The organism is Sphingobium sufflavum, from assembly GCF_021403115.1.
Taxonomy (GTDB): Bacteria; Pseudomonadota; Alphaproteobacteria; order Sphingomonadales; family Sphingomonadaceae; genus Sphingobium; species Sphingobium sufflavum.
The window spans coordinates 1-115343 of the sequence record NZ_JAJSSH010000004.1 but is presented as its reverse complement, the minus strand read 5'-3'; the positions used below and the strand labels follow the sequence as shown (position 1 = coordinate 115343).

97 protein-coding genes, 1 tRNA gene and 2 pseudogenes (1 of these 100 running past the window's edge) are annotated in these 115343 nt (G+C 63.2%); 56 read left to right on the top strand and 44 right to left on the bottom strand.

All coding sequences use genetic code 11. From position 1 onward, the window contains the following. Positions 1-1258: the 5' portion of a site-specific integrase gene (locus LWE61_RS08170; RefSeq protein WP_234149566.1), read on the bottom strand. 254 nt of this gene lie to the left of the window's left edge; only the first 1258 of its 1512 coding nucleotides appear in the window; its start codon is at positions 1256-1258; its stop codon lies beyond the left edge, outside the window. Positions 1259-1681: 423 nt separating this feature from the next. On the opposite strand from LWE61_RS08170, the gene LWE61_RS08165 reads away from it, so the two are divergent. Further along, positions 1682-2080 (top strand): VOC family protein, encoded by a 399-nt coding sequence (locus LWE61_RS08165; protein WP_228168233.1) that lies wholly within the window; start codon positions 1682-1684, stop codon positions 2078-2080. Between the two features lie 242 nt (positions 2081-2322). On the opposite strand, the gene LWE61_RS08160 is transcribed toward LWE61_RS08165, so the two are convergent. Beyond that, positions 2323-2910 (bottom strand): TetR/AcrR family transcriptional regulator, encoded by a 588-nt coding sequence (locus tag LWE61_RS08160; protein ID WP_234149565.1) that lies wholly within the window; start codon positions 2908-2910, stop codon positions 2323-2325. A 290-nt stretch (positions 2911-3200) separates the two neighbouring features. Here LWE61_RS08160 and LWE61_RS08155 point away from each other — a divergent pair, with 290 nt between their 5' ends. The 14 genes from LWE61_RS08155 (at position 3201) to LWE61_RS08090 (ending at position 20727) form a co-directional block, all read left to right on the top strand. Further along, positions 3201-5621 carry a TonB-dependent receptor gene (locus tag LWE61_RS08155; protein WP_234149564.1) on the top strand — a complete coding sequence of 807 codons (2421 nt, stop codon included), beginning with the start codon at positions 3201-3203 and terminating at the stop codon, positions 5619-5621. 260 nt (positions 5622-5881) lie between these two features. Next, on the top strand, positions 5882-6616 hold the full coding sequence (locus LWE61_RS08150; protein WP_234149563.1) for a hypothetical protein: 735 nt from the start codon (positions 5882-5884) through the stop codon (positions 6614-6616). Next, a complete protein-coding gene (locus LWE61_RS08145) occupies positions 6613-7407 on the top strand; it encodes a hypothetical protein (protein WP_234149562.1) in 795 nt (264 codons plus the stop codon). Before LWE61_RS08150 ends, LWE61_RS08145 begins: the two co-directional genes overlap by 4 nt. Positions 7408-7452: 45 nt before the next feature. After that, the gene (locus LWE61_RS08140) at positions 7453-8061 is read left to right on the top strand and encodes a cytochrome c oxidase subunit 3 (protein ID WP_234149561.1); all 609 of its coding nucleotides are present in this window, start codon (positions 7453-7455) and stop codon (positions 8059-8061) included. 4 nt (positions 8062-8065) lie between these two features. Then, positions 8066-8341, top strand: a complete 276-nt coding sequence (locus LWE61_RS08135; RefSeq protein WP_234149560.1) for a cytochrome C oxidase subunit IV family protein — start codon at positions 8066-8068, stop codon at positions 8339-8341. A 72-nt stretch (positions 8342-8413) separates the two neighbouring features. Continuing rightward, positions 8414-8695 (top strand): cytochrome P450, encoded by a 282-nt coding sequence (locus tag LWE61_RS08130; protein WP_234149559.1) that lies wholly within the window; start codon positions 8414-8416, stop codon positions 8693-8695. Between the two features lie 343 nt (positions 8696-9038). Further along, positions 9039-10037 (top strand): ABC-three component system protein, encoded by a 999-nt coding sequence (locus LWE61_RS08125; protein WP_234149558.1) that lies wholly within the window; start codon positions 9039-9041, stop codon positions 10035-10037. Continuing rightward, on the top strand, positions 10025-10537 hold the full coding sequence (locus LWE61_RS08120; RefSeq protein WP_234149557.1) for an ABC-three component system middle component 2: 513 nt from the start codon (positions 10025-10027) through the stop codon (positions 10535-10537). Before LWE61_RS08125 ends, LWE61_RS08120 begins: the two co-directional genes overlap by 13 nt. Further along, entirely contained in the window at positions 10534-12438 is a 1905-nt protein-coding gene (locus tag LWE61_RS08115; RefSeq protein WP_234149556.1) for an AAA family ATPase, read from the top strand. The genes LWE61_RS08120 and LWE61_RS08115 overlap by 4 nt, the downstream gene beginning before the upstream one ends. A 283-nt stretch (positions 12439-12721) precedes the next feature. Further along, positions 12722-13003 carry a hypothetical protein gene (locus LWE61_RS08110; RefSeq protein WP_234149555.1) on the top strand — a complete coding sequence of 94 codons (282 nt, stop codon included), beginning with the start codon at positions 12722-12724 and terminating at the stop codon, positions 13001-13003. Next, positions 13000-14775 carry a restriction endonuclease subunit S gene (locus LWE61_RS08105; RefSeq protein ID WP_234149554.1) on the top strand — a complete coding sequence of 592 codons (1776 nt, stop codon included), beginning with the start codon at positions 13000-13002 and terminating at the stop codon, positions 14773-14775. The genes LWE61_RS08110 and LWE61_RS08105 overlap by 4 nt, the downstream gene beginning before the upstream one ends. After that, on the top strand, positions 14730-16394 hold the full coding sequence (locus LWE61_RS08100; RefSeq protein ID WP_234149553.1) for a type I restriction-modification system subunit M: 1665 nt from the start codon (positions 14730-14732) through the stop codon (positions 16392-16394). The genes LWE61_RS08105 and LWE61_RS08100 overlap by 46 nt, the downstream gene beginning before the upstream one ends. Then, complete coding sequence (locus LWE61_RS08095) at positions 16391-17512, top strand: restriction endonuclease subunit S (RefSeq protein WP_234149552.1); 1122 nt, start codon at positions 16391-16393, stop codon at positions 17510-17512. The genes LWE61_RS08100 and LWE61_RS08095 overlap by 4 nt, the downstream gene beginning before the upstream one ends. Then, positions 17509-20727 (top strand): type I restriction endonuclease subunit R, encoded by a 3219-nt coding sequence (locus LWE61_RS08090; RefSeq protein WP_234149551.1) that lies wholly within the window; start codon positions 17509-17511, stop codon positions 20725-20727. The genes LWE61_RS08095 and LWE61_RS08090 overlap by 4 nt, the downstream gene beginning before the upstream one ends. An 81-nt stretch (positions 20728-20808) precedes the next feature. Here LWE61_RS08090 and LWE61_RS08085 read toward each other — a convergent pair whose 3' ends face one another. The 7 genes from LWE61_RS08085 to LWE61_RS08055 all read right to left on the bottom strand — a co-directional run bounded on the left by LWE61_RS08085 (position 20809) and on the right by LWE61_RS08055 (position 25211). After that, positions 20809-21000, bottom strand: a complete 192-nt coding sequence (locus tag LWE61_RS08085) for a DNA-binding protein (protein WP_234149550.1) — start codon at positions 20998-21000, stop codon at positions 20809-20811. Positions 21001-21094: 94 nt separating this feature from the next. Next, positions 21095-21418 (bottom strand): hypothetical protein, encoded by a 324-nt coding sequence (locus LWE61_RS08080; protein ID WP_234149549.1) that lies wholly within the window; start codon positions 21416-21418, stop codon positions 21095-21097. Positions 21419-21464: 46 nt separating this feature from the next. Further along, positions 21465-22064: a hypothetical protein gene (locus tag LWE61_RS08075; protein WP_234149548.1), complete on the bottom strand. Its 600-nt coding sequence runs from the start codon at positions 22062-22064 to the stop codon at positions 21465-21467. Between the two features lie 155 nt (positions 22065-22219). After that, entirely contained in the window at positions 22220-22936 is a 717-nt protein-coding gene (locus LWE61_RS08070; protein ID WP_234149547.1) for a MobA/MobL family protein, read from the bottom strand. 87 nt (positions 22937-23023) lie between these two features. After that, positions 23024-23560: a hypothetical protein gene (locus LWE61_RS08065; protein WP_234149546.1), complete on the bottom strand. Its 537-nt coding sequence runs from the start codon at positions 23558-23560 to the stop codon at positions 23024-23026. A 90-nt stretch (positions 23561-23650) separates the two neighbouring features. Next, positions 23651-24295, bottom strand: coding sequence for a hypothetical protein (locus LWE61_RS08060; RefSeq protein ID WP_234149545.1), 645 nt, complete (start codon positions 24293-24295; stop codon positions 23651-23653). A 103-nt stretch (positions 24296-24398) separates the two neighbouring features. After that, positions 24399-25211: a 3'-5' exonuclease family protein gene (locus LWE61_RS08055; protein ID WP_234149544.1), complete on the bottom strand. Its 813-nt coding sequence runs from the start codon at positions 25209-25211 to the stop codon at positions 24399-24401. 302 nt (positions 25212-25513) lie between these two features. Between LWE61_RS08055 and LWE61_RS08050 the strand changes: the two genes are divergently transcribed. Next, complete coding sequence (locus LWE61_RS08050) at positions 25514-25801, top strand: hypothetical protein (protein WP_234149543.1); 288 nt, start codon at positions 25514-25516, stop codon at positions 25799-25801. On the opposite strand, the gene LWE61_RS08045 is transcribed toward LWE61_RS08050, so the two are convergent. After that, positions 25776-28187 carry a hypothetical protein gene (locus LWE61_RS08045; RefSeq protein WP_234149542.1) on the bottom strand — a complete coding sequence of 804 codons (2412 nt, stop codon included), beginning with the start codon at positions 28185-28187 and terminating at the stop codon, positions 25776-25778. The two genes, LWE61_RS08050 and LWE61_RS08045, sit on opposite strands and share 26 nt — an antisense overlap. A gap of 143 nt (positions 28188-28330) precedes the next feature. On the opposite strand from LWE61_RS08045, the gene LWE61_RS08040 reads away from it, so the two are divergent. From LWE61_RS08040 to LWE61_RS20925, 5 genes and pseudogenes are all read left to right on the top strand, one after another. Further along, on the top strand, positions 28331-28963 hold the full coding sequence (locus LWE61_RS08040; RefSeq protein WP_234149541.1) for a hypothetical protein: 633 nt from the start codon (positions 28331-28333) through the stop codon (positions 28961-28963). A 59-nt stretch (positions 28964-29022) separates the two neighbouring features. After that, on the top strand, positions 29023-29784 hold the full coding sequence (locus LWE61_RS08035) for a hypothetical protein (RefSeq protein ID WP_234149540.1): 762 nt from the start codon (positions 29023-29025) through the stop codon (positions 29782-29784). After that, positions 29781-31823 (top strand): hypothetical protein, encoded by a 2043-nt coding sequence (locus LWE61_RS08030; RefSeq protein ID WP_234149539.1) that lies wholly within the window; start codon positions 29781-29783, stop codon positions 31821-31823. The genes LWE61_RS08035 and LWE61_RS08030 overlap by 4 nt, the downstream gene beginning before the upstream one ends. Before the next feature lie 110 nt (positions 31824-31933). After that, complete coding sequence (locus LWE61_RS08025) at positions 31934-33058, top strand: hypothetical protein (RefSeq protein WP_234149538.1); 1125 nt, start codon at positions 31934-31936, stop codon at positions 33056-33058. A gap of 225 nt (positions 33059-33283) precedes the next feature. Beyond that, positions 33284-34318: pseudogene (locus LWE61_RS20925) on the top strand (recombinase family protein); the annotation flags it as partial. 567 nt (positions 34319-34885) lie between these two features. On the opposite strand, the gene LWE61_RS08015 reads toward LWE61_RS20925, so the two are convergent. After that, a tRNA-Leu gene (locus tag LWE61_RS08015) sits at positions 34886-34972 on the bottom strand. 198 nt (positions 34973-35170) lie between these two features. Between LWE61_RS08015 and LWE61_RS08010 the strand changes: the two genes are divergently transcribed. Beyond that, the gene (locus tag LWE61_RS08010) at positions 35171-36109 is read left to right on the top strand and encodes a complex I NDUFA9 subunit family protein (protein WP_234149536.1); all 939 of its coding nucleotides are present in this window, start codon (positions 35171-35173) and stop codon (positions 36107-36109) included. 712 nt (positions 36110-36821) lie between these two features. Here the strand turns inward: LWE61_RS08010 and LWE61_RS08005 are convergent. The 5 genes from LWE61_RS08005 to LWE61_RS07985 form a co-directional block, all read right to left on the bottom strand. Further along, positions 36822-39284, bottom strand: coding sequence for a TonB-dependent receptor domain-containing protein (locus tag LWE61_RS08005; protein WP_234149535.1), 2463 nt, complete (start codon positions 39282-39284; stop codon positions 36822-36824). A gap of 503 nt (positions 39285-39787) precedes the next feature. Further along, positions 39788-40198: a carboxymuconolactone decarboxylase family protein gene (locus LWE61_RS08000; RefSeq protein WP_234149534.1), complete on the bottom strand. Its 411-nt coding sequence runs from the start codon at positions 40196-40198 to the stop codon at positions 39788-39790. Next, positions 40095-40481 carry a hypothetical protein gene (locus tag LWE61_RS07995; RefSeq protein ID WP_234149533.1) on the bottom strand — a complete coding sequence of 129 codons (387 nt, stop codon included), beginning with the start codon at positions 40479-40481 and terminating at the stop codon, positions 40095-40097. The genes LWE61_RS08000 and LWE61_RS07995 overlap by 104 nt, the downstream gene beginning before the upstream one ends. A gap of 68 nt (positions 40482-40549) precedes the next feature. Then, positions 40550-41290, bottom strand: coding sequence for an SDR family NAD(P)-dependent oxidoreductase (locus LWE61_RS07990; protein WP_234149532.1), 741 nt, complete (start codon positions 41288-41290; stop codon positions 40550-40552). A gap of 262 nt (positions 41291-41552) precedes the next feature. Beyond that, complete coding sequence (locus tag LWE61_RS07985) at positions 41553-42737, bottom strand: helix-turn-helix transcriptional regulator (protein ID WP_234149531.1); 1185 nt, start codon at positions 42735-42737, stop codon at positions 41553-41555. Between the two features lie 279 nt (positions 42738-43016). Between LWE61_RS07985 and LWE61_RS07980 the strand changes: the two genes are divergently transcribed. From LWE61_RS07980 to LWE61_RS07970, 3 genes are all read left to right on the top strand, one after another. After that, a complete protein-coding gene (locus tag LWE61_RS07980) occupies positions 43017-45842 on the top strand; it encodes a TonB-dependent receptor domain-containing protein (RefSeq protein ID WP_234149530.1) in 2826 nt (941 codons plus the stop codon). Between the two features lie 296 nt (positions 45843-46138). Further along, on the top strand, positions 46139-48259 hold the full coding sequence (locus LWE61_RS07975) for a PQQ-dependent dehydrogenase, methanol/ethanol family (RefSeq protein ID WP_234149529.1): 2121 nt from the start codon (positions 46139-46141) through the stop codon (positions 48257-48259). An 85-nt stretch (positions 48260-48344) separates the two neighbouring features. After that, positions 48345-49085 carry an SDR family NAD(P)-dependent oxidoreductase gene (locus LWE61_RS07970; RefSeq protein WP_234149528.1) on the top strand — a complete coding sequence of 247 codons (741 nt, stop codon included), beginning with the start codon at positions 48345-48347 and terminating at the stop codon, positions 49083-49085. A gap of 48 nt (positions 49086-49133) precedes the next feature. Here LWE61_RS07970 and LWE61_RS07965 read toward each other — a convergent pair whose 3' ends face one another. Beyond that, on the bottom strand, positions 49134-49757 hold the full coding sequence (locus tag LWE61_RS07965) for a TetR/AcrR family transcriptional regulator (RefSeq protein ID WP_234149527.1): 624 nt from the start codon (positions 49755-49757) through the stop codon (positions 49134-49136). A 330-nt stretch (positions 49758-50087) separates the two neighbouring features. Here LWE61_RS07965 and LWE61_RS07960 point away from each other — a divergent pair, with 330 nt between their 5' ends. Continuing rightward, the gene (locus LWE61_RS07960; RefSeq protein ID WP_234149526.1) at positions 50088-51794 is read left to right on the top strand and encodes a tannase/feruloyl esterase family alpha/beta hydrolase; all 1707 of its coding nucleotides are present in this window, start codon (positions 50088-50090) and stop codon (positions 51792-51794) included. Positions 51795-51826: 32 nt separating this feature from the next. On the opposite strand, the gene LWE61_RS07955 is transcribed toward LWE61_RS07960, so the two are convergent. Beyond that, a complete protein-coding gene (locus LWE61_RS07955) occupies positions 51827-52222 on the bottom strand; it encodes an ankyrin repeat domain-containing protein (RefSeq protein ID WP_234149525.1) in 396 nt (131 codons plus the stop codon). 103 nt (positions 52223-52325) lie between these two features. On the opposite strand from LWE61_RS07955, the gene LWE61_RS07950 reads away from it, so the two are divergent. From LWE61_RS07950 to LWE61_RS07930, 5 genes are all read left to right on the top strand, one after another. Next, on the top strand, positions 52326-54155 hold the full coding sequence (locus LWE61_RS07950; RefSeq protein ID WP_234149524.1) for a tannase/feruloyl esterase family alpha/beta hydrolase: 1830 nt from the start codon (positions 52326-52328) through the stop codon (positions 54153-54155). A gap of 108 nt (positions 54156-54263) precedes the next feature. After that, positions 54264-55931: an AMP-binding protein gene (locus tag LWE61_RS07945; RefSeq protein ID WP_234149523.1), complete on the top strand. Its 1668-nt coding sequence runs from the start codon at positions 54264-54266 to the stop codon at positions 55929-55931. A gap of 2 nt (positions 55932-55933) precedes the next feature. After that, positions 55934-56602 carry a nitroreductase gene (locus tag LWE61_RS07940; RefSeq protein ID WP_234149522.1) on the top strand — a complete coding sequence of 223 codons (669 nt, stop codon included), beginning with the start codon at positions 55934-55936 and terminating at the stop codon, positions 56600-56602. A 79-nt stretch (positions 56603-56681) separates the two neighbouring features. After that, positions 56682-58157, top strand: coding sequence for an LVIVD repeat-containing protein (locus LWE61_RS07935; RefSeq protein ID WP_234149521.1), 1476 nt, complete (start codon positions 56682-56684; stop codon positions 58155-58157). Between the two features lie 395 nt (positions 58158-58552). Continuing rightward, the gene (locus tag LWE61_RS07930; protein ID WP_234149520.1) at positions 58553-60961 is read left to right on the top strand and encodes a TonB-dependent receptor; all 2409 of its coding nucleotides are present in this window, start codon (positions 58553-58555) and stop codon (positions 60959-60961) included. A gap of 54 nt (positions 60962-61015) precedes the next feature. On the opposite strand, the gene LWE61_RS07925 is transcribed toward LWE61_RS07930, so the two are convergent. Both LWE61_RS07925 and LWE61_RS07920 read right to left on the bottom strand, forming a co-directional pair. Further along, positions 61016-62527: an alginate export family protein gene (locus tag LWE61_RS07925; protein WP_234149519.1), complete on the bottom strand. Its 1512-nt coding sequence runs from the start codon at positions 62525-62527 to the stop codon at positions 61016-61018. 30 nt (positions 62528-62557) lie between these two features. After that, positions 62558-63895: a dicarboxylate/amino acid:cation symporter gene (locus LWE61_RS07920; RefSeq protein ID WP_326490621.1), complete on the bottom strand. Its 1338-nt coding sequence runs from the start codon at positions 63893-63895 to the stop codon at positions 62558-62560. 233 nt (positions 63896-64128) lie between these two features. Between LWE61_RS07920 and LWE61_RS07915 the strand changes: the two genes are divergently transcribed. The 5 genes from LWE61_RS07915 (at position 64129) to LWE61_RS07895 (ending at position 70236) form a co-directional block, all read left to right on the top strand. Next, complete coding sequence (locus LWE61_RS07915) at positions 64129-65841, top strand: sensor histidine kinase (protein WP_234149518.1); 1713 nt, start codon at positions 64129-64131, stop codon at positions 65839-65841. Further along, positions 65838-67145 (top strand): sigma-54-dependent transcriptional regulator, encoded by a 1308-nt coding sequence (locus LWE61_RS07910; protein ID WP_234149517.1) that lies wholly within the window; start codon positions 65838-65840, stop codon positions 67143-67145. The genes LWE61_RS07915 and LWE61_RS07910 overlap by 4 nt, the downstream gene beginning before the upstream one ends. Positions 67146-67332: 187 nt before the next feature. Continuing rightward, positions 67333-68670: a histidinol dehydrogenase gene (gene hisD / locus LWE61_RS07905; RefSeq protein ID WP_234149516.1), complete on the top strand. Its 1338-nt coding sequence runs from the start codon at positions 67333-67335 to the stop codon at positions 68668-68670. Next, on the top strand, positions 68663-69445 hold the full coding sequence (locus tag LWE61_RS07900; RefSeq protein ID WP_234149515.1) for an SDR family NAD(P)-dependent oxidoreductase: 783 nt from the start codon (positions 68663-68665) through the stop codon (positions 69443-69445). The genes hisD and LWE61_RS07900 overlap by 8 nt, the downstream gene beginning before the upstream one ends. Then, positions 69442-70236, top strand: a complete 795-nt coding sequence (locus tag LWE61_RS07895; RefSeq protein ID WP_234149514.1) for an alpha/beta fold hydrolase — start codon at positions 69442-69444, stop codon at positions 70234-70236. Before LWE61_RS07900 ends, LWE61_RS07895 begins: the two co-directional genes overlap by 4 nt. 79 nt (positions 70237-70315) lie before the next feature. Here LWE61_RS07895 and LWE61_RS07890 read toward each other — a convergent pair whose 3' ends face one another. The 6 genes from LWE61_RS07890 to LWE61_RS07865 form a co-directional block, all read right to left on the bottom strand. Next, a complete protein-coding gene (locus LWE61_RS07890) occupies positions 70316-71434 on the bottom strand; it encodes a class I SAM-dependent methyltransferase (protein WP_234149513.1) in 1119 nt (372 codons plus the stop codon). Beyond that, the gene (locus LWE61_RS07885) at positions 71431-71751 is read right to left on the bottom strand and encodes a hypothetical protein (RefSeq protein WP_234149512.1); all 321 of its coding nucleotides are present in this window, start codon (positions 71749-71751) and stop codon (positions 71431-71433) included. Before LWE61_RS07885 ends, LWE61_RS07890 begins: the two co-directional genes overlap by 4 nt. Then, on the bottom strand, positions 71748-72656 hold the full coding sequence (locus LWE61_RS07880; RefSeq protein WP_234149511.1) for an alpha/beta fold hydrolase: 909 nt from the start codon (positions 72654-72656) through the stop codon (positions 71748-71750). Before LWE61_RS07880 ends, LWE61_RS07885 begins: the two co-directional genes overlap by 4 nt. Continuing rightward, positions 72653-73672: a DUF3089 domain-containing protein gene (locus LWE61_RS07875; RefSeq protein ID WP_234149510.1), complete on the bottom strand. Its 1020-nt coding sequence runs from the start codon at positions 73670-73672 to the stop codon at positions 72653-72655. The genes LWE61_RS07880 and LWE61_RS07875 overlap by 4 nt, the downstream gene beginning before the upstream one ends. Continuing rightward, positions 73669-75084 carry an MFS transporter gene (locus LWE61_RS07870; RefSeq protein ID WP_234149509.1) on the bottom strand — a complete coding sequence of 472 codons (1416 nt, stop codon included), beginning with the start codon at positions 75082-75084 and terminating at the stop codon, positions 73669-73671. The genes LWE61_RS07875 and LWE61_RS07870 overlap by 4 nt, the downstream gene beginning before the upstream one ends. Before the next feature lie 70 nt (positions 75085-75154). After that, positions 75155-77398, bottom strand: a complete 2244-nt coding sequence (locus LWE61_RS07865; protein ID WP_234149508.1) for a TonB-dependent receptor — start codon at positions 77396-77398, stop codon at positions 75155-75157. Between the two features lie 208 nt (positions 77399-77606). Between LWE61_RS07865 and LWE61_RS07860 the strand changes: the two genes are divergently transcribed. Next, entirely contained in the window at positions 77607-78650 is a 1044-nt protein-coding gene (locus LWE61_RS07860) for a class I SAM-dependent methyltransferase (protein ID WP_234149507.1), read from the top strand. Beyond that, the gene (locus LWE61_RS07855; protein WP_234149506.1) at positions 78647-78910 is read left to right on the top strand and encodes a hypothetical protein; all 264 of its coding nucleotides are present in this window, start codon (positions 78647-78649) and stop codon (positions 78908-78910) included. Before LWE61_RS07860 ends, LWE61_RS07855 begins: the two co-directional genes overlap by 4 nt. A 9-nt stretch (positions 78911-78919) precedes the next feature. On the opposite strand, the gene LWE61_RS07850 is transcribed toward LWE61_RS07855, so the two are convergent. After that, positions 78920-79855 (bottom strand): alpha/beta hydrolase family protein, encoded by a 936-nt coding sequence (locus LWE61_RS07850; protein ID WP_234149505.1) that lies wholly within the window; start codon positions 79853-79855, stop codon positions 78920-78922. Between the two features lie 1373 nt (positions 79856-81228). On the opposite strand from LWE61_RS07850, the gene LWE61_RS07845 reads away from it, so the two are divergent. From LWE61_RS07845 to LWE61_RS07835, 3 genes are read left to right on the top strand one after another with little or no spacing between them, the layout of a single operon-like run. Further along, the gene (locus tag LWE61_RS07845) at positions 81229-82143 is read left to right on the top strand and encodes a polysaccharide deacetylase family protein (RefSeq protein ID WP_234149504.1); all 915 of its coding nucleotides are present in this window, start codon (positions 81229-81231) and stop codon (positions 82141-82143) included. Then, a complete protein-coding gene (locus LWE61_RS07840) occupies positions 82143-83018 on the top strand; it encodes an isocitrate lyase/PEP mutase family protein (RefSeq protein ID WP_234149503.1) in 876 nt (291 codons plus the stop codon). Before LWE61_RS07845 ends, LWE61_RS07840 begins: the two co-directional genes overlap by 1 nt. Then, on the top strand, positions 83008-83634 hold the full coding sequence (locus LWE61_RS07835) for an isochorismatase family protein (protein ID WP_234149502.1): 627 nt from the start codon (positions 83008-83010) through the stop codon (positions 83632-83634). Before LWE61_RS07840 ends, LWE61_RS07835 begins: the two co-directional genes overlap by 11 nt. A gap of 26 nt (positions 83635-83660) precedes the next feature. Here the strand turns inward: LWE61_RS07835 and LWE61_RS07830 are convergent, their stop codons facing one another. Beyond that, positions 83661-84470 (bottom strand): helix-turn-helix domain-containing protein, encoded by an 810-nt coding sequence (locus tag LWE61_RS07830; protein ID WP_234149501.1) that lies wholly within the window; start codon positions 84468-84470, stop codon positions 83661-83663. 184 nt (positions 84471-84654) lie between these two features. Here LWE61_RS07830 and LWE61_RS07825 point away from each other — a divergent pair, with 184 nt between their 5' ends. From LWE61_RS07825 to LWE61_RS07785, 9 genes are all read left to right on the top strand, one after another. Next, positions 84655-84948, top strand: a complete 294-nt coding sequence (locus LWE61_RS07825) for a hypothetical protein (protein WP_234149500.1) — start codon at positions 84655-84657, stop codon at positions 84946-84948. A gap of 14 nt (positions 84949-84962) precedes the next feature. Further along, positions 84963-86486, top strand: a complete 1524-nt coding sequence (gene leuC / locus LWE61_RS07820; protein ID WP_234149499.1) for a 3-isopropylmalate dehydratase large subunit — start codon at positions 84963-84965, stop codon at positions 86484-86486. Beyond that, positions 86483-87079: a 3-isopropylmalate dehydratase small subunit gene (gene leuD / locus LWE61_RS07815; protein WP_234149498.1), complete on the top strand. Its 597-nt coding sequence runs from the start codon at positions 86483-86485 to the stop codon at positions 87077-87079. Before leuC ends, leuD begins: the two co-directional genes overlap by 4 nt. 222 nt (positions 87080-87301) lie before the next feature. After that, positions 87302-88078, top strand: coding sequence for a maleate cis-trans isomerase family protein (locus LWE61_RS07810; protein ID WP_234149497.1), 777 nt, complete (start codon positions 87302-87304; stop codon positions 88076-88078). Positions 88079-88470: 392 nt separating this feature from the next. Further along, the gene (locus LWE61_RS07805) at positions 88471-89679 is read left to right on the top strand and encodes an FAD-dependent oxidoreductase (protein ID WP_234149496.1); all 1209 of its coding nucleotides are present in this window, start codon (positions 88471-88473) and stop codon (positions 89677-89679) included. Between the two features lie 443 nt (positions 89680-90122). Beyond that, positions 90123-91490, top strand: a complete 1368-nt coding sequence (locus LWE61_RS07800; protein WP_234149495.1) for an LLM class flavin-dependent oxidoreductase — start codon at positions 90123-90125, stop codon at positions 91488-91490. A 78-nt stretch (positions 91491-91568) separates the two neighbouring features. Beyond that, positions 91569-92591, top strand: a complete 1023-nt coding sequence (locus LWE61_RS07795; protein WP_234149494.1) for a TauD/TfdA dioxygenase family protein — start codon at positions 91569-91571, stop codon at positions 92589-92591. A gap of 303 nt (positions 92592-92894) precedes the next feature. Continuing rightward, positions 92895-93311, top strand: coding sequence for a rhodanese-like domain-containing protein (locus LWE61_RS07790; protein ID WP_234149493.1), 417 nt, complete (start codon positions 92895-92897; stop codon positions 93309-93311). A 268-nt stretch (positions 93312-93579) separates the two neighbouring features. Beyond that, positions 93580-94065, top strand: coding sequence for an RrF2 family transcriptional regulator (locus LWE61_RS07785; protein ID WP_234149492.1), 486 nt, complete (start codon positions 93580-93582; stop codon positions 94063-94065). 82 nt (positions 94066-94147) lie between these two features. Here the strand turns inward: LWE61_RS07785 and LWE61_RS07780 are convergent, their stop codons facing one another. Together LWE61_RS07780 and LWE61_RS07775 are read right to left on the bottom strand one after the other, a co-directional pair. After that, positions 94148-94888 (bottom strand): dienelactone hydrolase family protein, encoded by a 741-nt coding sequence (locus tag LWE61_RS07780; protein ID WP_234149491.1) that lies wholly within the window; start codon positions 94886-94888, stop codon positions 94148-94150. 192 nt (positions 94889-95080) lie between these two features. Continuing rightward, entirely contained in the window at positions 95081-96139 is a 1059-nt protein-coding gene (locus LWE61_RS07775) for an NADP(H)-dependent aldo-keto reductase (protein ID WP_234149490.1), read from the bottom strand. Between the two features lie 239 nt (positions 96140-96378). On the opposite strand from LWE61_RS07775, the gene LWE61_RS07770 reads away from it, so the two are divergent. The 3 genes from LWE61_RS07770 to LWE61_RS07760 are packed head-to-tail and all read left to right on the top strand — an operon-like array spanning position 96379 to position 99133. Next, complete coding sequence (locus tag LWE61_RS07770; RefSeq protein ID WP_234149489.1) at positions 96379-97509, top strand: ABC transporter substrate-binding protein; 1131 nt, start codon at positions 96379-96381, stop codon at positions 97507-97509. Then, positions 97506-98417: an ABC transporter permease gene (locus tag LWE61_RS07765; protein WP_234149488.1), complete on the top strand. Its 912-nt coding sequence runs from the start codon at positions 97506-97508 to the stop codon at positions 98415-98417. The genes LWE61_RS07770 and LWE61_RS07765 overlap by 4 nt, the downstream gene beginning before the upstream one ends. Then, positions 98414-99133, top strand: coding sequence for an ABC transporter ATP-binding protein (locus LWE61_RS07760; RefSeq protein ID WP_234149487.1), 720 nt, complete (start codon positions 98414-98416; stop codon positions 99131-99133). Before LWE61_RS07765 ends, LWE61_RS07760 begins: the two co-directional genes overlap by 4 nt. A 94-nt stretch (positions 99134-99227) precedes the next feature. Here the strand turns inward: LWE61_RS07760 and LWE61_RS07755 are convergent. Then, positions 99228-99616, bottom strand: a pseudogene (locus tag LWE61_RS07755) (nuclear transport factor 2 family protein). Positions 99617-99702: 86 nt separating this feature from the next. Here LWE61_RS07755 and LWE61_RS07750 point away from each other — a divergent pair. Next, entirely contained in the window at positions 99703-100497 is a 795-nt protein-coding gene (locus tag LWE61_RS07750; RefSeq protein WP_234149486.1) for an alpha-L-arabinofuranosidase C-terminal domain-containing protein, read from the top strand. 390 nt (positions 100498-100887) lie between these two features. Here the strand turns inward: LWE61_RS07750 and LWE61_RS07745 are convergent, their stop codons facing one another. From LWE61_RS07745 to LWE61_RS07710, 8 genes are all read right to left on the bottom strand, one after another. Then, complete coding sequence (locus LWE61_RS07745; protein ID WP_234149485.1) at positions 100888-101475, bottom strand: flavodoxin; 588 nt, start codon at positions 101473-101475, stop codon at positions 100888-100890. Further along, positions 101472-103730 carry an aldehyde oxidoreductase molybdenum-binding subunit PaoC gene (gene paoC / locus LWE61_RS07740; RefSeq protein WP_234149484.1) on the bottom strand — a complete coding sequence of 753 codons (2259 nt, stop codon included), beginning with the start codon at positions 103728-103730 and terminating at the stop codon, positions 101472-101474. The genes LWE61_RS07745 and paoC overlap by 4 nt, the downstream gene beginning before the upstream one ends. Then, positions 103727-104680 (bottom strand): FAD binding domain-containing protein, encoded by a 954-nt coding sequence (locus LWE61_RS07735; protein ID WP_234149483.1) that lies wholly within the window; start codon positions 104678-104680, stop codon positions 103727-103729. The genes paoC and LWE61_RS07735 overlap by 4 nt, the downstream gene beginning before the upstream one ends. Then, complete coding sequence (paoA, locus tag LWE61_RS07730; protein WP_407696211.1) at positions 104677-105318, bottom strand: aldehyde dehydrogenase iron-sulfur subunit PaoA; 642 nt, start codon at positions 105316-105318, stop codon at positions 104677-104679. Before paoA ends, LWE61_RS07735 begins: the two co-directional genes overlap by 4 nt. Positions 105319-105332: 14 nt before the next feature. Continuing rightward, on the bottom strand, positions 105333-106499 hold the full coding sequence (locus LWE61_RS07725; protein WP_234149482.1) for a (R)-mandelonitrile lyase: 1167 nt from the start codon (positions 106497-106499) through the stop codon (positions 105333-105335). Positions 106500-106533: 34 nt separating this feature from the next. Beyond that, a complete protein-coding gene (locus tag LWE61_RS07720) occupies positions 106534-107070 on the bottom strand; it encodes a nuclear transport factor 2 family protein (protein WP_234149481.1) in 537 nt (178 codons plus the stop codon). Positions 107071-107137: 67 nt separating this feature from the next. Further along, a complete protein-coding gene (locus tag LWE61_RS07715; protein ID WP_234149480.1) occupies positions 107138-107995 on the bottom strand; it encodes an aldo/keto reductase in 858 nt (285 codons plus the stop codon). Between the two features lie 20 nt (positions 107996-108015). Next, positions 108016-108999, bottom strand: coding sequence for an aldo/keto reductase (locus LWE61_RS07710; RefSeq protein WP_234149479.1), 984 nt, complete (start codon positions 108997-108999; stop codon positions 108016-108018). Between the two features lie 144 nt (positions 109000-109143). Here LWE61_RS07710 and LWE61_RS07705 point away from each other — a divergent pair, with 144 nt between their 5' ends. Beyond that, positions 109144-110040, top strand: a complete 897-nt coding sequence (locus LWE61_RS07705; protein ID WP_234149478.1) for a LysR family transcriptional regulator — start codon at positions 109144-109146, stop codon at positions 110038-110040. Between the two features lie 124 nt (positions 110041-110164). Here LWE61_RS07705 and LWE61_RS07700 read toward each other — a convergent pair whose 3' ends face one another. From LWE61_RS07700 to LWE61_RS07680, 5 genes are all read right to left on the bottom strand, one after another. Continuing rightward, positions 110165-110797, bottom strand: a complete 633-nt coding sequence (locus tag LWE61_RS07700; protein ID WP_234149477.1) for a tyrosine-type recombinase/integrase — start codon at positions 110795-110797, stop codon at positions 110165-110167. 141 nt (positions 110798-110938) lie between these two features. After that, a complete protein-coding gene (gene alkB / locus LWE61_RS07695; RefSeq protein ID WP_234149476.1) occupies positions 110939-111598 on the bottom strand; it encodes a DNA oxidative demethylase AlkB in 660 nt (219 codons plus the stop codon). Beyond that, positions 111585-112280, bottom strand: a complete 696-nt coding sequence (locus tag LWE61_RS07690; RefSeq protein ID WP_234149475.1) for a 2OG-Fe(II) oxygenase — start codon at positions 112278-112280, stop codon at positions 111585-111587. The genes alkB and LWE61_RS07690 overlap by 14 nt, the downstream gene beginning before the upstream one ends. A 5-nt stretch (positions 112281-112285) precedes the next feature. After that, positions 112286-113356, bottom strand: coding sequence for a bifunctional DNA-binding transcriptional regulator/O6-methylguanine-DNA methyltransferase Ada (gene ada, locus LWE61_RS07685; protein ID WP_234149474.1), 1071 nt, complete (start codon positions 113354-113356; stop codon positions 112286-112288). A gap of 132 nt (positions 113357-113488) precedes the next feature. Further along, entirely contained in the window at positions 113489-114184 is a 696-nt protein-coding gene (locus LWE61_RS07680; RefSeq protein WP_234149473.1) for a flavin reductase family protein, read from the bottom strand. A gap of 370 nt (positions 114185-114554) precedes the next feature. On the opposite strand from LWE61_RS07680, the gene LWE61_RS07675 reads away from it, so the two are divergent. Then, positions 114555-114956 carry a hypothetical protein gene (locus LWE61_RS07675; protein WP_234149472.1) on the top strand — a complete coding sequence of 134 codons (402 nt, stop codon included), beginning with the start codon at positions 114555-114557 and terminating at the stop codon, positions 114954-114956. Positions 114957-115343 lie beyond the last annotated feature (387 nt).

The following is a 115343-nucleotide window of genomic DNA, read 5'->3' as shown; positions in this document are numbered from 1 at the left end:
GTTTCTGCCCTATCCCCACAGGCTTGAGTTCAGGGAATACTCGCCCGCTCTGATCGGGGAGGTTTTGCACATAGTCCACGAACCCAAGTTCGATCAGCTTGGGGTGTATCGGGACCAGTCGCATACTCGCCTCGTTCTTTACAGCCGTAGGGAGGGCCGCACCCTCATCGTCGTCGTCGCCCATTTCTATGACGTCGATGCACCACGCTTCCCGCCGCTCGTCCGCCTCATCAATGTACGCCTCAAGCCGAACGTCGCTTACCCTTAGCTGGCCAATCTCCTCCCGGCGCGCACCCATGTAGATTGCGACGAGAGGAAGCCAGTATGCAGCCTCGCCAAAGCTACCCTTTGGCCGTTGTCCAAGGGCGTGGACGGGACAAGCGAATAGGGCGTTGAGGTCGTCGGCTGAGAAGTCCTTGCGCTTAGCGCGCTTTTCCTTAACCGCCATTTTCACGTCTCTTGCCGGATTATCGGCAATGACATCATTCTGCGCGGCCCACTCCAGCAATGTGCGGAGGTACGCCAGCCGGTCACGCACATTGACCTGAGAACGCTTTGGGTCCGCGATCAGTAGGCGCTTGTAGGCCATCACATCGGTTTTAGTGATGAGTTCGACCGACTTCCTGCCCATCAGGGTGTTGAACAACTTGGCGTCTCGCCAGTAGGCATCCTTGCCCCGTGCGGTCGGCTTGCGTTCAGCGGCCCAGCCATCGACAATATCAGTGTCGAGATAGACGCCTTTGCGCTCTGGTTCCGAACCCTCCCGCAGCGACACCGAGTCGGACCGCATTTTCTCAGCGGGTGGGCGGGCAACGTCCCTCTGCTTCCGCCTGCGATAGCGCCCCTCGTATCTGTCGCCCCGCGCCCTCTCCTCGTTCCGAACGATGACGGCGGGGTGATCGTCGGGCAAGCCCGCAAGCCACGCCTCCGCATCCGTTATGCGGTCATCCTCAGCGGAGATTTTCCAAGCATCGGCCCATTGTTGCCGCTGGCGCGTCTCGGCTTCCTCTTGGGTCATTCCGCCAAATGGGTCGAAAGGCGCGGCCTGCTCATCAACTGACGCCTGCTGCCGGGCCAATTCCTGTTCCGCTGCGTCAATCGTCGCTTGAGCCGTTGCCAGCCACGCGGGGTAGAGCCGCTGAGCTTCCTTGGCATCTTTGGTTTTGAGCGAGCGCCCTAGGTCGGACTTGCCGATAATTGGCCTGAGCCGAGGAGGAACAACAAGGCGGGTGCAATAGACCGCGCCGCGACGAAACATGTGTGAAGGCATGTTGCAAATCTCTGCTTTTGTAGCAGTCACTTGCCGCAAAACCCTTGGTTTCCGCCTTTTCTCAGGCATTTCAATGCCATGAGAACAAATGGTGCCCCGCAGGGTCCAAAGATGGGCACTCAAATCATTGGGAAATTTCTATCAAACGTGGCTGAAGGCTGGCCGATTTCGGAATGTCTGCTTACCGATGAGTAAGAGGCGATAGCCGCCGGTCCTCTCTTGGGCAGGCGACACGTTCGTCGGCGGAAAATAGCGGCCTGTCGCCCATCGACCAAGGTGCGACTTCTGTCCCTATCGATACAAGCATGCCACCGTCAGCCCAACGATCCAAGCGTGACCGCGCGTTCGATCCTGCTATGGCCGAGCGCGGGCACTGTTCAGTCATGGCGTGGCCCAAGTAGGAGAATACACATGCTTTTTCACACGATGGTGGGGTCGAACGACATCGACCGAGCGAAGCGCTTTTACGACACGGTGCTAGGCACCCTCGGCGTTGGAGAGGCGACGATCAACGTGGCCGACAGTGGCCACACGCGCCTGATGTACAACAGTGGGAATGGGGCCAATTTCATTGTCACCCAGCCGATCAATGATGAACCAGCCACTGTTGCGAACGGCAGCACCATTGCTTTTTCTTGCGATTCGCCAGAGCAGGTGAAGCAGTTTCATGATGTTGCAGTTGCCAATGGTGGCACGTCGATCGAGGTAGCGCCCGGTCCTCGCGAAACAGCGTCTATGGGTACGATCGTACTGGCGTATTTCCGCGATCTAGATGGAAACAAACTATGCGGAATCCACTTTCCCAAATGACGCGGCTTTGCATCGTTTAGCCTGAGTCAGTTGCCCGCCAATACTTTGGCGGGCAACTGGTCGCTCTTTTCTCGTCCCGTTTTGGCCGTTAGCGGAATGACAGCTTACGGGCAGGTAAACGGTCATAGCTGCCAATAACCGAGTGGCGGAAGCGACCTTATTGCCCCTACGTACCGCGAAAGATAAATTACCGTTTCGGGGCGCGGGTCCAGCAATGCAACACTCCAAGACTGGCGTCCGCGTCATGGCTCGGCATACGCCGTTCCCATCAATGTCGACACGATGACCCTGTCCATTATTTCAGCCACCCGCGCTGGCAGGACCGGCTCGACTTGTCTCAGCCACCATGCCAGGAGTTCGACGATTGATGTGACGGCCAGCGTCGTGCCAATATCCTTGGGCAGCCAGGACTGGACCTGTGGCCACTGGGATTCGCGGGCTAGCGTCAGTTCGACAAAAGCCGTGCGGATCGCTCCCTGCGCGCCGCCCGTCAGCAATGCGCTCCATAGAGCCCGATTAGCTGAAACGTAGAGACAGAGCGTTTCGCACGAAGCGTAACCATTTTTGGATGCCATCACCGGATAGGTAAGATCCAGCAGCTTGCCGATTTCCTCGTGGGCGAGGTCGTCTAGCAACGCCTCTTTGGTCGCATAGTGTCTGAAATAGGTAGTGTATGCGATATCCGCGCGCGCAACGATGTCCCTGATTGTAATGGCTTCGAGCGGCATCTCCTGCAACAATTCCTGCAGCGCCTGCCGGAACGCTTTGCGAGTCCGCCTGATGCGAGGATCAGACCGCTCCGCAAGTGGCAACGCCTGACCTTCACTCACTCTAATCACCTGCTCACCATTTCGCTCTTCGCTATCGTGGTCCCATTGCAAACGCAACTGAGCGCCACAATTCACCCTTGTCGTTCGATCCAGCGCCGCGGTCGCCGCCAAACCCCATGGGCTGCCGTGTTGCCTTCGCAGGTAGTGCCTCAGCACACTTTTGCAACCTGATTGCACTTTTAGGATATTGTGTTCTATAAGTCATTTCGCTATCCACAGTTGTGCGGCGACGATGTCCAGCACATGGACGCTCGCTCAACTCAACGAAACAAAACGGGGAGGTTATCTATATGAAAACCAATCACTTAATTGCATGTAGCGGACTGATTTCGCTCGCATGGGCTTACCCTGCTTTCGCGCAATCCGCCCAGTCGGAGGGAGCGAGCGCCCGCGTAGAATCGGAAGAAATTGTTGTTGAGGCACGGCGAAAGCAGGAATCTGTGCAGGACGTGCCGACGGTCGTTAACGTCGTGACCTCGGACACACTGGCGAAACTGAACCTGCGCCAGTTCAGCGATATCTCGACGGTTGTCCCTGGCTTATCGCTTGGCACGAGCTCCACCGGTATCGGCGGAAATGCTTCTGTCCGTGGCGTCAACTTCGACGTCCTTGCCAGCGGCAACAATGGCACGGTCGAATTCTATTTCAACGACGCTTCGATCCAGGCGGGCGCCCTGATCCAGTCCGTATTCGACATCGGCCAGATCGAGGTTCTGCGTGGACCACAAGGCACGCTGCGTGGCCGCGCGTCTCCCTCCGGCTCGGTCACGGTCACCACACATCGGCCTGACCTTTATGATTACGGCGGGTATGGCAATTTCACGGCAACGGACATGGGAGGCTATAACGCCAACGCGGCCGTCAATATTCCACTAATAAAGGGTGTCGCCGCTCTCCGCATCGCCGGCCTGTATGACGAGAATAGGTCAACATTCGTCAAGCCCGCCACTCCACCTGGCAAGCCAATCTCGAAAACAGAAGCGTACCGGATATCGCTTCGCGTCGAACCGACGAGTTCGCTCCAGTTCGACGTCATGTACCAGCACCTTCACTTGAAGGCCCGGCGATGGGAGCAGGTTGAATCGCTGTCCGAAGTGATCCCCGGAGCGGCCGCCAGTCCATTGTTCATTTCCGCCAAGGATCGCCTCGGCATAGCCGACCTTCCCTCCACCCAGAACCAGACATATGACACGGTGAACTGGCAGGCGCGCTACGCCTTCGCGGGCCAACAGCTCGTCTATGTCGGCTCGTATAACCGTTTTCAGTCTAACATCTTCAATACCGGCACAAACAATGGTGACAGCGCCAACGCCTTCCCAGGGCGGGACTTCGGCCAGCTCACTGTTACCGACGCGACAGACTGGACCCACGAACTGCGTCTCCAGAACGAGACCCGCGTTTTCGATATGTTCGACTATGTGGTCGGAGGCTTCTATCGCCGCAGCACACCACCGTCAGACATCACGACAGATACCTTCCTGACAGCATTCGGCAACGCCCTGCCAGCGGCAACCCCAAATCCCGCCAAAACTCTGGTTCAGCGTCGGGGCCGGGCCATCGAAAAGTCGCTATTCGGCAATGTGACCGCGCATCTGGGAGATAGCTTCGAAATCTCTGGTGGTGTTCGCTACATCAGCTTCGATGAAACCAAGCGCCTGACTATCCCGGCGTTCAATGCCGTGCTTCAGGATATTCATCCGTCCAGCAACGCCTGGATCTACTCGGCATCCGTCAAATATCAGGTCACACCCGACATCATGGCCTATGCCAGCACCGGCAGCAGCTGGCGCCCGCAAATCGACGTGGTGGGTAACTCGGACCTCCAACGGTCTGCCCTCGAAACCAGCTTTTTGCAGGTTCTACCCGAGACATCCAAATCCTATGAAGCCGGCGTGAAGTCGTCATGGTTCGACCGGCGACTGAACGTAAATGTCACTGGCTTCCATCAGACGTTCAAAAACTATCCTTATCGCGCTCCCGGCGCAGGGGTGTACTTCATCAATACGTCGGCTAACACGGCGACAACGCCGCCCACGCTGGTTCAGGGCGTAAGTGCTTTCAATTTTGTCAGCGCGGTTCCGATCGAGATCAACGGCGTCGAAGCGGAAATTCAGTTTCGGCCTTCCTCGCGTTTCAATCTTGGCGTCAATGCGGCCTACTCATTGGGCAAGATCCAGAACGGCCTTATCCCGTGCAATGACCTGAATAGCGACGGCACGCCTGATGGGGCTGGCTCCGCACCGAGCCTGACTGATTTGAGGGCTGCGACCGGTTCCAATGACATTTCTGGATGTCGCGTTTCGACCCGGTCGGGCTTCAATTCTCCATTCAGCGCGAACATACAGTCGGAGTATAATCTGCCCCTCGACGATCGGCTGGATGCTTATGTGCGCGGGTTGTTCACGTTCACCGGCGCATCCCAGGGTGACCCGACAAATTCTTATGACAACATCAGCAGCTATGGCCTGCTCAACCTCTACACAGGCGTGCGCGCGCACGATGGATCCTGGGAAATATCGGCATTCGTAAAGAATGTTGCGAACCTCGAAAAAGTCCTGACCAGGAGCAATGGTCCAACCTTCACGGCCTATCGCGAAGTCGCTCAGGCCCCGACGGGAAGTCGTGTCTTTAACAGCAGCTACTTCGCTGTTTCGATGACGCAGCCGCGTGAGTTCGGATTGAACCTGCGCGTCGCCTTCGGATCTCGATAATCGAATGCAGCCTGCATCGTATCCTCCCCGATACTCAGGTGCATTGGTGGGGAGGTCTTGTCAGAGACCTCCCCATTTTTTTGCGTCGAGTGTCCGGTTCCGGAGCGAGCGAATTGTGGCGCACCCGTGGTCCGGATCCGCAGCGCGGGCATTTCGAGCCAAACATCACCAATCGCCATATTTCCGCCTTTGAGGCGCCCCCCCCCCGGTGCGGTTTCGACTGCATTTCCCGACATGAATTTATCGAATGGAGTCCCGTGATGACAAATCTGGTTAGCCAAAGGGCAAGCGTCGATGGAGAGCTATTGCTGCTATGGTCGCTGCCGGTCATCGGTATAATCTGGTTTCTAGCGTTCCTTGGTTTCCCAGGTTTCGTGCACCCGATGTCGCCGACGTTGTCAGCTGATGCTGTCGCCGCCTTTTATCGCGACCCCGATAATCTTCCCCGCATCCGCTACAGCATGATTGTGTTCAACTGGTTCGGTGTCGCCCTGATTCCGTTCCTGGCGCTGATCGCCTCGCAGATGCGTCGGATGGCGCACAATACGCCGATCATGAGCTATTGTTTTCTCGGCTGTATTGCTGGTGGCCCAACGCTCTTCTGCATGGCCGATCTATACTGGCTGCTCGCCGCCTTTCGCCCTGAACGCGATCCGTCCCTGATCCAGCTGTTCAACGATCTCGCTTGGGTTACTTTCACAAGCCAAGTGGGCTTCCTCGTGGCGCAAAGCGTGTTCCTTGCTCTCGCCATCTACCTTGACCGGCAGACGCGGAAGATCCTCCCGACCTGGTATGCACACTTCAACCTGCTCACTGCGGTTGCGCTGGCACCGGCGGCCTTCGCCACGATGGCGCTCGATGGACCGTTGGCGTGGGACGGGCTGCTCTCCTTCTGGGTCAAAAACATCGCAATCGCCCTGTGGATCATCGTGACCGGTTTCACGATCGGCAGCACCATTCACCGCCAGCGCCGTGAAGAAGGAACCGAAATATGAGCAGTATCCCGATGAATGGGTCGCTGGCCGTCCCGCCGGTGCCATTATCCAAAATCGGTAAGATCGCGTGGAACTGGCGTCATAACCCGAATATCGAGCAATGGCTGGCATGGTACGCGATTGTAGTATTCTACAATATCTTCGGCGTTGTATTCTTTCTCATTACGCGGACACAGCCGCCGCCAAAGGCATGGTGGGATCTCCCAAAGATCATGTGGTGGTTCAACGAAAACCACTTTGGGCTGTTGTTCGGATTCGGCATCATGTTCCTGATTGGTGCGCTCAGCATCGCATCGACGGCCCTGATTTGCTACTCAATGCGTCGCATGTCGGTCAGCCCGGTCTTTGCTAACATCTATCTGATCATCTATTCGCTGGCAGCTGTGCCAGGCATGCTGCTGACCTGCATTGCCTTGGTGGTCGGTGCGTTGCGTCCGGACCGCGATCCCAAGTTGATCGGTCTCCTCTATGACATGGGCTTTCTGTCATTCAGCGGCACGATGGGCATATTTCTGATTGGGTCGGTCATCTGGGCAGTCGCCATTCTGCTCGACAAAAATAGCATCCTTCCGAAATGGTTCGGATACTTCAACATCTGCAACGCACTTACGGAGGTGGTCGTTGCAACCTGTTGCATCATGAAAGAAGGCCCGTTCGCCTGGAACGGAATGATCGCCTTCAATATCAACATGGTGGTGTTCGGTATCTACACTGGCTGCTTCATAACGCTGCTCAAGACGATGATCGAAAAGCAGGACCAGGAGAAGCTGCCTCTCCCCGACCTTCGATGATGCGGCCCGCATTTAGCCTGCGCTCCAGCACAGAAAGATTTAACCATGACAAAAGCCGCACGTGACAGTCTGTCCCGCGCCCCTGGCAAGGCCGGCGTCGGGACGGTGCCCTCCACACCGGGCCAGCCTGATATGTGGATCCTCGTCCTGATCGAGGCTCTGACATTCTTTTCCTATTTCGTTGTCTACACCTACAGCTACAAGGCCAATAGCGTGGCCTTTCTTGAAGCGCAGTCTCATCTGAACTTGCTGTTCGGTGTGATCAACACACTCATACTCCTGACCAGCTCCTGGTCGATCGCCCTCGCCGTCGAGAAATCGCGGAATGGCAACTTTAGCGGCGCGATTGCCAATGTCTGGCTAACCGTTGGCTGCGGACTCACCTTCCTCGCCCTGAAGCTTTACGAGTGGTCGCTCAAGATTGGCGAAGGACTGTATTTTTCCAGTAATGAGTTCTTTTCCTTCTACTATTTCCTGACCGGAATGCATTTGCTGCACGTACTGGTAGGCTTCATCGTTCTCGGCGTTGCGATCTATCAGCTATCGAGTCCAAGGCGCCGTTCCCAAGAGATCGTCGAGACTTGCGCCACTTACTGGCACATGGTCGATTTCCTGTGGGTGATCATTTTTGCGCTTCTCTATATCATGAGGTGATGTGATGCAGATTTCTACCCAGAGCCGGCTCCTCCTGAGCTGGTTCGGCCTATCGGCCGTCACCCTCCTCGCCTGGTGGATTGGCGCCCACCATGGAACTGGCCCTTTGAAGCCTGACCTGGCGGTGGCCTTTGGTGCGATAGCCATCACTGCGGTGAAGGTTCGTGTAATCCTTCGCGAGTTCATGGACGTCAGACATGCTCCGGCACGCTTGCGACACATGAGCGATGCGCTCCTTGCGCTGTTCATAGCTGCCCTGACCACTGCGTATATCGTTTGAAAGCCGCTGTCCGTGACAGGGCAGTGTACCAAGAGAACTTCACGAAACGCCAATTTCAGGAGCATTGTCGCCATGTCGGATGCCCAAGCGCTAGCCACCTGTCCGGCCCATGTGCCTGCGGCGCTGGTTTATGATTTCGACATCCACAATGATCGGGGCCTTCTCACGGATCCGCACGAGCGCATTCTGCGGCTGGTCGAGGAGGCACCGCCATTGTTTTGGACACCGCGCAACGGCGGCCACTGGATGGTGTTGAAATATGGTGATGCTGTCCGGGTAATGCGCAACCCGGACATCTTCTCCAGCGCCCCCATAGTCGCGTACATCGTCGCGGCTTGGCTGAGCCCGCAATGACCGCTTGCGGTCCACCCCTTCGTTCCATTGTGGCTCGAATGCCCTTTTGTCCCCAGTCCAATAAAAACTGCCAAAGCCGAACGTCCGCTTCTGAAGGCGCGAAAGTCGCTCTCGAACGACGGGATGTGGCGCAAGGCCACCCACAGCCCCCGACCAGGCTCGGTCGTCCCGGTCAGCTTCGGTGAATGTCCCGTCCTGATAACAGTTGCCGTTCAGCCTGTGCAAAGCTGCTGGTCAGCATCGTGCCCTAATATTTGACCATCCAAAAGGGCGCGCATCCCTCTCCCATTGGCGCGTTCGTGCTGCTATGCACGGTCCAGAAAAGGGTTGACCGGGGGCACGCGTGATCAATTACGCAGCGCAGATCTATGCGCTCGACGGTGACGATCTCGAACGCCTGATCGACGATTGGGTCGCGTCGATGCGGTCGCGCTATCCCGACAGCGACCGCTTCTCCGGCCCAGGTGACATGGGCCGCGACGTCGTCGGCTATCATAGCACTGCGCGGTTCGATGGCCCTTGGGATAATTATCAATGCAAGCAGCTGCGCAATTCACTAGGCGAACCTGCCATGCTGCGCGAGCTCGCCAAGATTTTCTTCCACAGCGCCGCCGGTCATTTCCCGCCACCTGATCGTTTCATCTTCGTCGCACCGCGCGGCGCGGTCCGCACAGCTCGGGCTCTCATCGCGACACCGAGCACGATAGCGCCCAGGCTGATCGAACAGTGGGACAATTGGTGCGCCGCACATCTGGTCGAGAATGAGCATCATCCCTTGTCCCCTGCAATCCGCCAGGTCATAGATGCTTTCGCCTTCGAGAAGGTCTCCCTCCTGGAGGCCGGCAAGTTGGTGCGCACTGAGGCGATGAAGCCCGCCCTCGTCAGCTGGTTCTCAGCCGACCCCGGCGACGCGCCGGTCGGCGAAGCGCCGGACCAGATGCAGGCCGAGGAGGCCGCTTATGTGGCTCAGCTCCTTGCCGCCTATAAGGAACGCGGCGCGCCTGAGTTTGCGAGCGGCGAGGAAGCCCTACTGCATGGAGAGTTCGGCGAGCATTTTCGCGTCCAGCGCGACCGGTTCTTCGATGCCGCAGCGTTTAAGCGCTATTACCGAGACAGCACCGAGCCGGCCGTGCTCGCCACCTTTGAGAAAGATATCTTTCACGGCGTCTATGACACGCATGGTCTCACCCATGCAGACACGATGGCCAAGATCGCGGCAGTGATGATCGAAGCCAAAAATGTCGAGGTGTCAGGGGTTTTGCAGCGTTACGCCCGGGTGCCAGTCAAACAGGGCGTTTGCCATCATTTTGCCAATGATGGAAAGCTCCCATGGTTGAAATGACAGCGGCACCGCTCAGCGAGGACGTACTGCTCTTCAACAGCCCGCTCGAAACCGGCCTGCGGACACTGGTCGTGCTCGACGCCTTGCATCCCCGAACTTGTTCGATGAGCGAATTGACCTGGTTCGATCATCTGGTCGTCCATACCGCCGATATCGAGGGACCGGACAGCCTCCATCCCGATCTGCCATCGCGCGGCGGCGAACTGCTGGTCCGCCGCCATCTCGTCGACCAAGGCATCCAGCTTCTCCTCCACGCCGATCTCGTCACAGTCATCGAAGGTGATGACGGTGTCCGCTTCGCTGCCGGTGACGAATCGCCCTCCTTTGTCGACCTGCTTGACGCCCCCTATGCGCGCACCTTGAAACTGCGCGCTCAATGGCTGGCAGGCCACTTCAAGGATCTGGCCGAAGATGTGATCCGGTCGATCGTCCATGATCGTCTCGGCCGCTGGACCCTTGAATTTCAGGGTGCCGAAACTTTGCACGAGCCTTCGGCATGAGCGGGCGGATAATCCTGCGCCATCTTGCCTTTGTCGGCGAAGGCCGGCCGGTGGCAATGCTCCGCTTCGAAGATGGCGTGAACGTCGTCTACGGCGCCTCCAACACCGGCAAGTCATTCACACTCGCGGCTCTGAAATATATGCTCGGCAGCTCGACCCCACCGAGCGCCAACGAGCATATGGACGGCTATGAGGCTGCGCTCCTTGGTCTTGATCTCCCCGGCTCCGGCGCGAAGACCCTGTACCGTGCAATCAAGGGCGGCGCGTTTCGGCTGTATGACGGCCTGCATAGCGAGGTCCCCGACGACGCGACCTCCCAAGTCCTGGTTGCCGAACATGTAGCGAACCGGACCGATACCCTGTCCTATCTGATCCTTGCCTATCTTGATATCGACGGTCGTAAGATCGTCCGAAATGAGAATGGCGAGCAGAATAATTTCACGCTGCGCAATTTCGATCCCTTCATTTTCGTCGATGAGAGCGCGATCATCGAGCAGCGCAGCCCCATCCTGTCCGGGCAGCGCGATAGCGCCACCTATGAGAAAAATGCCTTCCGGCTGATGCTGACCGGACGCGACGATACCGCCGTCGTCCCTGTGATCCCGTCGAAGATCCGCAAAGCCCGCCAAGCAGGTCAGAAGGAGCTGATCGAGCAGTGGATCGCCGATATCGACAAACAGATCGATGCGGTCGGCAAGGATCGCGAACAGCTGGCGGATCAGTCTAAGCAGCTGGAGGCAAGCCTGCAGACGCTCCAGAGCGACCTCGCCCTTCGCCAACAGCGCATCGACGCTGCCACCAGCGAACGCAGGCTGGCAATCGACCAGCGCGACAAGACTTCGGCGCAAGCTCGAGAGGTTGAACTCACCCTGGCGCGCTTTGCGCGGCTGATGGAAATTTACGAATCCGACGTCGAGCGGCTCAACGCGCTCGAACAAGGGGGGCATCTGCTGCTGGCCCGCCTTGACCGACCTTGCCCGCTCTGCGGCGCGGAAGCTGAGCATCATCATCATGACGGCAAGCGCGACGTCGAGCGCGCCAAAGCAACGGCCCGCGCCGAAGTTGCCCGCATCGACCGCGAACGTCAGGATTTGACCAGCACCATCAATCTGCTCGAACAAGATGGCATTCGCCACGCTGACGACCTCCAGCGTGTCGCCCGACGGATCGCCGCGGCCGACCGTTTGCTGGCAGCCCTCAGGCCTGAAGAAGCCCATTTGCGATCGGGCTATCAGGAGCGGTTGGAAAAGCGCGATGAAGTTCGCGAAAATCTGAAATTATACGAGGATCGCGATCGCCTCGCGGTCCAACTGTCCCAAATCTCGAGCGCGCCCGCGCCAGCCAAGCTCAATCTGACGGTGGGCATTGATGGGCCGACGGGCCACGAATTTTCGGTGAAGGTAGCCGAAGTCCTGAAGGCTTGGGGCTTTCCAGGTGATCCGACCGTCTCATTCGATTCGCAAAGCCAGGACATCTGGCTCAACGGCAAGGAGCGCCGCGCCAATGGCAAGGGCGTTCGAGCCGTCCTGCATTCGGCGTTCAAGGTCGCCACATTGCTCTTTTGCCAAGATCGGGGCCTCCCTCATCCCGGCATCCTGATCCTCGACACACCGCTTCTAACTTATCGCGAGCCGATCAAAGTGCCGCGCTATGGCGAATTGGCCGCTGATGAAAAGGCACTTGCCGCGACGCCCTTGCACGAGGGCTTTTATCGGCACCTCGCCAGCCTCGCTGATCAAGCACAATTCATCATTTTGGAGAATAGCGATCCGCCGACTGCGCTGGTTCCATCGATCACGACGCATCTCTTCACCGGCGATCCAAATGACGGTCGTATGGGTTTCTTCCCCCCGCCTCCGCCGCCTCCGGGCCAAGCTGTTCCCGGTGAGGAGCAGCCATAACCAGACGTCTATGGGTTCTATGGCCGAATCATCAGTAGGAGCGCCGGCTCTGGCGCCGCGAAATCGCGACTGGACGACAGAAATCTACGCAAATGCGATTGCGACATCCGTCTAGGCGAAGTCGACACCACCAGATTCCGCAGTCCGCCTCTGTCAAATAGAGCCCCCCCGTTTCGAGTCTCCATAATGCCGCAGCGGAGCCTCCATCTCACAACATTATCCGCTTGAACTGCGGATAATGTTGTGAGATGGAGGGTGGCATCAAACAGCGTGGGATCAGATCATGGGTGACTTTGAGGCCAATGTAACTCGGCACATGGATCTTCGCATGAATCAGCGTGGCATTCCTGGTGCGTTGGTCGACCTGGTCCTTTCGCACGGACACTGGGATGGGGATGCCTGCAAACTCGACCGGAAAGATCTCTGCAAGCTCAAAGCCGAAGTTGAAATGCTGCGGTCAACAGTCCTCAAGGCTCTCGACAAGGGAGGTTTGGCCGTCGTCGAAGCTGGTGGAGCATTGGTCACGGCCTATGCTCGTCCAAAATCCCGGAGCAACCGCAAGTGAGCCTTGTCGTCAAACTTGCTCATTCATTGTCGACCCAAACCGGTGTTCGCAGCATTGAATCGATGCCCATCGCTCTTGCGGCCATGATCGCAGCTGCCAAGGGGATCGAAGTTTCGAACCCCGCAGACATGCTTTCGGCGTTAGCTCAGACGCTGCAACCGACCAACGAAGCAGATGCCTTGACTCGCGTTCGCGACTGGCTTGAAGATATTAATCTTTCTACAGCGCAGTTACGCGGCGTTCAGAGCCTTCTTCCGGTTAATGTTCCGGCGGCCATCGATTGGACAGTGGAACTAGAAGCGCTGGTCGATGATGCCCGCTATCGGGAATCTTTCATTCCAATCAGCCCTCGCGTTGGCACAGCGATCGGCGTCTCACTTAACATTCCGGCAGACGAAACTGTCGCATGCCTGTTTGCTGGCAGTGCCACGATCGCCTGGGGTCTCGCCACAATCAGGCCCGTCACGCTTCATGTGACTAATTGGCAAACTGAAATTATTATGGCGATGCTTGCATATGCCGATGGTCGTCCACTGCAAGTCGACCGCAGAAATCCGATCGAAACCATCCCCTTCGACGATGGGGCATTCACTTTCGACGAAAGCCACTCCCCACGGCGCGGTGCATATGACCACCTGATAGCGGTGCCCCCACTCAGCTATCGCATGAAGGATGGCCCCGCTGCAGGCATGCTGTTCGAGGCATGGCAAGTCGAGCAATTGGCGTACCGTGCGCGGAAAAGTTTTGTGGCCGTCGTCGCGGACGGCCTGCTGTTCCGGGAGAGCCGGAACGAAGTCGCATTTCGCGAGCAGCTTTGCACACGAGGCGGTCTGACCGTCGCCAGCTTACCGCCGGGCATTTTTGGGCGCGCCAGCGGCGTGCAAGTCAACCTCCTGAAAATCGACCAGACGGACAGACACGACGCGACCTTCATTGACGGCCGGAGCATGGAACGCATCAGCCGCAGCGGCCGCGAGCAGGAAGACTTGATCGTCAAGCACCTTGAAAGCCTGCCGTCTGCGCCGTCGCGTACCATTGGGACGCAGGAACTGGCTGGCGCGAACTACACCCTCCTGCCCAACCGCTATGTCGTAAGCGACGAACTGGTCCGAATGGACGAAGCTTTGTCTGCGCGTCACACCGTCCGACTGGGCGATATCGCCAAAATTTTGCGCCCACGCGCGCCACAACCTGTTCGTGGAGATCCGTCGGAAGACGACGTGATCGGCCTGGAAATCGCCGTTTCCGACATCGTCGATGGCAAGGTCGTTGTGCCGTCCAAGGAAGCTCGCTTCCCGGCCAGTGAAAGATTGAGTGTCGGCAAGGTACGCGTTGAGATGGATGACATCCTTGTCAGCGTGAAAGGCAATGTGGGCGCCGTCGGCATTGTCGGCATGGGCGCTATCCTCGACGAACTGATGGATACCCCGCAGATTGTGGTATCCCAAAGTCTGGCGATCATCAGACTGGAGCGAGGTTCAGCCATTCGCGAACCGCGTGTTCTCGCCGGTATCCTGTCGTCACCACAGATGCGGGCAAAACTTCAGGCTTTGGCAGGCGGCACGACCGTTCCCAGTCTGCCTATCGGCGCGCTTCAGGATCTCACCCTTCCTGTGCCTGATGCGGAAGAAGCCTCTGAGATCGAAGGCCAGCTGACAGAGTTCGACACCATGCGGGAAGACATCGACGCAAGAATCGGCAACCTCCGCATCATGCAGGATGCGCTGTGGCGGAAATTCTGGAACACATCACCCGAACAGCAAGACGCATGAACAAGCAAACCAGAAACGAGAGCACAAAATTCGTGGCCAGTGATCCCAAGCTAATTGAAACCAGCCTGTTCAAGATGGCGGACCAGCTCCGTGCGAATTCCGGACTGAAGCCATCGGAATATAGTCGCCCCGTGCTCGGCCTGCTGTTTCTACGCTATGCTGAGGGACAATTCGCGAGCGTGGAGCAGACCCTGGCTCCCAAGCCCGGCTCACGGATCAAGCCCGGGCCGGACGACTACAAGGCACAAGGGGTGATCTATCTATCGCCCGAGGCGCGGTTTTCGTACCTTCTCAACCTGCCAGAGGATGCCGATGTCGGCCGCGCGCTTAACAACGCGATGAAAGATATCGAGCGCGACAATGTCGATCTGGAAGACGTTCTGCCCAAGAACTTCAATGAAATTCCCAAAGACACGCTGATCGAGCTGATCCGCCTGCTCCAACCGCTGGAGATCGACGGCGACGCCTTCGGCCATGTCTACGAATATTTCATGGGGGAATTCGCCAAGCAGGAGATGCAGAAGGGCGGCGAGTTCTACACCCCCAGCTCGATCGTCAGGCTGATCGTCGAGATCATTGAGCCCTTCCACGGCCGTATTCTCGATCCGGCCTGCGGATCGGCGGGCATGTTCGTTCATTCTGCAGACTTCGTGAAGCGCCACCAACGCGCGCCGGACAAGGAAATCAGCCTGTTTGGCATGGAAAAGACCAAGGAGACGATCCGCCTCGCCAAGATGAACCTGGCGGTCCATGGCCTTTCCGGCACCATCGCTGATACCAACAGCTATTATGACGATGCGCCCGAAGCCTTCAAAGGCGTGCCGCTGGTCGATGGGTTCGACTTCGTCATGGCCAACCCGCCGTTCAACGTGTCGGGCGTGGACAAGGCCAAGCTGAAGACGGTGACAGCGAGCGGGACTGAGGTAGTGAAGCCGCGCTTCCCCTTTGGCCTGCCCAGCACCGACAATGGCAATTACATCTGGATCAGCCAGTTCCATTCGGCCCTGAACGAGAATGGCCGCGCCGGCTTCGTCATGGCTAACAGCGCAGCGGACGCGCGCGGCAGCGAGGCGGAAATCCGGCGCAAGCTGATCGAAAGCGGCGTGGTGGACGTAATCGTCTCGGTCGGTCCGAATTTCTTCCTTACGGTGACCTTGCCCTGCACGCTGTGGTTCTTCGACCGCGCCAAGCCGCACACCAACCGGACGAACGAAGTGCTGTTCATTGATGCACGCCACATCTTCAACCAAGTTGACCGCGCCCACCGTGATTTCCGCGACGATCAGATCGAGTTCCTCGCCAACATCGTCCGCCTGTGGCGAGGCAATGAGCCAGAATTGGCCTTCGGGTCCGAGGCGCTGCTGCGTGAGCGGCTGGGCGGGCTTGATGCCTATCGCGACGTCCCCGGTTTATGTCGTGCGGCCTCGCGCAAGGAGATCGAAGCGCAGGGCTGGTCGCTGAATCCCGGCCGCTATGTCGGCGTCGCCGAGGGCGAGGCAGACGACGAGGACTTCCTGGAAAAGCTGGAAGCCTTGCAGGAGGAACTGGAACGGTTGAACGTGGAGGCGGTGGAGTTTCAGGGGCGGATTGCGCTGAATGTGGCGGAGTTGCTGGCGTGAGTTGGTCAGATGCGGCCTTTGCCGATGTCTTCCGCTTCCGAAATGGCAAAGCCATCAAGCCTAAATCAGATGGCGACTTTCCAGCGTACGGTTCGAACGGGCTGATCGGCCAATCGCCGGATTGGATGTATGAGAATGCCATCATTCTGGGGCGCGTTGGTGCCTACTGCGGCTCTGTAGAACTGTGCCACGATCGGTTTTGGGCATCGGATAACACGATTGTTGTCGAACCGCAGCCCGACCGAATGGATGTCGTATTTTCATACTATTACCTCAAGCATGCGAATCTGAATCGACACGCTGGCGGCGCGGCACAACCGCTGCTGACGCAAGGGACGCTCAAGGGCTTGATAGGAAGTTTTCCTAGTCGAGCCATGCAACGCCGCATCGCCGAAATCCTGTCGGCCTATGACGACCTGATCGAAAACAACACGCGGCGCATCGCCATCCTCGAAGACATGGCCCGCCGCCTGTTCGAGGAATGGTTTGGTCGGGACGCCGATGCTGGAGAGCCTGAACCTGTTCGCATTGATGCATTGATCGATTTTGATCCAAAGACCAAGGTAGCCAAGGAGGGACGCAAGCTCTTCCTTCCTATGCCATGCGTCCCCACCAATTCGATGGCCGTATCCAATTGGGAAGAACGTGACGGCAATGCAGGATCGAAGTTCTTGAATGGCGACACACTCTTGGCCAGAATTACGCCGTGTCTTGAAAACGGAAAGACGGCATTCGTTGATTTCCTTCCGGACGGCGCTGCGGGGTTCGGTTCAACGGAGTTCATTGTCATGCGCGGACGCGTGGTGCCGCCAGAATTTGTTTATTGTCTCGCGCGCTCGAACGCCTTCCGGGAGCACGCGATTAAAAGCATGAGTGGGGCAACGGGGCGGCAACGCGTGAGTAGTGCAGCGGTCGCGCAGTTCGAGATTGCATCACCACAGCTCGAACAACTCGAGAGGTTCGGCCGAGCTGCAAAGCCGATGTTTTCAATGACCAGGTCGTTGGCGGACGCCAACATCAACCTTCGCACAACCCGCGACCTTCTCCTGCCCAAGCTGATCTCCGGCGAAATCGAGGTCCGCGCTGCCGAGAAAGAGTTGGAGGCCGCTGCCGCATGACACCGCCCGCCGCCCCGGACGATCTCGAGCGCTATCCGACTCGCGAGGAATCGCTCGGCCGGGTACTGTCTGCATTCAGCGAGGGCCAGATGGTCGAAGGTCCAGCCGTCGCCCGGTTGGTCGAACTGGGCTGGCGGCACGAAAATCTCTACACCGAAAACCCGCTGACGCTCGCGCCCGATCCGCGCACCGGGCGCCCCAGCTTTCGTCAGGCGATGCTCCCCAGCCCGCTTCGTGCCGCCATCGAACGGCTGAACCCAGACCTTGACGCTGATGCCATCAGCGCGGTCGTCGATGAACTGATGCGCAGCCGCGCGGACATGAACCCCGTCGCCGCCAACCGGGAAGTCATGGGCCTGCTGCGCGATGGCGTAGAAGTGCGCACTACGCTGCCCGACGGAAGCAGCGAAACGCGCATCGCCCGTGTGATCGACTGGCGCAATCCCATGGCCAACGACCTGTTGATTGCCCAGCAGTTCTGGATCGCAAGCGAAATTCACAAGCGCCGCGCTGACCTGATCGGCTTCGTCAACGGCGTGCCGTTGCTGTTCATCGAGCTGAAGGCCAGCCACCGCAGCGCGCAGGCCGCCTATGACCAGAACCTGCGCGATTATCGCGATGCCGTGCCACATGTCTTCTGGGGCAATGGCATCGTCCTGCTTTCCAACGGCGACGATGCCCGCATCGGCGCGCCGTTTGCCGGCTGGGGCCATTTCAAGGAATGGAAACGGATCGATGACGAGGGCGCGAAAGGCGTCGTCAGCCTTGATACCGCGCTGACGGCTGCCTGCTCGCCGGAACGGCTGCTCGATATTGTCGAGAATTTCGTGGTGTTCGAGGAAACCCGGGACGGCCTGATCAAGAAGATCGCGCAGAATCACCAGTATCTCGGCGTGAACAAGGCGGTGGCCGAGATCGGCAAGGCTGGCGGCAAGCTGGGCGTATTCTGGCACACGCAGGGATCGGGCAAGTCGCTTTCCATGCTGGCCTTCACGCAGAAGGTGCTGCGTACGAGACCAGGCGGCTGGACCTTCCTGATCGTCACCGACCGGCAGGAGCTGGACGAGCAGATTGCCGAATTCTTCCAGGCCTGCGGGGCCTTCTCGCTCCCGCTGCCGCAGGTGCAGGCGCAAAGCCGCGCGCACCTGCGCGAACTGCTATCCGGCAACGCCCGTTTCGTCTTCACCCTGATCCACAAGTTCGGGACCGAGATGGGTGAGACCTATCCAGAGCTGTCGCAGCGCGACGATATCATCGTCGTGACGGATGAGGCCCACCGCAGCCAGTATGACGTGCTGGCGTCGAACATGCGTCGCGCGCTGCCCAATGCCTCCTTCATCGGCTTCACCGGCACGCCGCTGATGGCGGGCGAAGAAAAAACCCGCGAGGTGTTCGGGGATTACATCTCGGTCTACAATTTCAGGCAGTCGGTCGAGGATGGAGCGACGGTTCCACTCTATTACGAGAACCGCATCCCCGAACTGCAACTGACATCAGGGGACCTGGACGAGGCCGTCGATGCGATTATCGCCGAGGCAGACCTTGACGATGATGACAACCGCGCACTCGAACGCAAGCTGGCCCGGCAATACAGCCTTATCAAGCGCGAGGACCGGCTGGACCGGATTGCCGACGACGTCGTCCGCCATTTCATGGGTCGTGGCTATCGCGGCAAGGCGATGTTCATCGCCATCGACAAGGAAACAGCTGTGCGGATGCATGGCAAAGTCCGCGCCGCTTGGGATGCTGCTTTGACTGAAAAGGGCCTGGCCCTCCAGTCGCTGTCCGGCGAAGCCCGCGAGGCCGCCCAGACGGAACTCAAATGGCTGCACGAAACGGACATGGCCGTTGTGGTCAGCCAAGGGCAGAACGAAATCGCTGACATGGCGGCTAAAGGCCTCGACATCCGTCCGCACCGCGAACGGATTGTGAAGGAAGACTTGGACGAGAAGTTCAAAGCCCCGGCAGACCCGCTGCGGCTGGTCTTCGTCTGCGCGATGTGGATCACCGGCTTCGACGTGCCGACCTGCTCGACTGTCTATCTCGACAAGCCGATGAAGAACCACACGCTGATGCAGACGATCGCCCGCGCCAACCGCACTGCGCCGGGCAAGTCGGCAGGGCTTATCGTGGACTATGTAGGTGTGTTCCGGAACCTGCAGAAGGCACTGGCAATCTATGCCCAGCCTTCAGCGGACGGCTCCGAACCGATTGAAGACAAGGCGGCGCTTGTTGAAAGGCTTAAAACGGCGGTGGACGAGGCAATGGATTTCTGCCGTCGTCGTTCGGTCGACCCGACCCGTATCGTAAGCGCCAAAGGATTTGACCGGATTGCCCGGCTTGCCGAAGCGGTCGAAGCCGTCATGGGCACGGACCAGGAGCAGCAGGCATTCTTGCGTTATGCGGGTAATGTGTGGACGCTGTTTAAGGCCGTTCTCCCCGATCCAGCAGCCGATCAGTGGCGCGTTGAAGCCGCCGTACTTCATGTCATGGCCGAAAAAGTCCGCGGCCTGCGGGAGGATCATAATAGGAAGGCTCGGATTCAGCGTGTCGCCGATGAAATCGAAGCTCTGCTGGATGGGGCCATTCTTGGCGTCGATATCACGGCACCGGTTCGCTCTGGCGACGACATGGAAGGCCTGTTCAACCTATCGAAAATTGATTTTGATAAGCTGCGCGAGCGTTTCGCGCAGGGGCAAAAGCGGACGCAAACGCAGAAACTGCGCACCGCCATCGAGCGTAAGCTGGAGGAACTCGCCGCGCAGAACCCGACGCGATCATCACTGGTCGAACGGTTTCAGGAGATGATCGCCGAGTACAACGCTGGCAGTCTGAATGTGGAGCGCCTGTTCGAGGCGCTGATGGACTTCATCCGCGACCTTGATGATGAGGAAAGCCGGGCGATCCGGGAAGGGCTGTCAGAAGAGGAACTGGCTATCGTGGACATTCTCACCAAGCCGGAGCCCGAGTTGACCGCCGACGAACTTACCTTGGTCAAGCATGTCGCCAAGGCCATGCTGGAAACCCTTAGGCGCGAGAAGCTGGTGCTCGATTGGCGTCTGAAAGAACGGGCCAAGGCAGCGGTGCGGAGCGCGATCCAGCAATCGTTGGACGCTCTTCCTCCCGCATACGATGACGTGATCTGGCAAGGCAAAGTGGCCCAGACATATGAATGGATCTACGACAATTATGCAGGCGACGCATCACTGAATTGAAGCCCGTCGGCCAATCATTTTGGCCAATTGTGAGTCATGCCGATCTATCCCGTTCAGGAGAAAACTACCGGCTGACAAGCCTTACAGGCTTACCGTGATCGCACCATCGTCCTGCATATATGCGGCGAGATTAGCGATGCACACGTTGACGGCGGATTCATAGCAGCCGGTGCCATCGATGTTGGTCACGACCTGCTTTGAGAAGGTACCATCCGCTATTTTGCGGCAAAGGGGAGAATGCGAGAGCCTGGTGCGGGAAAGTACGGTCTTCATACTGCCCTATCGCAACGCCGTTCACCAATTATCCATAAGACCGCAACATCTGCCTGTCGCTGAGCAAAGCTCTACGACAAAAAAGATTAATAATTTAGTCGTCCTCATCCTCATCTTCGTCCGGCACGATCTCCACCTGATGATTTTCGTCAGGGAAGTGTACGATGAATCCTCGGGTATGTCCGCGTTGCGTGCAGACGATGGTGCAGGAGCCTTCCTCCTCGCCACTGGTAAGGTCATAGACCATGCCCATCACGCGATGGATATCCGTGCCGCGGGGGACTCCTTTATAAGAATCGAAAATAACCAGCGGCGCTCCATAAAGCCGTTCGCCTGAATAACGGCCTCCGAAATCGGCCTCATCGAGGGCTATGCAATAGTCTTCGTCCAACATTCCGATAGGTGCCTTCATCGTCATTTGCATTTCTCCTTCCTTCTAAAAATCAATCTGGGCGGCTTGCGTGTCAGGCCTCGAACTCCTGATCGACCTGACTGCACTCGCGCAGCCGCGCCGCCTGGCGCTTAAGCGATTTGCGGAGCGCGGCCAGTTCGTGAGTGGAAATCGGGAGGGTCGCCTCGATGTCCTTGCCGCGCATGCCCTGGTCGATGGCGTCGATCAGCGCCGCCATCTGCTCGGAATGGCCGGCGAGTTCCTCGATCAGCCCGGCGAACACGGCCCGCTGCCGCTCGATCTCCAGCACCTCGTCCGCCGGCGGCGAGGTCATGCTGGTGAGTCCCACGGCCGCCAGCAGTTCCGGGATGGGCATATGGATGAAGGTGCCATCATCCTGCGCGACGGCCCGCGCCCGGTTGATACCGGACGCCAGGCTGCGCAGGATGCCGTTCAGAAACTGTTCGATATCGACATTGGCCGGGCAGTTGCGTGAGGTGAGCGCCCGCTTCACGGCTTCGTTGAGCAGATCGCCGCGATCGGACTGGCTCATCTTCGCGAAATGATCGGCCGCCTGCGACACCGGGGCGCCGACCTTGAAATTGACATCCTGCATGCGCTTCTGGACGTCCTGCCTGCTCAGGACCGCAACAGTCTTCTTGGCAGCTGACATTATGTCTTACCTCCTCATGCGCTGAACCTGTTTCTTTCGGACAGCGCGTCCGAATTTTTGCAGGTCAGCGCATGAGTATGTAGAAACACATCCCATCGGCACCGTCCCCCTCGCGAGCGACCATGCCAATGGGTCTTTAACATCGCCTTATTCCGTCAGATTTGCGGCCAGCGGTCATTGACGGTGAACCCCGCCCGCGCGAAATCGCGCGCGCTGATACAGCGCCTGCGCCAGGCGAACTGCAGCTGCATCTGCTGCGCCCAGCTGGCGATCCAGGAAAAATGCCGCTGGCCATGGCGCTTTTCATGGCGCCAGTGCCGCGCGGTCACGATCATGTGCAGATGCGGGGCGATGATCCAGCCATCCTCGCCGCCTTCCACGGCATGCACCGCCCAGGCGACCGCGGCGCCGTTGTCGGTGAGCTGCGTCTGGATGAAGCCCTGAACAAGCCAGACCCAGTTTTCCGGCGGTATATGCAGCGGGATTTCGGCCATGACGTGCCACGCGGACATAGCCGTGGGATCATTCGTCGCCACCGCAGCCGCGTCCGCCTCGCGCCATATGCGGTACGGGTCAGCCCCTGCCCAGATCGGCGCGTTGGCGGGCAGCATCAGGCCGCCGCCTTTCAGCTCATAGCGACGCTCGGCGAAGCGCTGCGGCATCGGCCCGAAGCGATCGGTCGGCTCGCTGTCCCGAAGGATATAGGCGACATTAGCGACAGCTGATTTATACGCAGGCATACGACCGACATACATCCACTCTTCGCTGATCGGCCTGACTTTGAAATCCGGCCACTCCATGCGCGATACGGAACGGGGACGGACGACGAGTTCGCGGCGAGCCTGGCGGAGCTGATCCTTGGTGATGAGCATTTCTATTCTCCTGAAAACGCCAACGCCGCCCATGAGGGGCGGCGTTGGGGAGCGTCGCTGTGACGCGGGGGGTGATGGGCGTGGAGGTCAGTTGACGACGCGCAGCCTCTCGACGGCCACGGCCTCGCTCAGCGGTCGACCGGCGGGCACGAAGCTGTTGCCGTCAAGCTCGAAGACTTCCATCTGGGCAGCCTTGATCCGCCAGCGGCTCCATGCGACCTGTTCGCCACGCGCGATGCGATGGCGCGGCGGCAGCGAAGTAGAGACGAGCTGATTGCGGTCATCGAAGAACCAGCGCTTGTTCTTGTGCAGCAGCGCCACATTTGCTGTCTCGCTCGCCGCGTACAAGCCGCAGTCCGGAAGCCATTGGATGCAAAGCGGTCCATGAACCGCCAGCGATACGGAACTCGGCTCCGGCGCGTAGATGGACTTGAAGCTCACGTTGAGCATGTCCTTCTGCATCTCGGCTGCGATTTGTGCCATGTGCAGGGCGCCCGCCAGGTCGCGCTCGCCGCTGGCGCAGAAGGCGGTCGAGTGACGCGTAGGCGCATGCAGCGGATAGCCCATGAGTTTTCGCAGCGCGAGAACCCATTGCTGGCCCCGTGCGAGATAAGGGTCTGTCATTATTAAACTCCATTATTTGGTATGACGGCCTGTCGGCCGGGGATTTCTATTTTCCGCTCTTTCACGGTTCCCAATTTTGACTGCTGTGGTTCAGGCTGCGCCGGGCGCGTTCTTCACGGAGCGGACGCGATGGCGGCGATGCATCCAGGCGCGTGTCGCGTCCTCCGCGTCCATGCCTGCGGCTTGCGCCTGCCGCAGGAACAGGAGCCAGGTGCCCACAGCTTCCGTCGCCAGATCATGCCGAACAGCATCCAGGCGCCCGGTCGACCAGGCGCCCATCAGCACCTCCGGCTCCATGCTGGGGGCCGCGATGGCGGCATCCTGAGCGACCTCCGAAAAAGCAGGCGCCGCAGCGCCGCCGCTGTCGATCGACAGGTCAACGACATTGTTGCGGAGCGCTCGCGCGAGACGAACCATGAAATGGTGCGCAATGGCTGGATCAGCATCGGCTGCAGCGTTGATGAGAGCAGGCACCTGATACGGATCGATGTGCCATCCGATGAGCGTGTCTGCGATGGGCAAGCGGTCAGCGAGCCAGAGCAGGAGATTCTGCTCCTTCTCCCCGGCTGCGATGGTCGCGGCCTCGCTGCTGAAGCGCCACTGATCACCATCGCGCGTTGCGATCAACAGTCCTGCGCCGACGAGATGCGTGCTGCCCGCGATATCGCGGTTTGCTGCGGGCGGTATCGCGATGGTCGCGATGGCGAGGGAAACGAAGGTAACGGAGTTTGTCATGGGCATGTCCTGATGTGCAGGCGCGCGCCATCGTCTCCGGCAGCAGCCAGAGCGATGGGCGCGCGAACATGGATTTGGGATAGATGGAGAAGAAGCGGCGGACCTAGCGCGCGGAGAATGCGGTCTCGTCGCGCTGATGCTTCAGCCTGATTTCGGCATCGGCCAGAGCCGCTTCCGCCCGGAGAGCAGGTGCACGGGATCGTGCCCATAACGCCGGCCGACATGTTGCGAAGGGCAGCAGGTGACTGAGCCTCGGCTCACTTTCCAACCACAGGCCCATATCCGCAAGCGGCAAGGCCAGCAGCTTCTCCTCACCAGCGCGCCATGCTGCAGCGTGCAAATGCAGGATGTAGGTGGCGATCACATCTTCCTGCACATAGGCTTTGACAGCAGCCGCATTGCCTTCGCGCCAGAGCGCCCCGACATCCCCGCCGGAAGTCGACGTTTTGGCCGGGATGGACAGCGCGCTGCATAGCTCGGCCAGCGATGTGCCCCGCCCGCCGCCGCCGAAGACATCCATCAAATCCAGGTGGGCGACATCGAAGCGGCCAGCATCCGCTTGCCGCGCGATATTGCGCAGGTCGAACAGACCGTGACGCTGGGCCTGCAGGCGGAGGACCGGGTTGTCGAAATTTCGGCCATTCAGCGACACACCCATGCAGCCCGCTGGCAGCAGGCTGTCCACTTTGCGATAGAATTCCTCTTCCCGCCCTTCTCCACACAAAAGCGTATTGAACTGGAAGCTGTACCTATCTGGTGACCACCTCGCCGTCAGGAAAGCAGGCGCAACGGGCCGATGGCGGGGCCAGGGCGGGAAGCTGCCGTCTTCCATCTCCTGATCGACCACGGTTTCGAGATCATAAACGACCACATTCTCATACGGATATTGAAGCGGCTGACGCTGCCATTGACGCATAGCGTTTCTCCATGAAGACGCGCCGCCGGGCGGCGGTCGCGGACCGGAGCCGCCGGGCGGCATCACTGCCATTTTTCCCCAACATCTTCCGATCATGACAACCGTCACGGACGGGACATTTCACAGACACCGCTTCCGCCGGAGCGATGCGGCAGCTCGCGCGGTCCGCCAGACCATCGCGGCTTTTCCAAAGCGGCTGCATGGAAAAGCCATTTGCGGGAAAGCCATCATGAACCCACGACATTCAGCGCAAACGCTGTTTCGCCGCGTGCCGATGCACGCTCATACCAAGGAGACGACCGATGAACTTCGACCCGACCGACTTCAGCGCAAACGACCTGGAAGAATTATGGGAGCGCGACCCCGCCGCACGTGGACCGGTCATGCTCACGCTGGGCAAGGACATGGACGAGCTGCCACTCTGCGGTTTCTGCCCGAACGCGCGCTGGTATGTGCGCGACGACAATCTGCGCGCCTTCTGCAAGGAGTTCCGCGAGGCCGTCTTTCCCAGCAGGGGCACCGGCGTGACGATCTGTGACGCCTATGCGATCGTCAGCGGGCGGATCAGCGATCCCGCCCCTGAGGCATGATCGGCGGGCGTTGCGGCCGGTCGACATCGACTTGTCTTTCTGCTGGCCGATCATCATCCTGTAGATCGCGCCGGGTCCAATGCGGGTCATCGTCCCGTGCCGCCATTCGGTCAGCCTGTCTGGCAGCGCGCAGCCACGAGGCCAGCGCGTGAGGACGAGACGGCTGGCTCTGCTGGTCCACCGCAGGGCGATCTTCCGGCAGTGGAAGCGACGTAGACGAAGCGGCCACCGCCCTTGCTATCCGCGCAAGCTGTTCCGCTTCGGCAGCGCGCTCCGCAGCAATCCTCTCCAGCTGTGCCTGGGCTTCGTCCGCCGCGATATCCTCCTCCGACAGGCCATGGCGCTCGATAAGCTCTGGAGCGACGCGGCGCTTGCCTGCCTGTCTCTCGATGGCCCGGCGCTCCGCCACGATCTGCGCGATGAGGCGCTGAAGCGCCAGCCGACGACGTTCATCGTCATGCGCCTTCGCAGCGGCAATCTGCCGTGCCCTCTCGATGGGCGCACGCTCGTCTTCGCGCCGCGCATGATCCTCCAGCGCGCCATTGATATAGGTGATGGAAAGGCCGAGTGCCTGGATATCGGCAAAGGGCGACGGCATTTGAAGGGGGAGGACAGCCCTTATCTGCTCCGCTCTGATTGCCATCGGCAACTCCGGGGCAGGCTGCGGCATGTGCGGGACGCTTCGCACAGCCGACAGGCCGTCCAGGAGAATGGGCGGGATAGACGCGGGAACAGGTGCACGCGGCGGCGACGCCGTGCCAGGATCCGGTTCACGATGCGTAGCGCGCACAGGATATGTCGGCATCTGGGCAACGATCTCTGGCACTGAGGGCCGGACAACCGAACTAGCCATGGCAGGCAATGGCGCCATTGGCCCCACCTGTCGCATGGCAAATCGCAAATTTGCGATTTTGAGCGGCGGCATGTTGGCTACGACAGGTGGCTGCTCCGGAATGATGGTCAGAGCGGCGGGCTCGACGTCCGCAGGCATTTGCTTCACTGGTTCCATCGCCGGGCCGACAGGACCGGCCATGACGGAGACCTCGCTGCGCAGGGGCAACGCGATGGCCGGTGCAATGATCGCTTGGAGCACATGCGGCGTCGGCGCGATAACCGGCATGTCGATAGGGACGAGAGAAGCCATGATCCGCTGGGGCACTGGCGGCAGGATCGCTGGCATTCGCATCCAGCGCCTGGCCTTAGCGCGCGCGGTCTCCTGCTCCTTCGCCAGCACCTGGTCGATATGCCGCAATTCCTCGTCGAGGGCGGCGGTCTGGGAGCGCATCACCCGCTCGAAATTCTCTTCGTTCTTCGCAACATGGTGGCCGTTACGCGCCATGTTGGTCAGGGCGCCGCCGAGATGCACCTGCGGTTCGTGCACCAGCCCGCGTGCGGCATTGCTCCTGGCGGTATAGGTCTGATTTATCCCGCTTTCGTAAGAGCTGATCGTCATCACCGACGCGTACATCTCGCGCATCAACCGCATGGCCTGCGGATTATCGAGATCAGTGCGCAACATCTCACCCACTTCCCATTCATGGTCGCTGACCCGCGCCAGCGGACGGAAGCTGAACAGGATATGGAGGTGCCAGTTACGCGGATCGCCATCCGGCGGCGGCGCGTGGAGCGTGACAACATAAGGCAGACCGAAGCGGCCAAGCGCCTTCTCGGCCCAGATCACGCCGGTCCGCATCATCTCATCCGGCGCCTGGCGATAGTCGGCCGCCATGATCGCGTGCATCAGCAGCTTCGCATTCTTCTGCGCCGCCCCGTTGATTTGCTCAAGATGGTCGAACGCGCAATGCGCCTCATCGACGTCCCGTCCGACATTGGACAGGAAATAAGGTCGCCCGGCAGCATCGAGCTCGGCGCCATGAAAGACATATTTGACGACACGGGAGGATACCCCCGGCCTCGCATTCTTGCGCGAATAATAGAAGATCCGCACGAACACGCCGCGCTCGCCCTTCCGGTCGAGGATCGGACTGGGATAGTGCGGCAGGGCGCTGCGAGCATAGGGCCAGGTCCGCTTGCGCTTCTGCGGCGGCCGATGCGCGATCTTCTCCGGTCGCACACGGGTCTTGATGAGCCGCCCCCATCTGCGGCGCTCCTGTTCTGCCTCCAGAAACTCGATCTGCAGGCTGCGAACCATGAGAATATAGTCACGCCGCTGGTCGCGCCGCAGCTTCTCCTCCGCCCGCCGTTGCAATCGCTGGGACGCAGCACCCAGCTTCTTCGCGACGAAGGGATTGGCGGTGTCTGCGGTCAGGGTCGACAGACGGCCGAAGTCGTCGCCAATCAGCGCGGGGACATAGACATGCAGCTTCCTGTCCTCGGATTGGGGGGCGGCCTGAACCGTTTTGCGGGAGGGGGAGGTGTTCGCCATCGGTGAAACATTTCTTGCGCCAATCTTCAGCCCCCCAATATTACCCCCTCTCCTGCAACCATCATTCCCCGACTTACTCAGGGAATGATGGGTTCTGCGAATCACCGATGATGTCGCCTGTCGAACAAGCAGGAGCATCACACATGAAATCGCAAATTTACGATCCCGCCGATGGCCAGCCGGACATCGACCACCGCCTCGATGAGGCGGACGCCCGTATCGCCGCATTGGCCGCGAAGCGCGCCGCCATCGCGGAGCGGCGGCGGCACCTTATCGAGCCCGCCATCAAGACGGTGGTCGCCAATCCGACCGACATCCATCACAAGATCACGCTGGGCGCGGTCATGGTGAACATCGGCATGCGGGCCTATGACGCCGACGCGCTGGCGGGCCTGCTCGCCAGCACCGGCTATCATATGCTGGCGCTTGCCGAGGAGCTGGTCGACCCCGACCCCAGCGCCAGCCTCGGCACGCTCCTGACGCGTCTGCTCGACGCGCAGGAGCGTGAACTGGCCGCGCGCGGCCTCTTCGAGACATGGCAGCGGCGCCTCGCCATCTATGCAGAGGACCGTGAGGAATGGCTAGCGCGCGACGAGGAGTTCCGCCTCGAAGGGGCCTGGCGCCAGGAGCCCATGACCGCAGGCCAGCGCTGGCTGGTCCGCGTCACCTGCCGCGTCCGCCATCTCGACCTGCCCGGCCATCTCCTGCGCGGCGAAGCGGCGGACTGGCTCGAAGACCATGGCGCCAATCTCAATTACAGGGAGTTCGTGGCATGAGCGCGTTCGCATGGATCGACCGTCACGGTGTCCAGCACATCATCAGCCATTATCAACCAATGCTCGACGAGATCGCTGTCGTCGAAGCTGAGGTGGACGCGCTGTTGCTCGATCTGGAGAGTGCCGATCGCGATGCGCGGGATCGTGCGCGCATGCAGATCGAACGCCGCCACCATCGCCTCGTCCAGTTGCAGGCGGACATCCTGCGCTGGAACGCGCATGCGGACACACAAACGCAAGAGGCCGCAGCCGACATGCTCCGTCAGATCGATCAGCTCGGCATCGCGCTCCAGGACGTGCGCCTGCTGGTGAACCTCTATGACGAGCATGCGCAGCTCATGCGCGATACCCATAGCGCGCCCGATCAGCGTGCAGAGGCATTGTCCGGGCCCGCCACGCCGCGGCAGTTGTTCGCCATCTCTCTGGTGCGGTCGGCAGACAAGCCGACCGCACCGACCCGCGCTGACGCCTGGGCCTGGCTGAACCGCCAGCCGCGCTATCAGCGCAGCCTTGCCAGCGATGACGGCTGGTTCAGCTGGACCGATCCCGATGGCCATGTCCATAGGCTGGTCGATCCGCTCACTATCGAACGCAAGGTGATCACCCTCCTCTACAAGCTGGAGGGCCTGCGCGGTGATCTCGGCGTGAAAGATGCGCCGGAGACGCTGTTCGCCACCGTCGAGCGCGGGGTCGCTTTGATGGATATGGTTAATTCCCTAAAACAGGATCTGGAGAGGTTCGATTGCGAAGCGGAAGCCCGTGATCTGGAACAGTGCAAGGCGTATGCCGCCAATTGGCGGTCGAGGAGGAAAACGACATGACCGCCCATTACAGTCCCCGATATGGCGAGCGCCTGTCCCGACAGAAAGAGACCGCGCTCCTTCACGCCTTCGACGGCCTTCTGGTGGTGGGCGATGCTGTAGTGAGCACGTTCGAGGCCAGGGGCCGCACAGACCAGCTTGAAGCCTTGGGACTTCATTCGGCAGTGACGCCGCCAGAACGGGAACGGCGCAGGCTCACCCGTGCCTCCGGCCGGGATCGCTTGTGCTGGCCAGGCCTGCGCGACGATCTGCACCGCGACCATAAGGTGGTGACGGATTTGCTCGGCGCCCTTCGCGCCGCACCCGATGCTGTGCCGACACCTGATCCGGTGATCGTAAAGAGACTGTGGCTGATGAAGGGATTTGCGCAGGAGGACAATATCATCACCCTTCATGGGGTGCCTGTCCCTGCAGGCGAAGAACAGCTGCGCTATTTCATCGTGCTGCGGTACAGGCCGCTCTTCAGCCCGCTTGCTGATCCCATCCGCATCTATCGCGGCGATGCCGACTATGATCGCGCCAATACCACGGATGCCGTGCAGGCGAGGATCATCCTGGTCAGCACACGCAGTTATCTGGATAGCTTGATATGGCTGCAACGCGACTTCTTCGATCTCTTCGCCGCCATCTGGCTTCGCCAGATCGACAGGGCGGATATGTTCATCAGGCAGATCCCCCACAAAGATCTGCCACCCTGCTATGCGCGCAGTCGCATCAAGAACAGGGCGATCTGCCTGCGCATCTCCTGCGGCGTCATGAACGAGTATGAGCGGGGCTTCGATCTGCTGTTCGGCCTGCGCGATGAGATCGGCGTCTCGCGGCAATCGGTTCGCGACACCCTGACGAGCTGTTCGTCCATGACCGCTGTGCATAACGGCACGGATCCCACTCACAGATATATCGCTGGCGCCGCGGGCCATATTCGCGTCCTGCATCCGACGATGAACCGGGTATCGCCGACGCTTCATGTGGATACTGTGTTTGCACAGATGAAGAGCGGCTTCGACCATAGCGCGCTTCATGCCGGCCGCTTTCGCCGCATACGGTCAGCGACCAGCGATATACCTGCTCGCCTTTTCTGCGGTGTCGAGCCAGCGATGCTGCTCGCCGTCATGCTGATCCAGATGGTCGAAACCATGGTCGCCCATGAAGGCCGTTTCTGGACGCGCGAGGTCCAGAAGAACATCGACAGGGAATATCGCGATCCTGACCGCCGGTCCCGCGACGTGATGAGCCTGGCGACAATCATGACGGGGGCCATCTGTCTGCCGAGCGCGCGGGCCCTTATGCACCATGGCGCCAACGACGGATCATTAAGCGATGACGAGTGGGTGCTCGCCATGGCGCGGCAGCTGTTACCAGCACAGGAGCCGGATCGTAACGACGACAGCGACCCAGACGATATCAGCTGGCGCATGGAAACGGGCGCCAGTGCCGTGAAGGAGGTGGAAGAGACCGACGAGGATTTTGGCGACCGCTTCAAGAACATCTACGCCGAGGCGCGCAAGCGTGCGCGGCACTGCACCTCCCGTCCGGGCCGACCCGGCTGGACGCAGGGCTTTCACTTCGACGCCTGGTGGCAGCCCGATGCGGAGATCGGCTTTTTGCGCCAGGCCTGCCGCTTCATCGGCTATGACGCCAAACTCGCCGCGAAGGCACGGCGCTGGAATCGCGCCGTAAGTCACGTGCCCCATGGAAGCGGCAGGCCCATGACATCGCCGGATTGTTATACCGGCCTCCCGACGCAGCAGCCCGTTGAGCGCGTGCAGGATTTCTTCCGGCCTTATTTCGATCTGCTTCAGGTGCCCGACCTCGTGCGCGATGCGGATTTGAGGGCGTCAGCTCTCTATCACGAGGCTCTCATCCATGAGATTGCCCGGCTGCTGCCTGCCCTTAGCCCGATCACCGACGATCCCTATCGCTACGAGATGCTATGGCTGGAGGAAGATATGAAGGTGTTGGAAAAGAAAAATCCGGACGAACATCGCAATGCATTGCAGGCGCAGGCCCTCGCCGTGGAAGGGGCCTGGAACAGCTGATATCCAGGCCTGCGGCCGATTAGTCAGGGAGTCATTTTCCGCGAATCGATGACAATTGGTTTCCCACGAGCTCGGATGCAATGGTGCTCCGGCTCGCGGGAAACAGGCAAATGGCCGCGAAGACCAATGAAGAGAACACCCTGTTCGAGCAGGGCAATGACGACAGTACAGCGCATCATGACAGTACGCTCCCTGCCGCGCAAGACGGCGGTGAGGATGAGGATGCCCTATCCGCAGAGGACGAAGCCTTTGCCCAGGACCTCGCCCGTCACTCGGCCGAGGAGGCCGACGAAGAGGCGGACGATGGAAGCCACGAGGCTGACGGCGATAACTACACCGAGGAGTTCAAGGCCGCCCATGCGGTGCCCGGTGAGATTGCCCTCTCCATCGGCGACATCGAAGAGTGGCAATATCATCTACGCCGCCACTCTCCGACGCGCGCCGAGCATGCCTCCGCGCTGGCGCTGACGGCAGCGTTCCCGAAGCGCTTCCGGCCGATCGAGGTCGTGGAGAAGGACGGCCGCTACCATCTCAAGAACGGGCGCTACATCCTTGAGGCGATCAAGGCGGCACACCCGGGAAATGAGAAGATCATGGTTCGCGCCATCGTCTTCCCGGGCACCGAGGAGGAAGCGGTAGCCGCCATGTGCGACGATGTGCTGGGCTCTTCTGTCGCCACGAAGATGGAGATGGCCCACGGCTTGCTCAGCCTCCAGCGCGCGTGCGGGATCAGCCAGATCGCGCTGGCAGAGCGCTATGCCGGACTCAATGAGCACAAGGTCAGCCGCATGCTCATCGCGGCGCGGCTTCAGGAAGATTTCCCCTTTGTCTTCGATATCCTCGAAGCACCGCACAAGGCTCCGATCAGCTTTGGCGTGACGGTGAGCAACGCGCTCAAGTCCATGTCGGAGGCCGACAGGCAGGAGATTCGTGACATCGCACGAGAGGCCGTGGAGGGTGGCATGTGCCTGAGGCCCAATGACGCCATTGAGTTTCTCGGACTCTTGCCGACTGCCGAAACGCCCGTAGGCGGCCCGACGGCTAAGCCGATAATTCCCGTCGAGAGCGACGAAATTCTCGGCCATGACGACCAACCGGTCGGTGCACGGGAGAGGTTGGCCGACAATGTCGAGCGTCTTCGCTTACCCGATGTGGCAGGCATGACACTGATGGAGCGCGAGGCGGCCGCCGAGGCCTTCATCGCCGAGATCCGCCGCCACTTCGGCCTGGCCTGAGGAAAGGAGGCAGGCGGAGGGAACGGCTGTGGCCCGGCATCCTCAGAAGGACTGCTCCGGGGCGGGGCGCAAGGCTGCCGCGCGTGGGAAAACCGCGCGCGGCGGCATGCGTCCCATTCCGGTCTACAGCCAGTTCCCTTCCGACTTGCCTATTGCCCGCGAAGAGATTCAAACCGTTCTGGTAGCGCTCGGTCCTGACCTCGCTGCCTTGTTTTTGGAGGATGGATGATGAAGCGTGGCCGTGGATCCAGGGGCAGCACCAGCTTGCGCGCCTATGTCTATCTGCGGCTCAGCGTCGACAAGGAGGATGGAAAGCCGCAAAGCATAGAGGCACAGCGCCATGCCATTGAGGCCTATGCTCTGAAGAACGGCATCGAGATCGTCGAGGAATTCGTCGACAGCGGCATGAGCGGCCAGTCCGACAAGCGCCCGGCCTTCAACCGGATGATCGCCCAGGCAACCGACGGCACCAATCCTGTCGGCATCGTGCTACTCTACCGTCTTTCGCGCATGGCGCGTAATATGCGCATCTTCTTCAATGCGCTGGATGGTCTTGCCGACGAGGGTGTCGAAGTCGTCTCCATCACCGAGAATTTTGGCCAAGGACGCGTCAAACGCCTCGGACAGACCTTCACGGCTTTCGTCGCCGAACAGGGTGCTGTCGAGGCATCCATCTTCACCGCCAAGAGCCGACGGGAGAATGCGCGCCAGGGCTTCTACAATGGCGGTCCGGTGCCCTTTGGTTATGAGACTTATGTCGCGAACAAGGACGGTGAGAAGGAGCGGATGAAGCTCCGCGTGGTCCCCGCAGAGGCCGCGGTGGTCGACCAGATTTTTGACTGGGCAGACATGGGGCGTGGCGGACGCTGGATCGTCAATACGCTCAATGCGCGCGGCACGACGCTGCGCGGAGCCAAGTTCTCCAACGGGAATCTCGCCGGAATCCTGAGCCGCATCACCTATACCGGGGTCTATTATGACAAGACCATGGACGATGATGGCAATGTGCCTGATCCCGAAGACTGGATCGCAGTACCATGCCCGGCCATTATCGATCAGGCCCGGTTCGACCGTGTCAACGCGCTGCGGGCGTCGCGCAATCCGCGCCGCAACCCTCCCCATATCGTCGCCGGCACCACGATGCTGACCGGCATCGCGAAGTGCGGGACGGCGGGTTGCGCTTGCGCCATGACGATCCGCACCGGAAAGGGTGGGCGATACAGCTATTATGTCTGCGCCAACCGCGTGAATAAGGGACAGGCTTGCCCCACCCCGAGCATGCGGCGGGAGATGCTGGACGACCTCGTGCTGGACACTGTCGAAAAGCAATTGCTCGCGCCCGAGCGGCTGCAATCGCTTCTTGCCGACGTGATCAACCTCTCCGACCAAAAGCGCGTCCAGCGCGAGCAGGAACTGTCTCACGCCAGAGCCGAACAGACCCGCCTAAGGACAGGTATCGAGCGTCTGCTCATCCTGGTGGAGACCGGGCAGATGGGGCCGCGTGATCCCATTTTCGCCAAGCGGATGGACGAGAATCGTTCTGCGCTCGCTGCGGCCACCACGCGCATCCATGCCCTTGAGACGCAGCTCGCGAAGGGATCGCGCAAGATTACGCCCGCTACGATCAGCCGTTTTGGAGAACTTCTCTCCGCCAGACTGCGCGATGACGATGCGACGCTGCGGAAGGACTATCTGCGCATGTTGGTGTCCGAGGTCACCGTTTCCAATGCACAGATCACCATTTCTGGCCCGAAGGCCGTGCTGGAGAATGGCGTCTGCAACGGTGTCCCGCGCCTGATGGGCACGGTGCCCATCTTTGACCGGGAATGGTGCCCAGAAGAGGACTCGAACCTCCACGACCTTGCGATCGCCAGCACCTGAAGCTGGTGCGTCTACCAATTCCGCCATCTGGGCACGGGGTAGGAGGGCGCCTCTAGCGGCGGTTGCGGGAGGTTGTCAATCGCCGCGTCAAAGATTTTTAGAAAAACTTCGCCTTCCCCTTCGCACAGGCGCAACTGCGGGTTGTCACCCGACCGGCGCTGGGGCAAACAGCGGCCATGATTCCGGCCGCTCATCAGGCCGTTCGACTTTGTAAGGGTGATGGCGATTCCGATGGAAACGAAACTGGTCACGATTTTCGGCGGCGGCGGCTTTGTCGGTCGGGCGCTGGCGCAGGAGCTTTTTGCGCGCGGGTGGCGCGTCCGCATCGCGCAGCGCGAACCGCGCCGGGCCTTTGCGGTCAAGGCGCTGGGCAGCCTGGGCCAGACGCAGTTTGCCGCGGCCGACATCACCCGGCCGGACAGCGTGGCGCGTGCGGTGGCGGGCGCCGATGCGGTGGTCAATCTGGTCGGCCTGCTGAAGGGCGATTTCGAGGCGGCGCATGTGACGGGCGCGGAGACGATCGCACGGGCGACGGCAGCGGCGGGCATCCCCACGCTGGTCCATGTGTCGGCCATCGGCGCGGACAGCGCCAGCCCGTCCGCCTATGGCCGGACCAAGGGCGAGGGCGAGGCGGCGGTGCGGGCGGTGTTCCCCGCCGCGACCATCGTCCGGCCGTCGATCATCTTTGGCCGTGATGACAAGTTCACCAACCGATTTGCCGGTTTGATCCGGTCGCTGCCGGTGGTCCCGCTGATCGCAGCCGAAACGAAATTCCAGCCTGTCTTCGTCGCGGATGTGGCGAAGTCGCTGGCGGAAGCGGTTGCCAACCCCGGCACCCATGCGGGCAAGACCTATGCGCTGGGCGGCCCCGATATCTTGAGCATGGCCCAGATCAACGCCTGGCTGGCCGAGGCCACGGGTCGCACGCCGAGCTTCATTCCGCTGCCCGCCGCCGCGTCCTGCGCGCTGGCCACCCTGACCGGCTGGGCGCCCGGCGCGCCGATCACGAAGGACCAGCTGGCGATGCTGGCGACGGACAATGTCGTCGACCCCGCCCTGCCGGGCCTCGCCGAACTGGGCGTGAAGCCCACGCCGCTGGCGGCCGTCGCGCCGTCATGGTTGACCGGCTATCGCAAGCATGGTCGCTTTGGGGATCAGGCGCGCGCCTAGGAGTTCTTGGTCGCGGCGTCGTTACCCTGGGCAGCGCGGCGTATGGCGGGGAATGATGGCGACGGCGCGTTATAGGCGATCGGTATAGGCCGTGCGCTGCCGTTGCTGTCGTGGAACCAGAAAATCTGGCGCAGGAAGCCGATATTGCGCCTCTAGGGCCGATCGCCATGCCGAAGATGGCGTGCCGAAAGGGTGGTTTCCGAGAACCGGAGCGGAGCATAGTAGGTACGTGAGTACCGGAAGCTCGGACAGGTGGCATTTGCAGGTCGTCAGGACTGAATGTCGATCGACCCTGGCGGCCAGTAGTGATGGAAGGGCGTCATCCGGGGCGGGGGAGGGCTATAGCGCCGGAAACGGGCCTGGGAGGCTTTCAGAAGGCAAGGGCGGCCATGCGCCACCCGGTCCCTGTCATGACCGCAGGCGTTTCGCCCATGTCGCGACCGTGGTAGCCTGCCGATAGGGTGCAGCCCGGCTCATGCCGCGGGCAATCAGGCGCGTCCCCTCTTCCATGAAGAAAAACGGCGCGTGATGTCGGGCCTCTGCCGGACAGGGGAGTAATCCGCCAGCCCGGACGATGCGGATCGCCCAATACAAAACAGGGCCAACACAAAACAGGGCATAGTCCGGCCATGATGACCGGGCTATGCCCTGGATGCCTGTCCCGGCCTGTTCCCCCATCGAGCGGGGAAGCAGGCCGGTCCTTGATGCTGTCTTAGAAGAAGAAGCGTCCCGACACGGAGACGAGGCGACCATAGAGCGTCCGCGCCGTGGCAATGCCCGAAGCCGGAACCGCCGCACTGTAGACTTCCGTGAGAGCCGTCTTGTCGAACAGGTTGGAGACGTTCGCACCCAGGACCAGGCGTTCGACCGGGCGATACTGGGCGAACAGGCCCACCGTCGCGAAGCCGGGCATGGTGAGCTGGTTCACGTCATCCGTGTAGCTCTTCGTCTGGCCCGCCAGGTTGGCGCCGATCGTGAAGCGATCCGCGTCATACTGCGGGGTGAGCGTGTAGATCAGCGTGGGCTGGCGACGCGGCGTCTTGCCGACCAGATTGGCCGTTTCGGCCGCCGTGATCTCGCCACCGGTCAGGGTTGCGCTGCCGGTCACGCTGAACGCGCCACGACGCACCGAACCCTCGAACTCCGCACCATAGGTACGGTAGGAACGCGACACCAGCGTGGGCGTCTTGATGCCCAGATAGTCGGGGATGGTCGGCAGATAGGTGCCGCGCGTGGTGGCGTAGAAGCCGGTCAGGTTCAGCGAGATGCCGTTCTGACGATACTTCAGGCCAGCCTCGGTCTGGCGCACGGAGTCGTATCCGGCCTTCTCGTTCAGCAGTGCGCCGCTCGACGCGCTGATGGCGGGCGAGAAGAGGAGGGCATCGGCGCCGGCACGACCGCCGAGGCTGTGACGGGCGAACAGCGAGAAGGAGTCCGCCACGCGATAGTTGATGCCCGCCGAATAGGACACATAGTCGTAACGATAGTTGACCGGCCGCGATGTGCCCGCTGCGATATAGGGGATGCCCTGCAACAGGCCGACGGACGAACCACCTTCCGCACGGTCGATCAGACCGTTGCGGTCGACGTCGACAACCTGCGCTGCCGATGCCTGCGCGGTGGAGCCGGTCACCTTGCCACGGTCATAACGGATCGATCCACCGATCGAGACCTTGCCCTTGTGGAAGTTGAACGAGCCATAGGGGGCCAGAACGTCATAGTCAACATTCATGCGGCGCGTGTTCTGCGCGTCGGTATAGGCCAGCAGACCGTTGCGGAATGCGTACACACCGCCGGCGTTGCGCACATTGATGAGTGCGGAATTACCGCCGCCCACGATGTCCTGAATGATGACCGCGCTGTAATATTCGCGGTCGATCGTCTGATAGGACTTGTACACGCCCGCAGTGGTGGTCAGGTCGCCGCCGCCCATTTCCCAGACGCGGCTGGCGCGGAAGTCATTGGTGACGTTCCGCAGGCTGCGGATGTTGATATGGCCGAGCGTCGTCAGCGAGACCAGGCCGTTGCCGCTGACCGTCACCGGGTTGATCGTCGCGCCGGTATTGGGACCGGATGCGTAGGAGATCGAACCGCCGGGAACGAAATAGCCCAGCATGACGCTCGCTGCGCCGACCTGAATCTGCGGATCGAGGGTGTTCGCGCTGCCCGACATGTCGGAGTAGCGGAAACGCTCGGTAAAGCTCCAGTCGCCCAGGCTGAACTGCACTTCGGCGCCCGCGCTCTTCGCCTTGACGCGATAGCCGCTCTGCGCGCTGTTGGTCACGGTGTTACCGGAGCTGTCCAGCATCGTCACGTCGGTGATGTTGCGCGACATCAGCGTATCCGTCACCGCGTCGAAATTGGGCAGCTTGCCATAGACCGGCTTGTCGTTGGTGCCGGTGACGCTCATCGGGCTGGCCATATAGCCGGGGAACTTGTCGTCCAGCAGTTTGCCGTAGAAGCGGACATAGCCGCCGTCGAACTGCTTCGTCACGTTGAACTTGACCTGACCGCCACGGGTCGAGGTGTAGCCGGTTTCGCGCGGGCCATCACCCTGACGATAGAAACCGCCGATGTGGAAGCGCCATGTGTCGCTCAGGCGGCTGCCATAGTCGAAGTCGACGCGGTTGCTCTCATAGTTGACGCCAGCGGAGAGCTGCACGGAGCCGCCCTCGACATCGCCGGTCTTGGAGATCAGGTTGACGACGCCGCCCGGTGCGTTGGATGCGAAGGTCGAGGCCGAACCGCCACGGATGGATTCGACCGATCCCAGGTTGAGGTCGGCGCGGACGAAGACGTCCGGTCCCATGTTGGCGAGATCGCCGAACTCCAGGACGGGCAGGCCGTCTTCCTGAATCTGAAGATATTTGGCGCCGCCGTTGACCAGCGGGAGGCCGCGGACAGTGTAGCTGTTAAGCCCTTCGCCAGCGCCGCCTTCAACGCGGATGCCCGGAATGTTGCGGAACAGATCGTCGAGCGAGCGGGGCGCCAGCTTGTTGATCTCGTTTTCCTTGATCGAGCTGGTCGAGGTGGCGCTGTCGAGGCGATCGCGGCCACGTGCGACGCCCGTCGTCACCATGTCGCTCTCGTCCGTTTCGCGGCTGGCTTCCCAGGCGCTGACCGACTTCGGCGCTGGTCCAGCGAACGCTGCCGACGAATAGGATGCGATCGCCATCACAAGGATGGACGCACAATTCTTGATGCAAGCTTGACGGTTGTTCGACACTTTACCACCCTTAGACATATTGTGAATTCCACATTTTGCGGAATAGAAGGCGACGGTTAGGTTCGAATGGTTAAATTTTGCTTGAGCATTTCAGGCGCCATACGAGTGCGTATGATGATACCGACAGCGGTGTTGCCTAACTGCAACATTCCATTGCAACCGTAACGGCTCACAGTCCCGCAACTGGCGCGGGTTTCCCGAAGGATGGGCGGCGTGCCGTATCGACCCGCTATGATGGCGGTCGTCGATCATTCGGGGCGGGCCGGGTCGTGGCGCAGGGGACGGAGGCGCGAGGCGCGAGGAGCCTTTATCCCGGCTGCGTCGCAGGGCCGGCAGGGGAGTTCCCGAAGTCCGGCATATTGCTCTTCTTCAAAGGCGGTGCCGAACAGGGCCCCGCCATGGGGGGCAGGGGCTTCACGGCCCCGCATGGCGCGGTGGGCAGGCTGCTTCGCCTATCGTGCGCTCAGGCCGGGGTTGGACGGCTCCAGCCGCAGGCGCAGCGAGTTCTGCAAATAGGCGACATTGGTGAACTGCCCGATCAGGACGAGCAGTTCGACCTTCTGCTGGTCGTCGAGGAAGTCGGACAATGCGGCCCAGGTCTCGTCGCTGACAAACACGGTCTGGCGCAATTCCTCGCACGCCAGCAGCACGGCACGGTCATGGTCCGACCAGCCGGGCGCGGTCGAACCGATCGTGACCCGCTCGATCTCCTCGCTGGTGATGCCGCATCTTTTGGACACGCGGACATGCTCGCCCCATTCATAGGGTGCCTGGAGCAGCCATCCGGTCCGCAATATCGCAAGCTGCCGGGGGCGGGGCGGCAGTGCGCCGGTTTCGCTTTGCAGGTGCAGGGACAGCGCCATGATCCTGTCCCTGCAGGTGCAGGGACAGCGCCATGATCCTGTCCCACAGCGCCGGGTAGCGGCACATGGTGAACATGATTTCCGGTATGGCGTCGAGGGGCAGGGGGGCATGGTCGCCCACGATGCCGCCCCGCAGCCTGTTCGTCACCGCCCGGATCTCGTCGGCCACCGACTCGCGCGGGATAGGCGGGATACGCGGCGGATGGCCCAATATCATCTCTTCGCGGGCCTGAATGTCCACCGCGCCATTGTCGAAACCGGGAGTGTTGTCGGACAAGATCATCGTCCCTTTCATGCCTGTGCGGGGGGGGCGGACGCGGCGCCATGCTGTGCCGCTGGTCCGGGGCGGGATCAGTTCATGTAGCGGCCGCCATTCACACTGAGCGTATGGCCGGTGATATAGTCGGCGTCGTCGGAGGCCAGGAACGCCACGGCCGCCGCGATATTTTCGGGACGACCCGACCGCTTCATCGGCGTCTTGTCCGCAAAGCCGTCGACATCGACGGGGGATTCGCGCAGCCCCTCCGTGTTCACGAAGCCCGGCGGGACGTTGTTCACGGTGATGCCCCGGTCGGCATATTCCAGCGCCAGCCCCTTGGTGAAGCCGATGACGCCGCCCTTGGACGCCGCATAATGGGCGTGCAGCGGCGAACCGGCCTGCGCTGAGGAGGAGGAGATGTTAACGATCCGGCCCCAGCCTTGCGCGACCATGTCCGGGATCGCCGCCTTGCAGCAGAGGAACGGCCCCTTCATGTTGACAGCCATCAGATCGTCCCAGATGTCCTCGGTAATATCCTCGAAGCGCAGGAAGGGCGACAGGGCGGCATTATTCACGAGGATCGACACGGGGCCGAGCGCCCGGCGCGTTTCCGCAACGGCCGCCGCGATCTGGTCCGCCTTGGACGAATTGCATTGCAGGCCGATGGCCTCGCCGCCCGCGTCCCGGATGAGCTGGGCCGTTTCCTCGACGCCCTCCCGATTGAGATCCCAGGCGGAGACCATGGCGCCATCCTGCGCCAGCTTGAAGGCGATGGCGCGGCCCAGCCCGCGCGCCGCGCCGGTTACTATGGCGACTTTTCGTTCAGGAATCATGCCTCGTCCCTTTCCTCTGACGTGCCGGGTCCGCCATGGCGGGGCCATGTGCGGCCGTGCGACCTGCGCGGCTGGTGTCATGGCTGTCGGTGCGTCGCACCCCCCATGTGGGGGTTAAATAGGGGTGGGGCGCGGAGGCATGGCAGCGCCGACCCGACCACCTGCCCCGCCCCGCCCCGTCACCCAGCGATAGCGGCGGGGGAGGGCTGGCCGCGCATCATCCGGCCAGCCCGGATGGCGCGGCATCGCAGGGCGCTATGCCCTACAGCATGGCCTGTGCGACTTGCCCGTTCCGCCGGTCGCGCGTTGCGCGCGCTTCGCCGGCGCGGCTGGCGTCGCCGGGTGCGAGCGCCAACACGCCGCCCATGATGACGCGGACCAGATCGTGCAGGCTGCGCGCGCCCGTCTTGGCATAGATGATCTTGGAATAGCTGCGCGCTGTCTCCACGGTCATGTCCAGTTCGGCGGCGGCCTGCGCGATGGCGACGCCGCGACACAGGGCGAGCGCGAGCCGGGCCTGGCTTTTCGACAGGCCGAACATGTCGATCAACTGGCGGCAGCGATCCATCGACTGCCAGTTGTCGCCCCGGATATAGGCCACCGCGACGGGCACGCCGCGCAGGGACAGCGCCCGCGGCCGACTGGGGACCAGCAGCATTTCGAGGAACGGGTCGTTGTTGAGGGCGATGGCGCGGGGCGCCATAGCGGGGTCGATCGCCATCTCCGCGACCGTCCTGATGATTTCTCGCTCCAGCGCGCTGTCGCGCGCGAACAGGCGGCCCGCACTGTTGACGCCCAACATGCGGGAATGGGTCAGCATATGCTGGCCCAGATCGTCCGTGCCCAGCACCATGCCGGTCCGGTCGAGCGCCAGCCAGCCGAATTGCAGTCGCCGGATCACATCGGTGCAGACCAGCGCGTCGAGCCGGTCGCGGTCGCTGGCGATATAGCTGCGCACCACGCCGCGCAGGGCGGGGGCCAGCGCGGCCAGCAGGCTGGCGTCGGCCTCGCTGAAATCCTGCGATCGCCGCACGATGGTCAGCCACGCATCCACGCCGCTGGCTTCCTGCACGCGCACCTGCCGCACGCCGACGATCCCGAAATCCTCGCGCATACTGGCGTAGAAATCGCTGTGGACGCCGTTATCCAGCGCGATCATTTCGTCCATCGACAGCGGCTGTCCCTCCGCCGCCCATTCGCGCGGCACCGGGTTCACCGGGTGGAAATATTTGCGATACTGGGTTCGGTGGGCATCCGGCGCGACGTCCCCGGCTACCAGTTGAACCCCCTCGTCCAGCGCCCAGTTGGGCGGCTGGATGAGCAGGATCGCAAAGTCCGCGCCTGTCTTTCGACGTAGCTGTTCGAGAAAGCCGTTCCAGAGCGGCGTCTCGAACACGCCGTCGATCAAGGATAGCGACAATGTATCCAAAGTTATCGCCCGGTCCATCGCCCCCCTCCGAATCCGACCCCCATTTGGGGATTTCGTATCCGTATAATCCACTTATGGTCATACGAAGAAGGGAAACCGATACGATCGGTATACTTTTTGAGGTGCCGAAACGGACGCGCAACAAGCGCGCCGACCATGCCGAGGCGGCGAAGCTTGCCGGAAGGACGGGATGACAGGCGCGGATCGGGTGGCTTTGTCCCGACCGTCGCATCGAATCCCCCGATAGCGACACCGCCGACGTGGGGACCGGGCAAAAACAAACAGGAGGGGAAGTCTATGACACGAGGAATCACGAAGTCATCCATGGCCGCCGCGCTGAAATGCGGTGTCGCATCGACCGCGATGCTGCTGGTGGCCGGAACCGCTTTCGCGCAGGCGCAGCCGGAGTCGGACAAGGACAAGATCGACGGCGCCAGCATACCCGACATCGTCGTCACGGGCACGCTGATCCGCGGTATCGCGCCCGCGGGCACCAATGTGATCGGCGTGACGCAGGAGGCGGTGCAGGCGACGGGCGCCACCACGACCGCGCAGCTTTTGCAGAGCATCCCGCAACTCGGCCAGTTCAACACGCTCCAGCAGCCAGCGGGCGCGTTCAACACGGTGACGGGCAACCGCCCCAACCTGCGCAACCTGCCGGGCTTCAACACCGCCGGTTCGTCGCCCACCCTCGTGCTGGTCGATGGCCATCGCGTCGTCGGTGTCGGCATCCAGTCGACCAGCCCCGACCCGGACATCATTCCCCCCGCCATCATCGAGCGTGTGGAGATCGTCCCCGATGGCGGTTCGGCCATCTATGGTTCGGATGCGGTCGCGGGCGTGCTGAACTTCATCACCAAGAAGAATTTCAACGGTGTCCAGCTCGATTCCCACTATGGTTTCGCGGACAATTATTACAGCCTCGACGCCAGCGTCACGCTGGGCAAGAGCTGGGAGGGCGGCTCCGCCTATATCGCGTACAACTATTCCGAGCATGACGACATTTATGGCCGCGACCGCGACTATGTCCGCACCCCGCAGGTGCGGACGGGCGGCGTTCTGGTGCAGAGCCTGCGCTGCTCGCCGGGCAATGTCCTTGTCGGTTCGAACCTCTACGCCTTGCCCTACACGTCCGGCACGCAACGCGCGGGTACGGCGAACAGCTGTGACGAGAGCGACAATGTCGCCATCTACCCCCGCGAACATCGCCATTCCGTCTTCGCCGGGCTGACGCAGCAACTGAACGACGCGATCAGTGTGGACATCCGCACCTATTTCACGGAACGCAAGGTTGCCACGAACCTGGGTCCGAACGTCAATTCGACCCTGCTCGCGCCCTTCTCCATCCCCGGCCTGCTCATCACCAGCCCCTATTACGGGAGCCATGTCACCACGGCCAATCCGTTCAGCCCGCTGGAACTGCAAACCGTCAGCTATGCGTTCGGGCCTGACCAGCAGCAGCGGCTCAGCACCAGCACTTGGGGCATTGCGCCGACCGTCACGGCGGACATCGGTGCGGGATTCCAGTTGCGGGCGCTGGCCAGCTATGGGGAGAGCACGACCGAAAACCATGTCGGCCAGCTCAACACCAACGCCGTCAACGCCGCCGTGTCCTCCGGCGCGTTCAACCCCTATGACCCGGCGAGCAGTTCCGCCATCGGTCTGACCGCGCTGCGCAACTATGAAACCTTCGGCAAGGTTCGCCAGCAGTTGTTCAACGCCCGACTGGTGATCGACGGCAGCCTCTTCACCCTGCCGGGTGGCGCGGTAAAGCTGGCCGCGGGCGTCGAATATAATGAGGAAAGCTTCAAGTCGCAGAAGGGCACGCTGGTCCCCGGCACCGAGAACACCGGCTTTGGCGGCTATTATTATACGTCCGGCAATACGACCACGACGCTGGTGGCGCCCTATGGCGCGCTGCCCCTCGCCAGAGTGGGGCGCAACACCAAGTCAGCCTTCGGCGAACTGGTCGTGCCGATTTTCAGCGACGAAAATGGCTTTGCCGGCATGCGCCAGCTCACCGTCTCCGCATCGGGACGCTATGACAAGTACAGCGACTTTGGCGACACCTTCAATCCCAAGTTCGGCCTGACCTACAAGCCGGTCGAGTGGATCAAGGTGCGCGGTGCATGGGGCAAGTCCTTCGCCGCGCCCAGCCTGGCGGACAACAGCGTCGTGGACATCGCCAACCTGCGCAAGGTGAATGACGCGGCCGGGAACCTCGGCTTCATCTTCCCGCCCGCTGCGCTGGTGGCATCCGGCATGTATCCCGCTGTTCCCGCTGGCAACCGCAACGTGGCGCTGATGTTCGGCACCAAGCCCGGCATCCAGCCGCAGAAGGCGACGACATGGTCGGTCGGCGCGGATATTTCCCCGCCGATCGTCCCCGGACTGCGGTTGAGCGTGACCTATTGGAACATCGACTTCCGCAACCTGATTCAGGTGCCGAGCTTCACCAGCCCGAACTTCTATGCTCAGTTCGGATCGCTGATCTATGTGAACCCGACGCAGGCGATAATCGACTCCTTCGTCAATCAGGCCAATCTGGTGGACGGCGAACCGTCAAGCTGCACCCAGCCCAGCAACTGCTACGCCATCCTCGACACGCGCAAGCAGAACCTCGGCAATTTCAAGCTGGACGGGCTGGATTTCGCGGTCAGCTATTTCCGCGAAACGGGATTTGGTTCGGTCGATTTCAACGTGAACGCCAACTATGAACTCAGCCGCAAGGCGCAGCCGGTGCAGGGGCAGCCCTATGTCGATCAGCTGCGCGGTATCGGCGGCCGCATCAAGTCCAGCACGACGCTCGGCGCCAATGTCGGCAATCTGCGGAGCCAGCTCACCTGGAACTACACGGGCGGCTACGACCTTCTGATCCCGGTCGGCCTGGAGCAGCAGACGCGGGTAAAGGGCTTCCACGTCTTTAACCTGTTCTTCAAATATGACGTGCCGGGCGAGAGCAAGATCCTCAAGGATCTGTCCTTCACCCTCAACGTCAACAATGTGCTGGATCAGGATCCGCCTTATTATGCGCTCCAGGCGTTCAACGTGGCGCAGATGGGTTATACCAACGGCAACACCGTCGGACGGTTCGTGCAGTTTGGCGTCTCCAAGAAATTCTGAGGAGTGCCGCCATCGGTCCCGCTCCGGTCCATCGGGCCGGGCGGGCCGGTGGCATCCCCACTCGGCCCGTGGCGCCTCCCCGCCACGGGCCATTTTTTGATCGGCGATTTCGTATATTTACTCCGGGGAGGCGCGGCGTGGGCCTTTTGGGGTGCCCACCAACGATGTTCATTTCATGACCTAATTTCCCGGTTCGCGCGCTTTGGGCTTGCCAATAAAGTATACAATAGTCATCACCGCCTTGACGGGAATCGGGTCGGGTTCCGCGTCCAACAGGCAGAGATGGAGACGGATATATGCGGCGCACTTCCACCTTGATCGCATCGACGGCGGGGGCGGCGCTGCTGCTGGTGGGGTGCTCGCCGAAAAATGCCCAGCCGGAGGACGGCGTGGGCACGGCGGCCAACTGGACCGCGCCCGGCGGCGGCGCGGATGAGGCGGGCTATAGCCGGCTGGACCTGCTGACCCCCGGCAACATCGACAAGCTCGGCCTCGCCTGGTCGCTCGACCTGCCGGATGAGGTGACGCTGGAATCCACACCGCTCGCCATCGACGGCACGCTCTATTTCTCCGGCGGCTATGCGGAAGTCTATGCGGTCGACGCGCTGACCGGCACGCTCAAGTGGAAATATGACCCGGAGACGTGGAAGCGCCGCCCGGACAAGTTCCACTTCGGCGCCAATCGCGGCATCGCCTATGAGGATGGACGCATCTTCACCGCCGAAATGGATGGGCGCGTCGATGCGCTGGATGCGAAGACGGGCAAAGTCCTGTGGTCCGCCGAATCCATCCCGCCAGAGGCGAAATACAACAACAGCACCGGCGCACCGCGCACGATGAACGGCAAGGTCATCATCGGCAACGCGGGTGCGGACATCGGCGGGCGCGGCTTCGTGACGGCGTTCGACAGCAAGACCGGCAAGCTGCTCTGGCGCTTCTACACCACGCCCGGTTCGCCCGACCAGAATAAGGGCGACGCGGCCATGGAGGCCGCCGCAAAGACGTGGCACGGCGAATATTGGAAGACCGGCACGGGCGGCACCGTCTGGAACGGCATGACCTTCGATGCGGAGGCGAACCGCATCTACCTCGGCGTCGGCAACGCCGGACCCTATGACCCGGAGAAGCGCAGCCCCGGCGGCGGCGACAATCTCTACACCAGTTCCATCGTCGCGCTGGACGCCGGCACCGGCAAATATCTCTGGCACTATCAGGAAAATCCGCGCGACAGCTGGGATTATAAGGCGACGCCCAACATCGTGATGGCCACGCTGACCCTTGACGGCAAGCCGACCAAGGTGCTGCTCCATGCGCCGACCAACGGCTTCTTCTATGTGCTGGACCGGGACACGGGCAAGCTGGTGAACGAGCCGGGCAAGACCACGCTCATCACCTGGGCCAAGGGCATCGACCGCAAGACCGGCCGTCCCATCGAAAACCCGGATATTCGCTATGAGAAGGGCGCGACGGACATCTGGCCGGGCACGGTCGGCGGTCATAACTGGCAGGCGATGAGCTATAGCCCCCGGACCGGTCTCACCTATATCCCGGTGCAGCAGGTCGGTGCGCGCTTCTCCCGCAATCAGGCGGAGCAGGGCGACGACGCGTTCAACATCATGGGGCTGGTTGTCCGTCCGGTGGTCAAGCACCCCGGCGATGGCAAGGGCAAGCTGGTCGCCTGGGATCCGGTCGCGCAGAAGGAGGCGTGGAGTGTCCAGCATGATCTCCTGTGGAACGGCGGCACGCTGGCGACGGCGGGCGGGCTGGTGTTCCAGGGCCTCGCCGATGGCTATTTCCACGCCTATGACGCGCGCGACGGCAAGGATTTGTGGAAGTTCAACGCCGGGCTGGGCATCATAGCCGCGCCGATGAGCTTCAGCGTCGGCGGCAAGCAATATGTCTCCGTGCTGGTCGGCTGGGGCGGTACGGTCGCCGCGATGAGCGGCGTCATGGACGTGGGCTGGAAATATGGCGCGCAGACCCGCCGCCTTCTGACCTTCGCCCTCGACGGCAAGGCGGCGCTGCCCAAGGAGCCGCCGCGCGACATGAAAGTGCATGCGCTCGACGATCCCAAGCTGGTCCTCGACGAGAAGGAGGCACTGGCCGGGCGCGGCATGTCGATTGCCTGTGCGTCCTGCCATGGTGCCGGCTTCCGCGGATCGGGCGCGCCGGGGCCGGACCTGCGCGAGTCCGGCATCGCGCTCGACTATGAGAGTTTCCGGCAGGTGGTGAAGGAAGGCCGCATGGCGCAGGGCATGCCCGCTTTCCAGTGGATGACCGACGACCAGATCCGCAAGGTGTGGACCTATATCCGCATCCGCGCGCGGGAATCGCTGGGCACGCGCAAGGCGGTTGCCACCGGACAGGGGAGCAATCCGACCCCCGCCGCACCGCTGAAGGGGCCTGTTACCTACTGACGCGCGCATTTTGAACGCGGCCCGTATCATGGGGTACGGGCCATCTGGATAATATGGGCATGGCCCGTTTCATTGGGAGAATATCATGTCGCTTCCTGCCAAGGTTGCTGTCGTCACGGGCGCCGCGCGCGGTCTGGGCCGCGCCATCGCCGTCAAGCTGGCCGCCGATGGGGCCGCCGTGTCGGTCTGGGATCTGAACGGCGACGGGGCCGAGGAAACCGCCGCGAAAATCCGCGCGGCCGGGGGCAGGGCGATCGCCATCGCGTGCAACTCGGCCAAGGCGGATCAGATCGCGGCGGCGGTCGAGCGCACGCGCGCGGAACTCGGCCCCGTCACCATCCTCGTCAACAACGCCGCCCTGTCGCCCTTCCTCCATTTCGAGGACATAACCGAGGACATCTGGGACGATCTGATGGCGATCAACATGAAGGGGCCGTTCCTCTGCTGCAAGGCGATGATCCCGGACATGGTCGCGGCAGGATGGGGCCGGATCATCAACATCTCCTCCTCCTCCGCCCAGTCCGGTTCCTCCTTCCACGCCCATTATGCGGCGTCGAAGGGGGGTGTGATCGGCCTTACCAAGGGGCTTGCGATGGAATATGCCAATCGCGGCATCACCGTGAACAATGTGCCGCCGGGCTTCGTGAACACGGAGGGATTGCAGGAGTCGCCGGTGGATGTGGAGGCTTTTTCGCCCATGACCCCGATGAAGCGTCCCGGCCGGCCGGAGAATATCGCCGCCGCCGTCGCCTTCCTCGCGTCCGACGATGCCGATTATATCACGGGGCATACGCTCAGCGTGAATGGCGGCCGTTATCTGAACTGATGCGGAGCCATGGGGCGGGGCCGGATGTGGCAATCCCGCCCCATGGGTTCAGCGCGCTCCGGTCCCATCCTTCGGCAGGATCAGGGTGAGCGCCTCCTGCCATTCGTCGAGCAGATTGAACGTGTCCGGCGCGCGCAGCCATTGCTGGCCCAGCCCGTTGAGCAAAGCGTGCAGCCACCGCGCCGTCATCTCCGGCCGGGGTACGAAGGGCGCGAGAATCTGGCCCATGAAATGAAGGGCTTGCACCTCATATTGCTGGAACCAGTCATGGGCGGGATGGGCCGGGTCGATGGACTCCGTCTGGAGAACCACCAGGAAACGGCTTTGCGCCAGCTGGTCCGAAAACCGCTGCACCAGAACGTCGAGGAAGATGCGCACGGCGGGCAATGTCGACACACCGTTCCGCTCCGCCTCCCGGATAGCGGCGTTGAACGGTTCGGAAAGAGCGATCTCGCGGCGGCCGATATCCTCCAGCAAGCCCAGCAGAAGCTTGTCCTTTGACGCGAAATAATGCAGCAGGCCCGCGTTGGACAGGCCGACATGGCGGGCGAGATCCTGCAAGGTCACGCCATTGAAGCCGCGTTCGCCGATCAGGATTTCGGCTGCGGCCAAAATCTTCTGTCGCCGAACGGTCGGATCTTCCCGCACCCGCTTCTGTCCCGTTGCAGCCACTATTGCCTCACTATCTACCGATCATTTGGTTTATATGGACAGTAGGGAGGGACCGCAAGCCGGTAATCCCGGCATCGTCTGGCCGCGCCTGACCGGGCGGGGAACGGCGCGCCGCCCCAACCTCCCATGAGGGCGAACTGCCAACCGGGCCAAACCCCCGATCAGGGCCAAACCCCCGATCAGGGCCAAACCCCCAATCAGGGATAGTCGGCTGCCCCTCCGCCCGCCTACCCCTGCCGACCGATCCCCCTCCCCGTGCCGCCTGTCCGGCGCGGGACAGGGGGCACGGATAGTCGCGGCCGTCAGCGCGGGCCGCCGGAGGAGGATTGCATGACGATCATGTCCCGCTTGTCGGTTATTGCCAGCGCCGCCCTGATGGCGGGCACCGCGATGACCGCCGCGGCGGCGGAGCCTGCCGTGGCTCCCGGCGAGGCTGCCGGTGTGATGCCGCCGCAGGCCTGCGCGGGGCTGGTGGGTCTGACGCTCCCCAACGTCACCATCGCCAGCGCGCAGGTGCATCCCGCCAATGTCCCGGTGCCGGGCGCGGCGATGCTCAACTTCATCGGCCTTGGCCCGGAGGCATCGCCGGTGTCCGGGCTGCCCGCTTTTTGCCGCGTGCTGGGGTCGATCCATCCGACCGCCGATTCCGATATCCGTTTCGAGGTCTGGTTGCCCATCGCGGGATGGGATGGCCGGTTCACGGGCGGTTATGGCGGCGGCCTTGCCGGCTATATGAATTATATGGACCTGTCGGCGGGGATCCGCGCGGGGCAGGCGGTCGCCGTGACCGACACCGGCCATCGCCATACCGAAAGTTCGGGCGTCTGGGCCAAAGGGCACCCGGAGAAGGTGCGCGACTATGCCTGGCGGGGCGTCCATGAAACGACAGTCGTCGCGAAACAGGTCATCAAAGCCTATTATGGCAAGGCGCCGACTTACTCCTATTTCATCGGCTGTTCCAACGGCGGGCGGCAGGCGCTGATGGAAGCGTCGCGTTTCCCGGAGGATTATGACGGCGTCATCGCCGGTGCGCCCGCCGCGCGCATCACCGTCTCGATGATGTCCATGATCAGCGCGGGGCAGGCGCAAAAGGCTCCCGGCGCGCCAATCCGCGCGGACCAGTTGCGCTTGCTGCAAGGGGAGGTGCTGGCCCAGTGCGACGGGCGGGACGGGTTGAAGGACGGCCTTGTCATCGATCCTCGCCTCTGCCGCTTCGATGCGTCGACGATCGCGTGCGGCACGTCGACGTCGGCGCAATGCTTCTCCAAGGCGCAACTGCTCACGCTGGAGCGGATACAGGCGGGGCGTCGCTCCTCGACCGGCCAGTTGCTGGCCTATGGCTTTCCCGTCACGGGGGCGGAGGTGGGCTATCCGATGCCGGGAACGGGCTGGGATGGCGGCGTAATTACTGGCTTCATTCCCGCAGGCGGCGACGCCGCGCCGATTGCGATGCGTCCGCTGGCGGAATCCTTTCTGGCGGATCTGGCCCCTTCGCCGATCGCGACGATGCAGACATTCGACTTCGACAGGGATCCGGCCCGGCTTGCGGTCCTGTCGGACGAACTGGATGCCAAGCCGGACCTTGGGCGCTTCTTCGCGCGGGGTGGCAAGGTCATCCTCTATCATGGCTGGGCGGATCAATTGCTGCCCGCACAGGGGACGATCGACTTCCACCGCGATATTCTGCGCCAGTCCGGCCCGAAAGCGGCGGGGCAGACCCGCTTCTTCCTCGCCCCCGGCATGCAGCATTGCGCGGGCGGTCCCGGTCCCAACAGCTTTGGGCAGGGCGGCGCGGCGCTCCGTGATGCCACTCCGGATCGCAGCCTGGCGGCGGCTCTCACCGCATGGGTGGAGAAGGGGCGGTCGCCCGATAGCGTGATTGCGGGCTGGAACGGGGGCAGCATGGCGCCCACCGCGGTGCAGGCAAAGCCCAAGGAATGGCTGCTGTGCGCCCTGCCCAAACAGGCGGTTCTGCGGCCGGGCGCAAACCCAGATGTCGCGGCCAGTTATGAATGTCGCGCGCCCGCCCGCCGCTGATGGCGTGGCGGCCTCCCCCGGCCAGCCTCGCGTCAGGGGGCCTTGGCGGGCGCGGGCGCGGGGGTGGCAGGCTGCGCGGGCATGGCGGCGATCAGCGCGGCCCGCACGTCCGGGTTCGTCGCCAGCTTCAGCGCTATGTCCCCATTGCGCGCGGCGATCGTCGGGTCGGCACCCCGGTCCAGCAACTGGGTGACGCCATCCAGCGACCCTACGCGCGCGGCATGGTGGAGCAGCGTATAGCCCTCCTCATCGGGCGCATTGACGCCGATAGCGCCGATGCTGATCGCCAGGATCGCCTCCGACACCCGGCCCGCGACGATATTGTCCCGCGCATCGTCGAGGGGACCGGCCATGGCCAGCGACCCCTGCGCACCCGCCAGACATGCCGCCAAAAGGAGCAGGCCGCGCCTATTTTTCCAGCTTCTCATCATAGTCTCTTGTCATATATACCAAATGATTGGTAGGCAATAGGGGAAGAGGAGAATCCGGGGCAACGGACCATCCGATCCCACAGGAATGAGGATGCACGACATGACTATCAACGGGGGTTTTTCCGCGCGGAATGGCAGCCGGTTTTCGCGGTTGCTGGCGGCGGGCGGCATCGCGGGCCTCGCCATGAGCCTTGCGCCCGGCGCTGCCTTTGCCGCCAGTGGTGACACCGCGCCAAAAGCACCTCTGGTGTCCGACGCATCCTTGCAGACAATGTGCGATGCCACCGCCGCCAGTGCGGTCGCCGCCAAATTGACCAGCACGGCCGTCACGCTCGGTGCGGTGCAAACCACCAACTTCGGCAGCGCGACTCATTTCGTCGCGGCCAAGGGCACGGTCCCCGCCTTCTGCCAGGTGTCGGGCAATTTCGTGACCAATGCCAAGACCGGCAAGACAGCCGGTTTCCTCGCCAGCTTCCCCACCAACTGGAACGGCAAATATCTCCAGCTCGGGTGCAGCGGCCATTGCGGCCAATTCTATGTCAGCAATCCCGCCATGCCGTCGGTCATCGTCACCGCGCAGGGCTATCCCGGCCAGCTCCTCGAAAAAGGCTATGCCATCTTTGCCACCAACGAGGGGCATACCGGCATGGGCAGCGCGGACTGGGCCGTAAAGAAGGACGGGTCGGTCGATCAGGATGCGATCGACGATTTCCTCTATCGCGCCGACGTCGTGCTGGCGGACATGGGCAAGGAGTTCACCACCGCCTTCTACGCCAGCGCCAAGGGTGCCCCGCGCGGCATCGCCCGCTCCTATTTCAACGGCTGTTCGGGCGGCGGTCGCGACGCGATGGTCGCGGTGTCCTATTTCCCGGAGAAGTTCGACGGCATCATCGCAGGGTCGCCCTATGATCCCGTGGGCATGGGCATCCACACGACGGGCGTTGACCTGCGCCTGTCCCAGTCGCCCGCCAACCGCCTGTCCGCATCGCTCTATGGCCTGCTCGACACGATCGTCAAAAAGCAGTGCGACGGCCTCGACGGGGTCAAGGACGGCATCATCCAGAACCCTGCCGCCTGCAACTTCCGCCCGGATCGCGACCTGCCGGTCTGCACCGGCGATACGCCCGGCGACACGTGCTTCACCAAGGCGCAGGTGGAGACGGTGAGCACGCTGGTGACCGCCACGACTGATGAGCAGGGCAATGTCATCCAGCCCGGTTACTCGATCAGCGAACTGCAATATCCGCTGGGGATCGGCACGCTGGGCGCGGACCTGCAAAAGATATTCGTGCACAAGAACGACCCGGCGTTCTCCGTCGCCGCCAACTACAGCTTCAAGGCGGGTGGACCGGGGCCGGTCAACGCCTTCCGCGTCGTCTTCTCCGCCGCCGAAGTGGCGAAGGTCAAGGAGGAGATCCGGCTCGGCGCGGGCCATCTCATGGAGAATTCCGCGCGCCTGATGAACGGCAAGACCAAGCTGATGATCTGGCATAATTTCAGCGACGAGAAGCTGACGCCGCTCAGTTCGATCAACTATTACAAGAAGCTGGCGAAGAAGCATGGCGGCTATGCCAAGGTGCAGGAGAAGGCGCGGCTGTTCCTGCTGCCCGGCACCGCCCATTGCAGCATCACCGGCATCGGTCCCAACGCCTTCGACGCGATGGGCACGATGGAAAACTGGGTGGAGAAGGGCAAGGCGCCGGACGCGATCCGCCTGAGCGTCGCCGCGCATGAATTCTCCCCCGGCGCGAAGCCGGCCCCGGCGCTGCAATTCCCCAACTGGACCTCGACCATGTGCAAGTTCCCGGAAATGGCGAACTACAGCGGCAAGGGCGACGTGAAGGATGCGGCCAACTGGAGCTGCTCGGCCAAGGACAAGCGCCTGCTTCAGGTCGGCGAAACCGGACGTCAGGCGGGCCTGGTCGACTAGTGTGACCCCGCCTCGCCCTTAAGCTGTCATCGCTGCCAGCGCCCTGTCGTGATTGTGACCGGGCGCTGGTAGCCTATTTCATTCGATCTTTCAGGAACAGGCACGATCATGCCCAGCATCGCAACGCCCCCCGCCGTCACCGTCCGCATTGCGCAGATGGATGCGCTCTATTCCGCGCCCGATGCCTGCGCCGCGCAATTGCTGTGCGACAGCCGGGACGCTGGCAGGCTCGCCTATCGGGTGATCGCCGCCGACCTGTCCGTGCGGGACATAAGCTATGGCGAGTTGCGCACGGAATCGGAGCGTTTTGCCGCCGTCCTGCAATCGCTGGGCGTCCGGCCGGGCGACCGGGTGGCGACATTGATGGGCAAGAGCCGCAACTATCTCGTCACGCTGATGGGCATATGGCGGCTGGGCGCGGTGCATGTGCCGCTGTTCACCGCCTTTGCGCCGCCCGCCATCGCCTATCGCCTGACCGGCAGCGGTGCGAAGCTGGTGGTGTGCGATCCCGGCCAGCAGCCCAAGCTGGCGGCGGGCGAGGGGATGCCGGCGGATGCGCCGTGGCAGGTCATCACGACCGGCGCGGCGGCGGAGGGTGCGCTGGCCTTCGACGCGCTGATGGCGACGGCGCAGCCGGGCATTGCGGCCGCCGTCATGGGCGGCGATGCGCCGTTCATCCACATCTACACATCCGGCACCACGGGCAATCCCAAGGGGGTGGTGGTGCCGCTGCGCGCGCTCGCGGCCTTCCATTCCTACGCCGAGTTCGGCCATGGGCTGCGGCCGCAGGATGATATATTCTGGTGCGCGGCCGATCCGGGCTGGGCCTATGGATTGTATTTCGGCGTGCTGTCCACCTTCCTCACCGCGACCCGCAGCATCCTGTTCGAGGGTGGTTTTTCCGCCGAGAAGACGATGACGATATTGGCGCGGGAGGGCGTGACCAACTTCGCCGCCGCGCCCACCGTCTATCGTTCGCTGCGCAGCGACGGGGTCGCGCCGCCATCCCCGCTCAGCCTGCGCGCCGCGTCCAGCGCGGGCGAGCCGCTGACCCCCGACGTCAATATCTGGGCGGAGCGGGCGCTGGGTGTCACGGTCCATGACCATTATGGCCAGACCGAAGCGGGTATGTTGATCAACAATCACCATAATCCCGCCGTCGCGCGCCCGGTCGAGGCCGGGTCGATGGGGCAGGCGATGCCCGGCTGGACCGCAACGGTTCTGGACGAGCGGGAGGACCGGGAGGTCGGCGCCAATGAAGTCGGCCGCGTCGCGATGGTCATGGCGGACAGCCCGCTGGCCTTTTTCCGTGGCTATGACGGCGATCCCGCCAAGACCGCTGGCAAATTCTCCGCCGATGGTCGCTATTATCTGACCGGTGACACCGGGCGCGTGGATGAGGAGGGCTATTTCCACTTCTCCTCGCGTGATGACGATGTGATCCTGATGGCCGGATACCGCATCGGCCCGTTCGAGGTGGAATCCGCCATGGTCACCCACCCCGCCGTGGCGGAGGCCGCGGTCATCGCGGTGCCCGACGAGGTGCGCGGTGAGGTGATCGAGGCGTTTGTGGTGCTGACCGCAGGCCATGCCGCCTCGCCCGAACTGGAACGGGAGATACAACAGTGGGTCAAGACCCGCTACGCCGCCCATGCCTATCCACGCGCGGTGCATTTCACCGACAGCCTGCCCAAGACGCCCAGCGGCAAGGTGCAGCGGTTCGTGCTGAAGGCGCAGCGGCTGGAGGCTCTCGCGGCGGCGACGCAGGGGGCATGACCATGACGCTCTCCGTGATCGAGGCCGTGACCGGGCGGCGGTCGGTCCGCCGCTTCCTGCCGACGCCGGTGGGGGAGGATGTGGTGCGGGCCATATTGGCGGCGGCCTCTCGCGCGCCATCGGGCACCAATATCCAGCCCTGGCTGGTCCATGTCGTGACTGGCGCGGCGCAGGCCCGGCTGTCCGCCGCCGCCCGCGCCGCCGCCGATGCCGGGCAGGGCAGCCTGGAATATCCCTATCTGCCGGAGAAGATGCCGGAACCCTATCTGTCGCGGCGGCGCAAGGTCGGCTTCGACCTTTATGCGCTGTACGGCATCGACCGGCAGGACATGCCCGCGCGCCACCAGGCGATGCTGCGCAATTATGATTTTTTCGGCGCGCCGGTCGGCCTGTTCTTCACCATGGACCGCGCCATGGCTCTCGGTGCGTGGCTCGATTGCGGCATGTTCATGCAGAATGTCATGACCGTGGCGCGCGGCCATGGGCTGGAAACCTGTCCGCAGCAGGCGTGGTGCGACATTGGCGCGGTCGTCCATGACCAACTGGGCATCCCCGACGATCATATCCTGCTGTCCGGCATGGCGCTGGGCCATATCGACCCCTCGGCGCCCGAAAACGGGCTGGTCAGCGAGCGGGTGGGCGTGGACGACTTCACGACATGGCATGGCTGAGGCGAGTTGAAGCGGGTTGAGACGGCGTATGGCGCGCCTTGCCCAAACGAAGAATGACAGGTTGACACGGAGAGATGATGTGAGCGGTAATTTCACCTTGGCGCGCGTGACGCGGCGTCTGGCGCTGGCGACGGCGATGGTTACCCTGGGGCTTCAGCCATGGTCGGTGTCCGCGCAGGGTGGCGCGTCCGATGCGGACCGGCCGGAACCCGGCCTGCAAGGGCAGACGATGCCGGGCGAGGCGGGCCAGATACAGGCGCAATCCTATCGCAAGGGCGTGCAACTGGTCGGCCATGCGCCGCTGGGCGGCCGCGACTCCAACCTGCAACTCGCCTGGGTCGACCAGTGCGCCTATGTATCGAGCACCTCGCCCAATTTCCTGATGTGGGGCGCAAAGGCCCGCCCGGAGAGTTTCGGCGTGGCGGTGCTGGACGTCAGCAATCCCGCCGCTCCCAAACAGGTCGGGCTGCTGCGCGATCGCGGTTCGCTCTATGCATCGGAAACCCTGCACGCCGTCGCCGCACCGGGCCACAAGGTGCTGGCCGCCGGCTCCTATGGGGCAAAGGACGATGCCGCCTACACCGACATCTATGACGTGTCCGATTGCACCCGCCCCCGGCATATGGCCGAAATCAAATGGCCGGAAAGCGTCCATACGCTGACCCTGTCGGCGAACGGCAAGCATCTCTATGCCACCATCATCGCCCCCTTCACCGGCAAGGGCGGCATTGCGGTGATGGACATCAGCGACATGGCGCACCCCCGTTATGTCGGCAAGTTCGCGGCGACCCGCCCGGACGGCTCCAGTTTCGAGTTCGCGGCGCATGAAATCTCGATCAGCCCGGACGAGAAGCGCATCTATGCCGGGGTGATTTCCTCCATGGGCAACGACCTCAACAAAGGGGTCAAGATTTTCCCGCCGAACCGGGAGGGGCTCGGTCCCGATGCGGGCGGCGTCTATATCCTCGACAACAGCGATCTTGCGGCGGGCAGGTCCGATCCGAAAATGCGCCTGATCGGCACGGCGCAGCATGGCGGCTGGCATTCCGTCATGCGCGCCAATATCAAGGGCGTGCCCCATCTGGTGGGCGCTGGCGAGTTGCTGGCCTGCCCCGGTTCCTGGCCGAAAATCACCAATATCGCCGACGAACGAAAGCCCTTTGTCGATGGCGAGGTCAAGCTGGCGATGAACCATACCGAAAACTGCCCGGCGTGGAGTGCGACGGAAAAGGCCAGCACCGGCATTTCGCCGGATGCGGGCACCGCGACGCTCCATTTCAACGATGTGGACAGCGCGACCGACACGCGGCTGGGCCTGTTCAACTTCCTGTGGGCGGGCCTGCGCATCGTCGACATTCGCAGCCCGGCAAAGCCACAGGAGGTCGCCTATTTCAAGCCGGGTGACGGCTGTGGCGGCCATGTCCGCTATCTGCCGAAGACGGGCGACATCTGGCTGGCCTGCCAGGCCAGCGGCTTCTATGTCCTGCGGTTGAAGCCGGAGGTTCGCGCGGCGGTGGGCCTGCCCCGGCTGGGCGTCGCTCGCAAGGGGCGCTGAGACAGGGGGGTGGATGCGGGTGCCGGGTGCCGGGTGCCGGGTGGAGGGTGGATGCCCGCCCCCTGATGCGCCGATGGCATCGACCGCATCCACCCGCCGTTTCCCGCTTCATGGAAGACCAATAGCCACGCATCGCGATACACATGGGACAGCATTGGTCATACCATAGTGGCGTTGCGCACCTCTCGGCAGGTGGAATCCTGCCCTTCATCATGCCGAAAAACGGGGATTGTCGCTTATCGGGTGCGCGTCCCCATCGGGCCACTGTTGCGTTCATGCAACATCCGTAAAATCCTCTCCCCGGCATCTTTTCAAAAATATTAAAATGTATACGTATTTGGACAGTCCAATTTGGTCAGGCTAATTTAGCCGACATATCCCAAGGGGAGGTTTTCATGAACCGTCATTCGATCCTTGCGCTCGGCCTGAGCGTCTTCGCCATCGCCGCGCCCGCCTACGCGCAGACGCCGCAGCCGACCGGTCCGCAGGACAGCGCCGCATCCGACAATGACATCATCATCGTCGAAGCGCGCCGCCGCGACGAGACGCTTCAGGACGTGCCGCTGGTGGTCAACGCCGTGACTGCGCAGACCATCGAGAAGCTCAATATCCGTAATTTCCAGGACATCACCAATGTCGTCCCCGGCCTGACGCTGTCCGCAAACCCCAATGGAATCGGCTCCAGCTCGTCGTTGCGCGGCGTCAATCATGACGTGTTCGTCAGCGGTGAGAACGGAACCGTCCAATATTATCTGAACGACTCGCCGATCCAGTCGAGCCTGATTTTCCAGGCCATGTACGACATTGGCCAGATCGAGGTTCTGCGCGGACCGCAGGGCACGTTGCGCGGCCGCGCGACCCCGTCCGGCTCCATCACCATCGCCTCGCGCAAGCCCAACCTGCGCGAAGCGGGCGGCTATGTCATGGGCACGCTCGGCTCGGCGGCGACGACCAATTTCAATGCCGCGATCAACGTTCCGATCATCGAGGACAAGCTGGCCGTGCGCATCGCGGGCCTGCACGACTTCAATCGCGGCGATCGTGTATACAGTGTCAACAGCGGCATCGCGCCCAAGCGGGAGACGGAATCGCTCCGCGCCAGCGTCCGTTTCGAACCGGTCGACTTCCTGAAGCTGGGCTTCACCTACCAGACGTTGCAGGGCCGCGGCCTGGCTTTCGACCAGGCGCAATCCTATGCGCAGATCAACCCGTCGGCCGTCCCCTCCGCCAGTGCGCCCAACTATGGCACCATCTCGCCGTCGGACCGTCTGGCAACGGCGCGCACGCCGCGCGATTTCCAGCAGAAGTTCAAATATTACAACTGGAACGCCGAACTGGCGCTGGGCGGGCAGAGCCTGATCTATGTCGGTTCCGTCTCCAATTCCAAATTCCATGCGGTGACGCCGTCCGACCAGAATAACTTCTTCCCCAATGTGTCCGGTCTCCAGACCATCGACACGATCAGCGACACGACCACGCATGAGGTCCGCCTCCAGAACCAGACGCTGGTGCTCGGATTGTTCGACTATGTCGTCGGCTACTTCCACTCCGCCACCACCGGCGGCACCACGGGCACGATCGGCACCGTCGTTCCGTTGGGCGGCAGCGCGTCGTTCCTCAACATCTCCCGGCTGGGCAATGGCGGCAACGGGCGGTTGACCGAGGAATCCTTCTTCGGCAACGCTACCCTGCACCTGGGCGAGAAGACGGAAATTTCGGGCGGCGTCCGCCGTATCCAGACCGTCAACCGCGACGCGGGGCTGGTGTTCAACGGCACGCTGCGCAGCGAGGCGCTCAACAACTATGACATCACCCACACCATTTACAGCGCGTCGATCCGCCATCGCTTCACCGACAGCCTGATGGTCTATGCGGCGACCGGCAGCAGCTGGCGTCCCGGTGTGGTCGCGTCGGGCGATTTCAACGCCGCCACCTATACGCCGATCGAGGTCGCGCATGTCCGCCTCGCGCCCGAAACCTCCAAATCCTATGAGATCGGCGTGAAGTCGGACTGGTTCAATCGCAAGCTGACGCTGAACCTGACCTATTATCATCAGGATTTCAAAAACTACCCGTTCCGCGCGTCCGGTGCCGGTATCCCCTATGTGAACTATCAGACGGTGGCGGGTATCGGCACCATTCCGACCGTCGGCCAGTTCAACTTCGTCAGCGCGGTCCCGGTGAAGGTCGATGGCGTCGAGGCGGAAATCGGCTTCAACCCGACCCGTCGCCTCAGCATCGGCAGCACGATCAACTACGCCAAGAGCAAGATCGGCAATGCCCTGCTGGCCTGCGCCGACGCGCTCAACAATGCGACGGGCGCGGTCGGGTCCGACGGCATCCCCGATGCGGTGATCCCGACGGTGGGCCAGATGCTGGCGGCCTATGGCAGCGAACATCTCGCCCAATGCCCTGGCGGCGGCCAGCGGTCCTCCTTCCAGCCGGACTGGAGCGGGTCGGTGCGGGCGGACTATAACCACCCGCTGACCGGCGAACTGGACGGCTTCGTGCGCGGCCTGTTCGCGTGGAAGGGCAAGTCCTTCACCGATCCCAACAACCGCTTCGACGATGTCGGCGCCTATGGCCTGCTGAACCTCTACGCCGGCCTGCGCGCCAACGATGGCGGGTGGGAGATTTCGGCCTATGCCAAGAACGTCACCAACATCACGAAAACGGTGTCGGTCGAGGCATCGCCGTACCAGTTGTCCGGCGTCGCGACGGTCATCGGTCGCTATTCCGGCGTGACGGTCACCCCGCCGCGGGAGTTCGGCGTCACCGCGCGCTTCGCCATCGGGTCGCGCTGACCGAAGCCATGCGCCCGGCCACCCCTTGCGGTGGCCGGGCGTGCCGCTTCCGCCTCAGAAGCGAAAGCTGACCCACCCCGCCAGGAAATCCGAACTGCGATAGCCCGCATCGGTCAACGCAGGCCCGGCGGCCAGATGCTCATAGCGCCCCGTCAGCGACACGCGCGGGCTGATCGCCCAGACCAGCTGGAGCCGGGTGACATCGGCGATCTTGCGCGCCCGCCCGTTCTGCGTTCCCGCAAACGGCTGGCCATTGGCGCGATAGACGGCGTCATACACGCTGTCGCGCCACGCCATCAGATATTCCGCGCTCAACCGCGCTTTGCGAAAGGGCGAAACGCTGATGTTCGGCGCAATGGCGACGAGGTTGGAGGGCGTCAGCGACAACTGATAGCTGAAATAGATATTGTTGCCGAACGGCGCATAGCTGTCGCGCAGCTTGCCGTCGCCATAGCCGCCCCCGCCACTGGCATAGTCGAGATGCACGCCGATGCGCGGCGCGTCCTTGCCCTTGCCGATGCGATAGGTCTGGGCGATGAACGCCTGCCAGGCGTCGATGCTCTGGTCCAGATACTGGCCATATTGATGGTTCACCGACCAGTCGATGTTCAGCGGCCCCGCATCGCCCCACAATCGCGCGCCCGCATAATAGCGGGTCGCCGGGCCGATCCGCCCACCCCATGCGCCCACATTGTTGCGCCGCCGCCAGAAGAAGGGATCGACATAGAGCTTCGATCCGCCCAGCCAAGTATTGGGCAGGGCAAAGCCCATGGTGATGCCCGAAAAGCGCCGGGCCGGGTCGGAAATATCATCCTCCGCGCCCAGGTCGCCATAGGCGGTCGGCTTGAAATCGAACAGGTCGGCCCGCACCCGCGCGCCGCGCGCCCAGACGCGCAGGCCATTCAGCGTGTAGCGGATGGTGTTATTGTCCCGCTGCGACACCAGCAGGTTCGGCCCGTCGGTGAATTCCTGACGGCCATAGCGCGCGCCGATGGCGATCCCGCCAATCTCCTCATTCGCCTCGACAAAGGCTTGCTGGAGGACGAGGTCGTTGCGCAGGGTCGCCGCCGGGACGCCCAGGTTCAGGCCGGAAATGCTGCCATGCGCCAATTCGCCATAGACGCGCAGATGCGGGCCGACATGCAGGTCCGCCCCCGCCACGATGCGGGTGATGTCCTGCCGCTGCGCCGGGGTTTCGCGCAGGTTGGGATTGGTCGTCTCGTTGACGCGCAGCCGCAGTTCGCCGGACAGGGTGAGGTACACGTCCCCCTCCGCCGCGATGGGCAGATATTTGAGGCGGTCGAGCGGATCGTCCCGCTTGGCCGGGTCGCGCATGGCCCGCCAATCCTCCGCCCAGCGCGACAGCGTATAGCCGTTGACGGTAGTGACATCGCCATTGGCGGCGGCCGGATAGGCGGTGGCGGCCGGTGCCTGAACGGGTGCCTGAACTGGCGCCTGAACGGGTGTTGCGGCGGGTGTCTCGGCGCTGGCGGACCCCTGAGCCGCTGCCGTCAGCAGGCCGAGCGAGGTCGTGGCGGCCCGGAGCCGCGGGAGCAAAGTCGTCATCGGGCAATCCTTCAAGCTATGCGGGTGCACTCACTCGGCGGCGACGGCATCGGCGGGCAGATCCTCGACACGGGGCAGGGTTCCGGCGAGAGCTGCGTCGAACTGTTCCTTGTCCAGCGCATTTTCCCAGCGGGAGACGACCACGGTCGCGACGGCATTGCCGATGAAGTTGGTCAGGCTGCGGCACTCCGACATGAACCGGTCGATGCCCAGGATCAGCGCCATGCCCGCCACCGGCACCGACGGCACGATGGACAGGGTGGCGGCCAGCGTGATGAAGCCCGCGCCGGTCACGCCCGCCGCGCCCTTGGACGACAGCATGGCGACGCTCAGCAGCAGCAGTTGCTGGCCGATGGTCAGGTCCACATTGCACGCCTGCGCGATGAACAGCGCGGCCAGCGTCATGTAGATGTTGGTGCCGTCGAGGTTGAAGCTGTATCCGGTGGGCACGACCAGACCGACGATGGTCTTGGGACAGCCCGCCCGCTCCATCTTCTCGATCAGTGCGGGTAGCGCGCTTTCGGAGGAGGAGGTGCCCAGCACCAGCAGCAGCTCGCCCTTCAGATAGGCGATCAGGCGGAAGATGGAGAAGCCGCACAGTTTCGCCACCACGCCCAGCACGACCGTCACGAACAGGAAGGCGGTGAAATAGAAGGTCGCGACCAGCGCCAGCAGGTTGGACAGGCTGCCGATGCCATATTTGCCGATGGTAAAGGCCATGGCCCCGAACGCGCCGATCGGCGCGGCCTTCATGACGATGGACACCAGCTTGAAGAAGGCGATGGACACGTCGTTGAGCAGGTCCAGCACCCGCGTGCCCCGGTCGCCGATCATCGACAGCGCGATGCCGAACAGGATGGAGACGAGCAGCACCTGAAGGATATTGCCCTCCGTCATCGACGACAGGAATGTGTCGGGGAATATCGACATCAGGAAGCCGGTCAGCGTGCTTTCATGCGCTTTTTCCGCGAACTCGGCGACCTTGCTGGCGTCGAGGCTGGCCGGGTCGATGTTCAGGCCCCCGCCCGGCTGCACCACATTGGCGACGATCATGCCGACGATCAGCGCCAGCGTGGAGAAGAAGAGGAAATAGGTGAAGGCCTTGGCCGCGACCCGGCCGACGGACGCGAGGTCGCGCATCCCCGCGATGCCGGTGACGATGGTCAGGAAGATGACGGGCGCGATGACCATCTTCACCAGCTTGATGAAGGCGTCGCCCAGCGGTTTCAGCGCCTCGCCGGTCTGCGGTGCGAAATGGCCGATCAGGACGCCGGCGGTGATCGCGATCAGCACCTGGAGATAGAGATGCGAATACCAGCGTTTCGCTTGTGGCGCGCTGGTGGGCATGGCTGTCGTGTCAAACTGCATGATCGGCCTTTCATCCTCTGCCACGCGCCGCCCGCTTCGGGGGTGGGTCGTGTTCAGGCTGGAGGATGACGGCGGCCTGTTTGCGGGTGCAGGAAAAAATGATGCATAAAATACTCTGATATTACAGTTTGTTGACGAGTTTTGCGGTCCGATCCTGTGCCGATAATGGCCTATGCGGTTGGACGATGTGTCAAAAGTTGCACATCGGTGCGGGAGGGCGTATCCCGAAACACATGTTTCGGTTGGTCATCTTGTCATGGACCCTCGCCGCTCTCCTGCTCGGCGCACTGGCCGCGCTGCTCGCCGGACAGGTGATAGAACAGCGGGTCAGCGCCAGTTTCGCGGCCTCCACCGCCGCCGACGCCCGCTTGCGACAGGCGCTGCTCGCCAGCGAAATCGCCCGCTTCCGCCTCCTCCCCCTCGCCCTGACCGACGATCGGGACGTGGTCGCCGCGGTGGAGGGCGCGCCCGGCGCGGCGCACCGGCTGGATGCCAAGCTGGAGGGGCTGGCCGCGCGGGTTGGGGCGGCGGCCATCTATGTCGTCGGGCCGGACGGCCTCGCCATTGCCGCGAGCAACTGGCGCACCTCCGCCAGCTTCGTCGGCCAGCCCTATGGCTTTCGCCGCTACTATGCCGACGCGGTGCGATCCGGCGCGGGCGAGCAGTTCGCGCTGGGCACGATCAGCCACAAGCCCGGCCTGTATCTGGCGCGCAAGGGGCGGGGCGGCAGCGTCGTCGTGGTGAAGCTGGAATTCGACGGGGTCGAACGGCAATGGCGCGCAGCAGGCGGTATCACCTTCGTCAGCAATGCCGCGGGCGTGGTGGTGGTGGCGAGCAGGCCGGACTGGCGCTTCGCCACCATCGGCCCGATCCCGCCCGCCGCCGCTGCCGCCGCCCGCGTGGACATGGGTGTCGCCGCGCTCCGCTCTACCCCGTTTCGTCGGCTGGATGGCGGGCGGATGGAGTTGCCTGGATCGCGGGCGGGGCTGCTGCTGGCCACCACCGCGCCTGATGCGTCGGGCTGGCGGGTCAATCTCGCTCTGCCAGCGGGCACGGCGGTCGACTCCATCGTCCGCACGGCCCAGATCGCCATTGCACTGGCGACGCTCCTGATCGTGGGGCTCGCCGGTCTGTTGCGGGAACGGTCCCGGCGTCGGCGCGAGCGGACGAGCGCGCTGGAGGCGGCCGTTGCCGAACGCACTGCCAACCTCAGCCGCGAGATGGAGGAACGCGCCGCGGCGGAGGCCCGCGCCGCCGATCTGCGCGAGGGTCTGCGTCAGGCCAATCGCCTCGCGACACTGGGACAGGTGACGGCCAGCGTGGCGCATGAGACGGCGCAGCCCGTGGCGGCAATCCGCACCTACGCCGCCTCCGCCGAACAATTGCTGGACCGGGGCGAGGTGGAGGAAGTGCGCGGCAACCTTCGCGCCATCGCCCGGCTGACCGAGAGGATCGGAGCCGTTACCGCCGAGCTCAGGAGCTTTGCGCGCAAGGGCAGCGGCACCATCGGTGCGATCCCTCTTGTCGAGGTGATCGAAGGTGCTCTGCTGATCCTCAAGGAACCGCTGTCCCGCATCCGGCTGGAGATCCCGCCGCTGTCTCTCGATCTGTGCGTCATGGCCGGGCGGGTCCGTCTGGAGCAGGTGGTGGTTAACCTGCTCCAAAATGCTCTGGATGCGCTAGCGGATGGGCCGGACGCGCGCATCATCCTGTCGCTGGAGAGGGGCGAGGCGGAGGTGCGGCTGAGCATTGCGGACAATGGCCCCGGCATTTCGCCGGACGTCGCCGACCGCCTCTTCACGCCCTTCACCACCAGCCGGGAGACGGGGTTGGGACTGGGCCTTGTCATCGCGCAGGACATCATGACCGATATGGGCGGCACCCTGCGCCTCCTGCCGTCAGAGAAAGGGGCCTGTTTCGCAATGACCCTGAAGCGTGCGCTATGAGCGAGGGTGTCAGGCGCGTGGCGCTCGTCGAGGATGATGATGACCTGCGGGCCTCCACAGCGCAGTTGTTGACTCTTGCAGGCTTCACGGTTGACAGCTTTCCGGCGGCGGAGCCTGCGCTGGCGGCCATCGACGAAGACTATCCGGGCGTCGTCGTAACCGATGTTCGCATGCCCCACATCTCCGGCATAGAGTTGTTCCGCACGCTCCATGTGCGCGATGCCGAGCTTCCGGTGGTGCTGGTGACAGGGCATGGGGACGTGGCGATGGCGGTTGATGCGCTGAAGGCCGGTGCGTGGGATTTCATGGCCAAGCCTTTCGACCCGGAGATGCTGGTCGCCGCCGTGATGCGGGCATCGATGGCGCGGGCGCTGGCGCTGGACAATCGCCGGTTGCGGATGCTGGCGGACAGCGAGGAAGGAGCAGGGCTGGTCGGTCGATCCCCCGCGATCCGGCGTTTACGCGAGATGATCCCGATGCTGGCGGATGCAAACATCGACCTGTTTATCGAGGGAGAGAGCGGCACTGGCAAAGAATTGCTGGCCCGGCTGATCCATCGGGCGGGCAAACGGTCGCGGCATCGCTTCCTGCCGGTCGCGTGCGGCGCGGTGCCGGATGCGGTGATCGAGACGGGACTGTTTGCCAGCGTGGGGGAGGGCAGCATAGCCGGGGCGAGCCGGGGCACGCTGTTTCTGGACGACATGGATCAGGCGTCACGCGCATTGCAATCGCGGCTGGTGCCGTTGATCGAGCAGCGTGCGCTCCAGCCATCTGGGGGACGGGCTGCGATACCACTCGACCTGCGCGTGATCGCGGCGGCAGGCGACGCGGGAGAGGAGGGGCCGGGTAGCATATTGCCGGCCTTATTCTACCGGCTCGCCACCTTGCGCCTGCGGATGCCGCCGTTGCGGGAACGGCGGGAGGACGTGCCCCTGTTGTTCGTGCATCTGGCCGGAATTTCCGCTGCGCGCCTGCGCCGGGAGGTATCGCCGATCACGGCGGAAGTGCGCGATCGCCTCGCCACGCATGACTGGCCGGGCAATGTGCGGGAACTGGCGAATTTCGCGGACCGCTTCGTGCTGGGACTGGATGATCCGCTGGCCGGTCGAACTGAGGCAGAGGATGCGGCGGCCTCGTTGTCCGACCGGGTCGATGCCTTTGAACGCGATGCGATCGTCGGGGCGGTCATCGCCGCGCGCGGGGACATAGGTCGCGCCATCGAGAGTCTAGGCGTCCCGCGCAAGACCTTCTACTATAAGGTCAACAAGCATGGCATCGACTTGCGGTTGCTACGCGGTCGGTGAGCCATGTGAGGGCAACGGTTTAGGGTTTTCAGGCACCACGCCATGGTCCGGTAATGATTGCTGAGCGGTGGGTGCCGCTCCTCCCACCAATCCACATTCCGTCCGCACTGCGATCAACCTTTCGGCGACGGTCGAAACGGCGTCCATTTGTCGGCAGGTCTCCTCAGTCAGGCAGAGGGAGATGGTGATGGCGGAATGGCTCAAGCGCGGCGCGGCGGCGGATTTGCGGGCTGACCTCGACCGGAAGGTCCGGGACGTGGTGGAAGCCCTTCTGGCGGATATTCAGGACCGGGGCGATGCTGCTGTCCGGGAATTGTCGGTGAAGTTCGACGGCTGGGATCGCGACAGCTATCGGCTGACTAATGTGGAAATCCAGCATTGTCTGGACCAGCTGACCGGACAGGATCTTAAGGATATTGAATTCGCGCAGGCGCAGGTCCGCAACTTTGCGCAGATCCAGCGCGCGTCGATGCATGACGTGGAGGTGGAAACACTGCCCGGCGTAATCCTCGGTCACCGCAATATCCCCGTCAATGCGGCGGGATGCTATGTCCCCGGCGGCAAATATCCGTTGCTGGCATCGGCGCATATGAGCGTGATTACCGCCAAGGTCGCGGGCGTACCGCGCGTCATCACCTGTGCGCCACCGTTTCGCGGTGTGCCCGCTGCCGCCATCGTTGCCGCGCAGCATCTGGCCGGTGCGGATGAAATCTATACGCTGGGCGGCATCCAGGCGATCGGCGCCATGGCGTTGGGGACAGAGAGTATCGCACCCGTCGATATGCTGGTCGGGCCTGGCAATGCCTATGTTGCCGAAGCCAAGCGGCAGCTGTTCGGGCGGGTCGGCATCGACCTGTTTGCCGGGCCAACAGAGACTTTGGTGATCGCGGACGAGGTGGGATGCGATGGCGAACTGGCGGCCACCGACCTGTTGGGGCAGGCCGAGCATGGCCCGGACAGCCCGGCGATCCTGCTGACCACCTCCCGCAAGCTGGCGGAGGAGACGGTGCGGGAGGTCGAGCGATTGCTGGCGATCCTGCCTACTGCCGACTACGCCCGCGTTGCATGGGAGACTTATGGCGAGATCATTCTGGCGGATGATGATGCGGAGATGGTGCGCATCGCGGATAAGATAGCATCCGAACATGTGCAGGTGATGACGCGCGATCCTGACTATTTTCTTGAGAACATGCGCAACTATGGCGCGCTGTTCCTGGGCGCGCGGACCAATGTTTCCTTCGGTGACAAGGTGATCGGCACCAATCATACGCTCCCGACAAAGAAGGCGGCGCGCTATACTGGCGGGTTGTGGGTCGGTAAGTTCCTGAAGACCTGCACCTATCAAAAGGTGACGACGGACGATGCATCGGCGCTGATCGGCGAATATTGCAGCCGCCTATGCGCGCTGGAGGGCTTTGCGGGCCACGGCGAGCAGGCGAATGTGCGCGTCCGCCGCCACGGGGGGCGTGATGTACCTTATGCCACGGGGGCAACGCCGAGCGACCGGACGCGTGTCGATGCGTGATGATTCTTCGGAGACGTTGCCTCGCACGCCCAGTTTTCGTCTTGATGGCCGCAGGGCGCTTGTCACGGGAGCGGGGCGGGGGATCGGCCGCGCTTTGGCTGCGGCACTGGCGCAGGCGGGGGCGGCAGTCACGCTAGTCGCCCGTTCTTCTGCGGAGATAGAGGCGGTGGCGCATGGCATCCGTGCCGATGGCGGGGTGGCTGAGGCCGTGGTGCTGGATGTTGCCGATCTGGGTGCGGTCCGCACCTTTTTCGCTGAGCGTCCGGCTTTTTCCATCCTCGTCAACAATGCCGGGACCAATCGGCCCAGGCCGATGCAGGAGGTCACCGAGGCGGATTATGATGCAGTCCTCGACCTCAACCTGAAAAACGCCTTCTTCACGGCGCAGGCTTGTGCCGGGCGGATGATCGCAGAAGGTGGCGGTGGATCCCTCATCCACATCGGGTCGCAGATGGGCCATGTCGGTGGCGCGCGCCGCTCACTCTATTGTGCGTCCAAATGGGCGATCGAGGGGATGAGCAAGGCGTTTGCCCTCGACCTTGCGCCCCATGGTATCCGGTCGAACACCATCGCGCCGACCTTTATCGAGACCCCCATGACGCAGGCTTTTTTCGAGGATCAGACCTTTCTTGACGGCGTGTTGGACAAGATCAAGCTGGGCCGCCTTGGCACGGTGGAGGATGTGATGGGGGCGGTTGTGTTCCTCGCATCCGATGCGTCGGCGCTGATGACGGGGACGTCGATGATAGTCGATGGTGGGTGGACGGCGGAATGATGATCCGGCGGGCCTTTGTCGATACGGCCGAAGGACAGGTTCATGTGCGGATGAGCGGAGCGCGGCAGGCGGGGCAAGCGCCGCTGTTGCTGCTCCATCAAAGCCCGGCGTCCAGCCTTACCTATGCCGAAATATTGCCGCTGCTCGGCGCGGACCGTTGGGCGATTGCGGTCGACACCCCCGGTTTTGGCGAGAGCTTTCGCCCAGCTACACAGCCCGACATTGCCGATTATGCACGCTGGATCATGGCGGCTGTCGAGGCATTGGGGGTCGAACGGTTCGACCTGATGGGACTGTTTACGGGAGCGGGTATCGCGAGTGAGATTGCCGCAACATGGCCGGGCCATGTTCGCCGCCTCATATTGGCGGGGCCGCCGCTATTTACATCCGAACAGCAGGGCTTCTTCACAGCCAATGCTTGGCCCGCGCGCCCGCGCGTGGATGGTTCGCACCTGCTGGACGAATGGCGCCGCGTCATGGATCGTCCGATGCCCGGTGTGCCGTTCGAGCGCCGATGCGATGCCTATCAGGAATTTTATCGCGGTGGGGGCAATGCGATCTGGGGCGAAGAGGCGATCGCCCTCTATCCCCTGCGCGAAATCTTGCCCCGCATTGCTGCGCCGACCATGGTGATCGAGCCGCTGGGTATCCATGGGGATTGCGCTGGTGCGGCGGATTTGGTGTCGGACAGTCGGCTGAGGCGGATCGAGTATCTGGGCTATGCGATGTTGCAGGCCGTCCCGGATCAGGTGGCCGCTTGTGTCACGGATTTTCTGGATTGGGAGGTGTGAGTCAGAGGAGGCATTGGCATTACGCCGTTGCACGTTGGCAATTCCACCTCTGATTCATCCGCTTCGTCGTCCCCGCCACTTATTTCGGTCGCACCGCTGACATCACCGCCCAAGACCGGAAAACTCCCTTTGATTCTACGCCGAAGCCAGACCTGCCGCGCTGCGCGCTGGTCGTGGCATCCTGATAGCCCACCACGATTCCGCTGAATCCGGCTTGCCCCAAAAGCGTTGTATAGTTGGCGCTGATCGCAGCTTTCCAATTAGGTTCATTATTGTAGCGTGCTTCTATCTCGTCACGTATCCGCTCCCACAAATCCATCTTTTCATAACGTTGCGGCACTTCCAGATGCAGCACGATTCCGCCGGGACGCAACAGGCGGTGACATTCGTCCAGCATGGCGCCGATGGTGCCTGGTTGCAGTTCGTGGATGGTGACGCAGGTGAAGACCAGATCGAAAGACTGGTCGGGGAAGGGAGCGTGGAGCGCATCGCCTAGTCGGAGATGCACCGGAACGCCGATATGGGCCGCACGGGCATGGGCGTAACGGAGTTGCGATGCGCCCACGTCGATGCCATGGGTTTCCGCACCGGGGTAATAGCTCGCCACCGGCACAATGCTGGAGCCGATGCCGCAGCCCAGTTCGAGAATATGCCGAGGCGCAAAGTCGGGAAAACGCTCCATCAGATGCGCGGCGGCAGTATGGCCGCGCGCATCGTTCATGAAGCCGCCATTACGGCCCAGCATATAGACTGCGCCGCCGCGATCCATCAGCGCACCCTGTCCCACGCCTCCGTCGTCGCCCTGATAGCCGCCGGGCATCAGATGGACGTCGGTATCCGCCAGATGGGCGGGCGTCACGAATTCGGGATCGATCGTCACGGAGCCGAGGGCGGGGGCGGCGTGCGCCCTGTCCTCTAGATCCCGTGCCTGCCTGCCGATCGACGCGCCGACCACATCCCACATTAATTCCTGTGCGCTGCGGCGCAGGCTGGCCCAGCTCCGAAAGCTGTCGAGGTCGTGCAGCCGCTCGAAGACCTGCTCGGTCCGGGCATTATGTCGTTTACCGGGATCGAGGGTGAGGGCGGCGGCCCGTTGCTCCGTTTCAACAGCGCCGGACAGAAAGGTTTTGAAATCACGGACGAACAATTGTTCCGCCATCTCGTCATGATTGGCGTCGGGCAACATGGGATGGGTCATGCGCCTTCTCCCCTGAGCAGTCTTGCGGTTCGAACGGAAGCGTCCTGCACCGGGCGGAAAATGCGGGCGATCAGGTGCTGACGGATGCCGTCGCGCGCTTGACTTGATGCCCCGTCGGGCTGGAAACTATCGACATCATCGGGACCGAAAAGCCCCGCAGCCTGTGCCAGACGTTCCACCGTGTCGAGCCGTTCGCGCGTCACCGCGAGTTGGGCGGCAAGAGCCGTCAACATGCCGAAGAGCTGGTCCTGCGTGTCGGGCAAACCCTCGATGGGATGCCGGGGTATAGCGGCGTTACGAACGCTTGTGTCGGTCATGACGGGCTGCCCAGGAAATCGAGTATCAGTTTCGCGGTTTCGGCGGGCTTTTCCTGATGGATGAAGGAGCCGGTATTCATGACCTGTACGATCCTGGCCGAGGGCAATACGCGCCTGCCCACTTCGATATAGCGTTCATAATGCCCCCGGTCGGGATAGATGAGCAATGTCGGCGCCTTCACGCGTGCCAACAGCGCAGGCACGTCGGTCAGCCCGACGCCGCGTTCCGATGAGCGAACCCAGCGGTCCGCTTTGGCGCGGCTGAGATTGCGCTCTACCTCCACCTGTGGGTCCAGTGTGGCGAAATCCATCACCTGTTGGGCAGAGCGACTGCGGGGGCGCCAGTCCGCGGTCCAGAGCGCGGGATCGCGATGGCTTTCCTGCTCGTCCAGCTTGGTTCTGTTGATGCCGCTCGACAGGCTGGCGCTCACCACGATCAGCTTCCGCACGCGTTCCGGATGGAAAGCGGCCATGGCTATGCCGCAGATACCGCCGAGGGAGTTGCCAGCAACGGTGAAACGCTCGACCCCGATTTCGGACAGAGCGGAGAGGATGGCCGCGCTATTCTCATCGACAGTCATGACGAAGGGGGGAGTGCCGAGCATGGCGGAATCGCCATGGCCGGGCATGTCCATCGCGATTACGCGACAGCGCGCCGCCAGCAGCGGTGCAACATGGCGCCAGTCCGCCAGCCATCCGCCGACTTTGTGCAACAGGACGACAGGTTCGCCATCGGCGGGGCCGACGGTGCGATAGTTGATCTGCCCGCCCGCGCGCTTGATCGTCCCGCCCCCGGTCCAAGGCGCGCCAAATTTTTTGCTGTTGGCGGCCATGATGGGCGCGCTGGCGACTAGCACGGCCCCCGCCAAGAAACTGCGTCGGGCAATGGTCGGTCCTGCGCTCATTGCTTGCTCCCTTGATTGTGAAAGGCCCTGACACGGACAAGCGTGTTGGCCCGGATGTCTGCCCAGAAGAGCGCGATGTCCGCCATGTGAGCACTGCCACCGGGCAGCAGTTCGACGGCCAAGCCGGGGCGAGGGGTCACGCGCAGGACATTGCCATCGCAATAGGCCGCGACGGCCTTGGGCTGTGGAGAGGGCATGGGGCCTTCAATGGCGGGACCAGGCAGTGCGCCCTTGGCCGCGCCATAGCCTGCTTTCGGTCGGGCAATCGAGAAGGTCAGCGGATTGACGCACAGCAAGGGTGCTGTGCCGGCTTCCGTGCCATGGGCAGCGTGCGACCGGGCGATATAGCCGCTGGTGTCGGCGGTGGCCGTGAAGCTGTTCCAACTGACAATGCAGCCAGCCTGACGCGGCGTCGCGCAGACCGGGATGCTGGAGGGAAGTGCATCGCCGGGGATGCCGATGCCCGGAAGATAGGCGGCGATCAGTTGGCGGGCGAGCGGGGTGCCTGCAATTTCCTCCTCCAACAGTCGCAATCCGTGCAACGCGCCCTGGCTATGTCCGGCGAGGATGAAGGGCCGGTCCTCTTTGCCCCGTACCGCGAGGAAAGCGCGAAACGCGCTGCGCACATCCTGATAGGCAAGCGCATAGGCTTGTTCCCGGTCGCCCGATGTGGAGGAGAAAGTGCCAGTCGATGCCTGCCGGTATCTGGGGGCGAAACGGCGGCAGCAATCTGCAAAGGCACTGACTTGGCGGGCGCCCACACTGATGTCGGTCCAATGGTTGGTGGCCGCGTCGGCCATGTCCTGATTCCAGTCTTTCGAGCGAAAGGTGGTCGGCTGAATGTAAAAGAGATCGGCCGGTTTGTCGGCGGCATCGTCGATGCCGCGCATCATCCAGCTGTTAGCCCGTGCATAGTCGGGCGCGGCGGGGTGATTGCTTTGATCGAAACCGATCGGTGCCGCTGCGGTGAGGAGGGGGAGGGCCAGCCTGGCGATGCTGCCCAGTGCGCCCCTCATTCGGGTTCCACCACTGCGGCAGCGGCATAGTGCGATTGCACCGTCTTGCGATCAAGCCGGTAGAAACACATGGCGATGAACGACAGGGACAGCAGCACCGCAGGGATAACCGCATTGCCTGCATAGAGGGCAGCGACCGCGCCGTCCGACTGCTGCACCAACTGTCCCTTGGTGGTGGAGACATAGCCCGCATAGCTGAGATAGAGGCCACTGACCGCAGCGCCGATCGCGAAACCGGCCTTTTCGATGATCGCGTAGATACTGGAATAGATGCCGTCGCGGCGGATGCCGTTGAGGGCGAAGTCATTCTCCATCACGTCTGGCAACATGGCGAGGCTCATCAGGATCATGCCGCCCGCCCCAACGCCCTGAAGCACACCGCGCGTTACGAGGCCGAGGGTGGTGATGCTGCTGTCCGCCAACAGCCAGCTTAGCATGGTGAGGGCATAGAGCGAGATGGCCGCGAGATAACAGGCTCGTTTGCCGAAACGTCGCCCGGCCATCAGCCAGATGGGCATACACAGGCCCATGGCGATATTTTGCGCCACCGACAGCTGGATCTGTCCTTCATAGCCAATCTTGAGCACGTTGAGCTTGAACAGCAGGCCGGTGCTGATGTTCACGGCCAGCGAGATATATTGCAATATCTTGGCGGTGGTGAGCAGCACGGCAGGTTTGTTACCCCAGATTTGCCGGACGCTTTCTGTAAAGCCGGGTTTGTCCGGGATGATCGCCTGAGTGGAATCAGCGACGCCGGAGGTGCCGAACACAGTAGCGATCTTGGCGATAAATATGGTGAGGGCCAGCACGCCGCCCATGATGCGATACCCTGCCGCGCCATCCTCACCCAGTTTGATGAGGGCGGCGGCACCAGCCAGCGCGATCATCTGCCCCACAGCGCCGAAGAAGGTGCGGTAACTCATCAGCTTGGTCCGTCCGTCATAGCTGCGCGCTATGTCCGGCGCGATGGCGATATAGGGGACTGCGAAGAAGGAATAGCCGGTCGAGTATAAGACCAGGATCGCCGCCATGGTGAAGACAAGCCAGGGTCCATCGTCCACCGGCGGGTTGAAGATCAGGTAGAAGCTGACCGCGGAGATGATTGCGCCGATCACCATATAGCGGCGACGGCGGCGCATCCGCTCTTTCGTCTTGTCGATACGATGCCCCACGAACAGATCGACGAAGATGTCGTAGAGCTTGGAAAAGGTAAGCAGCAGGCCCGCCAGCGCCGGGGATTGGCCCAGCACGGTGCTCATCAATGCCGGGAAATAGGTGGTGACGGTGTTGAGCAGGATGGAGACGGCGACGGTGCCAACGCCATAGGTCACGCACAGGGAGAGCGGGAGGGCTTCGGCTTTTGCGGTGGGACTGTCCGGCCCGTTCGCGCCCTCTGCGGCCAGCGTCGCCATATCATTCTCCAAGATTCAGACATGAAATGAACGGGGGAGGCAGTTGTCTGCCTCCCCCTGTGTGACTCGATCAGAAACCGTAGTCGAGGGTAAGTCCGAATTGCCGCCCATTGCCGACGAAGCCGGTGGTGAAAGTGGTCGATGGCACGAATTCTGGTTCGTTGATCGAACTGAGGATATAGGCCTTGTCGAAGAGATTTTTCACGAAAGCGGAGATTTCCACCTTGTCGGTTTTCCATCCGATGCGGGCGTTCACTAACGTCTGGTCTCCGGTGTCCTGAAGCGCGGTCGTGCCGGCAGGCTGTGCGGAGCGATAGGAGACGTCGCCGCGGATATAGATATCGGAGGTTGCCAGCGGGAAGGTGTAGGTGCCTGACGCGACATACTGGATCTTCGACGTGCGCGGAATCTGGAAGCCGCTGATGTCGACATAGGCGATCCCATTCACAATGGCGGCGGGCAGTCCGCAGGCGGCCGGGGTGAGGCAGGCGCGCGTGGCGCTATAGTCGATGGTGCCCGACTTCCACTTGGGATCGGTATAGTTGAAGCCCAGATTCATGCTCCAGTTGCGCGTTGGGCGGACATCGGCAGAAACCTCGAAGCCGTCCACGGTCGCGGAACCGATGTTTGTGACGGGATTGGTCTGCCCCGCAACCGCCGAAGGCACGGAAAGCTGGAGATTGGTCCAGTCGATGTGGAAGGCGCTGGCGTTCAGTAGCACTTTGCCGCCGAGGAAGCTGTTCTTGGTGCCGATTTCGAATGTAGTGTTCTTTTCGGGACCAAAGGACTGTTCTGACAGGACGGACGTGTTGTTGAATCCGCCTGATTTGGTGCCGCTGGCGACCACCGCATAGAATGACTTTCCGGTCGCCCACTTCCAGTCGGCCGTCACGCGATAGGTGCCGTAGGAGAATTTGGCGGCAGGGCGCAGCGTCGCGTTGGTGAGGAAGTTGGTCAGGACCGAACTCTTGTCCTCCCAGGTCCAGCGGCCCTGTGCTTCCAGGCTCAGGTCCGGCGTGAACTTGTAGGTGCCGAGGCCGAAGACGGACTTCATCTTCGTATTTTCGACGTTGCGGTTGTTCAGGCTCTTGTTGATCTGCTCCGGGCTTTCGCCGACGATCGTCACCTGCGTCGCGGCGCGATCATAATAATAGCCGCCGACCGCCCAGTCGAAGGTCGCATTACCATAGGATTCCAGGCGCAGTTCCGAACTCCATTCCCGGACCGGGCCGACGAACGGCTGGGTGAAGCGCCGCAGGGCGGTCGGGCGACCGCCCATCGAGTTCAGATGCTGATCCTGCAACGCGAATGTATTATATTTCGCATAGGAGCCAGTGTAGCGGAGTGCGACCGAGCCGAAATCATAGGCAAGACGACCGATGGCGAGGTTCGTCTCGCGCGTCGAATAGGACGCCGGATCGACGTTCAGCACGTCCGGCGCGGTCAGCGTGCCGCAGGTGTAGCGCAGGTTGCTGCCGCCGCGGTTGTTGGTCGACCCATTGCTGTTCACTCCGCCACAATTGTTGGTGAACATATAGTTCGCGCCGCCGTCCAGCTTGTCCTCATAATGATAATAGAAGGCGGAGGCGGTGAGGGCGTCGGTGGGTGACCATTCGAGCATGGCCGACCCGGACCATTTATATTTCCAGCCGCCGAGGTTGGCGCTCGACACATTCTTGATGGTGCCGCCAAAGCTGGAATAGGTGCCGACGACGGTCGCGCGCAGCGTATCGGTGATCGGGCCGCTCAGCTTGCCCGCGACCTCGTACAGGCCATCCGTGCCGATGGTCGCCTTGACCCGGCCGGTCAGATGGTCGCTGGGCTTGTCGAGGACATAGTTGATCGCACCGGCAAAGGCGTTGTTGCCATACAGCGCGCTCTGCGGTCCCTTGATGACCTCGACGCGGGCGAGGTTGAACAGGTCGATGTCGAGGTTCGACTTGCCTGACAGATAGACGCCATCGAGGAAGACGCCGACATTATTGTCGAAGGTCGTTGTGGTGACGTTGGTCACGCCGCGCAGCGTGGGCGCCGCAAGGCCGCCCGCATTGCCGGAGTTGAAGCTGAGGCCCGGCGTCATGCGTGCAATGTCAGCCAGATTGGTGGCGCCGGCGCGGGTCAGCGATTCCTGCGTGACCGCGCTGACGGCGGCGGGCACCGATTGCAGGGTTTCCTCGCGACGGCGCGCCGTGACGACGATGGCGTCGCCTTCCTCCGCTGTGGCGGCCTGGGACGCTGATTCCTGCGCCATGGCGGGCATGGACATCAGCGTTGTCGCGATGATCGTGCTGGCGAGTAGAGTCGTTTTTTTCATGGTCTGCCACCCTGTCAGTTTCTGTTGTACGTGCCCATCCCAAAGCCTGTCGCTTGTGCTGCGGCTAGGTGTCGAAAGGTGTCAGCGAGTGGGTCGGACACAAAGTCTCCCCAGCTAGACTATCCGCAGTGCGGACATGGGTTCGTCAAACATCTTTGCAGAGGCAACGTCCGGCTGCATCATTTGATGGTCAGGAGCATGAACCGAAATGGACTTTACCTTATTGCAACGTGGACGGGCGCTGCTCGATTTCGAAGTGACCGCGCGCAAGTCCGTCACCCGGCTGCACCAGCAGGCCGAAGCGCAGTTGGCGACGGTGGGTCTGACCGCCGATACGCTGCCTGACGATATGGAGGCGCGCCATCATGTCATCGATGCGGCGCTGGCTGAATCTCCTGTCTTTCAGGCGCGGGCGCTATTGGGCGAATGGTGCGCCAAGCAGCATGGTCGGGCAGCGCAACAGGCGTTTGACGAGATTGCGCACGATCTGGAACCGGAGCTGGCGCGGCTGGCCGAAGGTGGCACGACCATCGTGGAGCATGAATTCACGGCACCCCGATACTGGTCAGAAATCTGGTTTCATCGGACCCATGGCGGCTGGGATGCGGGGCCATATAATGGCTTTGTCCATGGCGAGCTGGTGCACAAGAAATATGTGTCGCAGGTGTTTCCGGGCGACATTTATGGCAACCGTCGGTTGGTGCTGCGCGAACTGCCGAGGCAGGATTATCGGGATATATTGGAGGTCGGCACGTCGTCCGGCCATCACACGGTGGCTATTGCGGAGATTTTCCCTGACGCGGCAATTACCGGCATAGACCCGTCCATCCGCATGCTGGAGCAGGCGCGTCGTGTCGCCAATGAGAAGGGGCTAGGCTGGAACCTGCACACCGGTATCGGCGAGGATATGCCGATGTTCGCGGACGCCAGTTTCGATCTGGTGACAGCCTATGCGATTCATCATGAAATGCCGCCCAAGGCGATTGCGGCGACCTTTCGCGAGGCGTTCCGCGTGCTGCGCCCCGGCGGCGACATGATCATGGCTGACGTGGTGCGCACTGGCGATCTGGACAAGATGGCGGCGTGGCGGATGGACTATGCCGCCAAATGGGGCGGAGAGCCATTCTGGCGGGCAACCGCCGCGCTGGACATGGAGCCGATGGCGCGCGAGGCGGGCTTTGTCGATGTGCGCGGATATGCGCCGCAACCGGGGCGCGACCCCTATGTGATTTATGGACGGAAACCGGCATGACGGGATCGGATCATACAGCGCCTCGGCAGATACTGGACCCGTCGCGGATCGACGATCTGGGGGAAGCGATCATTGCGCTGACCCGCGAACTGTGGGTGGTCAGCGACCGGCAGATGGTGCTGGAGGCCGTGCTGGCCGAGGCGGGGGTGCCGGTCGAACGGATCGATCGCTACCAGCCGGACGAGGCGATGGCGGCAAGACTGACGGCGCGGCGGCAGCAGTTGCTGGACACCATATTGGAGGCTCTGCGCGCCCGCTAGAGTGATCGCCTATTTGCAGTCGAGCGTCTCGCGGCGGTCGATCCAGTCTTTTTGGCTGGCGGGCGTGGGACGCAGTTTCGCAGCGAGGAAGCTGAGAATGGCGGAGAAGACCGCCGTCCGGCGCTCCGGCGTTGCGTCGCCCGTGGGACCGCGCAGGGGGCTGTCGATACCGCCCAGATAATGGCCGACGCCCGGCACGGTCATCAGGCAGATGTCGCGTCCCGCAGGGGCCAGACGATAGGGTGCGTCATGCCATTGCGGTCCCCGGTCGGTGAGCGGGGTGTCGTCCTTGTCGCCGTTGATGATGAGCAGGGGGCCGTGCAGCCCGGACCAGTCGACCCGCAGATAGGGCGCGCGGGCCTTCCACTCCGGGGTCAGGCCGTCATGGTCGCCGGGCGGGGCGAGCAGCACCGCCGCCCGGATCGAGGGGAGAGCGGGGTTCGCGCCTGTATCCCGCACCCGCGCGCCCATGGCGAGGGCGGCGGTGTGGCCGCCGAAACTGTGGCCGACGATGGCGATGCGACTGGCGTCCACCCGGCCGCGCAGCAGGGGGATGGCGCGGGTCAGGGAAGTGAGATGGCGGGCGACCCAGGCGAGCTGTTCGATGCGGGTGCGCCATGTGTTTTCGGGTTGGGGCGTGGCGGGCGTGAATCCGTCGATGGAAGCGTCGGGATGATCGGGCTGCACCACCAGATACCCGGCGCGGGCGAGGGCGGAGACGAGGGGTTGGTAGTCGGTGCGGGAGAGGCGGTTGCCGTGCGAGAGGATCACCACCGGGAGATGGTCCCCCGATGCCGGAAACGTCAGGCGCAGCAAGGGCGCGGCGGGGTCCGCCGGAGTGGGTGCGACGGGGTCGAGGGTTACAAGATGACCAACCGAAAGGGCGTTTGCGGGAAGGGGGGACAGGGCTGCCGTCAGGGCCGCCAGCCAGAGGGGGTGTCGCATGGGTTGATCCTTTTTGTTCTTTATCCGTAATGAATTATTGTCTTGGGGTTGTCCTGTGGACCGGGCCAGCCGTTCCGGTTTGTCGTTCCGATCCGTTGCGCCGGTCCACAGGCCGATGGAGCCTGTCGGCCCGCTCCATCGCATGGCCTGCGCGCAGGTCGCCCGCATCGACGCGACAGGGGGCCTGCCCGTGCAGCGCGGACGGTCCGGGCATGGGGGCTGGTTTCCTCGCGCGGATTGGGCATCGGATGCCGAGCCGAGCCGAGCCGAGCCGAGCCGAGCCGAGCCGAGCCGAGCCGAGCCGAGCCGAGCCGGGGCAGGGGCAGTGGCAACGCAGGGGCAAGGCAAGGCAAGGGGGGCGTGCGGGTGCAGGGTGTATGCATCGGGCCTGCATCCTCCCGTGCCGTCTGCGCGTGGGTACAAGGCGTTCGTCCAGATGTTCGCGATTCCATCCACTGTCATCATACCCTTGCCGCCTCCGCCGCCTCCGCCGCCGCCTCCGCCGCCTTCGTCGCCTCTCTTGCCGCCGCCCTCCGCCTGGCCCTTCCGTCCCCGTCGTCCTGCGCCACAACGCCCGGTGGCGGGCGGATGCGCCAGAGAGGCGGTGGGAAATGATCGCTGTGCGGACATAAGGGCTTGCGACCTTTGCGATGGCATGTCCTGATCGGGACTATGGCGGCCTGACGATGGCAGGGCGTGGCGTGGCGAAGTGGCGTGGAGACAGGACGTGGAGACAGGGCAGGGACGGAGGCACGCCGGGATCGACGCAATGGTTTGGCTTGGCTGTGCTGTGCTGGGCAAGCGCTTGGCGAGCCGGGGCCGGGGCCGGGCGGAGCGGCGGCGTGACGGGCAGGGACGTGACGGGCAGGGATGTGGCAGGCAGGGGCATGGTGACGCGGGAGCATGGCGACACACGGCGCTTTCGGCGGAGGAGCCGGGGCGGAGGCCGGGTGCGTCCTGTCGGTTTGCGGAGCCTTCTGTCCCTGTCCTTTCGTGGGGTCGCCGGGCCGTGTCATCTTGCCGGGCCATGCCGCCGGAGAGATGTCGCGGGGAGGGGCGGTCGCATGGAGGAAGCAGAGGAAGCATCGCGGGGCACGGGTTCGTCGGGGGAGCAATTTACCGGGAGGAGCAGGCCGTGCGGGCGGAGGTTCGGAGTCCGGTGGGGTGGAGGTTGGGATGGGCCGGAAGCCGGTCCGCACCACCGCATGATGCCGTCCGAACCACGCTTGTCCCGTCCGAAGCGTGTCGAACCATGCCGAATTGCGCCCGCACTGCGTCGCTATTGCGCCCGGAACGCACCCAAAACGCGCCGAAAATGCGCCTGAACTGCGCCCTGTGGCGCCCGAACGAAATGGAACGAGAAGGAATGTCGCATGGAATATGATTATGTCCCGTTGCCGCACCGCAAGCCGCTGATCTGGCCGAACGGGGCGCGGGTCGCGCTGATCCTGACGTTCAACCTGGAGACATGGGATCTGACGAAGGACACCGACCGCGCCTATTATGCCGGCGGTCCCGCGATCCTGCCCGACATATTGCCCGGCCACACCCCCGATTTCCCCAATTATAGCTGGCGCGAATATGGCCAGCGGGTCGGCATCTGGCGCTTGTTCGACCTGTTCGACGAAATGGGCGTGCCCGCATCCTGCACCACCAACGCCGTGACGTTCGAACGGCGCAAGGCGATGACCGACGCGGTGCTGGAACGCGGTTGGGAATTGCTGGCGCATAATTGGGAGCAGGGCGAGCTGCTGACCGATTATGCGAAAGACCCGGTGAAGGAGCGCGAGATCGTGCTGCGGACGCTGGACCAGTTCGAGAAATTCACGGGGCGCAAGTCCAAGGGCTGGCTGTCCTCCTCGCTGCGCGGCACGCTCCAGACGGCGGACATCCTGGCCGAATATGGCTGCACCTTTTACTGCGACATCATGAACGACGATCAGCCGTACCTGTTGCGTACGCCCAATGGCCCGATCGTCTCGACCCCCTATTCCAACGAGATCAACGATTTCACCTTCATCACCCGCAAGAATTTCACGACCGACCAGTTTTCGCAGGCGCTGATCGAGGAACTGGACGTGCTGTATGCGGAAGGCGCGACGAGCGGGCGGATCATGAATGTCGGCCTGCATCCCCATGTGTCCGGCCGCGCCCACCGCATCCGGGCGCTGCGCGAGTTCATCGCCCATGCCAAGTCGCTACCCGGCGTGTGGTGGACGACGCGGGAAGAGATCGCCGACTGGTATCTGGCGAACCATGAGAGCCATATTCCGGGACAGCTCGGCTGATGCCGGAGCATCGGCTGACGACAAGGCTGGCCATGGGCGCCGACGGACGGCGGCGGGGGATGCAGGTGCCGGGATGCTGGGACGGGCTGACCGCGCTGCTGGTCGAGCAGGCGGGATTCGAGGCCGCCTTTGTCAGCGGCGGCGGGCTGGCCATGGCGCGGCTGGGGCGGCCCGACATCGGGCTGGTGACGGCCAGCGAACTGGTGGACGCGGTGATGCAGATCGCGGACCGGGTGCGCCTGCCGCTGATCGTCGATGGCGACACCGGGTTCGGCAATGCGATCACGCTGCAACGGCTGGTGCGCCAGCTGGACCGGGCGGGCGCGGCGGCGGTGCAGATCGAGGACCAGTTGTTCCCCAAGCGGTGCGGCCATATGGCGGGCAAGCGGGTGGCGCCGCTGGCCGAGGCGGTGGGCCGCATCCGCGCCGCGGTGGATGCGCGGGACGGCATGGCGATCATCGCGCGCACCGATGCGCTGGCGATAGAGGGGCTGGACGCCGCGATGGACCGGGCGGACGCCTATCGGGAGGCGGGGGCCGACCTGCTGTTCGTGGAGGGGCCGCGCACGATGGCGGAGGCGGAGGCGATCGCGGCCCGCTTTGCCGGGCGGGTGCCGCTGGTCCATAATCTGGTCGAGGGCGGGGTGACGCCCGCGACCGACAGCGGCCGTTTCTTTGCGCTGGGCTATGCGATCACGCTGCATCCGCTGTTGTTGATGCACGCCATGGTGGGGGCCGCGCCGGGGGTATTCGCGGCCCTGCGGGAGACGGGATCGACCGATGGCGTGCGCGAGACAATGGCCGACCTGGGCATCATGAACCGGCTGACCGGCGCGCAACAGATGCTGGAGGAGGGCGACCGTTATGCAGGATGATATCGACAGCGATTATGCGGCGGCGGGCTTCAACGGCTCATTGCCGTTCGGCGCGTCCCCTGCGCTGGTCATCATCGACGTGGTGATGGCCTATATCGACCCGGCGTCGCCGCTGTATCTGGGACCGGACAATGCCCTGCCGCAGATGGCGCGGCTGGCGCAGGCCGCGCGGGCGAAGGGGGTGCCGGTGATCTTCACCAACATCCGCTATGCCCCCGGCGGACGGGAGGGCGGGCTATTCTATCGCAAGGTGCCCGCGTTGAAGGCGTTCGACGCCGGGTCGCCGCTGGGCGCGTTTCCGCCGGAACTGACGCCACAGCCGGGGGACCATGTGCTGGGCAAATTCTACCCCTCCATCTTCTTTGGCACCGCGCTGGCCCCGATGCTGCACGCGATGGGCGTGGATTGCCTGCTGCTGACCGGCTATTCCACGTCGGGCTGTGTGCGGGCGAGCGCGCTGGACAGCCTGTGCCATGGCTTTGCGCCATTCGTGGTCAGCGATGGCTGCGCCGACCGCGACGCGCGGCCGCATGAGGGCAACCTGTTCGACATGCAGGCCAAGATGGCGGAGGTGATCGACACGGAGCGGGCGGTGGCGCTGATCGCGGGGGTGTAGGGGGCGGTTTGCGCCGCGTGCGCCCGTCAGCGCGGGATCTGGGACAGGTCTTCGCGGATGGTCTGCGCGGTGGCGAGCAGCAGGTCGGCGAAGGCGGCCATCGCGTCCTGCATCTTCATTGCGGAGGAGAAGAAGGCGAGGGATATGGTGCCCGCCGGACGATCCCCATCCATCACCACCGTCGCCATCGACGATGTCTTGCCGGGGTTGCGGGTGAATTGGTTGAAACCGCGCGCCGCGATGCGCCGCTGCTGTATCTCCTCCAGCAGGCCGCCATTTTCGATCAGGTCGATGACATAGGCCCAGCGTTTGTTGGGAATCTGCTTCATCCCGTCCATCAACGAGACGCGCTCGTCATCCGGCACGGCGCTGAGATAGGCGAGGCCCGACGCGCTCTCCAGCATCGGGGTCGCGAAGCCGGGGTGATATTCGTTGAAGGTCAGCGCGCTGATCGAATGGGTGGAATCGCGGATGACCATGGAATAGCCGACATGGGTCGACAGGGTGATCGGCCAGTTCACCCGCCTGGTCAATTCCACGATATGGGGGCGCGACGCCTGCACCAGCCGGCTGTCGCCCTGAAAACCATGGGCCAGCGTCTGCACCATGCCGGTCGGGCGATAATGGCGGCGGGACGGCTCGCACTCGACCAGCCCCTCATACACCAATGTCTGCACCAGGCGGTAGGCGGTGGGGTAGGGCAGGCCCGACAGGCGGGAGATTTCCATCATCGACAGCGACCCCTGCCGGTTGATCGCCTGAAGCACCGCGATGCCCCGGCTGAGCGAGCGGATGGGGACGCCCCGTTCGGGAAGATTCTGGTCCTTGTCCTTCATCGGGGGCCTCATGCTGCGGGGGTGGCTGCTCGACTCATGGCGCCATTCTGTTCGCATCGTGAACAGGCTGGCCAGAAAGGGCAGCAAAATTATCCGCTGTGCGGATAAAATTCGTGTCGTGGCGGGACGGGACGATGGTGACGGGCCACGCAGGCGTGTTTCAGCGGAAGATGGGCAGCCGGGGGTGTTCCAGTTGGGGGTGTTCCGATCAGGCGTGTTCCAATCGGGCGTGTTCCGATCGAGCGAGGGCCAGTCGGACGAGGGCCAGTCGAAACAGCGCCAGCCGGAACAGGGTCGCCGGAAGACCGGGGCAGGCATGGTCGGTGGCGCCGCGCGGGTGAGGAAACGGGCGGCGGCGCGGGTGAGGACGGCGACAGAGACAGAGACAGAGACAGAGGCAGAGGCAGAGGCAGAGGCAGAGGCAGAGGCAGAGGCAGAGGCAGAGGCAGAGGCAGAGGCAGAGCAATGGCGCGGGTGAGGGAGAGAGCGAAGATGCGTTCGACGGTGCGCGCGGGTTCGGGGGCGGCGGCGCGCGGGCCGCGCACATTGTACGACAAGATATGGGACGCCCATGTCGTGCGCGACTATGACGACGGTTCCAGCCTGATCTTTGTCGACCGCCATCTGGTGCATGAGGTGAGCAGCGCGCAGGCGTTCGAGGGGCTGCGCCGTGCGGGCCGCACGGTGCGGCGGCCCGACCTGACGCTGGCGATGCCGGACCATAATCTGCCCACCACCGCGCGGACCGGCGCGGACGGTCGCCGCCTGCCCGTCGCAGACCCGCAGAGCGCGGCGCAACTCGACGCGCTGGCCCGGAATGTGGCGGCGACCGCCATCCCCTATTTCGATGCGACCGCGCCGGAACAGGGCATCGTGCATGTCGTGGGGCCGGAACAGGGCTTTACCCTGCCGGGCAGCGTGCTGGCGTGCGGGGACAGCCACACCGCCGCCCATGGCGCGCTGGGTGCGCTGGGCATCGGCATCGGGACGAGCGAGGTGGAGCATGTGCTGGCGACGCAGACGCTGCGCCTAAACCGGTCCCGCGCGATGGCGGTGCGGGTGGACGGTACGCCGGGTTTCGGCGTCGCGCCCAAGGATGTGATACTGGCGATCATCGCGCGGATCGGCGCGTCCGGCGGCATCGGCCATGTCATCGAATATCGCGGTTCCACCTTCGACGCGATGAGCGTGGAGGGGCGGCTGACCGTTGCCAACATGTCGATAGAGGCGGGCGCGCGGGCGGGGCTGTTCGCGCCGGACGAGCGGGTTTTCGCCTATCTGAAGGGGCGGCCGATGGCGCCGTCGGGGGCGGAGTGGGATGCGGCGCTGGCGCAGTGGCGCACGCTGCGGTCCGATCCCGGCGCGCGGTTCGACAAGAGCGTGGCGATCGACGCCACCGCCATCGCGCCGAGCGTGACATGGGGCACCAGCCCGCAGCATGTCGTGCCGATCACCGGCCGGGTGCCGTCGCCGGACAGTTTCGCGGACCCGGTCCAGCGGGAGGCGGCGGCGCGCTCGCTCGAATATATGGCGCTGCTCCCCGGCCAGCGGATGGAGGATGTGGCCATCGAGAATATCTTCATCGGGAGCTGTACCAACAGCCGGATCGAAGACCTGCGCGCGGCGGCGGCGGTCGTCCGGGGGCGGCGGGTCGCGGCGGGGGTGCGGCAGGCGCTGGTCGTGCCCGGTTCCGGGCTGGTCAGGCGGCAGGGCGAGGCGGAGGGGCTGGACCGGATATTCCGGGAGGCGGGTTTCGAATGGCGCGAGCCGGGTTGTTCCGCCTGTCTGGGCATGAACCCGGACACGGTGCCGGCGGGGGAGCGGTGCGCGTCCACCGCCAACCGCAATTTCATGGGGCGGCAGGGACCGGGTGCGCGCACCCACCTGCTGTCGCCCGCCATGGCGGCAGCGGCGGCGATCAGGGGGCGGCTGACCGATGTGCGGACCCTGATGGCGGAGGCTGGGATGGGGGAGACGCAAATGGGGGAGGCGCAAATGGGGGAGACTGGCGCATGACCCTGATCCGGGTGGAGGGGCGGGCCTATCCGCTGGGCCGCGCCAATGTCGACACGGACATGATTATCGCGTCGGAATGGCTCAAGACGATCAGCCGGGAGGGGCTGGGCAAGGGCGCCTTTGCCGCGCTGCGCCACGACCCGGCCAATGTGTTCGACGATCCGGCGTTTGCGGGTGCGGCGATCCTGATCGCGGGCGAGAATTTCGGATGCGGGTCGAGCCGGGAACATGCCGCATGGGCGATGGCCGACATGGGCGTGCGGGTGGTGATCGCCGTCAGCCTCTCCGACATCTTCGCGAGCAACGCCTTCAAGAACGGGGTGCTGGCCGTCTGCCTGCCAGCGGATGCGGTGGCGCACCTGCTGGACGCGGTGCGGGGCGGCGCGGGCATCGCCGTCGATCTGGAGGCGCAGGCGGTGCGATGCGGAGGCAGGACGTTCGCCTTTGCCATCGACGCCTTTCGGCGGCGCTGCCTGATGGAGGGGCTGGACGAGATCGCACTGACGCTGGCGGATGCGGAGGGCATCGCCGCGCATGAGGGGCGGGTGGCGGTGGATGCGCCGTGGCTGGCCATGGCCGGGCGGCGGGCCTGACGGGTTCGCGGCGGGCGGGAAGGCAGGGCGGGCGGTGATCCGCCCCGCGCCGGTCCTCCGCACCCGCTGGCGTGACCCGTCCTTTATTCGCCCTGCGAGCAGCGGCGGCATGGCGGATGGCCCCGGCGGCGCGGCGGGACCAGTTTTCCGGTTGAACCCTGGGCATGTCGTGCGGCCTTCGCCGTCCGTCGCGATGCCCGCTGCCCAACCGCAGGAGAGACTATGACCGCGCCCGACGCCCCGACCCGCAGGAACAAAGACGTGCTGGGCCATCGCATGAAATTCGGCGTGCTGGGGCCATCGACCAACACGGTGGTCCAGCCCGATTTCGACGACATGCGCCCCCATGGCGTCACCAACCATTATAGCCGGATCATCGTCAGCGACGCGAAAGCCGTGTCCAACGAGAGTTTTCTGGCGGGCACGCGGGAGATTGACGAGAATACGCTGGCCGCGGTGCAGGGCGTGATGACCTGCAAGCCCGACTATCTGGTGATGGGCATGTCCGCCGTCACCTTTTTCGGCGGGGCCGAGGGCGGGCGCAAATGGCGCGAGGGGATCGAGGCGGCGTCGGGCCTGCGCGTCAGCACGGGGGCGGAGGCGGTCGTGGCGGCGCTCAACGCCTATGGCGGGGTGAAGCGGGTCAGTGTCCTGTCGCCCTATTTCCCCACGGCCAACGCGGAAGTGCGGCATTTCCTGTCCGACCATGGGTTCGAGACGGTGCGCGACGTGCCGCTGCAATGCCCAAGCTGGACCGCCATCGCGGAAGTCACCGAAGAGACATTGCGCGCGACGATGCGCCATCTGGACGGCGACGATGTGGACGCGATCGTGCAGGTGGGCACCAACCTCTCCAACATCCGCTTCGCCGCCGCCGCTGAACTGTGGCTGGGCAAGCCGGTGATCGCGATCAACACGGCGACCTATTGGCACGCGCTGCGCGCCAATGGCTTTACCGAGCGCAGGGCGGGCTTTGGCCGGTTGCTGTCCGATTATTGATGGTGCGGCGGCCGGCCTGTGGTGCGGCGGGGCGATCTGCGCGCGCCGGGCAAGGGGTGCCGCCATCGCGCGCGTGCGGTTGTGTGGTTGTGTGGTCGTGCGGCGCTGCAGCGCGGGTGGCGGCGACGTGACCCGCGCGGTTGGCAGCGTCGCTGGCCTGTGCCCGGCATCGGATGGCGGGGCTGTGCCGGGGAGGAGAGTATCGCGCTGTTTCCCGCGCATTTCCGCGGGGGACGGGCGGTGCGGTGGCGCGTGCGGGGCGGATGGCCGGAGCGGGTGCGGGCCATTTATTCACGCTGCGGACAGGTCATGCGCTCGCCGTCGCGGCGCTCCGCCATCCTGCATAGCAGCATGGCCATGACATATTTTCACAGGAACACGGGGGAACGGTCATGAGTGGCCCAAAGGACAGAGTACAGGTGGTGATCGCCGGCGCCGGTCCGGTCGGATGCGTCGCCGCCACCTATCTGGCGCAGCGCGGCATCGACGTGCTGGTCGCGGATGCGGGATCGGACAGCGCGCAGGATCTGCGCGCCTCCACCTTTCATCCGCCGACGCTGGAGATGCTGGACAGCCTGGGCGTTGCCGACACGCTGATCGCGATGGGGCTGAAGGCGCCCGTCTATCACTGGCGCGACCGGCGCAGCGGCACGGTCTTCGCCTTCGACTTCGCGGAGCTGGAGGGCGACACGCGCTTTCCCTTCCGCGTCCAGTGCGAGCAATATCATCTGGCCAAGATGCTCTCCACCCGGCTGGCGGAGCTGGACAGCGTGCAGTTGCTGTTCGACCATCGCGTCGTCTATCTGGAGCAGGACGACAGTGGCGTGAACGTCACGCTGGAGCATATGACCGGCCTGCGCCATGTCCGCGCCGACTATGTGATCGGGGCCGATGGCGCGAACAGCATCGTGCGCAAATGGCTGGGCATCGAGTTCGACGGGTTCACCTACCCCGAAAAATTCCTGTGCCTGAGCACGGAGCGGCCGATCGAGCAGGATATTCCCGGCCTCGCCCATGTGAACTATGTGTCGGACCCCGACGAGTGGCTGGTGCTGCTGCGCGTGCCGACGCTGTGGCGCGTGCTGGTGCCCGCCAATGACGGCGATGTGAACGGCGACCTGCTGTCCGACGAGAAGAAGGACAAGGTGTTCGACGGGCTGGTCGGGCCGGGACAGAATGTGCAGACCCGCCACCGCACCATCTACCGCGTGCACCAGCGCGTGGCCAAGCAGTTCCGCAGCGGGCGGGTGATGCTGGTCGGGGACGCCGCGCACCTCAACAATCCGCTGGGCGGGTTCGGGATGAACAGCGGCGTGCATGACGCCTTCAACCTGTGCGAGAAGCTGGTCGAGGTGCTGGGCGGTCGGGCGGACGACAGCGTGCTGGACCTGTACGACCGGCAACGGCGCACGGTGACGCATGACTTCACGCAGCAGCAGACCATCGAGAATATGGCCCTGATGCGCGCGGGGCAGAGCGACGCGCACCAGAAGCGGCTGGAGACGATGCGAACGCTGGCGGAAGACCCGGACAAGCGGCGGGCCTATCTGCTGCGCCAGTCGATGCTGACCAGCCTGCGCGATGCGGCGGCCATCGGTTAGGACCAGTCGACATCCTGCCCGAACGGCCCGGCGGTGCCTGCCTGCATCGCTGGGCCGTTGGCGTTTGTGGGAAGGCGTTGTCCTGTGTCGTGCCCTAATTCATACTAAAAAGATATGGAATAAATGGGGGGTTTTGCGGGGGATAGCAATTCTATCCGCACGGTCGCCGGCATGCCCGGTTTCGGTTGCCGGGTTGGCGGAAAGGCTGGTGGCCGGAGCCGGGTTAAGCCGATAGAATAAGGATTTTCTTTGCCATGAAGGCGTTGCGCCGGGCAAGGTGGCGGGCGGGTCGGGGCTGGCCCGCGGGCGGCCGGCAGGCGGGCGGCGGTTCGCCGGGGGCGACGAGTCCCTCCCGGCCCTGTAATTTTAATCTTGACCGGAATTATAGGGTATGAAATTCGAGAGGCTGCTTCGGCGTCCTTCATCGAGTGAGAGTCAACCGCATGACCCAGAACCGCCAGATCCGGCTCGGCGCCTTCCTCCAGGCGACAGGCCATCATATCGCCGCCTGGCTCCACCCCGATGCACAGGCGGACGCGGGCCTGAACATCGGCCATTACCGGGAACTGGCGCAGACGGCGGAGCGGGGCAGGTTCGATGCGATCTTCGTCGCGGACAGCCCCGGCAGCGGTTATGAGGCGGACCTCGCCACGCTGGCGCGCAACGGCAAGACCGCGAAGTTCGAGCCGGTGACGCTCTGGGCCGCGCTGTCGCAGGTGACGAGCCATGTGGGGTTCGTCGCGACGGCGTCCACCACCTATGAAGACCCCTATACGCTGGCGCGCAAATTCGCGTCGCTCGACTGGATTTCAGGCGGCCGCGCGGCGTGGAACGTGGTGACGACGGGGCAGGACGTCTCCGCCAATTTCGGGCGGGACAGGCACCCGGAACACGCCTTGCGCTATGAACGGGCCGAGGAGTTCCTGGCGATCGTGAAGTCCCTGTGGGACAGTTATGAGGATGACGCCTTTGTGCGGGACCGGGCGTCCGGCATCTATATCGACACCGACAAATTCCATCAGATCGACCATGCGGGCAAGCATTTCACCGTGCGCGGGGCGCTGAATATCGGTCGCCCGCCGCAGGGCTATCCGGTGATCGTGCAGGCGGGGGCGTCGGAATCCGGGCGTACGCTTGCGGCCAGCACGGCGGAGGTGATCTTCACCGCGAACCTGACGCTGGAGGATGCCCAGTCCTTCTACGCCGACATCAAGGGGCGGCTGCCCCGGTTCGGCCGGACGCCGGACCAGCTTCTCATCATGCCCGGCATCTTCCCCGTGCTGGGCGGGACAGAGGCGGAAGCGGAGGCGAATTACGAATATCTCCAGTCCTTCGTCCATGAGGACATCGCCTGGGATATTCTCCAGAAGCGGTACGCCGGGGTCGACCTGTCCGGCTATTCGCTGGACGACATCGCGCCGCCGCCGCCGCAGGACACCAACGGCAACAAGAGCCGCCTGCAACTGGTCAGCGACTATGTGGAGCGGGAGCGGCCGACGCTGCGGCAATTGTACCGCACCCTGTCCACCGCGCGCGGCCACCGCACCGTGGTCGGCACGCCGGAGCAGGTGGCCGACGCCATCCAGCTGTGGTTCGAGAATGGCGCGGCGGACGGATTCAACATCATGCCGCCGGTGCTGCCCACGGGCCTGACCGACTTTGTCGACCAGGTCGTCCCCATCCTCCAGCGGCGCGGGCTGTTCCGCACCGAATATGAGGGAACGACGCTGCGCGAGAATCTGGGCCTGCATCGCCCGGCCAACAGCCATGCCCTCGACCGCACGAGCGTCGCGCGGGAAAGCGTGGCCTGACGCCATCCCATCCGTTTGCACGCCCCATCCTTTTGCACGCCCCATCCTTTTGCACGATTGAACAAGGAGATACGCCCCATGTCCGTTGATCTGCTGGAAAAGACCAAGCCGCTGCCCACCGCGCAGGACCATCCCCGTTCCGAGGCGTCCGAGGCGCTGCGGTTCAGCCCCGTCAACCCGGTCATCGGCGCGGAGGTGAGCGGCGTCGATCTGCGCCAGCCGCTGGACGAAGCGACCGTCGCCCGACTGCGGCGCAAGCTCGTCAAATATAAGGTGCTGTTCTTTCGCGACCAGCCGATCACGGACGAAGACCAGATTCGTTTCTCCCATTATTTCGGCGGGGTGACGCCCGCCCACCCGATCAACAATGGCCGGGACGGCGGCCCCGCCCAGATCATGGAGAATGTGAAGTCCCAGCAGGCCGCGCGGCAAAGCGTCTTTACCGAGGTGGAGAAGCAGCATCACCGCGCCTTCGCCCGCGCGCGCAGCGGTCGCGGCTGGCACACCGACATCACCTTTGTCGCCAACCCCAGCGACATCAGCTTCCTGCGCAACCATGAATCGCCGGAATCGGGCGGCGATACGCTGTGGGTCAATCTGGAGGCGCTGTACGAGAGCTTTTCGCCCGCGTTTCGCAGCCATCTCGACGGGTTGCAGGCGATCCATGGCCGCGACGACGCGCATCGCGGCTTTCCGCCGCCGCCCCGTGCGGACGGGCGGCCGACCGGTCCCTATCTGTCGCTGCACCCACTGGTGCGCGTCCACCCGGAAAGCGGCAAGAAGGCGCTGTTCCTCAGCCCCGGCTTCATCAAATATATCGAGGGGTATAGCGAGGGCGAGAGCGAGGCGCTGCTGACCTATCTGCGCAACGAGCTGGCGGGTCGGCTGGACCTGCAACTGCGGTTCCGCTGGACGCCCAATTCGCTGGCGGTGTGGGACAATCGCGCGACCAGCCATTGGGGGCCGGTCGATGCCGAGCATTTCGAGGAGGAGCGGATCGTTCGCCGCACGACGGTGGGCGCGAGCTTCCCGGTCGGGCCGGATGGCTTTACCTCCCGCCAGATCGCGGGCGACTTGTTCTTCGTCCTCGACGACTATTGATGCCGGTGCCGGATGAGCGATCATAGGGCGGGCTGACCATAGGCGGTCCGGCCACCCGGCGGCGGACAGGCCGACGATCCGGCAGGCAAGCAAGGCTTTGGGGCGGAACAGCTAAAGTTTTTTCCAATTCTCAACCAACATGGTAGATTATGTGGGTCGAGGGGGGCTGGCCGCGCGGGAGCGTGGCTTTCCCACCCCGGCTTCGCACTGCCCGATCCATGTCGTTGGGGACAGGAATGATGACGTACCGCCCATGCATTGCCACGCGCGCCACCCGCTCGACGGATGGGGAAGAGTCCGGTCATGCCGGACTTTAACGACATACGGCGGCTGGCCGAAGTCGCGCGGCGGCGGATCGCGGAGATCAGCCCGATGGAGGCGCGGGCCAAGGTCCGCGAGGGCGCGCAGTTGATCGACGTGCGCGACGATGAGGAACTGCTGCGCAATCCCCCGCTGGCGGGGGCGATCCACCTCAGCCGGGGACGGCTGGAATATCTCATCACCGATGCGGTCGCGAGCCGGGACGAGCCGATCGTCCTGTATTGCGCGGGCGGCAATCGCGGCGCGCTGGCGACGGCCAGCCTGCTGGAACTGGGCTATACGCAGGTGTTCAACGTGCGGGGCGGGTTGCAGGCGTGGCGCGAACATGCCGGGCAGCACTGGACCGGCAGCAACCTGATCGACCGGACGCCGCCCCAGGCCGCGCACGCCGCTCTCTAGGCGGGGGTCGCGGCCGATGGCGGCATCCGTTGGTGGGCCAGATGCGGCAAGGCGCATGAAGGCGCATGGGCGATGCTCTTTCATCTTCGCCGGATCATGCGCGGGAAACGGGGCGGGCGTGGCGCCGGCCCTTTCCCCCGGAGGCGGCGTTGCCCGTGCGCCGGCCCGGTCGGCCGTGACATTGCGGCGGCAAGCGGGTTGACCTATAGCGGTGCACGGTTCGGCGTGCCTCGACTGACGGCGCCCTCAACAAGGTATAGTGTCCGTCATGCTCTCCCAACGTGGGCGTTATGCCATCAAGGCCCTCCTGAACATCGCGCGCAGTACGGGTGAGGCGCGGCAGGTTTCGCTGATCTCCGAAGAGGAGCAGATACCGCGCAAGTTTCTGGAGTCGATCATGTCCAGCCTGCGCCGGGCCGGGCTGGTCCGCAGCACGCGCGGCAATATGGGCGGGTACAAGCTGGCCCGGCCCGCCGACCTCATCACCTTTGGCGAGATCGTCCGGGCGACCGACGGGCCGCTGTCCATGCTGCCCTGCGTCAGCCGCAATTTCTACCAGCGGTGCGACGACTGCCCGGACGAATATGTGTGCCAGTTGCGCGCGCTGTTTTCCGACGTGCGCGATGCCGTGACCAGCATCATGGACAATCGCACCCTCGCCGATGCGCTGCGCCGCGAACGCGACGCGCGCGGGCTGGAGGATGCGGGCGAGGGTGGCGGACGGGTCGCGGAGGTTGCGCCCTCGGCGGGATGAGTGGGGGCGACTGTCGCTCTCCTCTTGTCACCCCGGATGAGGTCCGGGGTGACGGGGAGGAAACGGTTGACCTCGGCCGGCTCTAGCGAAGGCTTTCCCCGAACAGGGTCAGCAGCCGGCGCAGATGCCGGGCGGAGGCGTCGGCGTCATAGGCGGCGGAGTCCGCGATCGCGAAGCCATGCTTGCGCCCCGCGTAAAACTCCGTGGTGAAGTCCACCCCGGCCTCCGCCAGTGCGGCGTCGAGGCGGGCGATCTGTTCCGGCGGGGCGGAGGCGTCCTGATCGGCATGGCCGATATGGACCCGCGCCTTGATGCGGGGGGCGAGCAGGTGCGGAGCGGAGGCATCGTCGGCGGGGGCGAGCTGGCCGCCGTGGAAGGAGGCCGCAGCCCTGACCCGATCCGGGTACTGCGCGGCAAGGCGCAGGGCGAAACTGCCCGTCATGCAATAGCCGACCACGCCGATGCGGCTGGCATCCACCCCGTCCGTGGCGTCCAGCGTCCTGACGAACGCATCGAAATCGGAGGCCTGCGCGTCCAGCGTCAGCAGCTTGCGATAGGATTGCAGGCGGGCGCGGGTCTCATCATCGAACGGCGCGTCGGGGACGACCACGGGCGCCTGCGCGCTGCGATAATAGAGGTTGGGGAGGAGCACCGCGAAACCTTGCTCCGCAAGGGCGGCGGCCAGTTTCGTATAGACGGGCCGCGCGCCGCGAATGTCGGTCAGGAGGAGGATGGCGGGAAAGGGTCCGTCGCCCTCCGGCAGCAGCAATTGGCTGTCGATGGTGCCGTCGGGCGTGGTGATGGCGAGGGTGCTGAGGGTCATCGTGCGTCCTTTCGGGAAGGGAACGGGCTTTCGGAAGGAAATTGGCTCATCGGAGGATGGGCTTTCGGGGAACCCGCTTCCGGGGAGTCGGCTTTTGGAAGATGCGGCGGGAGAGGCGGTTCCGCCAGCAGGATCGTGGCGGCGGGCGACCCCATCGGGCCTGCCCGCCGCCGGTCTCGGGGCTGTGCCGGTTCAGGGCGCGGGGTTGCTGTGCAACTGGTGGATGGCGTCGATGGCGTCCTCCAGTTCCGGGGTGATCGTCAGGTCGAGCGAATCAATGTCCGTCTTCAACTGCTCCAGCGTGGTCGCGCCGATGATCGCGGACGTGACGAACGGCCGGGACGCGACAAAGGCGATGGCGAATTGCGCGGGGTCCAGCCCATGCTCGGCGGCGAGCGCCAGATAGGCCTCCACCGCCTCCGCCACGCCCGGCTTCTGATAGCGCTGGCCCCGGTCGAACAGGGTCAGCCGCGCCTTTTCCGGGCGCGCGCCATCGCGATATTTGCCGGTCAGGAAGCCCTGCGCCAGCGGCGAATAGGCGAGCAGGCCGACATCCTCGCGGTGCGCGATCTCGGCCAGGCCGATCTCGAACGTGCGGTTGAGGAGATTATAGGCGTTCTGGATGGAGGCGACGCGCGGCAGGGCGGCGTTGCTGTCCGCCGCATGGACGAAGCGGCCGGTGCCCCATGCCGTCTCGTTGGAGACGCCGACATGGCGGACCTTGCCCTGCTTCACCAGATCGGCCAGCGCATCCAGCGTTTCCTCGATGGGAATTTCGTGGGTGTCGCTGTTGCTCTTGGGTTTGAAGGTGGTGCCGCTGGCCGCGAACAGGGGCAGGGACCGGTCCGGCGAATGAAGCTGGTAGAGGTCGACATAATCGGTCTGGAGCCGTTTGAGCGACTGGTCGATGGCGTAATGGATATTCTTGCGGTCGAGCTGCGGCGTGCCCTCCGGGCGCAGATAGCTGTTGTTGTTGCGGCCCGCCACCTTGGTCGCGAGGATGACCTTGTCGCGGTTGCCGCGCGCCTTGAGCCAGGAACCGATGATGCGCTCCGTCGACCCCTGCGTCTCCGCGCGCGGCGGGATCGAGTAGCTTTCCGCCGTGTCGATGAAGTTGATGCCGCGATCCAGCGCATAGTCGAGCTGGGCGTGGCCCTCCGCCTCGCTATTCTGTTCGCCCCAGGTCATCGTGCCCAGCGCAATCGGCGGCACCTTGATGTCCGTGCGGCCCAGCCTTCTCAATTCCGTCATATCCATCCTCGATAAATCATACTTCATAAGTGTGATAGAAGCGGGCGACGGTAAAGCAAGGCCAGAGCGGCATGGCAAGGCCGTAAATTGCAGAATAACCTGTCTGTTAGCTGGACTTTATTGGGGCAAACTATTGCTTGGGACCGGGTGGTGTGCGGGCGTGCCGCGGCGGTCGGAAAGCCGCTTGACTCGCTTTCAATCATATATACCCAATAGGAATGAAGACATTGGGAAAGCCTATGCCGATACGGAAATTGCGCGGCCGCGACACGGGGACGGTCATCACTATCCTGCTGGTGCTGCTGGCCTTTGCCCCGCTGGTCGCCCATGCGCTGAAGGGATCGACGCCGCCGGTGCAGGCCGCGGACGGGCGGTCGCTGGCCGACACCATATCGGACAGGGTGCCGCCCGGCACGACGCTGGTCATCGGCGATCCCACGACGCAGCGCGTGCTGGAATATACCGGCTGGGCGAAGGAACTGCCCTTCACCATCCAGTGGGCGAACATCAGCGGCGGCCCCGGCGTGACGGAGGCGTTCCAGGCCAAGGCGATCGAGGTGGGGTCCGCCGCCAACATCCCGCCGATCCATGCGGCATGGGTGGGCATCGACGCCAAGATCGTAGCCTTTCGTCAGCGCAAAGACCCGCTGACCCACCCCATCTTTGTCATCGGCATTTCCCCCAAGGCGAAGATCGACACGCTGGCGGACCTGCGCGGCAAGCGCATCGCGTTCAGCGCGGGACAGGCGCAGGGGCATGTGGTGCTGCGCACGCTGGCCGCGCAGGGGATCAAGACCAGCGAGGTGACGCTGGTCGACCTGCCCGGCACGGCGGATATTTACGCCGGCGCGCTGGCGGCGGGGCAGATCGACGCCGCGCCGCTGGGCGCGGGGCTGCCCGCGAAACGCTATCTGGACGGCTATGCCCGCGAGGGCGCCCATGTCCTGCCGCATGGCGACAGCTTCCGCGACGATCCGGGCATCCTCTATGTCCGCACCGAGACGCTGCGCGATCCGGCGAAGGCGGCGGCGATCAAGGCCTATGTCCGCTTCTGGGCGCGCGCGTTGCGGTGGACCGAGACGCATCGGGCGGAGTGGACGCAGGCCTATTATGTCGAGAATCAGGGCGTGAAGCCGGTCGATGCGGCGCTGATCGTCCGGGCCGCCGGATCGCCGGACATTCCGCGCGGATGGGACCAGGCGATCCGCCTCCAGCAGGACACCGTCGATTTCATGGCGCGCGAGACCGGGCGCAAGAGCTTCGACGCCCATCGATTGTTCGACCGCCGTTTCGAGACGGTCGGCGCAGACGCCTTTGCACAGCCGACCCCGCCGACCCTGCGTAAAGCCGATAAAGGACCACAGCCATGACCGTGCGATCCGCCGAGATACTTCGGCCACCGTTCCCCATCGCCCCAAATCCCCTCGCCAAAAATTCGCGTGAGGAGCAGGCCCCGTCCTTCGTCGCGGAATTTCCCTCCACCCAGTTGCTGGTGCGCGGCACGCGGCGGCTGGGGATGGGCGATGCGGTGTCCTATGGCTGGCTGCTCGGCCCGGCGTTGCTGCTGGTCTACTGGTCGCTGGGTTCGGCCACCGGCTTCATCGACGGGCGCATCCTGCCCGCGCCATGGGTGGCGGTGACGACCGGCGTCGACCTGATCGAACAGGGGCGGCTCCAGCAGCATCTGCTCGTATCGTTGCTGCGCGCGGCGCAGGGGATCGCGTTCGGCACGGTCGCGGGCGTGCTGGTCGCGCTGCTGTCCGGCCTCAGCCTGCTGGGCGGCTATATCTTCGACGGGATCATCCAGGTGAAGCGGGCGGTGCCCGCGCTGGCGCTGATCCCCTTCTTCATCCTGTGGTTCGGGATCGGGGAGGTGATGAAGGTGACCGTCGTCACGCTGGGCGTCTTCATCCCCATCTATATCCACACCCATAATGCGTTGCGGTCCATCGATATCAAGCATGTCGAACTGGCCGAGACGATGGGCATCCGCTATTCCCAGTTCATCCGTCATGTCGTCCTGCCCGGTGCGCTGCCCGGTTTCCTGCTGGGCCTGCGGTTCGGCGTGATGGGGGCGTGGCTGGGACTGGTGGTGGTCGAGCAGTTCAACACCACCAGCGGCATCGGCTATATGATAAACCTCGCGCGCAACTATGCGCAGGCCGATGTCATGCTGGTCGGCCTCGTCCTCTATGCGGTGTTCGGCCTGCTGTCCGACCGGCTGGTGCGCTCTATCGAGAGCCGGAGCCTGACGTGGCGCAGGACGCTGGCGCAATGAGCGCGCCGGTCGTCCGCATCCGGGGCCTGGTGCGGCGCTTCACCCTGAAGGGGGTGCTGAACGGCGTCGACCTGGACATCGCCCCCGGCGAGTTCGTCGCCCTGCTGGGTCGCAGCGGGTCGGGCAAGAGCACGCTGCTGCGCGCCATCGCGGACCTGGACCATGAGGCGCAGGGATCGGGCGAAATCTATGTGCCGCAGCGACTGTCCGTCGTGTTCCAGGATGCGCGGCTGCTGCCGTGGAAGCGGTTGCTCGACAATGTGATCTTTGGGCTGGAGGCGCCGGACGCGCGGGAGCGGGGACGGCGGGCGCTGGAGGAAGTGGGGCTGGCGGGGCGCGAGCAGAGCTGGCCCTATGAACTGTCCGGTGGGGAGCAGCAGCGCGTGGCGCTGGCCCGGTCGCTGGTGCGCGAGCCGGAACTGCTGCTGGCGGACGAACCCTTTGGCGCGCTCGACGCGCTGACGCGGATCAAGATGCATGCGCTGGTGCAGAGACTGTCGGCGATCCACAATCCCGCCGTGCTGCTGGTGACGCATGACGTGGACGAGGCGATCAAGCTGGCCGACCGGATCGTGGTGCTGGACGATGGCGCGATCGTCGCGGACATCGCCGCCGACCTGCCCGAAGACCCCATCGCCCATCTGGAACGGACGGCGGAAATCCGCGCCCTGCTGCTCGGCCATCTGGGTGTGCGGGAGGCGGAGGCGGTCGATTGAAAGGAGCCGACGGCAGGCGGCCGGGGTTCCGGCGGTTTTGACGATCGGGCGGTTTTGATGGTCAGGTGCCTGGGAAGGTCAGGCCCTCGTGCAATCAGGACAGGGTGAGGAAAATCTCGCCCTCGATCCGCCATTCCCCGTCGATCATGCGCCATTTCGCGGTGTAGGCGCCGGCGGCGAGGGGGTGCCCGGTCGCGGCGCTGACGCCCTGCCACTGGCCATGCTCCAGCGCGATCGGCTCGACGGTGGAGGCGACGATGCTGTCGGGCGTGCGGGTGTAGAGGGTGCGGTCCGGCGCGGCGAACTCCCGCTTCCAGGCGAGAAGCTGCGCCTTGCGGCCCGACAGCAGCGCACTGTCCGTCCCCGCGATCAGGATCGCATCCGGCGCGAGCAGGGGACCGATGGCGGGCAGGTGGCATCGGCCAGCGCGCGGTTGAAGGCGGCGCGGCGCAGGCGGATCGCGAGGTCGGCGGCAGACGTCATGACGGGACTTTCGGGGCAAGGTGCGGACGAGGCTGCCTTACCGGCAAGCGGGGGCTGGCGGGAAGGGGCTTTTGCGGAGCGTGGGGGTGGTGACGGGGTTCGAGGGGCTTTCGCTGCACCACTATACCAGTGGCGCGTTGGGAACGATGCTCGATCCGGCCACCGGCTTTGGAGAAAAGGAATGGGCGCCATTCGTCCACAACGCCTATGAGATGGACGCGCTGATCGCCAAAAACTCTGCGATCATGGACAAATATGCCCCAGACAAGCGGGTTGCGCTGGTGGTCGATGAATGGGGCAACGGGCTAAAGCCGCTCGACGGAACGCCGATTCTATACATTCAGCGGCAGAACTCGATCCGCGACGCGGTGACGGCCGCCATCAATCTGGACATCTTCGTCCGCCATGCCGACCGGGTTCGGATGGCCAACGTCGCGCAGATGGTCAATGTGCTGCAATCGATAATCCTTCCCGACGGGCCAAAGATGGTGCGGACGCCCACCTATCATGTCTTTCGCATGTATGTGCCCTTCCAGGACGCGACGTCCCTGCCGATCGAAATCGATGCGGGCCGGTACGTCTTCGGAAAGATTGACCTGCCGCGTGTCGATGCGATCGGGGCCAAGGGTGTCGATGGTAAGATTTGGCTGGCGCTGACCAATCTCGATGCGAGCAAGGCAGCGGAGTTCGATCTCACGCTCTCCGGCCTGCCGGCGAAGGGCGCGGTTGGCGAGATACTGACCGCCGACACGCTTGATGCAATCAACAGTTTCGACAAGCCTGAAGCGGTGTCGCCCCGTCCATATCGAGCTGGGGCGCAGGGAGGGAAATTGCATTTCAATCTCCCACCGCGGTCAGTCGCCGTGCTGCAGGTTATGTAGGACATGTTGTCTAAATTGCATGTCGTCACCAATTCGATTGGTGACGACATGTGGGATCCGTTCGCCTTGTCCTATCTGGTCACAGGATTTGCACGTGGGCATTGAGGCCCAGCGGCGCATGGCGAACACCACATCGCCTGCGCCGACGTGTTTTCAAGGACGACAATATGAAATCCCAGGACACCAAACGACCCTTTGAGGCCGTTCAGCGGCAGATTTTCGTTCCCCAAGTGCAGATGGTCGGCTTTTCGGCAGCTATCGACCCACATCAGGACATCTGGCCATGTTAATGAGAACGACCGAATCTGACGGAAACGGCCGCTCAGAGATTATGAGGCTGCTTGAAGGCTTCGCTTCAAAGCCAGTTTACCGGAAAGCAATTCAACACCGTTAGCTGTTGATCTGGCCGAGCCAATCGCGGACCTGATTGAGCGTGCGCCTTTCCTGGTCTGCCTCCATGACGAAGGCGTCTTCGATTGTTGCGCCGGTCGCGTGGGTAGCCAACACCGCGAGACTCCCGCCAACACCATATCCGCCGTGCGTGATGAACGGGCGAAGTGTCTTCCCACGTAGATCATGAGCCTTGAGGAACGAGCGGATCGGCGGGGGTGCCGTTTCCCCCCAGATGGGGAAGCCGAGAAAGACGGTGCCAAACGCGGCAATGTTGTCGACTTTGGCCGCCAGTGAAGGTTCAAACCCGCTGTCACGCTCGCGCGTGGCCTGCGCGACATGCTGCTCATAATCATCCGGGTACGGTCGCGGAGGACGGATTTCGAATAGGTCAGCACCCCAGACTCGCTGCACTATTCCCGCGATCACGCGGGTATTGCCCGAGCGGGTGAGATACGCGACCAGTGTCTTGCCGGAGGGGATACCGGGCTGCTCCGGTTCCCTGGCACATGCCGTCCCGGCCAGCGAAAGCATCGCCGGTGTCGCTAGTACGGCACGCCGCGACAACCGGTGCGCACCCTGCGTCATACGATCTCCGGCAGCTTCGCCAGATGCTTGTCGAGCGTGATTGGATATTCCCGCACCCGCACTCCGGTCGCATTGTAGACTGCGTTGGCGATCGCCGGCGCAACACCGGAAATACCAAGCTCACCCACACCCTTCGCCTTCACGGGTGACATGGTGGGATCGGTTTCCTCCAGGAAAATCACCTCCTGATGCGGGATATCGGCATGGACCGGCACTTCGTATCCGGCGAGGTCGTGATTGACGAAGAAGCCGAAGCGCTTGTCGACGGCTAGTTCTTCCATCAGCGCGGCGCCCGCACCGCCGACCATGCCGCCAATCACTTGGCTCCGGGCGGTGATGGGATTAAGAATGCGTCCGGCCGCGCAGACGGCGAGCATACGCCGGATACGAATTTCGCCGGTATAGGCATCGACTGCGACTTCGCAGAAATGGGCACCGAAGGTTTGCTGCTCAAACCGCTTCGACAGGTCGCCATATTCCATCTTGTCTTCGGCCGTGATCGCACCGTCCTTCGCCGCCTGGGCGAGTGGCGCACGTCGATTTCCCGCACGGACCTCGCCGCCGACAAACTTGGCATCGGCAGAATTGAAACCGAGCTTGGTAGCGACGGCTTCGCGTAGCTTCATGCACGCGGCGTAGGCACCTGCCGTGGCGGACGCGGCACCGCCTTGTCCGCCACCTCCGAACGCTTCTGGGAAATCGGAGTCGGCAAGCTTCACCACGACTCGATCGAGCGGCAGTCCCATCATCTCCGCGACCGTCTGGCCGATGATGGTATAGCTGCCCGTCCCCATGTCGGTCATGTTGCTCTCGACGGTCACGATACCCTTGGCGTCGAGCGTGACACGCCCACCCGCCGGCATGATCGGCGCACCGCGGATGGCGGACGCCATGCCCATGCCAATCAGCCAGCGGCCTTCACGGCGGCTGCCGGGCTTGGGGCTGCGTTGCTTCCAACCGAAGCGTTCGGCACCGGTGCGCAGGCACGGGATGAACTGGCGGATGGAGAAGGGAAGTGGAGCCTCCTCCGCCTTGCCCTGATTGCCGCTCGCTGATTGCGGATCAGTGGGTGAGCCACGGCCGGGGTCGCCCGGCACGACTTGCGTATCGTTGAGGATGCGCAGTTCCACCGGGTCCATCCCCAGCTTCTCGGCCAACTCGTCCATTGCGATTTCAAGTGCCATCAGGCCCGATGCCTCGCCTGGGGCGCGCATCGCATTGCCTTCGGGCAGGTCGAGCGTTGCGAGCCGGGTCAGGTTGAGGCGGTTGGCCCCCGCATAGAGCAACTGCGTCTGCGCGGCCGCGATCTCCGGACCGCCCCCCGGTAGATTGCCCGACAGCGTTTCGTGGCCGACCGCGACCAGCTTGCCATCGCGCCCGGCCGCCAGACGAACGCGCTGGATCGTCGCGGGGCGATGCGACGTGTTGTTCGGCATGAGTGGACGCGGCAGCGCCACCTTCACGGCGCGACCGACCGCACGCGCGCCGAGCGCGGCGAGGATGGCGTCCGAGCATACGCTACCCTTTCCGCCGAACCCGCCGCCAATATAGGTCGCGACGATGCGGATTTTGTCCTGCGGAATGGAAAGTTTGTTGCCGAGGTCGCGGCGCGCCCAACCGATGATCTGCTGCGCGGACCAGATCGTCAGCTGGTCGCCGTCCCAGCGCGCGATCGTGGCGTGCGGCTCCAGCATCATGTGGCTGTGGTCGGGGGTGGTATAGGTCGCGTCGACCTTCACAGGGGCCGATGAGAATGCCTTGTCGAAGTCGCCGATGCGGATGTCCGGCCGCCGCCGATGTGGCTTTGCACCCCCGCGCGCAGCGGCGAGGTCGAACGCGCCTTGCCCACGCGCGTAATCGACCCGGATCAGCGAAGCGGCATGTCGTGCCTGCTCGAATGTCTCAGCGACGACCAGTGCGATAGCCTGGTGGTAATGCTCGATCTCAGGCCCCGCGAGCGGCTTCGCGACGTAGAACCCCTGCTTCTTGATCGGCCCGGCATTATCGGCCGTCACGATCGCGAGGACACCCGGCGCGGCCTTGGCCTCGCGCACGTCCATCGACGATATGCGCCCCTTGGCTATGGCGGACCCGACGACATAGCCATAGGCGGCGTCCGGCGCGGCTTCATGGTTCTCGTAGGAATAGACCGCGCGTCCGGTGGTTTTCAGCGGTCCCTCGATGCGCGGGTGCGGCTTGCCGACGACCTTTTCCTGATCGATGGGGTTGGTGCCTGCTGGCGTGTCGAACTTCATGCTGATCGGCCCTCCGCGATGGTGGCTGCAAGCGCCCGCGTCGCGAGCGGTATCTTGAACGCATTGTCGTCTGTCGGTCGGGCGTCGGCGAATGCCTTGGCCGTCACGGCCGCGGCCCCCTGGGTCATCACGTCATCGGCCGCTTCGACCCGCCAAGGCTTGTGCGCGACCCCGCCGAACGCAACGCGCCCGCTGCCATCCTTCTGGATGATGGCCGCGACCGACACGAGCGCGAAGGCGTAGGATGCCCGGTCGCGAACCTTTTCATAATGGTGCGTGCCGCCGATCGGCCGGGGCAGCGTCACTGCCGTGATCAACTCGCCGGCTTCCAGGTTGTTGTCGAGATGAGGCGTGTCACCGGGCAAGCGATGGAAGTCGGCGATCGGGATGGCGCGGGTCGTGCCGTCCGCCTTGACCGTCTCCACGGTCGCGTCCAGCACGCGCATCGCAACCGCCATGTCGCCGGGGTAGGTCGCAATGCAGTGGTCACTCGACCCGATCACCGCAAGCTGACGCGAATAGCCACCGATCGCAGCGCAACCAGAACCTGGCTTGCGCTTGTTGCAAGGCATGTTCGGGTCATAGAAATAGGGACACCGGGTCCGCTGAAGCAGGTTGCCTGCCGTGGTCGCCTTGTTGCGAAGCTGGCCGGATGCGCCGGCCACGATCGCACGGGTCAGCACGCCGTAATCGCGGCGGACGCGCGTGTCGGCAGCAAGCTTGGTGTTCGTGACGAGCGCCCCGATCCGCAAGCCACCGTCCGACGTCGGCTCGATCCGGTCGAGCTTGAGATCCTGGACGTCGACGAGATGCCGGGGCGTCTCGATTTCCAGCTTCATGAGGTCGAGCAGGTTTGTGCCCCCGGCGAGGAACTTGGCGCCGGGTTGACGGGCGACGGCGGCAGCGGCTTCCGCCGGTGTCTTCGCGCGCTCATAGGTGAAAGGCTTCATGCCTCCATCTCCTTGACATCGACTCCGGCTACGTCCGCCATCGCCTCGGCAATGTTGGAATAGGCTCCGCACCGGCAGATATTGCCGCTCATCCGCTCGCGCATCTCGAGGCTGGTCAGCTGTGGGCGCTGCGTGAGGTCGGCCTGGACGTGGCTCGGATCCCCGCGCTTGATCTCGTCCAGCACGGCGATGGCGGAACAAATCTGGCCCGGCGTGCAGTAGCCGCACTGATAGCCATCATGACGGACGAACGCGGCCTGCATGGGGTGGAGCTTGTCGGGCGTGCCCAAGCCCTCGATCGTCGTCACCTCGTCGCCTTGATGCTGCACCGCGAGGCTGAGGCAGGAATTGATCCGCTCGCCGTTGACGATGACGGTGCACGCTCCGCATTGCCCATGATCGCAGCCCTTTTTCGTGCCGGTAAGCTGCAGATGCTCCCTCAGCGTATCGAGCAGCGTCGTGCGCGTGTCGAGCGTCAGGTCGCGTCGCTTGCCGTTTATCGTCAGCGATACGGGCATCGTCGCGGGGGGAAGCGCCTTCGCCGGCTGCGCTTCCACATGGGGAGCCGCCGCGATTGCCGCAGCAGCCGCACTGCCGGCAAGAACGCCTCGCCTCGATATCTCGATCTCCGACATCATCGCCAACTCTCCCGTTACAATGTGTTGTATAACTTGTCCGCGACCTGTTCGAGCCATGTCACGGACGTTCCGTCGAGCGCTTCCGACACCGCGACATGGGTCATCGCGGTATCGCGTGCCGCACCATGCCAGTGCTTGACGCCTGGCGAGATGAATATGGTGTCGCCCGTCGCGATCGGCTTCGCGGCCTCGCCATCGACTTGCACCCATCCCTGTCCAGCGGTCACGATGAGCAATTGCCCCAGCGGATGCGTGTGCCAGTTCGTATGCGCGCCCCGTTGGAACGTCACCGTCGCACCACCAAGCCGCGCATCGCCGGTGCCTTTGAAGGGCGATGCGACCGAAACGCTGCCGGTGAAATAGTCGGCGGGGCCGGGCTTCGGCTTCTGGCCGGGATGGATAACCTGAACCTCTGACATGGCGGAAACCTCTTGTCTGGCGAATACCTTGCCCGCGACGGTGATGGCGGCGTTCGCCTTCGGCCACCCCGCGTAGAAAGCGAGGTGGGTCAGCGCCTCGACGATCTGCGGCTGGGTCAGCCCGTTTTCTAGGCCACGCTGGACGTGGAAGGCGAGCTGGCCACCATCGCCGCCTGCGGCAAGCGCGGCGATGGTGGCGAGGCTGCGGTCGCGGGGCGACAAGTCGGTGCGTCGCCACAAGTCGGCAAACACGACGTCGTTGGTAAGCTGCGCTAGCTTGGGTGCGATCGGGGCGAGCGTCCTGTTGACGGTCGCGGCGCGCGCGGGATCGGAACCGGGGAGCGGCGAAGTGGCCGAAGGCACCGCTGCAAGCGGCTTCAGATCAACGTGGCGCGTAGCAAATACCTTCTCTACCTCATTCAAGGCCGACACAGCGTTCGGCCATCCGGTGTAGAAGGCGAGCTGCGTCACCATGCCGGCCACCTCGGACGGCTTGATGCCGTTATCGAGGCCACGACCAAGATGGCTCATCATCTGCGCGGTTTTGCCGGTCGCAATCAGCACCGAGAGAGTGACGATGCTGCGATCACGCGGGGCCAGTTCGGGGCGCACCCAGACATCGCCGAAGAGAACCCGATCGGTATAGCCCGCCAGCGCCGGCGCGATCACCTGCATGGTCTTGGGCGCAACCGACGGACGATCCTGCGCCTCGGCCGGCACAGCCATCGCCAGCGCGGCAGCAGTTACACAAGCGACCTTCATCGTCCCGTCTCCCATTCCGATCCTTCGGTCAGGATCAATTGCCGCCAGCGCTCGCCTTCACCGGACGAACGAGGCGCGAGAAGGTGAGCTGGGCCAAGCGCCACTTGCCAGCCTGCTTGTTGTAAACTTCCGTGACCATGAAGGGATTGGTGACGGTTCGACCGCCCACCACGGCCTCAAGATCGAGGTCTTCCAACACGATCGCGGTATTGCCGAACACCCGCACATCAACCGCGTGGATTGACGCATTCTTGTACCAGATACCGCCGCTCTGGATGGTGGCGAGTTCCTGCGTTTTGCCCCACGTTCCGCCCATATGGGTGAACATGGCCCGGTCGTCGAAAAGCGTCGCCAGGGAGTCGACCTTCTTGTCCGCCATCCAGTCCCATTTCGTTTTCGACAGGTCGATGACCTGCTGTTCGGTCGGGGTATGCGTGACGGCCGTCTTGATCGTATCCGTCGGCGGTGCTGGCGTTTGTTGCGCGAGCAAGGGGTGCATGGGCAGCGCCGACAAGGCGACGGCACATAGCAGGCGGAGCCGGTTCATTCCCTGGGTCGATCGAGTTTCCATCACAACTGCTCCCGCACGAGTTTGAAAGGGGCAGGCTGATGCCGGAACATCCGCCTGGAAATGACGATCAGAGCTTCCGTTCGCCGAGCCATTTCACCATCGCCGGATCGCGGTGGTCGAAAAAGCTGCTGGTGTGCTGATCGAGCTTGGCGATGGCATCGAGGTCGCCGGCGTCGAGATCGAAATCAAAGATATCGAAATTCTGCGCCATGCGCGCCTTGCGCACCGATTTGGGAATAGCGACGATGCCCCGGTCGGTCAGCCAGCGAAGCACGACCTGGGCGATGCTCTTGCCATGCTTGTCGGCGATCGGCTGCAACACCTCGTTCGTGAACAGGCCGTTCTTGCCTTCCGCGAACGGTCCCCACGCCTCTGGCTGGACACCGTATCCCTCCAGGATTTTCACCGCATCGGTCTGCTGGTGGAAGGGGTGGATTTCGATCTGGTTGACCGCTGGCTTCACCTGGTTGTGCAGCACGAAGTCGACAAGGCGATCAGGGTAGAAGTTGCTGATCCCGATCGCACGGATGCGTCCGGCCCTGTGCAGTTCCTCCATCGCGCGCCACGCGCCGTACACGTCACCATAGGGCTGATGGATCAGGTACAGGTCAAAATAGTCGAGGCCGAGCTTATTGATCGACCGCTCGAAGGCGGCTTTGGCACCCTCGTAGCTGGCATCCTGCACCCAGAGCTTGGTGGTGACGAATAACTCGCTTCGATCGATGCCGTGGTTCTTGATGGCGGCACCAACCGCCTTCTCGTTGCCGTAGGAAGCGGCGGTATCGAGCAGCCGATAGCCGACGTCGATCGCCTCGCGGACGCTGCGCTCGCATTCTGCCGGATCAGGCACCTGATATACGCCGAACCCGAGGATCGGCATCTCGACGCCGTTGTTCAGAGTAACGCTGGGAACGTTGCTGGTCATGGGCATGGTCCTTGTTCGGCTCAGCGATTCACGAACTGCTGGTGCGAAGCCGCATAGCGCTCGCCATGAACTTCGATCCCCGAGAGCGAGTCGCCGATGCGCGCCAGGTCCTGATCGGTCAGCGCAAGATCGGCACCGCCGAGATTCTCCTCCAGCCGGTGGAGCTTGGTCGTACCGGGGATCGGTACGATCCACGGACGCTGCGCGAGCAGCCACGCAAGCGCGACCTGCGCGGGCGTGGCCCCCTTCTCTCTGGCAATCGTCGTAACCAGATCGACAAGCGACTGGTTCGCCGCCATCGCATCCGCCTGGAAGCGTGGCACTGTGCTGCGGAAGTCATCAACTGCAAACTTGGTGTCCGCCTTCAGCTTGCCGGTCAGGAAGCCCTTGCCGAGCGGCGCGAACGGCACGAAGCCGATCCCCAGCTCTTCGAGCAGTGGCAGGATCTCTGTCTCCGGCTCGCGCCAGAACATCGAATATTCGCTCTGAAGTGCCGCCACGGGCTGTACCGCATGGGCGCGACGGATGGCGTCCGGTCCGGCTTCCGACAAACCGAAATGCTTGACCTTTCCCTCGGCAATCAGGTCGCGAACCGTTCCAGCCACATCCTCGATCGGCACATTGGGATCGACACGGTGTTGATAGAAAAGATCGATGCGATCGGTACGCAGCCGGGACAGCGCCTCGTCTGCAACCTGGCGGATACGCTCGGGACGGCTGTTCAGTCCATCGCTCGGGCGGCCGTTTTCAAATCCGAATTTGGTGGCGGTCACCACCTGATCGCGGACTGGAGCAAATGCTTCGCCGACAACCTCTTCATTGTCCCCCGGCCCATAGGCTTCGGCCGTATCGAAGAAGGTAACTCCCCGATCGTGCGCCGCGCGAAGCAGCGAAACTGCCTCCGTGCGGTCAGTGGCTGGGCCATAGCCAAAGCTCAGTCCCATGCACCCAAGCCCAAGGGCTGACACCTCAAGGCCGCTCCGGCCTAATATGCGCTTTTGCATAATCAAAATCCTGCTTCGATCTGGCGTCCAAACGCCTCAGCCATGATGGCTATGATGTAACCTGAAGCGGATTTGAGCATTAGACAGGCTAAATCACTTAGGCCTATGACTTCATGTCATGAAACTCGATCTTCAGAGCCTGTTATGAAACGTGAAGAGTTGGGCAACCTTGCGATGTTTCTGGCCGTGGCAGAGGAGCGTAGCTTCACCAAGGCCGCAGCGAAGCTTGGTATATCACAATCAGCGCTGAGCCATACCGTCCGCCGCCTGGAGGCTAAATTGGGGCTCCGGCTGCTCACCCGCACAACACGCAGCGTTGCACCCACGGAGGCCGGTGAACGCCTGATTGAGACGCTGCGACCTGCCTTCGATACGATCGATGACAAGCTGGCGACCCTTACGGAGCTTCGCCAGCGTCCTGGAGGGACTGTTCGTATCACTTCCAGCGCGCATGCGGCGCGGGCTGTGCTGTGGCCGGTCGTCGATCGCCTGACGGCTGAAAATCCCGACATTAACATCGAGGTCAGTATTGAAGGTGGTTTCGTCGATATCGTTGCCGATCGATATGATGCCGGCGTTCGCCTTGGTGAAGCGTTGGAACAGGACATGATTGCGGTGCCGATCGGACCGAAACTCCGAATGGCGGCGTTCGCTTCTTCATCCTACTTGGCTCGCCAGGGAACGCCCCTGACGCCTTATGATCTGGCGAACCACAATTGCATTAGTCTGCGCATGTCTTCGTCCGGCGGTCTATATGCCTGGGAGTTTGAGCGCGGCGGCAAAGAGCTGAGGGTCAAGGCCGAGGGTCAGTTGGTGTTCAACGACGCGCAGCTCATCATAACAGCAGCGCTTGCCGGACATGGCATTGCGTTCATGATCGAGGATCATGTTCTCAATCACTTTTCTGACGGATCTCTTGTTCGGGTGCTCGACGAATGGTGCGAGCCTTTCGACGGATACTACCTTTATTACACCAGTCGCAGGCAGCCTTCTCCCGCGTTCAAGATCGTGCTTGAAGCGCTTCGCTATCGGTCCCTATGATACTCTCACCACTCGATTATACGGCAGGTTTCGTCACGACCTGACTATCAGAAGGCGACGGGGAAACGGCAGCTTCGTCCCAAGCGCCCGTGTCCGGCTCCACCGGAAACGGGCGCCATCGGATTTAAATCTCCGTATTCTCGGCGAGGGGAAGAGCATCCTCCACGTCGATTCCGAGATAGCGGACCGTATTTTCGATCTTGCTATGGCCGAGCAGGATCTGAACGGCGCGGAGGTTGCCAGTAGCCCTGTAGATTATCGACGCCTTCGTTCGGCGCAACGAGTGCGTGCCGTACTCGCTGCGCATGAGACCGACACCTGTTACCCATTCGTCGACAAGCCGCGCGTACTGGCGGGTGCTGAGATGCCTATTATGATCAACCCTGCTGGGAAAGACATAATCGTCCACCGTGCCGCCGCGCCGATCCAGCCAAGCCAGCAGGCTCGCCCGAGCATCCGGCAGCAGTTCGAACTGAACGGGCCGTCCCGTCTTCTGCTGCATCACGATTGCCCGCGTTCGGATCTGACCGCCGCTGACAATGTCGCCGATCTTCATCTGCACCAGGTCGCAGCCCCGAAGCTTGCTATCGATCGCTAGATCGAAAAGCGCCCGATCTCGCAGGCGGCGGTGCTGATTGAGATAAAAACGGATTTCCCAGATCTGCTTTGGTTTCAGAGCCCGCTTTGCACCCACGGTTCTTCCGGCATTCCAGACGGGACGCTTGGTGGCGGTGAGTTCGGTTTCAGGCATCTCCATGGTCGTTCTCCTATGGCCACATTGGCCACCTTCAGAACGCTTGCGGGGGAGGTCGCGGACGAATGGCTCTGGGCTTGTGCCGACCAGATCACGACATCGCCGACAAGGTGGCCAACGTCCGGATCCGGCACGAGCCGCCGTTCAGCGGGCCGCGCGAAACGTCAGGTTGTATCGAAACTCGCCTGCCGGGCTGCCGCTGCCGCGGAGCGTATCCACGCCATGGAACGTCAGCCGCGCCGGACCACCCCAGACCACGACGTCGCCGTGGTACAGCCGCACGCGCATTGGCTTCTCGCTTCGGGTTGCGCCGCCCCACAGAAAGGTCGCGGGAAGCCCGAGCGACACCGAGACTATCGGCGCGTCGAAGTCCCGCTCGTTGCGGTCCTGATGAAGCGAAAGCCGCGAGCCTGGCTCGTATCGATTCATGAGGCATGAATCGGGTTCGAACCGGGCGTAGCCGGCGACGTCGGCCGCCTGCTCGGCAAGACTGCGGAACGTCTCGGGCATCTCTGGCCACGGATCGCCCGTCTGCGGATCGCGCGGGTCGTAGCGATAGCCGGTACGGTCGGTCACCCAGCCGAGGCTGCCGCAATTGGTCATGGCGACCGACATCGGCCATCCCCCCGGCGTGACCATTTTCCTGAACGGAGACACGTCCGCGATGCGGTGGAGGTCGGCCAGCAGCGCGTCGGCTCTTGGTGAGGCGAAGCCTCCGAGCAGCATCGCTCCGGGTTGCAGCGGCATGGCGCGTCGCCCTTCCTCGAACAGATCGGCGGGAAACATCGTGTCAGGCGGCATCATGAAAAATGATCCCCATCATGTGCCGACGGCCGGACCGCACCTCGCTGACGCCGTGCCGCAGCATGACGCGGTAATCGCCTCTGGTCCCACGGTGTGGCCGGCTGTTTACGGCGAACACCACGGCGTCACCCTTGTTGAGCGGGACGACCATGGGCCGCGACTGCATGCGTGGCCGCTGCTCGGTCAGCACGAATTCCCCGCCCTCGAACGCAGCTTGCGGCTCGGAAAGCAATGCTGCCACCTGCAAGGGGAAGACATGCTCGCCATACAGATCCTGATGAAGGCAGTTATAATCGCCTGGACCATATTGCAGCAGCAGCGGCGTGGGTCGGCGCTGGCCGGCGTCGTGGCATCGCTTCAGGAATTCCGCGTGGGTGGCAGGGAACGTTACGACCATTCCCATGCGATCGTGCCAGCGGTTCGCGATCGGGGCGAGTTTGGGATAGAGCGCAGTCCGCAACGTCTGCACGAGATTGGGCAACGGGTATGAGAAATAGCGATACTCGCCCCTTCCGAATCCGTGCCGCGCCATGACGACATGGCTGCGAAACGCGGGACTATCACGGTACATGCCGGCAATGGCGTCGCATTGATCCGTCGCCAGCAGGCCGGGCAGGATTGCCCAGCCCTGACGGTCGAGGCTGCTTGTCACCTCCGCCCAATCGAAATTGTCGATGTGCATCCCGGTCACGCCGCCTGCTCGCGGTCCAGGATCGCGCGTTTGCGCTCGACGCCCCAGGCATAGCCGGAAAGCGCACCGTCGTTGCGGACGACGCGGTGGCAGGGGATGGCGACCGCCAGCTTGTTGGCGGCGCAGGCTCCTGCAACTGCGCGCATCGCAGTCGGCGCGCCGATGCGCTCGGCGACATCGCTGTAGGACACAGTCTGCCCGAGCGGAATGTCGCGCAGCGCCTGCCACACCCGCTGCTGGAAGGCTGTGCCTCGCACGTCGAGCGGCAGATCAAGGCCGACCTCCGGGGCCTCGACGAAGCCCACGACTTTTGCGACGATCGCCTCATATTCCGCGTCGGCACCGATCAGGGTCGCGTTAGGGAAGCGGTCCTGCAGATCTCGGGCCAGAGCGTCGGGATCGTCGCCGAGCAGGATCGCCGCGACCCCCTTTGCGCTCGATGCCACCAGGATCGCGCCGAGCGTCGTTTCGCCGATCGCAAAGCGGATCGCCTCTTTCGCGCCGCCCTTGCGGAAGCTCGACGGGGTCATGCCGAGCATTGCGTTCGACGCTTCGTAAAAGCGGCCGCTCGAACTGAAGCCGGCATCATAGATCGCCTCGGTGACGCTGTTCCCTCCGGTCAGCGCCTCGCGGACACGCTTTGCGCGATGTGCGGTCGCATAGCCTCTGGGCGTCAGCCCGGTATGCGCCTTGAAGATGCGATGGAAATAGCCTGGGCTGAGCGAAAGCGTTTCGGCAAGATCGGTCAAAGACGGCGCGGTCTCGCTCGTCTCGATCATGCGGCACGCCCGCGTGACGATTTCGGCGTTCACCGTCTCGGCGGACGGCCCGTCGGGCTTGCACCGCTTGCAGGGTCGAAAGCCGGTCCGCTGCGCACTTTCGAGCGTATCGTGGATGGTGACATTGCCGGGATTGCAACCTCGCGAGGGGCATGAGGGCCGACAATAGACGCCCGTTGTGTCGACCGTGTACCAGAATGCGCCGTCAGCGCTCTTGTCCCGGGCGACGATGCGTGCCCAGCGGGGATCAGCAAGCGTAGCCGCCGCCTTCTTGTCTTGGTTCTTCATGACCTTTGTCCTCTGCAATGCGCGTCAGAGCTAATCCCGGCCGAGATTATCGGCACTCCGGCTCTTGCTCTGAAATCAAACGCAACCGGAAGCGACACCCTCGGCCGGATAAGACCGAGGGTGGGCGCCGTGTCAGCCAACGGCAGCGAGCATATCCTCTCGCGCACGATCGATGTCGGGCATGTGGTAGCTCTTCTCCTCGATCTCGGCGAGGCGCGATGGGGCAGCCTCGACGTTGGACACGCCATAGAGCTTCTGGAAGTTCATGATCAGCGGCTGCCACTTCGCCGGATCGATCCGGTTCTCATGCCCGTCCATCAGCAGGTCCGGACGGACGTGCACACGGGTGATACGCACCTCGAACGCCGAGATCAGGCCGGCGACCTGCGGATCGTCCGCCATCATATCGTGACGCTCCGCCAGGACGGCTTCGAGCTGGATCGGACATTCCAGCACACGAGGAGCGGCCACGGTCTCGGAGGCGACCTGGGTAAGGCCGGCCACCTCGAACTTGCGGGGCTCATATACGTAACCGAGGCGCTGTTTCAGCTCGGGCATGTCCTTGGTGCACGTTAGGCGCGCCAGCTTGTTCACAGCATCAACCTGTTCGACAGTTGCCAGGTTTAGCACGCATTCTCCGGTGCGGATTAAGTTCTGCGGCGTCTGCGAGGCGGTCTGCAGACCCAGCATGGCGCGCCAACCGAGCCACCAGGCCGAGGACATGGGGGCGACATTGGCGGTCCCGTCCTCGTTCAGCGTGCTGATCAGCACGACAGGCGTGCCGAGATAAAGGATCGACGGTTCGATGGCGACGTGGGATCCATTCATGACGTTGTCTCCGTGAATTTACGAAGACACTGATGCAGCCGATCAACGGGGATGCGAACTCCGCTTCCTGCTTTGAAATCCACGGATCAAGCCGATGAACTGAGTTCGCTACGTTGGACTGGGAACGACCAACTTACGTCGTTCCGGTCCAGATGCGTGAATGACAGCTCACGCCGAAACCCGCCATTGGTACATTCGAATGCGGAGATTGAGGCTTCGAAGTGGCAAAGAAGCGTCCGACCTGTTCAAGCGCTACACGCCCAATAGGGACGGTGCGCGTATCATAGTTGCCTGCGTACAACATCCATCTTTCCTGAGTTTCCTGTTGCGATGAGGGGCCCTGTCCCGCGCCACTAGCAAAATAACTATCATGCGGGCCACTCTCAAGGAAAAGCATGGCTTGCTGCGACGCCCCTGCCTTGATTTCGGGCCATCCGGGCTGTCGCGCTTCTTCCATTTGGCGACTGTCTTCGGGTTGATGGCGTACCGGCTGACGAGCACCCCCAAGCTATCGGGCTTTCCCGAATTGCCTTGCAGGCATCAATCTGGTTCGCGACCCATGGGGTCTCGCGCTCGCATCGGGCCGCGCTTTTCGCGTCATCGCCAAAATCCAAAGCACTTCTGGTTGAGAATGGCGGTCATCATGCTGGCTGATCAAGAGAAAATAGCCGGAGTTGGAACTGGAGCGAAGCATGACATTGCAATTTACCCGATGTTGAAAAAGCAAAATATTTATCGCTCTGGACAGAAGCCCTTCCGTATTATTACGTAAACGAGTTGTTAATCTTTTTGCAAATCTTTGCACTGATACTGTCTTCCGAAGAAATTGATTAATTGTGCTTTCAATTGGTCAATCGTCGGGCACGCTGAAAGGCAGTCTAATGTCTAAACTCCAAGAACGCCTGTCATTTTATGGGCTACAGAATCTGGAGAGCAGAGCTTTATCCGGCATCCATCGGGTACTTCGCAGGCATATCTCTAGCGGCCTCACTAAATTCTACGAGAAGATTTCCACGGTTCCAGCACTGTCGCTGTAAATAGGCGTCGAACCGGGACCCCATATCGGCGTGCAATAGGGACCCCCTTTTCGGGTTGCCAGGCGGTTGTCCCGGTAGTCCATAGGAGGGACCCACGGCCGGCGCTGCGCGCCCCCCAAGCG

Coding starts and splice junctions, on each gene's coding strand:
- LWE61_RS07745 (WP_234149485.1), bottom strand. CDS start 101,475: ATGACGCAGGGTGCGCACCGGTTGTCGCGGCGTGCCGTACTAGCGACA.
- LWE61_RS07835 (WP_234149502.1), top strand. CDS start 83,008: ATGCAGGATGATATCGACAGCGATTATGCGGCGGCGGGCTTCAACGGC.
- LWE61_RS08130 (WP_234149559.1), top strand. CDS start 8,414: ATGTCGGATGCCCAAGCGCTAGCCACCTGTCCGGCCCATGTGCCTGCG.
- LWE61_RS07775 (WP_234149490.1), bottom strand. CDS start 96,139: ATGACGGAATTGAGAAGGCTGGGCCGCACGGACATCAAGGTGCCGCCG.
- LWE61_RS08150 (WP_234149563.1), top strand. CDS start 5,882: ATGACAAATCTGGTTAGCCAAAGGGCAAGCGTCGATGGAGAGCTATTG.
- LWE61_RS08080 (WP_234149549.1), bottom strand. CDS start 21,418: ATGACGATGAAGGCACCTATCGGAATGTTGGACGAAGACTATTGCATA.
- LWE61_RS07795 (WP_234149494.1), top strand. CDS start 91,569: ATGTCCGTTGATCTGCTGGAAAAGACCAAGCCGCTGCCCACCGCGCAG.
- LWE61_RS08065 (WP_234149546.1), bottom strand. CDS start 23,560: ATGACAGACCCTTATCTCGCACGGGGCCAGCAATGGGTTCTCGCGCTG.
- LWE61_RS07860 (WP_234149507.1), top strand. CDS start 77,607: ATGGACTTTACCTTATTGCAACGTGGACGGGCGCTGCTCGATTTCGAA.
- LWE61_RS07810 (WP_234149497.1), top strand. CDS start 87,302: ATGACCGCGCCCGACGCCCCGACCCGCAGGAACAAAGACGTGCTGGGC.
- LWE61_RS08145 (WP_234149562.1), top strand. CDS start 6,613: ATGAGCAGTATCCCGATGAATGGGTCGCTGGCCGTCCCGCCGGTGCCA.
- LWE61_RS07840 (WP_234149503.1), top strand. CDS start 82,143: ATGCCGGAGCATCGGCTGACGACAAGGCTGGCCATGGGCGCCGACGGA.
- LWE61_RS07875 (WP_234149510.1), bottom strand. CDS start 73,672: ATGAGGGGCGCACTGGGCAGCATCGCCAGGCTGGCCCTCCCCCTCCTC.
- LWE61_RS07930 (WP_234149520.1), top strand. CDS start 58,553: ATGAACCGTCATTCGATCCTTGCGCTCGGCCTGAGCGTCTTCGCCATC.
- LWE61_RS08070 (WP_234149547.1), bottom strand. CDS start 22,936: ATGCTCATCACCAAGGATCAGCTCCGCCAGGCTCGCCGCGAACTCGTC.
- LWE61_RS07715 (WP_234149480.1), bottom strand. CDS start 107,995: ATGACCAGCAACGTTCCCAGCGTTACTCTGAACAACGGCGTCGAGATG.
- LWE61_RS07690 (WP_234149475.1), bottom strand. CDS start 112,280: ATGCACATCGACAATTTCGATTGGGCGGAGGTGACAAGCAGCCTCGAC.
- LWE61_RS07945 (WP_234149523.1), top strand. CDS start 54,264: ATGCCCAGCATCGCAACGCCCCCCGCCGTCACCGTCCGCATTGCGCAG.
- LWE61_RS08090 (WP_234149551.1), top strand. CDS start 17,509: ATGACACCGCCCGCCGCCCCGGACGATCTCGAGCGCTATCCGACTCGC.
- LWE61_RS08035 (WP_234149540.1), top strand. CDS start 29,023: ATGCTCGACGAGATCGCTGTCGTCGAAGCTGAGGTGGACGCGCTGTTG.
- LWE61_RS07990 (WP_234149532.1), bottom strand. CDS start 41,290: ATGATTCCTGAACGAAAAGTCGCCATAGTAACCGGCGCGGCGCGCGGG.
- LWE61_RS08025 (WP_234149538.1), top strand. CDS start 31,934: ATGGCCGCGAAGACCAATGAAGAGAACACCCTGTTCGAGCAGGGCAAT.
- LWE61_RS08135 (WP_234149560.1), top strand. CDS start 8,066: ATGCAGATTTCTACCCAGAGCCGGCTCCTCCTGAGCTGGTTCGGCCTA.
- LWE61_RS07805 (WP_234149496.1), top strand. CDS start 88,471: ATGAGTGGCCCAAAGGACAGAGTACAGGTGGTGATCGCCGGCGCCGGT.
- LWE61_RS07855 (WP_234149506.1), top strand. CDS start 78,647: ATGACGGGATCGGATCATACAGCGCCTCGGCAGATACTGGACCCGTCG.
- leuC (WP_234149499.1), top strand. CDS start 84,963: ATGCGTTCGACGGTGCGCGCGGGTTCGGGGGCGGCGGCGCGCGGGCCG.
- LWE61_RS08155 (WP_234149564.1), top strand. CDS start 3,201: ATGAAAACCAATCACTTAATTGCATGTAGCGGACTGATTTCGCTCGCA.
- LWE61_RS07910 (WP_234149517.1), top strand. CDS start 65,838: ATGAGCGAGGGTGTCAGGCGCGTGGCGCTCGTCGAGGATGATGATGAC.
- LWE61_RS07850 (WP_234149505.1), bottom strand. CDS start 79,855: ATGCGACACCCCCTCTGGCTGGCGGCCCTGACGGCAGCCCTGTCCCCC.
- LWE61_RS07700 (WP_234149477.1), bottom strand. CDS start 110,797: ATGGAGATGCCTGAAACCGAACTCACCGCCACCAAGCGTCCCGTCTGG.
- LWE61_RS07955 (WP_234149525.1), bottom strand. CDS start 52,222: ATGAGAAGCTGGAAAAATAGGCGCGGCCTGCTCCTTTTGGCGGCATGT.
- LWE61_RS07680 (WP_234149473.1), bottom strand. CDS start 114,184: ATGAATGGATCCCACGTCGCCATCGAACCGTCGATCCTTTATCTCGGC.
- hisD (WP_234149516.1), top strand. CDS start 67,333: ATGGCGGAATGGCTCAAGCGCGGCGCGGCGGCGGATTTGCGGGCTGAC.
- LWE61_RS08120 (WP_234149557.1), top strand. CDS start 10,025: ATGGTTGAAATGACAGCGGCACCGCTCAGCGAGGACGTACTGCTCTTC.
- LWE61_RS07995 (WP_234149533.1), bottom strand. CDS start 40,481: ATGATCTTGTCCGACAACACTCCCGGTTTCGACAATGGCGCGGTGGAC.
- LWE61_RS08030 (WP_234149539.1), top strand. CDS start 29,781: ATGACCGCCCATTACAGTCCCCGATATGGCGAGCGCCTGTCCCGACAG.
- leuD (WP_234149498.1), top strand. CDS start 86,483: ATGACCCTGATCCGGGTGGAGGGGCGGGCCTATCCGCTGGGCCGCGCC.
- LWE61_RS07785 (WP_234149492.1), top strand. CDS start 93,580: ATGCTCTCCCAACGTGGGCGTTATGCCATCAAGGCCCTCCTGAACATC.
- LWE61_RS07890 (WP_234149513.1), bottom strand. CDS start 71,434: ATGACCCATCCCATGTTGCCCGACGCCAATCATGACGAGATGGCGGAA.
- LWE61_RS07705 (WP_234149478.1), top strand. CDS start 109,144: ATGAAACGTGAAGAGTTGGGCAACCTTGCGATGTTTCTGGCCGTGGCA.
- ada (WP_234149474.1), bottom strand. CDS start 113,356: ATGAAGAACCAAGACAAGAAGGCGGCGGCTACGCTTGCTGATCCCCGC.
- paoA (WP_407696211.1), bottom strand. CDS start 105,318: ATGATGTCGGAGATCGAGATATCGAGGCGAGGCGTTCTTGCCGGCAGT.
- LWE61_RS08040 (WP_234149541.1), top strand. CDS start 28,331: ATGAAATCGCAAATTTACGATCCCGCCGATGGCCAGCCGGACATCGAC.
- LWE61_RS07710 (WP_234149479.1), bottom strand. CDS start 108,999: ATGCAAAAGCGCATATTAGGCCGGAGCGGCCTTGAGGTGTCAGCCCTT.
- LWE61_RS07845 (WP_234149504.1), top strand. CDS start 81,229: ATGGAATATGATTATGTCCCGTTGCCGCACCGCAAGCCGCTGATCTGG.
- LWE61_RS08010 (WP_234149536.1), top strand. CDS start 35,171: ATGGAAACGAAACTGGTCACGATTTTCGGCGGCGGCGGCTTTGTCGGT.
- LWE61_RS07915 (WP_234149518.1), top strand. CDS start 64,129: ATGTTTCGGTTGGTCATCTTGTCATGGACCCTCGCCGCTCTCCTGCTC.
- LWE61_RS07950 (WP_234149524.1), top strand. CDS start 52,326: ATGACTATCAACGGGGGTTTTTCCGCGCGGAATGGCAGCCGGTTTTCG.
- LWE61_RS07925 (WP_234149519.1), bottom strand. CDS start 62,527: ATGACGACTTTGCTCCCGCGGCTCCGGGCCGCCACGACCTCGCTCGGC.
- LWE61_RS07735 (WP_234149483.1), bottom strand. CDS start 104,680: ATGAAGCCTTTCACCTATGAGCGCGCGAAGACACCGGCGGAAGCCGCT.
- LWE61_RS07900 (WP_234149515.1), top strand. CDS start 68,663: ATGCGTGATGATTCTTCGGAGACGTTGCCTCGCACGCCCAGTTTTCGT.
- LWE61_RS07880 (WP_234149511.1), bottom strand. CDS start 72,656: ATGAGCGCAGGACCGACCATTGCCCGACGCAGTTTCTTGGCGGGGGCC.
- LWE61_RS07970 (WP_234149528.1), top strand. CDS start 48,345: ATGTCGCTTCCTGCCAAGGTTGCTGTCGTCACGGGCGCCGCGCGCGGT.
- LWE61_RS07895 (WP_234149514.1), top strand. CDS start 69,442: ATGATGATCCGGCGGGCCTTTGTCGATACGGCCGAAGGACAGGTTCAT.
- LWE61_RS07780 (WP_234149491.1), bottom strand. CDS start 94,888: ATGACCCTCAGCACCCTCGCCATCACCACGCCCGACGGCACCATCGAC.
- LWE61_RS08045 (WP_234149542.1), bottom strand. CDS start 28,187: ATGGCGAACACCTCCCCCTCCCGCAAAACGGTTCAGGCCGCCCCCCAA.
- LWE61_RS07885 (WP_234149512.1), bottom strand. CDS start 71,751: ATGACCGACACAAGCGTTCGTAACGCCGCTATACCCCGGCATCCCATC.
- LWE61_RS08110 (WP_234149555.1), top strand. CDS start 12,722: ATGGGTGACTTTGAGGCCAATGTAACTCGGCACATGGATCTTCGCATG.
- LWE61_RS07760 (WP_234149487.1), top strand. CDS start 98,414: ATGAGCGCGCCGGTCGTCCGCATCCGGGGCCTGGTGCGGCGCTTCACC.
- LWE61_RS07940 (WP_234149522.1), top strand. CDS start 55,934: ATGACGCTCTCCGTGATCGAGGCCGTGACCGGGCGGCGGTCGGTCCGC.
- LWE61_RS07830 (WP_234149501.1), bottom strand. CDS start 84,470: ATGAAGGACAAGGACCAGAATCTTCCCGAACGGGGCGTCCCCATCCGC.
- LWE61_RS08115 (WP_234149556.1), top strand. CDS start 10,534: ATGAGCGGGCGGATAATCCTGCGCCATCTTGCCTTTGTCGGCGAAGGC.
- paoC (WP_234149484.1), bottom strand. CDS start 103,730: ATGAAGTTCGACACGCCAGCAGGCACCAACCCCATCGATCAGGAAAAG.
- LWE61_RS07800 (WP_234149495.1), top strand. CDS start 90,123: ATGACCCAGAACCGCCAGATCCGGCTCGGCGCCTTCCTCCAGGCGACA.
- LWE61_RS08075 (WP_234149548.1), bottom strand. CDS start 22,064: ATGTCAGCTGCCAAGAAGACTGTTGCGGTCCTGAGCAGGCAGGACGTC.
- LWE61_RS07790 (WP_234149493.1), top strand. CDS start 92,895: ATGCCGGACTTTAACGACATACGGCGGCTGGCCGAAGTCGCGCGGCGG.
- LWE61_RS07870 (WP_234149509.1), bottom strand. CDS start 75,084: ATGGCGACGCTGGCCGCAGAGGGCGCGAACGGGCCGGACAGTCCCACC.
- LWE61_RS07920 (WP_326490621.1), bottom strand. CDS start 63,895: ATGCAGTTTGACACGACAGCCATGCCCACCAGCGCGCCACAAGCGAAA.
- LWE61_RS08050 (WP_234149543.1), top strand. CDS start 25,514: ATGAACTTCGACCCGACCGACTTCAGCGCAAACGACCTGGAAGAATTA.
- LWE61_RS08000 (WP_234149534.1), bottom strand. CDS start 40,198: ATGGCGCTGTCCCTGCACCTGCAAAGCGAAACCGGCGCACTGCCGCCC.
- LWE61_RS07975 (WP_234149529.1), top strand. CDS start 46,139: ATGCGGCGCACTTCCACCTTGATCGCATCGACGGCGGGGGCGGCGCTG.
- LWE61_RS07725 (WP_234149482.1), bottom strand. CDS start 106,499: ATGAAGGTCGCTTGTGTAACTGCTGCCGCGCTGGCGATGGCTGTGCCG.
- LWE61_RS08085 (WP_234149550.1), bottom strand. CDS start 21,000: ATGAAGACCGTACTTTCCCGCACCAGGCTCTCGCATTCTCCCCTTTGC.
- LWE61_RS07980 (WP_234149530.1), top strand. CDS start 43,017: ATGACACGAGGAATCACGAAGTCATCCATGGCCGCCGCGCTGAAATGC.
- LWE61_RS07985 (WP_234149531.1), bottom strand. CDS start 42,737: ATGGACCGGGCGATAACTTTGGATACATTGTCGCTATCCTTGATCGAC.
- LWE61_RS07720 (WP_234149481.1), bottom strand. CDS start 107,070: ATGGAAACTCGATCGACCCAGGGAATGAACCGGCTCCGCCTGCTATGT.
- LWE61_RS07770 (WP_234149489.1), top strand. CDS start 96,379: ATGCCGATACGGAAATTGCGCGGCCGCGACACGGGGACGGTCATCACT.
- LWE61_RS07765 (WP_234149488.1), top strand. CDS start 97,506: ATGACCGTGCGATCCGCCGAGATACTTCGGCCACCGTTCCCCATCGCC.
- LWE61_RS08055 (WP_234149544.1), bottom strand. CDS start 25,211: ATGCGTCAATGGCAGCGTCAGCCGCTTCAATATCCGTATGAGAATGTG.
- LWE61_RS08140 (WP_234149561.1), top strand. CDS start 7,453: ATGACAAAAGCCGCACGTGACAGTCTGTCCCGCGCCCCTGGCAAGGCC.
- LWE61_RS08165 (WP_228168233.1), top strand. CDS start 1,682: ATGCTTTTTCACACGATGGTGGGGTCGAACGACATCGACCGAGCGAAG.
- LWE61_RS07865 (WP_234149508.1), bottom strand. CDS start 77,398: ATGAAAAAAACGACTCTACTCGCCAGCACGATCATCGCGACAACGCTG.
- LWE61_RS08060 (WP_234149545.1), bottom strand. CDS start 24,295: ATGACAAACTCCGTTACCTTCGTTTCCCTCGCCATCGCGACCATCGCG.
- LWE61_RS08005 (WP_234149535.1), bottom strand. CDS start 39,284: ATGGCGATCGCATCCTATTCGTCGGCAGCGTTCGCTGGACCAGCGCCG.
- LWE61_RS07960 (WP_234149526.1), top strand. CDS start 50,088: ATGACGATCATGTCCCGCTTGTCGGTTATTGCCAGCGCCGCCCTGATG.
- LWE61_RS07675 (WP_234149472.1), top strand. CDS start 114,555: ATGCGGGCCACTCTCAAGGAAAAGCATGGCTTGCTGCGACGCCCCTGC.
- alkB (WP_234149476.1), bottom strand. CDS start 111,598: ATGATGCCGCCTGACACGATGTTTCCCGCCGATCTGTTCGAGGAAGGG.